At 65.9% G+C, this 115343-nt stretch carries 101 protein-coding genes and 7 tRNA genes (1 of these 108 running past the window's edge); 75 read left to right on the plus strand and 33 right to left on the minus strand.

The window, feature by feature from the left end; all coding sequences use genetic code 11:
- The 4 genes from LI953_RS00005 to LI953_RS00020 form a co-directional block, all read right to left on the minus strand.
- Positions 1 to 526, minus strand: a 526-nt coding sequence (locus tag LI953_RS00005) for a RodZ family helix-turn-helix domain-containing protein (protein ID WP_227073922.1), incomplete at its 3' end; no start/stop codon positions are given.
- A 34-nt stretch (positions 527 to 560) separates the two neighbouring features.
- Entirely contained in the window at positions 561 to 2828 is a 2268-nt protein-coding gene (locus LI953_RS00010; protein WP_227073923.1) for a putative PEP-binding protein, read from the minus strand.
- Complete coding sequence (locus tag LI953_RS00015) at positions 2812 to 3846, minus strand: NAD(P)H-dependent flavin oxidoreductase (protein WP_370635718.1); 1035 nt, start codon at positions 3844 to 3846, stop codon at positions 2812 to 2814. Before LI953_RS00015 ends, LI953_RS00010 begins: the two co-directional genes overlap by 17 nt.
- Entirely contained in the window at positions 3839 to 5053 is a 1215-nt protein-coding gene (locus LI953_RS00020) for an aspartate kinase (RefSeq protein ID WP_227073924.1), read from the minus strand. The genes LI953_RS00015 and LI953_RS00020 overlap by 8 nt, the downstream gene beginning before the upstream one ends.
- 61 nt (positions 5054 to 5114) lie before the next feature.
- Between LI953_RS00020 and ubiG the strand changes: the two genes are divergently transcribed.
- The 7 genes from ubiG to LI953_RS00055 all read left to right on the plus strand — a co-directional run bounded on the left by ubiG (position 5115) and on the right by LI953_RS00055 (position 13600).
- Positions 5115 to 5822 carry a bifunctional 2-polyprenyl-6-hydroxyphenol methylase/3-demethylubiquinol 3-O-methyltransferase UbiG gene (gene ubiG / locus LI953_RS00025; RefSeq protein ID WP_227073925.1) on the plus strand — a complete coding sequence of 236 codons (708 nt, stop codon included), beginning with the start codon at positions 5115 to 5117 and terminating at the stop codon, positions 5820 to 5822.
- A gap of 128 nt (positions 5823 to 5950) precedes the next feature.
- Positions 5951 to 7081, plus strand: coding sequence for an amidohydrolase (locus LI953_RS00030; protein WP_227073926.1), 1131 nt, complete (start codon positions 5951 to 5953; stop codon positions 7079 to 7081).
- Positions 7078 to 8253: a hypothetical protein gene (locus LI953_RS00035; protein ID WP_227073927.1), complete on the plus strand. Its 1176-nt coding sequence runs from the start codon at positions 7078 to 7080 to the stop codon at positions 8251 to 8253. Before LI953_RS00030 ends, LI953_RS00035 begins: the two co-directional genes overlap by 4 nt.
- Positions 8254 to 8256: 3 nt before the next feature.
- Complete coding sequence (recO, locus tag LI953_RS00040; RefSeq protein ID WP_227073928.1) at positions 8257 to 8994, plus strand: DNA repair protein RecO; 738 nt, start codon at positions 8257 to 8259, stop codon at positions 8992 to 8994.
- Complete coding sequence (parC, locus tag LI953_RS00045; protein WP_227073929.1) at positions 8984 to 11203, plus strand: DNA topoisomerase IV subunit A; 2220 nt, start codon at positions 8984 to 8986, stop codon at positions 11201 to 11203. Before recO ends, parC begins: the two co-directional genes overlap by 11 nt.
- Entirely contained in the window at positions 11200 to 13188 is a 1989-nt protein-coding gene (locus LI953_RS00050) for an FUSC family protein (protein ID WP_227073930.1), read from the plus strand. Before parC ends, LI953_RS00050 begins: the two co-directional genes overlap by 4 nt.
- Before the next feature lie 91 nt (positions 13189 to 13279).
- On the plus strand, positions 13280 to 13600 hold the full coding sequence (locus LI953_RS00055; protein WP_227073931.1) for a hypothetical protein: 321 nt from the start codon (positions 13280 to 13282) through the stop codon (positions 13598 to 13600).
- A gap of 7 nt (positions 13601 to 13607) precedes the next feature.
- Here the strand turns inward: LI953_RS00055 and LI953_RS00060 are convergent, their stop codons facing one another.
- From LI953_RS00060 to LI953_RS00070, 3 genes are all read right to left on the minus strand, one after another.
- Entirely contained in the window at positions 13608 to 14042 is a 435-nt protein-coding gene (locus LI953_RS00060) for a SufE family protein (protein ID WP_227073932.1), read from the minus strand.
- Entirely contained in the window at positions 14039 to 15004 is a 966-nt protein-coding gene (locus LI953_RS00065) for a magnesium transporter CorA family protein (RefSeq protein WP_227073933.1), read from the minus strand. Before LI953_RS00065 ends, LI953_RS00060 begins: the two co-directional genes overlap by 4 nt.
- Positions 15005 to 15095: 91 nt before the next feature.
- Positions 15096 to 15169 (minus strand) — tRNA-Gln (locus LI953_RS00070).
- A 168-nt stretch (positions 15170 to 15337) separates the two neighbouring features.
- Between LI953_RS00070 and LI953_RS00075 the strand changes: the two genes are divergently transcribed.
- From LI953_RS00075 to LI953_RS00095, 5 genes are all read left to right on the plus strand, one after another.
- Positions 15338 to 16399, plus strand: coding sequence for a Ppx/GppA phosphatase family protein (locus LI953_RS00075; RefSeq protein WP_227073934.1), 1062 nt, complete (start codon positions 15338 to 15340; stop codon positions 16397 to 16399).
- Positions 16396 to 17067: an RlmE family RNA methyltransferase gene (locus LI953_RS00080; protein ID WP_227073935.1), complete on the plus strand. Its 672-nt coding sequence runs from the start codon at positions 16396 to 16398 to the stop codon at positions 17065 to 17067. The genes LI953_RS00075 and LI953_RS00080 overlap by 4 nt, the downstream gene beginning before the upstream one ends.
- 113 nt (positions 17068 to 17180) lie before the next feature.
- A complete protein-coding gene (gene guaB, locus LI953_RS00085; protein ID WP_227073936.1) occupies positions 17181 to 18677 on the plus strand; it encodes an IMP dehydrogenase in 1497 nt (498 codons plus the stop codon).
- A 62-nt stretch (positions 18678 to 18739) separates the two neighbouring features.
- Positions 18740 to 19483 (plus strand): ABC transporter ATP-binding protein, encoded by a 744-nt coding sequence (locus LI953_RS00090; protein WP_227073937.1) that lies wholly within the window; start codon positions 18740 to 18742, stop codon positions 19481 to 19483.
- The gene (locus LI953_RS00095) at positions 19483 to 20901 is read left to right on the plus strand and encodes a hypothetical protein (RefSeq protein ID WP_227073938.1); all 1419 of its coding nucleotides are present in this window, start codon (positions 19483 to 19485) and stop codon (positions 20899 to 20901) included. The genes LI953_RS00090 and LI953_RS00095 overlap by 1 nt, the downstream gene beginning before the upstream one ends.
- Here the strand turns inward: LI953_RS00095 and panC are convergent.
- The gene (gene panC / locus LI953_RS00100) at positions 20898 to 21722 is read right to left on the minus strand and encodes a pantoate--beta-alanine ligase (RefSeq protein ID WP_227073939.1); all 825 of its coding nucleotides are present in this window, start codon (positions 21720 to 21722) and stop codon (positions 20898 to 20900) included. The genes LI953_RS00095 and panC overlap by 4 nt on opposite strands.
- A gap of 78 nt (positions 21723 to 21800) precedes the next feature.
- Here panC and cydD point away from each other — a divergent pair, with 78 nt between their 5' ends.
- The 3 genes from cydD (at position 21801) to LI953_RS00115 (ending at position 25725) form a co-directional block, all read left to right on the plus strand.
- On the plus strand, positions 21801 to 23489 hold the full coding sequence (gene cydD, locus LI953_RS00105) for a thiol reductant ABC exporter subunit CydD (RefSeq protein WP_227073940.1): 1689 nt from the start codon (positions 21801 to 21803) through the stop codon (positions 23487 to 23489).
- Complete coding sequence (cydC, locus tag LI953_RS00110; RefSeq protein ID WP_227073941.1) at positions 23486 to 25114, plus strand: thiol reductant ABC exporter subunit CydC; 1629 nt, start codon at positions 23486 to 23488, stop codon at positions 25112 to 25114. The genes cydD and cydC overlap by 4 nt, the downstream gene beginning before the upstream one ends.
- Before the next feature lie 164 nt (positions 25115 to 25278).
- Positions 25279 to 25725, plus strand: a complete 447-nt coding sequence (locus LI953_RS00115) for an Hsp20 family protein (RefSeq protein WP_255642936.1) — start codon at positions 25279 to 25281, stop codon at positions 25723 to 25725.
- Positions 25726 to 25757: 32 nt separating this feature from the next.
- On the opposite strand, the gene LI953_RS00120 is transcribed toward LI953_RS00115, so the two are convergent.
- The 6 genes from LI953_RS00120 to LI953_RS00145 all read right to left on the minus strand — a co-directional run bounded on the left by LI953_RS00120 (position 25758) and on the right by LI953_RS00145 (position 33316).
- Positions 25758 to 27215, minus strand: coding sequence for a glycosyltransferase family 39 protein (locus LI953_RS00120; protein WP_227073942.1), 1458 nt, complete (start codon positions 27213 to 27215; stop codon positions 25758 to 25760).
- A 31-nt stretch (positions 27216 to 27246) separates the two neighbouring features.
- Positions 27247 to 27957 carry a molybdopterin-dependent oxidoreductase gene (locus tag LI953_RS00125; RefSeq protein WP_227073943.1) on the minus strand — a complete coding sequence of 237 codons (711 nt, stop codon included), beginning with the start codon at positions 27955 to 27957 and terminating at the stop codon, positions 27247 to 27249.
- Entirely contained in the window at positions 27954 to 28547 is a 594-nt protein-coding gene (locus LI953_RS00130; RefSeq protein ID WP_227073944.1) for a cytochrome b/b6 domain-containing protein, read from the minus strand. The genes LI953_RS00125 and LI953_RS00130 overlap by 4 nt, the downstream gene beginning before the upstream one ends.
- A gap of 147 nt (positions 28548 to 28694) precedes the next feature.
- A protein-coding gene (gene prfB, locus LI953_RS00135; RefSeq protein ID WP_227073945.1) for a peptide chain release factor 2 occupies positions 28695 to 29826 on the minus strand; the annotation gives its coding sequence in 2 pieces (ribosomal slippage) (positions 28695 to 29756 and positions 29758 to 29826; 1131 coding nt in all).
- Positions 29827 to 29892: 66 nt separating this feature from the next.
- Positions 29893 to 32331, minus strand: coding sequence for a penicillin-binding protein 1A (locus LI953_RS00140; RefSeq protein ID WP_227073946.1), 2439 nt, complete (start codon positions 32329 to 32331; stop codon positions 29893 to 29895).
- A 220-nt stretch (positions 32332 to 32551) separates the two neighbouring features.
- Positions 32552 to 33316, minus strand: a complete 765-nt coding sequence (locus LI953_RS00145) for an N-acetylmuramoyl-L-alanine amidase (RefSeq protein ID WP_227073947.1) — start codon at positions 33314 to 33316, stop codon at positions 32552 to 32554.
- 179 nt (positions 33317 to 33495) lie between these two features.
- Between LI953_RS00145 and LI953_RS00150 the strand changes: the two genes are divergently transcribed.
- The 5 genes from LI953_RS00150 to LI953_RS00170 all read left to right on the plus strand — a co-directional run bounded on the left by LI953_RS00150 (position 33496) and on the right by LI953_RS00170 (position 37404).
- Positions 33496 to 33573: transfer RNA gene (locus tag LI953_RS00150), tRNA-Pro, on the plus strand.
- A 109-nt stretch (positions 33574 to 33682) separates the two neighbouring features.
- Positions 33683 to 34906: an MFS transporter gene (locus tag LI953_RS00155; protein WP_227073948.1), complete on the plus strand. Its 1224-nt coding sequence runs from the start codon at positions 33683 to 33685 to the stop codon at positions 34904 to 34906.
- A gap of 2 nt (positions 34907 to 34908) precedes the next feature.
- The gene (locus LI953_RS00160) at positions 34909 to 35799 is read left to right on the plus strand and encodes a CPBP family intramembrane glutamic endopeptidase (RefSeq protein WP_227073949.1); all 891 of its coding nucleotides are present in this window, start codon (positions 34909 to 34911) and stop codon (positions 35797 to 35799) included.
- Positions 35800 to 35861: 62 nt separating this feature from the next.
- Positions 35862 to 36635: a Crp/Fnr family transcriptional regulator gene (locus tag LI953_RS00165; protein ID WP_227073950.1), complete on the plus strand. Its 774-nt coding sequence runs from the start codon at positions 35862 to 35864 to the stop codon at positions 36633 to 36635.
- Positions 36636 to 36699: 64 nt separating this feature from the next.
- Positions 36700 to 37404, plus strand: a complete 705-nt coding sequence (locus tag LI953_RS00170) for a CBS domain-containing protein (protein WP_227073951.1) — start codon at positions 36700 to 36702, stop codon at positions 37402 to 37404.
- A gap of 17 nt (positions 37405 to 37421) precedes the next feature.
- Here the strand turns inward: LI953_RS00170 and ccmB are convergent, their stop codons facing one another.
- Positions 37422 to 38066, minus strand: coding sequence for a heme exporter protein CcmB (gene ccmB, locus LI953_RS00175; RefSeq protein WP_227073952.1), 645 nt, complete (start codon positions 38064 to 38066; stop codon positions 37422 to 37424).
- A complete protein-coding gene (gene ccmA / locus LI953_RS00180) occupies positions 38063 to 38662 on the minus strand; it encodes a heme ABC exporter ATP-binding protein CcmA (RefSeq protein WP_227073953.1) in 600 nt (199 codons plus the stop codon). The genes ccmB and ccmA overlap by 4 nt, the downstream gene beginning before the upstream one ends.
- Before the next feature lie 57 nt (positions 38663 to 38719).
- Between ccmA and acnA the strand changes: the two genes are divergently transcribed.
- Both acnA and LI953_RS00190 read left to right on the plus strand, forming a co-directional pair.
- The gene (gene acnA, locus LI953_RS00185) at positions 38720 to 41410 is read left to right on the plus strand and encodes an aconitate hydratase AcnA (protein WP_227073954.1); all 2691 of its coding nucleotides are present in this window, start codon (positions 38720 to 38722) and stop codon (positions 41408 to 41410) included.
- A 165-nt stretch (positions 41411 to 41575) separates the two neighbouring features.
- Positions 41576 to 42103, plus strand: a complete 528-nt coding sequence (locus LI953_RS00190; protein ID WP_227073955.1) for a hypothetical protein — start codon at positions 41576 to 41578, stop codon at positions 42101 to 42103.
- Positions 42104 to 42108: 5 nt separating this feature from the next.
- Here LI953_RS00190 and LI953_RS00195 read toward each other — a convergent pair.
- Positions 42109 to 42183 (minus strand) — tRNA-Val (locus tag LI953_RS00195).
- A gap of 19 nt (positions 42184 to 42202) precedes the next feature.
- Positions 42203 to 42277 (minus strand) — tRNA-Val (locus tag LI953_RS00200).
- Between the two features lie 92 nt (positions 42278 to 42369).
- Between LI953_RS00200 and LI953_RS00205 the strand changes: the two genes are divergently transcribed.
- The 28 genes from LI953_RS00205 to LI953_RS00340 all read left to right on the plus strand — a co-directional run bounded on the left by LI953_RS00205 (position 42370) and on the right by LI953_RS00340 (position 67641).
- Positions 42370 to 43119, plus strand: a complete 750-nt coding sequence (locus LI953_RS00205) for a YebC/PmpR family DNA-binding transcriptional regulator (protein WP_227073956.1) — start codon at positions 42370 to 42372, stop codon at positions 43117 to 43119.
- Positions 43116 to 43613 (plus strand): crossover junction endodeoxyribonuclease RuvC, encoded by a 498-nt coding sequence (gene ruvC, locus LI953_RS00210; RefSeq protein WP_227073957.1) that lies wholly within the window; start codon positions 43116 to 43118, stop codon positions 43611 to 43613. Before LI953_RS00205 ends, ruvC begins: the two co-directional genes overlap by 4 nt.
- Positions 43610 to 44206: a Holliday junction branch migration protein RuvA gene (ruvA, locus tag LI953_RS00215; RefSeq protein ID WP_227073958.1), complete on the plus strand. Its 597-nt coding sequence runs from the start codon at positions 43610 to 43612 to the stop codon at positions 44204 to 44206. The genes ruvC and ruvA overlap by 4 nt, the downstream gene beginning before the upstream one ends.
- Positions 44203 to 45240, plus strand: coding sequence for a Holliday junction branch migration DNA helicase RuvB (ruvB, locus tag LI953_RS00220; protein ID WP_227073959.1), 1038 nt, complete (start codon positions 44203 to 44205; stop codon positions 45238 to 45240). The genes ruvA and ruvB overlap by 4 nt, the downstream gene beginning before the upstream one ends.
- Positions 45237 to 45632 (plus strand): YbgC/FadM family acyl-CoA thioesterase, encoded by a 396-nt coding sequence (locus tag LI953_RS00225; protein ID WP_227073960.1) that lies wholly within the window; start codon positions 45237 to 45239, stop codon positions 45630 to 45632. Before ruvB ends, LI953_RS00225 begins: the two co-directional genes overlap by 4 nt.
- Positions 45633 to 45672: 40 nt before the next feature.
- Positions 45673 to 46365, plus strand: a complete 693-nt coding sequence (gene tolQ, locus LI953_RS00230) for a protein TolQ (protein WP_227074216.1) — start codon at positions 45673 to 45675, stop codon at positions 46363 to 46365.
- Entirely contained in the window at positions 46366 to 46800 is a 435-nt protein-coding gene (gene tolR, locus LI953_RS00235; protein WP_227073961.1) for a protein TolR, read from the plus strand.
- Positions 46801 to 46821: 21 nt separating this feature from the next.
- A complete protein-coding gene (locus tag LI953_RS00240; protein WP_227074227.1) occupies positions 46822 to 47700 on the plus strand; it encodes a hypothetical protein in 879 nt (292 codons plus the stop codon).
- A gap of 11 nt (positions 47701 to 47711) precedes the next feature.
- Positions 47712 to 49106 (plus strand): Tol-Pal system beta propeller repeat protein TolB, encoded by a 1395-nt coding sequence (tolB, locus tag LI953_RS00245; protein ID WP_227073962.1) that lies wholly within the window; start codon positions 47712 to 47714, stop codon positions 49104 to 49106.
- Between the two features lie 227 nt (positions 49107 to 49333).
- Positions 49334 to 50008, plus strand: a complete 675-nt coding sequence (locus tag LI953_RS00250; RefSeq protein ID WP_227073963.1) for an OmpW family protein — start codon at positions 49334 to 49336, stop codon at positions 50006 to 50008.
- Between the two features lie 221 nt (positions 50009 to 50229).
- On the plus strand, positions 50230 to 50997 hold the full coding sequence (rpsB, locus tag LI953_RS00255; protein WP_227073964.1) for a 30S ribosomal protein S2: 768 nt from the start codon (positions 50230 to 50232) through the stop codon (positions 50995 to 50997).
- Positions 50998 to 51093: 96 nt separating this feature from the next.
- Positions 51094 to 51981, plus strand: coding sequence for a translation elongation factor Ts (gene tsf / locus LI953_RS00260; RefSeq protein WP_227073965.1), 888 nt, complete (start codon positions 51094 to 51096; stop codon positions 51979 to 51981).
- Positions 51982 to 52101: 120 nt separating this feature from the next.
- Positions 52102 to 52830, plus strand: coding sequence for a UMP kinase (pyrH, locus tag LI953_RS00265; RefSeq protein WP_227073966.1), 729 nt, complete (start codon positions 52102 to 52104; stop codon positions 52828 to 52830).
- Between the two features lie 12 nt (positions 52831 to 52842).
- A complete protein-coding gene (gene frr, locus LI953_RS00270; RefSeq protein ID WP_227073967.1) occupies positions 52843 to 53406 on the plus strand; it encodes a ribosome recycling factor in 564 nt (187 codons plus the stop codon).
- On the plus strand, positions 53406 to 54116 hold the full coding sequence (gene uppS, locus LI953_RS00275) for a polyprenyl diphosphate synthase (RefSeq protein ID WP_227073968.1): 711 nt from the start codon (positions 53406 to 53408) through the stop codon (positions 54114 to 54116). The genes frr and uppS overlap by 1 nt, the downstream gene beginning before the upstream one ends.
- 1 nt (position 54117) lies before the next feature.
- Positions 54118 to 54915: a phosphatidate cytidylyltransferase gene (locus tag LI953_RS00280; protein ID WP_370635725.1), complete on the plus strand. Its 798-nt coding sequence runs from the start codon at positions 54118 to 54120 to the stop codon at positions 54913 to 54915.
- On the plus strand, positions 54906 to 56069 hold the full coding sequence (locus LI953_RS00285; protein ID WP_227073970.1) for a 1-deoxy-D-xylulose-5-phosphate reductoisomerase: 1164 nt from the start codon (positions 54906 to 54908) through the stop codon (positions 56067 to 56069). Before LI953_RS00280 ends, LI953_RS00285 begins: the two co-directional genes overlap by 10 nt.
- A gap of 4 nt (positions 56070 to 56073) precedes the next feature.
- Positions 56074 to 57153 carry an RIP metalloprotease RseP gene (gene rseP / locus LI953_RS00290; protein WP_227073971.1) on the plus strand — a complete coding sequence of 360 codons (1080 nt, stop codon included), beginning with the start codon at positions 56074 to 56076 and terminating at the stop codon, positions 57151 to 57153.
- Positions 57154 to 57268: 115 nt separating this feature from the next.
- Positions 57269 to 59629 carry an outer membrane protein assembly factor BamA gene (gene bamA / locus LI953_RS00295; protein ID WP_227073972.1) on the plus strand — a complete coding sequence of 787 codons (2361 nt, stop codon included), beginning with the start codon at positions 57269 to 57271 and terminating at the stop codon, positions 59627 to 59629.
- A gap of 23 nt (positions 59630 to 59652) precedes the next feature.
- Complete coding sequence (locus LI953_RS00300; RefSeq protein ID WP_227073973.1) at positions 59653 to 60393, plus strand: OmpH family outer membrane protein; 741 nt, start codon at positions 59653 to 59655, stop codon at positions 60391 to 60393.
- A 5-nt stretch (positions 60394 to 60398) separates the two neighbouring features.
- Positions 60399 to 61448, plus strand: coding sequence for a UDP-3-O-(3-hydroxymyristoyl)glucosamine N-acyltransferase (lpxD, locus tag LI953_RS00305; protein ID WP_227073974.1), 1050 nt, complete (start codon positions 60399 to 60401; stop codon positions 61446 to 61448).
- A 3-nt stretch (positions 61449 to 61451) separates the two neighbouring features.
- The gene (gene fabZ / locus LI953_RS00310; protein ID WP_227073975.1) at positions 61452 to 61943 is read left to right on the plus strand and encodes a 3-hydroxyacyl-ACP dehydratase FabZ; all 492 of its coding nucleotides are present in this window, start codon (positions 61452 to 61454) and stop codon (positions 61941 to 61943) included.
- Between the two features lie 121 nt (positions 61944 to 62064).
- Positions 62065 to 62880, plus strand: a complete 816-nt coding sequence (gene lpxA, locus LI953_RS00315) for an acyl-ACP--UDP-N-acetylglucosamine O-acyltransferase (protein ID WP_227073976.1) — start codon at positions 62065 to 62067, stop codon at positions 62878 to 62880.
- Positions 62881 to 63699 (plus strand): UDP-2,3-diacylglucosamine diphosphatase LpxI domain-containing protein, encoded by an 819-nt coding sequence (locus tag LI953_RS00320; protein ID WP_227073977.1) that lies wholly within the window; start codon positions 62881 to 62883, stop codon positions 63697 to 63699.
- Positions 63700 to 63725: 26 nt separating this feature from the next.
- Complete coding sequence (gene gloA, locus LI953_RS00325; RefSeq protein WP_227073978.1) at positions 63726 to 64124, plus strand: lactoylglutathione lyase; 399 nt, start codon at positions 63726 to 63728, stop codon at positions 64122 to 64124.
- A gap of 1 nt (position 64125) precedes the next feature.
- Entirely contained in the window at positions 64126 to 65352 is a 1227-nt protein-coding gene (locus LI953_RS00330; RefSeq protein ID WP_227073979.1) for a sulfotransferase, read from the plus strand.
- Between the two features lie 34 nt (positions 65353 to 65386).
- The gene (locus LI953_RS00335; protein ID WP_227073980.1) at positions 65387 to 66577 is read left to right on the plus strand and encodes a glycosyltransferase; all 1191 of its coding nucleotides are present in this window, start codon (positions 65387 to 65389) and stop codon (positions 66575 to 66577) included.
- Positions 66574 to 67641: a glycosyltransferase gene (locus tag LI953_RS00340; RefSeq protein ID WP_227073981.1), complete on the plus strand. Its 1068-nt coding sequence runs from the start codon at positions 66574 to 66576 to the stop codon at positions 67639 to 67641. Before LI953_RS00335 ends, LI953_RS00340 begins: the two co-directional genes overlap by 4 nt.
- Positions 67642 to 67657: 16 nt before the next feature.
- Here the strand turns inward: LI953_RS00340 and LI953_RS00345 are convergent.
- A tRNA-Asn gene (locus LI953_RS00345) sits at positions 67658 to 67733 on the minus strand.
- 276 nt (positions 67734 to 68009) lie between these two features.
- On the opposite strand from LI953_RS00345, the gene LI953_RS00350 reads away from it, so the two are divergent.
- A complete protein-coding gene (locus LI953_RS00350) occupies positions 68010 to 69320 on the plus strand; it encodes a site-specific integrase (RefSeq protein ID WP_227073982.1) in 1311 nt (436 codons plus the stop codon).
- A gap of 53 nt (positions 69321 to 69373) precedes the next feature.
- Positions 69374 to 69460: transfer RNA gene (locus LI953_RS00355), tRNA-Leu, on the plus strand.
- A 222-nt stretch (positions 69461 to 69682) separates the two neighbouring features.
- Here LI953_RS00355 and LI953_RS00360 read toward each other — a convergent pair.
- Positions 69683 to 75439: a DUF3320 domain-containing protein gene (locus LI953_RS00360; protein ID WP_227073983.1), complete on the minus strand. Its 5757-nt coding sequence runs from the start codon at positions 75437 to 75439 to the stop codon at positions 69683 to 69685.
- A gap of 1026 nt (positions 75440 to 76465) precedes the next feature.
- Here LI953_RS00360 and LI953_RS00365 point away from each other — a divergent pair.
- From LI953_RS00365 to hsdR, 3 genes are read left to right on the plus strand one after another with little or no spacing between them, the layout of a single operon-like run.
- The gene (locus LI953_RS00365; protein WP_227073984.1) at positions 76466 to 78175 is read left to right on the plus strand and encodes an N-6 DNA methylase; all 1710 of its coding nucleotides are present in this window, start codon (positions 76466 to 76468) and stop codon (positions 78173 to 78175) included.
- A gap of 17 nt (positions 78176 to 78192) precedes the next feature.
- Entirely contained in the window at positions 78193 to 79401 is a 1209-nt protein-coding gene (locus tag LI953_RS00370; RefSeq protein WP_227073985.1) for a restriction endonuclease subunit S, read from the plus strand.
- The gene (gene hsdR, locus LI953_RS00375; RefSeq protein ID WP_227073986.1) at positions 79398 to 81731 is read left to right on the plus strand and encodes an EcoAI/FtnUII family type I restriction enzme subunit R; all 2334 of its coding nucleotides are present in this window, start codon (positions 79398 to 79400) and stop codon (positions 81729 to 81731) included. The genes LI953_RS00370 and hsdR overlap by 4 nt, the downstream gene beginning before the upstream one ends.
- Here the strand turns inward: hsdR and LI953_RS00380 are convergent.
- Entirely contained in the window at positions 81720 to 82238 is a 519-nt protein-coding gene (locus LI953_RS00380; RefSeq protein ID WP_227073987.1) for an RES family NAD+ phosphorylase, read from the minus strand. The genes hsdR and LI953_RS00380 overlap by 12 nt on opposite strands.
- Entirely contained in the window at positions 82235 to 82600 is a 366-nt protein-coding gene (locus tag LI953_RS00385; protein WP_227073988.1) for an antitoxin Xre/MbcA/ParS toxin-binding domain-containing protein, read from the minus strand. Before LI953_RS00385 ends, LI953_RS00380 begins: the two co-directional genes overlap by 4 nt.
- 406 nt (positions 82601 to 83006) lie before the next feature.
- Here LI953_RS00385 and LI953_RS00390 point away from each other — a divergent pair, with 406 nt between their 5' ends.
- The 10 genes from LI953_RS00390 to LI953_RS00435 all read left to right on the plus strand — a co-directional run bounded on the left by LI953_RS00390 (position 83007) and on the right by LI953_RS00435 (position 92798).
- Positions 83007 to 83204 (plus strand): Flp family type IVb pilin, encoded by a 198-nt coding sequence (locus LI953_RS00390; protein WP_227073989.1) that lies wholly within the window; start codon positions 83007 to 83009, stop codon positions 83202 to 83204.
- Between the two features lie 397 nt (positions 83205 to 83601).
- Positions 83602 to 84096 (plus strand): prepilin peptidase, encoded by a 495-nt coding sequence (locus LI953_RS00395; RefSeq protein ID WP_227073990.1) that lies wholly within the window; start codon positions 83602 to 83604, stop codon positions 84094 to 84096.
- A gap of 7 nt (positions 84097 to 84103) precedes the next feature.
- Positions 84104 to 84952 (plus strand): Flp pilus assembly protein CpaB, encoded by an 849-nt coding sequence (gene cpaB / locus LI953_RS00400; protein ID WP_227073991.1) that lies wholly within the window; start codon positions 84104 to 84106, stop codon positions 84950 to 84952.
- Positions 84953 to 84960: 8 nt separating this feature from the next.
- Positions 84961 to 86400: a type II and III secretion system protein family protein gene (locus LI953_RS00405; protein ID WP_227073992.1), complete on the plus strand. Its 1440-nt coding sequence runs from the start codon at positions 84961 to 84963 to the stop codon at positions 86398 to 86400.
- Positions 86401 to 86414: 14 nt separating this feature from the next.
- Complete coding sequence (locus LI953_RS00410) at positions 86415 to 86708, plus strand: hypothetical protein (RefSeq protein ID WP_227073993.1); 294 nt, start codon at positions 86415 to 86417, stop codon at positions 86706 to 86708.
- A 40-nt stretch (positions 86709 to 86748) separates the two neighbouring features.
- Positions 86749 to 88011 (plus strand): histidine kinase, encoded by a 1263-nt coding sequence (locus LI953_RS00415; protein ID WP_227073994.1) that lies wholly within the window; start codon positions 86749 to 86751, stop codon positions 88009 to 88011.
- 6 nt (positions 88012 to 88017) lie between these two features.
- On the plus strand, positions 88018 to 89421 hold the full coding sequence (locus LI953_RS00420; RefSeq protein ID WP_227073995.1) for a CpaF family protein: 1404 nt from the start codon (positions 88018 to 88020) through the stop codon (positions 89419 to 89421).
- Positions 89421 to 90407: a type II secretion system F family protein gene (locus LI953_RS00425; protein ID WP_227073996.1), complete on the plus strand. Its 987-nt coding sequence runs from the start codon at positions 89421 to 89423 to the stop codon at positions 90405 to 90407. The genes LI953_RS00420 and LI953_RS00425 overlap by 1 nt, the downstream gene beginning before the upstream one ends.
- 22 nt (positions 90408 to 90429) lie before the next feature.
- Positions 90430 to 91356 carry a type II secretion system F family protein gene (locus LI953_RS00430; protein ID WP_227073997.1) on the plus strand — a complete coding sequence of 309 codons (927 nt, stop codon included), beginning with the start codon at positions 90430 to 90432 and terminating at the stop codon, positions 91354 to 91356.
- Between the two features lie 23 nt (positions 91357 to 91379).
- Positions 91380 to 92798 (plus strand): SPOR domain-containing protein, encoded by a 1419-nt coding sequence (locus LI953_RS00435; RefSeq protein ID WP_227073998.1) that lies wholly within the window; start codon positions 91380 to 91382, stop codon positions 92796 to 92798.
- Between the two features lie 60 nt (positions 92799 to 92858).
- On the opposite strand, the gene gltX is transcribed toward LI953_RS00435, so the two are convergent.
- Positions 92859 to 94253: a glutamate--tRNA ligase gene (gene gltX / locus LI953_RS00440; protein ID WP_227073999.1), complete on the minus strand. Its 1395-nt coding sequence runs from the start codon at positions 94251 to 94253 to the stop codon at positions 92859 to 92861.
- A 79-nt stretch (positions 94254 to 94332) separates the two neighbouring features.
- Here gltX and LI953_RS00445 point away from each other — a divergent pair, with 79 nt between their 5' ends.
- Together LI953_RS00445 and LI953_RS00450 are read left to right on the plus strand one after the other, a co-directional pair.
- Positions 94333 to 96339 (plus strand): ComEC/Rec2 family competence protein, encoded by a 2007-nt coding sequence (locus tag LI953_RS00445; protein ID WP_227074000.1) that lies wholly within the window; start codon positions 94333 to 94335, stop codon positions 96337 to 96339.
- A gap of 37 nt (positions 96340 to 96376) precedes the next feature.
- On the plus strand, positions 96377 to 98488 hold the full coding sequence (locus LI953_RS00450) for a GumC family protein (RefSeq protein ID WP_227074001.1): 2112 nt from the start codon (positions 96377 to 96379) through the stop codon (positions 98486 to 98488).
- On the opposite strand, the gene LI953_RS00455 is transcribed toward LI953_RS00450, so the two are convergent.
- Complete coding sequence (locus tag LI953_RS00455; RefSeq protein ID WP_227074002.1) at positions 98485 to 98694, minus strand: hypothetical protein; 210 nt, start codon at positions 98692 to 98694, stop codon at positions 98485 to 98487. The genes LI953_RS00450 and LI953_RS00455 overlap by 4 nt on opposite strands.
- 9 nt (positions 98695 to 98703) lie before the next feature.
- Entirely contained in the window at positions 98704 to 99705 is a 1002-nt protein-coding gene (locus tag LI953_RS00460; protein ID WP_227074003.1) for an acyltransferase, read from the minus strand.
- Between the two features lie 70 nt (positions 99706 to 99775).
- Here LI953_RS00460 and LI953_RS15545 point away from each other — a divergent pair, with 70 nt between their 5' ends.
- The 5 genes from LI953_RS15545 to map all read left to right on the plus strand — a co-directional run bounded on the left by LI953_RS15545 (position 99776) and on the right by map (position 104318).
- Complete coding sequence (locus tag LI953_RS15545; protein WP_227074004.1) at positions 99776 to 100975, plus strand: outer membrane beta-barrel protein; 1200 nt, start codon at positions 99776 to 99778, stop codon at positions 100973 to 100975.
- A gap of 56 nt (positions 100976 to 101031) precedes the next feature.
- The gene (locus tag LI953_RS00470; protein WP_227074005.1) at positions 101032 to 101715 is read left to right on the plus strand and encodes a WecB/TagA/CpsF family glycosyltransferase; all 684 of its coding nucleotides are present in this window, start codon (positions 101032 to 101034) and stop codon (positions 101713 to 101715) included.
- Positions 101716 to 101763: 48 nt separating this feature from the next.
- On the plus strand, positions 101764 to 102048 hold the full coding sequence (locus LI953_RS00475) for a hypothetical protein (protein ID WP_227074006.1): 285 nt from the start codon (positions 101764 to 101766) through the stop codon (positions 102046 to 102048).
- The gene (gene fumC, locus LI953_RS00480) at positions 102048 to 103448 is read left to right on the plus strand and encodes a class II fumarate hydratase (protein WP_227074007.1); all 1401 of its coding nucleotides are present in this window, start codon (positions 102048 to 102050) and stop codon (positions 103446 to 103448) included. The genes LI953_RS00475 and fumC overlap by 1 nt, the downstream gene beginning before the upstream one ends.
- A 69-nt stretch (positions 103449 to 103517) precedes the next feature.
- Positions 103518 to 104318, plus strand: coding sequence for a type I methionyl aminopeptidase (map, locus tag LI953_RS00485; protein WP_227074217.1), 801 nt, complete (start codon positions 103518 to 103520; stop codon positions 104316 to 104318).
- 113 nt (positions 104319 to 104431) lie between these two features.
- On the opposite strand, the gene hpf is transcribed toward map, so the two are convergent.
- From hpf to LI953_RS00525, 8 genes are all read right to left on the minus strand, one after another.
- Positions 104432 to 105037, minus strand: a complete 606-nt coding sequence (gene hpf / locus LI953_RS00490; RefSeq protein WP_227074008.1) for a ribosome hibernation-promoting factor, HPF/YfiA family — start codon at positions 105035 to 105037, stop codon at positions 104432 to 104434.
- Between the two features lie 56 nt (positions 105038 to 105093).
- Positions 105094 to 106569 (minus strand): RNA polymerase factor sigma-54, encoded by a 1476-nt coding sequence (rpoN, locus tag LI953_RS00495; RefSeq protein ID WP_227074009.1) that lies wholly within the window; start codon positions 106567 to 106569, stop codon positions 105094 to 105096.
- A gap of 101 nt (positions 106570 to 106670) precedes the next feature.
- Positions 106671 to 107420, minus strand: a complete 750-nt coding sequence (lptB, locus tag LI953_RS00500; protein ID WP_227074010.1) for an LPS export ABC transporter ATP-binding protein — start codon at positions 107418 to 107420, stop codon at positions 106671 to 106673.
- A complete protein-coding gene (locus LI953_RS00505; protein WP_227074011.1) occupies positions 107417 to 108298 on the minus strand; it encodes an LptA/OstA family protein in 882 nt (293 codons plus the stop codon). Before LI953_RS00505 ends, lptB begins: the two co-directional genes overlap by 4 nt.
- Positions 108295 to 108948, minus strand: a complete 654-nt coding sequence (lptC, locus tag LI953_RS00510) for an LPS export ABC transporter periplasmic protein LptC (RefSeq protein WP_227074012.1) — start codon at positions 108946 to 108948, stop codon at positions 108295 to 108297. Before lptC ends, LI953_RS00505 begins: the two co-directional genes overlap by 4 nt.
- Positions 108945 to 109961 (minus strand): SIS domain-containing protein, encoded by a 1017-nt coding sequence (locus tag LI953_RS00515; RefSeq protein ID WP_227074218.1) that lies wholly within the window; start codon positions 109959 to 109961, stop codon positions 108945 to 108947. Before LI953_RS00515 ends, lptC begins: the two co-directional genes overlap by 4 nt.
- Before the next feature lie 63 nt (positions 109962 to 110024).
- Positions 110025 to 110654, minus strand: coding sequence for a ribonuclease D (locus LI953_RS00520; protein ID WP_227074013.1), 630 nt, complete (start codon positions 110652 to 110654; stop codon positions 110025 to 110027).
- 28 nt (positions 110655 to 110682) lie between these two features.
- Positions 110683 to 110769, minus strand: a tRNA-Leu gene (locus tag LI953_RS00525).
- A 160-nt stretch (positions 110770 to 110929) separates the two neighbouring features.
- On the opposite strand from LI953_RS00525, the gene LI953_RS00530 reads away from it, so the two are divergent.
- From LI953_RS00530 to gltB, 3 genes are all read left to right on the plus strand, one after another.
- The gene (locus tag LI953_RS00530; protein WP_227074014.1) at positions 110930 to 111880 is read left to right on the plus strand and encodes a complex I NDUFA9 subunit family protein; all 951 of its coding nucleotides are present in this window, start codon (positions 110930 to 110932) and stop codon (positions 111878 to 111880) included.
- Between the two features lie 200 nt (positions 111881 to 112080).
- Positions 112081 to 113514, plus strand: a complete 1434-nt coding sequence (locus LI953_RS00535; RefSeq protein ID WP_227074015.1) for an NAD(P)-dependent oxidoreductase — start codon at positions 112081 to 112083, stop codon at positions 113512 to 113514.
- A 7-nt stretch (positions 113515 to 113521) separates the two neighbouring features.
- Positions 113522 to 115343: the start of a glutamate synthase large subunit gene (gene gltB, locus LI953_RS00540; protein ID WP_227074016.1), read on the plus strand. It continues 2711 nt past the right edge of the window; only the first 1822 of its 4533 coding nucleotides appear in the window; the start codon lies at positions 113522 to 113524; the stop codon falls past the right edge of the window.

The following is a 115343-nucleotide window of genomic DNA, read 5'->3' on the forward strand; positions in this document are numbered from 1 at the left end:
CGGGGGCGGGTGCGACGGGCGGCTCGGTCTTCACCACCGGCGGCAGGGCCAGCGGCGCCAGCTCAGCCGGCACGGGCTGCACCTGCGCCGCTAGATGCCGGTTGCTCGTGGTCAGGTGATACCATAGCGCGTAACCGCCCAGCACGATCACCGCGCCCAGCAGCGCCAGCGCCCCGCGCGGCACGCCGCGGTCGGGCACCGGGGCCAGCATCTTCAGGCTCACGTTCTGCACCTCGCCCAGCCCACCGGCCTCGCGGAAGCGGCGCAGGATCTCCTCGCCATCCAACCCCAAAATCTGCGCGTAGGCGCGGACGAAGCCGATGCGGTAGGCCGGACCGGGCAGAGGGGCGAGATCGCCCCGCTCGATCGCGTCGAGATATTCCGGCCGGATGCGCAGCGCCGCCGCCACATCGGGCAGCAGCCAGCCCAGTCGCTCGCGCACCTCGCGCAGGCCAGCACCCACGCGCGCCACGCCAGGGCTGGCGCCTTCGTCCATCACATCCGTCCCGGGCAGATCATCTTGCATGTCGTGCAGCTTCTATACCCGTCCGCGGCAAGTCTCAAATCGCCAGATTATGCTCGCGCGCCCACACGGCCAGCGGCTCGCGGATGCTGCCCCCCGCCGCCCCGGCACGGCGCAATTCGCGCAGCACCGGGCGCAGCACGGTCAGGTCCGCCTCCACCAGCGCCGCCTTCACCGGTAAAATGGCGTTGCCGGACATCGACAGGGTGGTGATGCCCAATGCCGCGAAGGCCAGCGCGTCCAGCGGCCGCCCGGCCGCCTCGCCGCAGACGGAGAGCGGCACCCCCGCCTCCTGGCAATAGCTGACCAGCTTTTCCAGCATCTCCAGCACGGGGGCGGAGAGTGTGTCGTAGCGGTCGGCCAGCTCCGGCGTGCCGCGATCGGCGGCGAACAGGAATTGCATGAGGTCGTTGGTGCCGACCGAGATGAAATCCGCCTCGGCCAGCAGGCCGGGGAGCTGGAACAGCAGCGACGGCACTTCCAGCATGGTCCCGGCTTCCAGCCGCTCGGGCGCGGGGCGGATGCGCGCGGCCTCGGCTTCCAGCAAATCGCGCGCGGTGCGGAATTCCTCCACCGTCGCCACCATCGGGAACATAATGGAGAGCGGCCGCCCTTGCGCGCCGAGCAGCAGGGCGCGCAGCTGGCGGCGCAGAATGGCCGGGCGGTCCAGCGCCACGCGCAGCGAGCGCCAACCCATGGCGGGGTTTTCCTCCCCGGTTCCGGCCTCGCCGGGCAGCAGCTTGTCGGCGCCGAGGTCCAGCGTGCGGAACTGCACGGGCTTGCCGTTGGCGCGGTCCAGCACGCGGCCATATTCCGCCGCCTGGCCCGCCACATCCGGGATGCCGCCCGCCGCCAGCGCCGCGATCTCGGTGCGGTAGAGGCCGATGCCGTCGGCGCCGGTGCGCTCCAGCTGGTCCAGCTCCATCGCCAGGCCGACATTCAGCATGAGCGTGATCTCGGTGCCGTCCTTGGTCACCGCCGGGCGGTCGCGATACGCCGCCAGCGCCGCGGCGCGCACGGTGCGTGCCTCCAGCGCCCGGTCATAGACTTGCACCACCTCTGGCTCGGGGCGCAGGATCAGCGTGCCGCCCTCGGCGTCGAGCAGCGCCGGGTCGCCCTCCTGCGCCGCCTCCACCGCGCCGCGATCCACCTGCAGCGCGGGCAGGCTCAGCGCGCGCGCCAGGATGGCAGCATGGCCGGAGGGGCTAGCTTCCTCGATCGCCACACCGGCGATGCCGCGCGCGTGCCAGTCCAGCAGATCAGCCGGGCCCATGCGCCGCACCAGCAGGATATAGCCATCCGCCCGCTCGGGCTTGGGAGCCATGCCGCCCAGCCCCACCATGATCCGCCCGATCATGTCCTCAATGTCCGCGAGGCGTTCGCGTAAATAAGGGTCGGCGATCTTGCGCATGCGCTCACGCAGGGTGCGGGCCACCTTGTCCACCGCGGTTTCGGCGGTCAGCCCGTCGCTGATCGCGTCGCGCACCTGGCCCAGCCAGCCCGAGGATTGCGCGACCATGCGATAGGCTTCCAGCACGTCGCGCGGGGCATTGCCGCCCGGCAACGAGCCGGCGATCAGCCCGTCAAGATTTTTGTTGGCCTCCTCCACCGCCTTTTCCAGGCGCGCGAGTTCGGCCTCGGGGTCGTCGGTGAGCAGCCGGGCGATGGGCGCGGCGGCGCCATAGGGCAGGATCTTGCCGCGCGCGATGCCGGTGGAGAGCACATGGCCGGGGTAGCGCCGGGGCAGGGTTTCGGAGAAGCCTTCCTCGCCGACATCGGTGGCACCGGCGCGGGCCAGGATCTCGGCCAGCAGCATAGCCACCGTGGCCAGGGCCTCAACCTCCAGCGGCGTGAAGGCCCGCGGTTCGCGTGACATCACGCCGATCACCCCCAGCGTGCGCCCGGCGCGCTTCACCGGCACCGCGAGGGTCGAGGCCATGTTTTCCTCGCCCAATTCGGGGCGATAGGCGTAGCGGGGATGGTTCTGGGCGTCGGCGAGGTTCAGAATGTCGCCCGAGGAAGCGGCCATGCCGATAATGCCCTCGCCCACACGCAGCTTGGTGTGGCCGACGGCATTGATGTTCAGCCCGTGGGTGGCGGCAAGTTCCAGCACCTCGCCCGGGCGCGCGACGTAGATGACACTGGCATCGGCGCTCAGCCCCTCGGCCACCAGTTTGGCGAAATCGGCCAGGCTGGCGGTGCCGGAGGCCAAATGCTCCCGCAGCGCGGCAAACAGATGCCGCGTATCGCCGAGTTTCGGCTTGCGCTTGCGCCGCTTGGGCGTGATGTCAGCTTCTGGCGGCACGCGCGGCCAGGGCGGCGATGGCCTGGGCCTTCAACGCCGCCAGAATTTCCGCCACCGGCAGGATCTCGGTGACCATGCCGACAGACTGCCCGGCCATCACCGAGCCGTTCTCGATATCGCCATCGATCACCGCGCGGCGTAGCGCGCCCGCCCAAAAATGCTCGATCTCCAGCTGGGCGGCGGTCTTGTCCAATTCGCCCGCCTGGAATTTCTGCACAACCTCGGCCTGATGGCGCATGAAGCGCTTGGTGCCCTCGTTCATCAGCCCGCGCACGGGGATCACGGGAAACCGCTCATCGAGCTGCACGCTGGGCAGCGCGTCTCGCGCCGCGGCGCGGATGAACGCCTTCTTGAAGTTCTCGTGCGCGATGCTCTCCTTTGAGGCCGCGAATAGTGTACCGAGCTGCGCGCCCGCCGCGCCCATCTCCAGATAACCAAGGATTGCCTCGCCTCGCCCGAGCCCGCCGGCCACGAACACCGGCACCTCGCGGATATGCGGCAGGATCTCCTGCGCCAGCACGGTCAGCGAGACCGGGCCGATATGCCCGCCCGCCTCGGAACCCTCGATCACCAGCGCATCGGCGCCCGACTTCACCAGCCGCTTAGCCAGCACCAGCGCCGGGGCAAAGCAGATCACCTTGGCACCGCCCTCCTTGGCGGCCTTGATGTTGGCGGCGGAGGGAATGCCGCCCGCGAACACCACATGGCTCACCTTCTGGCGCACGCAGACCGCGATCAGGTCGTCGAGCTGCGGGTGCATGGTGATCAGGTTGACGCCGAACGGCTTGCTGGTCAGCGCCTTGGTTGCGTCGATCTCCTTTTCCAGCAGCTCCGGCGGCATCGCCCCGCAGGCAAGCACGCCGAACCCGCCGGCATTGGAGATGGCGGAGACCAGATGCCGCTCGCTCACCCAGCTCATCGCGCCGCCCATGATGGCGTATTCGGTGCCCAGGAACTCCCGGCCCCGGCGGGTCAGCGCGTCGAACTCGGCGGCGGCGTCGCGGTTCATCTCAAGCATCGAGCTTATAGGCCGTATGCAGGGCGCGCACCGCCAGCTCCGTGTACTCGGCCGCAACCAGCACGCTCACCTTGATCTCGGACGTGGTGATGACCTGGATGTTGATGCCGCGCTCGGCCAGGGTCTTGAACATGGTGCCCGCGACGCCAGCATGGCTGCGCATGCCCACGCCGACCACCGAGATCTTGGCCACGTTCTGGTCGGTCACCAGCTCGGAGAACCCGATCTCCTTCTGCGCCCCCTCCAGCACGGTCTTGGCGCGCAGGAAATCGGTCTTGCCGACGGTGAAGGTCACGTCCGTCGTGCCGTCGGCGGAGACGTTCTGCACGATCATGTCGACATTGATATGCGCGTCGGCCAGCGGCCCGAACACGGCGGCGGCGATGCCCGGGCGGTCTGGCACGCGGCGAACGGTGACTTTGGCTTCATCCCGCGAATAGGCGATGCCGGCGACGATTTCCTGTTCCACGACTTCTTCCTCATCAACAACCATTGTGCCCGGCGTGTCGGCGAAGCTGGAGAGCACCTGCACCCGCACATGCTCCTTCATCGCCAGCTCCACCGAGCGGGTCTGCAGCACTTTCGCCCCCACGGAGGCGAGTTCAAGCATTTCCTCGTAGGTGATCTTCGACAGCTTACGCGCACCCGGCACGATTCGCGGATCGGTTGTGTAAACCCCGTCCACATCGGTGTAGATGTCGCAGCGATCCGCCTTCAGCGCCGCGGCCAGGGCCACGGCCGAGGTGTCGGAGCCGCCGCGCCCGAGCGTGGTCACGCGGTTATCCGGGCCGATGCCCTGGAACCCGGCGACCACGGGCACCTGGCCCTGCTGCATGCGCGAGATCAGTTCCTCGCCCTCGATGCTCTCGATGCGCGCCTTGCCGTGCTGGCCGTCGGTCTCGATAGCGACCTGCCAGCCCTGCCAGGAGCGGGCATCCTGCCCCAGCTCCTGCAGCGCGATGGCGGTCAGCCCCGCTGTCACCTGCTCGCCAGTGGCCACCACGGCGTCGTATTCCCGCGCGTCGAACAGCGGGGAGAGCTGCTGGCAGTAGCCCACCAGCTGGTTCGTCACCCCCGCCATGGCGGAGACGACCACGGCCACCTCGTTGCCCTTGTCCACCTCGGCCTTCACCCGCTTGGCCACATTGCGGATACGGTCGAGATCGGCCACCGAGGTGCCGCCAAATTTCATAACGATACGCGCCATACTATAACCCTTGTGGAAAACCGCCGGCGGCGTCACATAGCGGCGGAGAAAAGTTTCGGCAATGCAGCACCCCTCAGTCATCCCCCAGGAAATCGCTCATTTCAATGCCCTCGCCGCCCGGTGGTGGGACGAATCGGGCCCGATGCGCCCGCTGCACATGATGAACGGCCCCCGCGCGGCCTGGGTGGTGCAGCGCGTGCGCGCCCTGGTGGGGCCGGGTGTGGAGATCCTGGATATTGGCTGCGGCGCCGGGCTGTTGGCCGAAGCCCTTGCGAAACAAGGCTTTGAGGTGCTGGGCGCCGATGCCGGGGCCGAGGTGATCGAGGCCGCGCGCAGCCACGCGCAGGGGCAGGGGCTCAACCTGCAATACCGCAACGCCACCGCCGAGGAACTGGTGGCCGAGGGCGTAAAATTCCCGGTCGTGACGGCGCTGGAGATCCTCGAGCACGTGGCTGATCCGGTGGCGTTCCTGCGCACCCTGGCCGATCTGCTGGAGCCGGGCGGGGTGCTGTTCCTCTCCACCCTTAATCGCACGCCGCAATCCTTTCTCACCGCCAAGCTGGGGGCGGAGTACATTCTGCGCCTGCTGCCCAAGGGCACGCATGACTGGAAGAAATTCATCACCCCGGCCGAACTCGGGCGCTATTGCCGCGAGGCCGGGCTGCGCCTGGCCGACACGGCGGGGCTGTCTTTCTCGCCCCGCCGCCGCGGTTTTGTTCTCAGCCACGATCTGTCGGTGAATTACCTGGCGATGGCGGTGGCGGATTGAACCGTCCCCGGCGGGGGGATCAGTCATGTCGGTTGACATTATTTTCCCTTGCGCCATGCTCCGGGCAGGATTTGCGACTACTGATTTCGGTCTCGACAATAATGTCCGCCGCTACCTAAGATTGCTTTATGCCCGATGATCTCGCTCCGCTGATGCGCTCCTGGCGCCAGCATCTGCATGCTCACCCGGAATTGTCGCTCCGCGAGTCAGCCACAGCCGCCTATGTCTGCGCCGCGCTCACGGCGCTGGGCGTGCCGCACATTGCGGGGGTTGGCGGGCATGGCGTGGTCGGCGTGCTCTCCCGCCCGGGCGCCGGCGCCGTGGGGCTGCGGGCGGATATGGACGCCCTGCCGATCCATGAGACCACCGAACTACCCTATGCCTCGCGCCATGCCGGGGTGATGCATGCCTGCGGGCATGACGGGCACACCGCCTCGCTGCTCGGCGCGGCGGCCCTGCTGCGCGACGATCCGGCCTGGTCCGGCACCATCTATCTGGTGTTCCAGCCTGCCGAGGAGGGCTTCGGCGGCGCCGAGGCGATGCTGGCCGATGGGCTGCTGGCGCGGTTCCCGATGCAGCGCATCTTCGGCTACCACAACTGGCCCGGTCTGGAGGCGGGGAGCGTGATGCTGCACGAGGGGCCGGTCATGGCCGGGGCGGCGAATTTCTCCATCACCCTGCATGGCCGCGCCGGGCACGCCGCGATGCCGCATGAATGCGCCGACCCGGTGCAGGGCCTCGCGCACCTGATCCTCGCGCTCAACAGCATCACCGCCCGCAATAAAGACCCGCAGGAGGCCGGGGTGATTTCCACCTGCACGCTGGCGGCGGGCGAGGCGCGCAACCAGATCCCGAGCGCCGCCACCCTCGGCGGCACCATCCGCGCGCTCACTCCGGCGACCATGGCGCTGCTCAAATCGCGGCTCACCGAAATCGCCCGCCACACCGCGCGCGCGCATGACCTCACCGCGGATGTGGACATCTTCAGCAGCCTCGCCCCCACCATCAACAGCGCGGCGGAGACGGCCCTGGCGGCGCAGGCGGCGCGGGAGGCGGGGCTGCGGGTGGCGCTGGCCCAGCGCGGCTCCATGGCGGCGGAGGATTTCGGGCGCTTCCTGGAGGTTTTGCCCGGCGCCTATGCCTGGATCGGCAACGGCCCGAGCGCCCCGCTGCACAACCCGGCCTATGATTTCAACGACGCCATCCTGCCCGTGGCGGCGCGCTATCTGGCCGCCGTGGCCAAGGTGGCGCTGATATGACGTGCGGCCCCGCCTGGCTGGCCGAATTGCCCGATTCGCCGGGGGAGCGTTTTGCCGCCGCCACCGCGGGGCGCTGCGGCTTGGTGGTGGTGCCCGTGACGCCGCGCCCGTTTCCGCTCTGGCTGCGTGCGGGCACCGCCGACGCGGAAGCGGCCACCGCCTCATTCGACCCCGAGCTGAACGGGCTGAAATTCGTGCATGAACCCCGCCGCATCCTCGAAATCGGGGCTGGCGCGGGCTTTCGCAGCGTGGCGCTGGCCCATGCCTATCCGGGTGCCGAAATCCTGGCCACCGAGCCCGATGCAGCGTTCCAGCGCGTGGCGCTGCTCAATACCTCGCCTTACGGCAACATCACGGTGCTCAACACGGTGATCGGCGCTGAGAACGCCCGCTACGATTTTTTCGGCCGCGAGGGCGAAGCTGGGCAGCCCGCGCTGGTGCGCCACGAAGCTGGGCAGCTCAAGGCGACCACGCTGGCGCAGCTGCTCAGCTATTGGCGCTGGCGTGATGTGGACACGATCATCTTGAGCCCTGACATCGCCGCCTTGAGCGTTTTGGCGGAGCCTTTGCCGCCCCGTCTGCGCTTGCTGGCGGTGGAAACGCGCGGCGCCATGCTGCCCGCCGAACATATGGCGCATTTGCCCATGGCGGAGTTCCTTTGTGCGGTCTCAGGCGATTACACGCTCTTCTATCGCCGCGCCTTGCAGAAGGCGGTGCCCGAATTGCCGCGGCCGAGGCCCGTGTTCCTGCCTGATGGCACGCTTCAGCACCTCACGCTCATAAATGTCAGCGATGATCCGCCGGGGTTCTTCCCCCTGGGGCGCGAGGGGTTCCGCCTGCACCCCAACCCTGGCGGGGCGCCTGCCGCGCGGGTGGTGCTGAGCCTGCATCACCAGCGAAGCCATCTCGATTTCGCGGAATTACAGGTGTCGATGCGGGTGGCGCGCCCCGATTCCGCGGCGGTGCGCTTCAAGGTCGAGGTGCGCGGCGAGGGCGGCACGGTGCTATCCTCGGGGGTCGAGGTGGTACCCGGCGGCAAGGCGCGTGGCATGGTGCTGCAACTGCCCGAGCTGGAGGGCGCGTGCCAGGTCACGTTCTCCACCGAGATGGCCGAGAGAGGCGCTTCCAACTTGGGCGCCTGGGCCGAGTTTGTGTCGGCAACCCTCGTATAGGCGATGGAGTGGGAGCAGCCCGGCATCGTGCTGGACACGCACTTGCATGGCGAGGGTGATCTGGTCGTCACCCTGCTCACCCCGCGCGGGCTCTGGAAAGGGCTGGCCAAGGGCGGCGCCTCGCGCAAACAGGCGGCGCTCTGGCAGCGCGGCAATATCCTGGCGGCGCGCTGGATAGCCCGCACCGCCGACCAGCTCGGCGCCATCACCGGCGAGCTGGTGCGCCCGGCGGCGGCGCTGGCCATGGCCGCGCCGGAGACGCTGGAGATCTTGAACGCCGCCTGCGCCCTGGCCGCCGGGGCGCTGCCCGAGCGTGAGGAAGCGCCGGAGAGTTTCGCCGGGCTGCTGCGCCTGCTCGCGGGCATCGACATTCCGGGTTTCGCCCTGCCCGAGCTCTGCCGCTGGGAGGTGGCGCTGCTGCGCGAACTCGGCTTCGGGCTGGATTTCTCGTCCTCCGCCGGGGGCAATGACCGCCTCGCCTATGTCTCCCCGCGCACCGGCCGCGCCGTTACCCTCTCCGAGGCCGGGGAATGGGTGGACCGGCTGCTGCCTTTGCCCGCGTTCCTCATCGAGGACGTTCCCGCCCGCCCGGAGGATTGCGTGGCCGCCCTGCGCCTGACCGGGCATTTCCTGGCGCGGGATGTGTTCGGGGCGCGGCATAAGCCTCTTCCACCGGCGCGGGCCGGTCTTTATGAGCGTCTTTCCCGAAGCCTGGAGGAGAAGCAGACCCATGCCGGATGATTTGGGCGGCCAGATCGAAGACCTGCCCCTGAGCAACGCGCTCTCCGAGCGTTACCTTGCCTATGCGCTCTCCACCATCATGTCCCGCTCGTTGCCCGATGTGCGTGATGGGCTGAAGCCGGTGCACCGGCGTCTGATCTACGCGATGCACCAGCTCAAGCTGGACCCGCGCTCAGGCTTCAAGAAATGCGCCCGCGTGGTCGGCGACGTGATCGGCAAATACCATCCGCACGGCGATTCGGCGGTGTATGAGGCGCTGGTGCGCCTGGCGCAGGATTTCGCGGCGCGCTACCCGCTGATCGAGGGCCAGGGCAATTTCGGCAATATCGACGGCGATAACGCGGCCGCCATGCGTTACACCGAGTCGCGCCTGACCGCGATCGCCGAGTATCTGCTGCGCGGCATCGATGAAAACGCCGTCGATTTCCGCCCGACCTATGACGGCGAGGAGCAGGAGCCGATCGTCCTGCCAGGCGCTTTCCCCAATCTGCTGGCCAATGGCGCCTCGGGCATCGCGGTGGGCATGGCCACCTCCATCCCGCCGCATAATGCGGGCGAGGTCTGCGCCGCCGCCATGCATCTCATCAGCCACCCCAACGCCACCACGGCCGAGCTGCTCACCCATATGCGCGGCCCCGATTTCCCCACCGGCGGTGAACTGGTCGAGGATGAGGCGACGCTGGTCGCGGCCTATGAGACCGGGCGCGGCAGCCTGCGCACCCGCGCGCGCTGGGTGCGGGAGGAAGGCAAGCACGGCACCTGGGTGATCGTGATCACCGAAATCCCGTATCAGGTGCAGAAATCCCGCCTGGTCGAGCAGATCGCGCTGCTGCTGGGCGACAAGAAATTGCCGCTGCTGGGCGATATCCGCGACGAATCCGCCGAGACCATCCGGCTGGTGCTGGAGCCCAAGAGCCGCACCGTGGACCCCGAGATGCTGATGGCCTCGCTATTCCGCGCCACCCAGCTCGAATCCCGCTTCGCGCTCAACATGAACGTGCTCGATGGCGGGCGCACCCCGCGCGTGATGGGGCTGAAGGCGGTGCTGAAGGCGTGGCTCGGCCACCGGCACGAGGTGCTCATCCGCCGCGCGCAGCACCGGCTCGACAGCATCGCCCGGCGGCTTGAGATTCTCGAAGGCTATATCAAGGTCTTCCTCAATCTCGACGAGGTGATCCGGATCATCCGCACCGAGGACGAGCCGAAGCCGGCGCTGATCCGCGCCTTCGAGCTTACCGAGACCCAGGCCGAGGCGATCCTGAACATGCGGCTGCGCGCCTTGCGCAAGCTGGAGGAGATGGAAATCCGCAAGGAGCACAAGCAGCTCTCGGCGGAGCAGAAGAATTTGCAGGCGCTGCTGAAGGACGAAACCAAGCGCTGGGCGAAGATTGGCGAGGAGATCGCCGAGGTGCGCGAGAAATTCGGTGCCGGGCCGCTGGGGGCGCGGCGCACGCTCATCTCCGCCGCCGCCCCGGTGGTCGAGATCGTGGCCGAGGCGCTGGTCGAGCGCGAGCCGATCACCGTGATCCTCTCCGAGAAAGGCTGGATCCGCGCGCAGAAGGGGCATCTGGCCGAGGGCGTGGAGCTGAAATTCAAGGAGGGCGACAAGCTCGCCTGCCTGCTGCGCTGCGAGTCGACCGACAAGATCGCCCTGCTTGGCACGAATGGCCGCGTCTATACGCTCAAGGCCGCGGAGATTCCGCGCGGGCGCGGCGATGGCCAGGCGATCCGCCTGATGGTGGAACTGGCCAATGAGGACGGCGTGCTGGCCCTGTTCGTGCCCGATGCCGGGCAGAAATACCTCGTCGCCTCCTCCGCCGGGCGCGGCTTCATCCTGCCGGGCGCGGAGCTGGCCTCCGAGCGGCGCGCGGGCAAGACCATCCTGGTGCTCAAGCCGGGCGAGGAATGGGCGGCCTGCGTGCCAGTGCGGGGCGACCATGTGGCGGTGGTCGGGCAGAACCGCAAATTGCTGGTGTTCCCGCTCGACCAGCTCCCCGAGATGCCGAAGGGCACCGGCGTACAACTGCAAAAATACAAGGATGGCGGGCTCGCGGATGTGAAGACCTTCAGCCTCGCCGCCGGGCTGACCTGGCGCATTGGCGAGAAGCTGCGGGTGGAGCAGAAGCTGACCGAGTGGCTGGGCGCGCGCGCCACCGCCGGGCGGATGCCGCCGAGCGGCTTCCCGCGCTCCAACAAGTTCGGCGATTGAAACTCGCCGCCCTGCCGATCACGCTGAACCCGCGCGCCGTCTCGCTCACCGAGGGGCTGCGCGCGGGCATCGCGGTGGCGGTCACGCTGATCGCCGGGCAGGTTCTGCATATCCCGCAATTCGGGCTGGCGGCGCTGGGCGCGCTGCTCACCTGCTTCGCCGACCCTGGCGGGCCGGTGGCGCGGCGCGTGCCCGCCGTGGCGGCGTTCGCGCTGGGTGGGGGCGTGGCTTATGGGCTGTTCGGCTATCTCGGCGGCGTGAATATCTGGGTGGCGGTGCTGCTCGCGGGCGTGGTGGTCTTCTGCGGCGGCTTCGCGCGCATCTATGGCGCGGGCGGGCAGCAGGTGGGCACGCTGCTCAGCGTCGTCACCGTGCTGGCGCTCGGGCAGCCGCAGCCCAGCATGACGCTGGCGGCGCTGCAGGGCCTCAATTTCTGGCTCGGCGCGGCCTGGGCGGCGGTGCTCACCCTGGTGCTGTGGCAGACGCATCCTTACGGCGCCGCGCGGCGGGCGCTGGCCGATACCGCGCAGGCCGAGGCGGCGCTGGCGCGCGAGCTGGCGGCGCTGGCGGCGCGCGGCGAGGGTGGGGCGGCCTTCGCAGGGCACGCCGCGAAACACCGCCGCGCCGTGCGCGAGGCGATCGAGACCGCGCGCGGCGTGACCCTGGAGACGCTGCGCTGGCGGGCCTCGGTGTCGCCGCGCGCGGCGGCGCTGTCGCTGCGGCTGCAAAGCCTGGAGCGCAGTTTCGCGGCGCTGATCGCGCTCAGCGATCTGCTGGAGCAGACCGCCGAGGCGCGCCAAGCCTGCATCGCCCCGCTGCGGCTGATCGCGGGGTGGTTCGCCGCCATTGCGGCCGACCTCGCCACCGGGCGGGAGATTGATACGCCGCGCCGCAGAGCCGCCCAGGCAAGGCTGCGCGCGCGCCTCAACGCCCTGCCCGAAGGTCCGGCCCGGCAGGTGCTGCTCGCCATCGCGGAGCAATTCTCGGTGCTGCGCGCGGTTTCGGTGGCGGCGGTGCCGGGGACTGAACCGGCCCAGCCGCAGCCCTGGCGACGGCGGGTGATCTCGCCCATCCGGCAAAACCTTAACCACCGCTCCCTGGCCCTGCGCCACGCCGCGCGCGCCGCGCTCATCGCCACGCCCGCCACGGCCTGGATGATGGTTTACGGCGACCAGCTTTCGCACTGGATGACCATCACCCTGGTCTATTGCCTGCAACCTTATTTCTCGGCCACCTGGGTACGCACGGCCGAGCGCATGGCGGGCACGATGCTGGGTGGCCTGCTGGCTGCGGGGCTCGGGCTGGTGGTGCATTCGCCCTTCGCTCTGGCCATGGCGATGCTGCCGCTCACCGTGCTCGCCCTGGCCATGCGGGCGGTGAATTTCTCCATTTACATCGCGCTGCTCACCCCCATGATCGTGCTGCTGGTCGAGCAGCTCCGCCCCGGCATGAGCGAGGAGAGCATCGCGTTGTGGCGGATGATCTACACGCTGCTGGGCGGGGCGCTGGCCGTGGCCGGAAACATGCTGCTCTGGCCGCGCTTCGCGGCGCCGCAGCTCGAGGCCAGCATCAGCGCCGCCATCGCCGCCCATGCCGCCTATGCCGGGGCGGTGTTTGCCGCGCTGCTGGATGGCGCGCCCACGCCCGACGGCGCCCGCCGCGCCGCGGGCCTGGCCAGTAATAATCTCGAAGCCGCGCTCGCCCGCGCGGTGCTGGAGCCGCATCAGCGGCACGAGGACACGCTGGTGCGCGGGGCGGCGGTGGATGCCGCCCTGCGCCGCATGGCCGGGCGGCTTTCGCTGCTCACGCTGGACCCGCCCGCCATCCCCGAACGCGACGCGCTGCTCTGGCGCGCCTGGCGCGACTGGCTGGTGCATGGGCTGGACACCGAGACGCTGCCGCCGCGCCCCGCGCTGCCCGCGGGCGGCGGAGCCGGGGCGCTGGTGCGTCTGGCCCGGCAAGTGGAGTTGCTGGCCCGCAAATAACGGGACACGATTTGTAACCAACGCGCCATGAGGCTGACACGCGGCGTGGCTATATCATGTCTGTGACATTAACAGCCTGCGGAGTTTCCCGATGTCCCGCCGCCGCACCCTGCTTGCCTCATTGCTGGGCGCCACGCTCGTTGCCGCTGGCGGCGCCGGAGCCGCTCTGGCGCAGCCCGCTTATCCGCCCGGCTACCAGCCCGTGCCGCCGCTGCGCGCCGAGCCGCCGCCGCCGCCGCCGCCCGGCCAGGCGTTCATCTGGCGGCCCGGCCATTGGGTGTGGAACGGCTATGCTTATCATTGGGTGCCCGGCCATTATGTGCGCCGCCACCCCCATTGGCACCGCTGGCAGAATGGCCATTGGGCCGTGCGCGGCGGCGTGTGGGTCTGGGTGCCCGGTCACTGGATGTAATAACGGCTCAGGCGGCGCGCGCCATCTCCTGGATCCGCTCCACCATCGCGGCGACGCCATTGCCGCGGTTGGTGGAGAGCGCGCCGATCAGCCCGAGATCGCGCAGGAATTGCGCCGAGGTGGCCAGGATTTCGGCGCGCGTGCGCCCGGAATAGACGCGCAGCACCAGCGCCACCAGGCCGGAGACGATGGCGGCGTCTGACGCGCCGGTGAAATAGAGCTTGCCGTCCGCCTCCTGCGCCGCCAGCCATACCTGGCTCTGGCAGCCCTGCACGCGATGCGCCTCATCCTGCCATGCGGCGGGGTAGGGGGGCAGTTTGCGGCCCAGCTCGATGATGAACTCGTAGCGGTCCATCCAATCGTCAAACAGCGCCAGATCCTCGCCGATGGCGGCGATGGCGGCTTGCGGAGTGTCGTCTTCGGGTTGAAAATAATCGGTCATATCCAGCCTTTTTTGCGGAACCAGACGAGCGGCGCAACCGCCGAGAGGATCATCGCCCCCCAGGCATAGCCGTAGCCGTAGTGCCAGCTCAGTTCCGGGATGTCGTGGAAGTTCATGCCATAAATCCCGGCGATGAGCGTGGGCGGGATGCCCATGATGCTGACAATGGTGAGCACCTTGATCAGCGTGTTCTGCGCCACGTTGATCAGCCCCAGAGTCGAATCGAGCAGGAACTGCACCTTGTCGGTGAGATGCACGCTGTATTCGTTGAGCGAGGCGATATCCCCTTGCACCGCTTGCAGCCGCTGGCGCACCAGGGCGGGTAGCCAGGGGGCGGCGGTGATTGCGTAAGGCGCGATGCGCGCCACGCCGAGCTGGCTGTCGCGCAGGAAGGTGATGGTGTCATAATCGCGCCCGAGCACGCCCAGCACCGCCTTCAGCTCCTTCTCGGTGGTTCGCATGCGCTCGCTGGCGCCGACGCGGTGGTGGAAGATGCGGTGGCTGAGATGGTCCAGCTCGTCACGCAGCTTCTCCAGCGCGTCGGCTTGGCGGTCCACGATCGCCTCCAGCAGCCCGGCGAAGATCTCGGCCGGGCCGGTCTCGGCCCCCGCCTGCGCCTGCGCGGAAAACTGGCTGAACACCGCGCTGGGCGAAAAGCGCAGCGTGACCAGATGCCCAGGGCAGAGCACGAAGCCGCAGACGCTGGCCTGCAACGCGCCCTCGGCGTCGCGGGTGGAAACCGGCATCGACATGGTCAGCACCTCGCCTCTGGCCGCGAGGCGCGAGGAGGCCTCGATCTCGGTCAGCGCCGCCTTGTCGGGCAGCGGCAGGCCGGTGACGCGGGTGACGAAGGCGCGCTCCTCCGGCGCCGGGTTTTCCAGGTCGAACCAAACGGCCCGCGTCACATCCTGGCCGCCGAGGCTCGCGAATCTGCCATTGGCGCAGGCATAGGCGTTGAGCATGAAATGTCCTCTTCCCAGGCGCGGCGGAGCAATACCAGGGCGGCGGCGTTTGGCAAATTTTGAAATTTCGCAGAACCCGCGCGGGGCGCATTGGCTGGGGGACCTGGATTCGAACCAAGGCTGCCCGGGTCAGAGCCGGGAGTTCTACCGCTAAACTATCCCCCAGTTGCGGTGCGGGCGCTGGCTACCATTGCTGGCGCCGTTCGGCAAGTCTTGCCGCATCATTTGCATGTCATAAATTTTACGGGGCAGGGGTGCGCGTGGCGGATTTCCGGCTTGCCCCCGCAGGGTAAAGCGCGATTATATAAGGCTTGGACTGTAGTAAAGATCACGATGGCTAGCCAGATTTCCGCTTCGAACCAAGCCAGGGCGGTCGACTCGCGCCGTACCGCGCGGCGGCCGGTGTTTGGCGGTATCGACCTCGGCACCAATAATTGCCGGATGCTGGTCGGCACGCCGGCGGCCAATGGGTTTCATGTGCTAGACAGCTACTCCCGAGTCGTGCGCCTGGGCGAAGGGCTGTACGAGACAGGCCGGCTCTCCCCCGTGGCCATGGACCGCGCCATTGCCTCGCTCAGCATCTGCGCCGAGCGCATGCAACGTTGGAGCGGCGGGGCCGGCGCCGGGCCGTTGCGGCTGCGCGCTATCGCCACCGAGGCCTGCCGCCAGGCCGAGAACGGCGCCGAATTCATCTCCCGCGCGCGTGAGGCCACCGGCCTGCCGCTGGAAATCATCAACCCGCGCGAGGAAGCCGAGTTGGCGATGGAGAGTTGCGCCTCGCTGCTGACCAGCGATGCCCGCCGCGCCCTGCTGTTCGACATTGGCGGCGGCTCCACCGAGATTGCATGGGTGCGCGTCAACGGCGCGGCGCCGCCCGACCTCATCGGCTATATCTCGCTGCCCGTGGGCGTGGTCACGCTGTCGGAGCGCTCAGCGAGCTGCTGCTACAGCCCGGCCGGGTTTTCGCGGCTGGTGGACGACATCGCCGCCATGCTGCACCCGTTTGAGCGCGTGCATCATATCGGCGAGGAAATCCGCCGTGGCGGGGTGCTGATGGTCGGCACCTCGGGCACTGTCACCACCCTGGCCGGGGTATCGCTGAAGCTCGACCGCTATCGCCGCGGGCTGGTCGATGGGCTGTGCCTGACGCGCGAGGCGGTCGATCTGGCCCTGGCCGAGGCCCGCGCGCTTGGCCGCGAAGGTTTGAGCCGCCACCCCTGCATCGGCCGGGAGCGCGTTGATTTCGTCCTGCCCGGCTGCGCCATCTTCGCCGCCATCCATGAGCTTTGGCAGGTGCCGCATCTCGTGGTGGCCGATCGCGGCCTGCGCGAGGGTATGCTCATGCGCCTGATGCGCGCCCCCCACCCGAATAAACGGAATTTTTTTCACGCATGACCTCAGGTTCCTCCCTGCCCCCGCGCCGCGAGGCGGTGCGGCTTAAAAACGCGCGCAAGCTTTCGGCCTCGTCGCAGCGCTGGCTCAACCGGCAACTCAACGACCCCTATGTGGCCGCCGCCAAGGCCCAGGGTTGGCGCTCGCGCGCGGCCTTCAAGCTCATCGAGCTTGATGACAAATACCACCTCATCAGCAAGGGCGCGCGGGTGCTGGACCTCGGCGCCGCGCCGGGCGGCTGGTCGCAGGTGGCGCTGGCGCGCGGGGCGGCGAGCGTGGTGGGGGTGGATCTGCTGCCCATCGAGCCGGTGCCGGGCGCGCAGTTCATCCAGGGCGATTTTCTCGAAGAGGGCATGGAGCGCCGGCTGGAGGAGCTGCTCGGTGGCAAGGCGGACCTCGTGCTTTCCGACATGGCACCCAATACTTCCGGGCATGTCGCCACCGACCATCTGCGCATCATGGCCCTGGCCGAAACCGCGCTCGCCTTCGCCTGCGACATTCTGGCGCCGGGCGGGGCCTTTGTTTGCAAGCTGTTCCAGGGCGGCGCGGAGAAGAGCATGCTCGACACGCTGAAACAGCGCTTCCGCGTCGTGCGCCATGCCAAGCCCCCGGCCAGCCGCAAAGACTCGAAAGAGATGTACGTGGTGGCCACCGGCTTTCGCCCAGGCTGAGGCCGCGCCCTTGCCGCGCGCGCCGCGTGCGGTTATTGGGAACCGCCAAGGTCTTCTTACCAAGGCGCGGCCCACCATCGTTCCGTGCCAGATATATTGATGAAAGCGCGGCCATGGCATCCGATACCCCGTTCAAACTGGATTTCTCCGATCGCATCACCGAGGCGCTGGCCTTCGATGACGTGCTGCTGGTTCCCGCCTATTCCCAGGTGCTGCCCAACGCGGTGAGCACGGCCACCCGGCTCACCCGCGCGATCTCGCTCAACATCCCGCTCGTCTCCGCCGCCATGGACACCGTGACCGAGGCCGCGATGGCGATCGCCATGGCGCAGCAGGGCGGCATCGGCGTGATCCACAAAAACTTCACCATCGAGGAACAGGCCGCCCAGGTCCGCCGGGTGAAGAAGTTTGAGAGCGGCATGGTCGTGAACCCGCTCACCATCCACCCCGACCAAACGCTGGCCGATGCCCGCGCGCTTATGGCCCAGCACAACATCTCCGGCTTCCCCGTGGTCGAGCGCGATGGCAAGCTGGTCGGCATCCTCACGCATCGCGACGTGCGCTTCGCCACCGACCCCAACGCCAAGATCTACGAGCTGATGACGCGCGAGAACCTCGCCGTGGTGAAGCCCGGCATCTTGCCCGAGGAGGCGCGCGCCATCCTGCACAAGCGCCGGCTGGAGCGGCTGCTGGTGGTGGACGATAACTTCCATTGTATCGGCCTGCTCACGGTGAAGGACATGGACAAGGCCGAGGCCTATCCGCTGGCCAACAAGGACGAGCTGGGCCGCCTGCGCGTGGCCGCCGCCACCGGCGTGGGCAATGATGGCGCCGAGCGCGCGGCCGCGCTGGTCGATGCGGGGGTGGATGTGGTGGTGGTGGACACCGCGCACGGCCATTCCCAGGGTGTGCTTGCCGCCGTTGAGCGCATCAAGAAAGCCTCCAACAACGTGCAGATCATCGCCGGCAACGTCGCCACCCCGGATGGCGCGAAGGCGCTGATCGACGCGGGCGCCGACGCGGTGAAGGTCGGCATCGGTCCGGGCTCGATCTGCACCACCCGCGTCGTCGCGGGCGTGGGCGTGCCGCAATTCACCGCCGTGCTGGAAACCGCGGCCGAGTGCCGCAAGCATGGCGTGCCCGCCATCGCCGATGGCGGCGTGCGCGCCTCGGGCGACATGGTCAAGGCGCTGGCCGCCGGGGCTGATGCCGTGATGGTCGGCTCGATGCTGGCCGGCACCGACGAAGCCCCTGGCGAAGTCTTTTTGTATCAAGGTCGTAGCTATAAATCTTATCGTGGCATGGGAAGCCTGGGCGCGATGGCGCGCGGCTCTGCCGACCGCTATTTCCAGCAGGAAATCAAGGACAGCCTGAAGCTGGTACCCGAGGGTATCGAGGGCCGTGTGGCTTATAAGGGGCCGATGTCGGCCGTGGTGCATCAGCTTGTCGGCGGCTTGAAGGCGGGCATGGGCTATACTGGTGCCGCCACCGTCGCCGCGTTGCAGGAGGCCACGAAATTCCGCCGCATCACCGGCGCCGGGCTGCGCGAGAGCCATGTGCACGACGTGGCGATCACCCGCGAGGCGCCGAATTACCGCCAGGAAGGTTAAGCCCATCTAGCCAGCCCCGCGCCCGGCTTGTTAGCCTGCCCTGGCAATGGCGCGGGGGCTTCATGGACGCGAGTGTGACGCAGGCGGCGCTTGAGGTGCGTGGTCTGGCCAAATCCTTCGGCCGCAAGGTGGTCGAGGGGCTGGACCTGCACATCCACCCCGGCGAGTTCTATGCGCTGCTCGGCCCTAATGGCGCGGGCAAGACCACGACTTTGCGCATGATCGCCGGGCTGATGCGCCCGGATGCGGGCAGCATCCGCGTGTTCGGGCGCGATGTGCTGGCCGACCCGCTGGGGGCGAAGGCGGTCATGGCCTGGATCCCCGACGAACCGCTGCTCTACGACCGGCTCAGCCCGCTGGAATATCTCGCCTTCGTCGCCGGACTGTGGCAGGTGCCGCCCGCTCTCGCCAAATCCCGCGCCGATGAGCTGCTGGAGACGCTCGGCCTCTGGCCGCACCGGCATGAGCGCTGCGAGGGCTTTTCGCGCGGCATGAAGCAGAAAACCGTGCTCGCGGGCGCGCTGATCCACGACCCCAAATTCCTGTTGCTCGACGAGCCGCTGACCGGGCTGGACGCCGCGGCCGCCCGGCTGGTGAAGGATCTGCTGCGCCGCCATGTCGAGCGCGGGGCGGCGATCATCCTCACCACCCACATCCTGGAGGTGGCCGAGCGCCTGGCCAGCCGCATCGGTATTCTCTCCGGCGGGCTGCTGCTGGCCGAGGGCGATCTGCCTGCCCTGCGCGCCCAGGCCGGGGTGCATGGCTCGCTGGAGGATGTCTTCCTCCATCTCACCGCCACCGCCTGATGTTCCGCGCGCCCGGCTTCCTCTGGCTGCTGCGCCACGAGTTGGTCGTGCTGTGGCGCGGCTCGATCCTGGTGCGCACGCACCGGCATATATTGCTGCCGGTGCTGGGGGTGGGTGTCGTCTTCCAGGGCATCGCGCTGCTGCTGGCCGGGCAGATCATCCGCCACAAGCTGCCCCCGGCGCAAATGCTGCTGGCGGCCAATATCAACGTCGTGTTCCTGGCCGCGCTGATGTTCTCGCGGGCCATGACCGCGAGCATCGACGTGATCTACGGGCGTGGCGACGCGGATTTCCTGCTGGCCTCGCCGATCCCTCCCGGGCGGGTGCTGGCGGTGCGGATGCTCGGCGTGGCGGTGACCATCGCCGCGCCCTGGCTGTTGCTGGGCGGCGTGCTGGCCAATGGGTTGGCGCTGCGCGGCCAGGGCTGGGCGCTGGCGGTTTACCCGGTGCTGCTGGCCGAAGCGCTGCTAGTGGCGGCGCTGGCCTTCGCGCTGGTCACGGCGCTGCTGCGGCGCATTGGCCCGGCGGCGGCGCGCCGGGCGGGGAATACGCTGGCGCTGGGGGTGGGCCTCGGCATTTTCGTGCTCGGGCAGGCGCCGCGCTTCATCGCGCCGCAGACGCTGATGCGCTTCTGGGCGGCGCTGCTGCCGGGGCCGCAAGGCGGCGGCGTGGCGTTTCTGTTCGCGCGCGGGCTGCTGGGGCAGGGGCCGGATCTCGCGACCAGCCTCTTGCTCAGCTTCGCCGTGTTTGTCCTGGCTTGGCGCGGGCTGGCCGGGCCGTTTGCGCGCGGGGCCATCACCGCCGCCGCGTACCGCCCGGCGGGGCGCGCCGGCGTCCAAAGCGGGGTGTTCCGGCAGAGCGCCTTCGCTGCCCTGTTCGCCAAGGATCTGCGGCTACTGGCGCGCTTTCCCGGCCTGTTCTCGCAGGTCGTGTACCGTTCGCTTACTTTGGTGCCGGTGGCGTTCATCCTGGCGGGTAAGGGCAAGGCCTATGGCGGGCTGGCGGTGGTGGCGCCGCTGCTGGTGTTTCTCGCCGGGCAGTTGGGGCTGTTTTTCATCTCGGTGCTGCGCGGCAGCGAATCCGCGCCCGGCTTGGCCGACAGCGCCCCTGTGGCGGCGCATTTGCCCGCGCGCGCCGGCATCGCCGCCTCGGGCTATGCGGCGCTGCTGATCCTGGCGCTGCCGGTGCTGGCCACCATGGCCCGCGCCCCGGCGCTGCTGGGGGCGCTTCTGGCCGGGCTGGCGGGGGTGCTGGTCAGCAATCTCGCGCTGGGCTGGCGGCTGCCCATTCCGCTGGTGCGCGCGGCCTTCGGCAAGGCGCAGACGGGCACCGTGCTCGGACTGATCCTGGGGCTGGGGGTGAGTTGCGCCTGGGCGCTGGCGGTGTGGCTGCTCGTCTCGCCGCGCCCGTTTGGTTAGCCGACCGGGATATTATCCAGCAGCCGAACCGCGCCGAGCTTGGCCGCCGCGATCAGCCGCGCCGGCTGCGCCAGCCCCGCGATCGGCTCCAGCGTGTGCGCATGCACCAGGGCGACGTAATCGGGCACCATCCCGGCCTGGGCCAGCGACTGGCGGGTGAGGTGCAGTATCGCCGCAACCTCCTTGCCCGCCATGATCTGCTCCGCCGCCTGGGTAAGCGCCTTGTAAAGCGCCGGGGCGCCCTTGCGCTCGGCCTCGGTGAGGTAGCGGTTGCGCGATGACAGCGCGAGCCCATCCGCCTCGCGCACCGTCGGCACCGGCACGATGCGCACCGGCAGGCCGAGATCCGCGACCATGCGGCTGACCACCTGCACCTGCTGCCAATCCTTCTCGCCGAAATAGGCGGCCTCGGGCCGGACCTGCCCGAACAGTTTGGCGACCACGGTGGCCACGCCCGAGAAATGGCCGGGGCGGGACGCGCCTTCCCAATGCGCGGCGGGACCGTTCACATGGATGCTGGTGGCGTGATGCGGCGGGTACATTTCCCCCACGCCTGGTAGCCAGGCCAGGGCGCAGCCGGCGCGCTCCAGCTTGTCGAGATCTCCCGCCTCGTCGCGCGGGTAGCGGGCGAAATCTTCCTTGGGCCCAAATTGCGTGGGGTTGACGAAGATGCTCGCCGCCACCGGCAGCCCCGCCGCCTTGGCGGTGGCGACCAGGTGCAGATGCCCGGCATGCAGCGCCCCCATGGTGGGCACGAAACCAACCGGCCCCAGCGCCTCGCGCGCGGCCCGCAATTCCTCGAGTGTTCTGGCGATCATCATTTGTTGCGGGTTTTGACCATTTTGTGCAGCGCGTCCAGCCCTGGGCAACCGGGAAAAACGCGGTTAGAACCTTTGGCCATGAGCAGGCGCAGCAATCCCTGGGTTAAGTCCGAGCAAAAACTTGGGTTCCGGGCCGCCAGGGTACCGATTTTGCTGGCGCTGCTGCCGGTGCTGTGCGGCATCGCGCAGGCGGCCTGCGCGGCGGCGCTGCTGGCGGCGGTGCTGCGCGCCGGGCCGCGGGGCGGGGCGGTGGCGGCTTATGGGCTTGGCTTCCTCGCCGCAGCGGGGGCCAGGGCTTGGCTGCAAATGCAGGTTGAGCGGCAAAATTTCGAGCTGGGCGCGGCGGCCCGGCGGCGGCTGCGCGGTTCCGCCTTGGCGGCTTTGCTGGCGCTTGGCCCGGCGGCGCTGCGCGGGCGGCACTCGGCCGAGCTGGCCGCCACGGCGGTGGACCGGGTGGAGGCGATGGACGGTTTCCACGCCCGCTGGATCCCCGCCACGGCGCTGGCGGTGCTGGGCCCGGCGCTGGTGGCGCTGGCGGCCTTGCGCGCCGATTGGCGGGCCGGGCTGACGCTGGTGCTGGCCGGGCTGTTCGTGCCCTTCGCCATGGCGGTGGCGGGTATCGGGGCCGGGGTGGCGGCCAAGAAGCAGTTCCTGGCCATGACGCGCCTGCAGGTGCGCTTCCTCGACCGCATCCGCGGCATCTCCACCATCGTGCTCTCCGGCCGCGCGGCCGATGAAGCCCGCGCCCTCGCGGATGCCGCCAGGGAGCTGCGCCTGCGCACCATGAGGGTGCTGCGGATGGCGTTTCTCTCCTCCACGGCGCTGGACCTCGCGGCGGCGGCATCGCTCATCATCATCGTGCTACGGTTTTCACCGGTACTGCATGGACATGGCGCGCTGGCGCCCACGGCGCTGTTTTGCGTGCTGCTGGTGCCGGAATTCTTCGCCCCGCTGCGCGGCTTCTCCGCCGTCTATGCCGACCGCATGGGCGCCGAGGCGGTGGCCGAGGAATTCGCCGCCTTGCCAGCGGCGCCGCCGGCCGTGCCCGCGGTGGATATCCGCTCCGTCGCCGCGCATGGGGTGACGCTGGCTTTTGAGAATGTCACCTTCGGCTGGAGCCCGGATCGCCCGCCCGTGGTGCAAAATCTCTCCTTCAAGGTTGGCCGCGGCGAGATGCTGCTGCTCACCGGCGCCTCGGGTGCCGGCAAATCCACGATCATGGACCTGATCCTCGGCTTCCTTGCTCCGCAATCAGGGCGGATCACCATCAACGCCGCCGAGATGGAGACGCTGATCCCCGCCGCCCGCACCAAGATGCTGGGCTGGATCGGCCAGCGCCCGGTGATTTTCGCGGGCACGATCGAGGAGAATATCCGCTTCGCCCGCCCCGCCGCGAGCGAGACCGAACTGGCCGACGCGGTCAGCCACGCGCATCTCACCGAGCTGATCGCCAGCCTGCCGCAAGGGCTGAAAACGCCGATCGGCGAAGGCGGGTTCGGCGTGTCCGGCGGGCAGGCGCAGCGCATCGCCATCGCCCGCGCCTTCCTGAAAAACGCGCCACTGCTGCTGCTCGACGAGCCGACGGCGCATCTCGACCCCGCGGTGGAGCGTGATGTGCTGGAGAGCCTGAAACATCTGGCCGCCGGGCGCACAGTGGTGCTGGCCACGCATTCCACCATGGCCATGGATTTTGCGAAAACCATCGGCGCGAAGCGGCTGGATCTCGACGCCTTGCGCTATGCCAGCTGGCGGAGTGTGACCGCATGAGCCCGATGCGCCGGATCTTCTCGCTATGGCTGCGCGATGTCGGATGGCTGGCCCTGGCGCTGGCTTTGGCCCTGGCGGCGCTCGCCGCCGCGGTAGCGCTGTCGGGCGTCTCGGGCCGTTATCTCGCGGCCTCGCTGATGGGCATGGCGGCGCTGGCGCCGCTCTCGCTGCAATTCATCGGCACTGCTCGCGTGGTGCTGCGCTATCTTGAGCGCGTGCTGTCGCATGAGGCGATCTTCCGCGCCCTGGCCGATCTTCGCGTTTGGCTGTTCCGGGGGCTGGCGGCGAGTTCCGCGGGCGGGCTCGGCTTCCGCCGCGCGGGCGACACGCTGGCGCGGCTGGTCAACGACGTGGACACGCTGGACGGGCTGTTCCTGCGCATCTTCGTGCCCGGCATGAGCGCGGCGCTGCTGGTACCGATCCTCGCCTGGGCGCTGTGGCGCGAACATGCCGGGGCGGTGCTGGTGTTGTTGCCATTCCTCTACATCGCCTTTTATTTGCCGGTGCTGGCGGCGCGGACGGCGGGTGATAACGCGGGCAAGGCCGGGCTGGCGATGGCCGGGCTGCGCTCGGCGGCGTTGGACGCGCTGCATGGGTTGCGCGAGGTGAAGATCTTCGAGGCTGAGGGCCGGATGCTGGCCGCCGTGCAGGCGCGCGAGGCCGCGCTGCTCGCCGCCCAGCGTGAGCTGGTGGCGCGCGCCAGCGCCTTCAACGCCCGCGCCTTCGTGCTCGCCCAGGCGGGGCTGCTCTTCGCCATCCTGCTCGGGTTTTTCGGCGTGCCGGTGGCGGCGATCGTGGCTGTGCTGGTGCTTACCACGGCGTTCGAGACCGTGCTGGGGCTGCCGCGCGCCGGGCTGCTCTATGGGCAGGCCAAGGCCGCCGCCGCGCGCGTGGTGCAGGCCGCCGAGGCCAAGCCGCCCGTGCCGGAGCCCGACGCCCCGGCGGCGATGCCCTCGCGCAATTCCATCGCCTTCGAGCATGTCAGCTTCCGTTACGGGCCGGACCGGCCTTTCGTGTTCGAGAATCTCTCGCTGCAAGTGCCGCAGGGCGCGCGCGTGGCGATCCTCGGCCCGTCGGGCGCGGGCAAATCCACCATCGCGGCGCTGCTGCTGAAACTCGCCGCCCCGGTGAGCGGGCAGATCCGTCTCGGCGGCACCGACATCTTGCAGCTCTCCACCGAGGCGCTGCGCCACCGCATCGCTTATCTCGGCCAGACCACGCATCTCTTTGCCGACACGATCCGCAACAATCTGCTGCTGGGCGACCCAGCAGCGGATGAGGCGCGACTCTGGGCGGCGGTGGATGCGGCGCAGGTGGCCGATGTGGTGCGCGCCCTGCCCGAGGGGCTGGATGCCTGGGTGGGCGAGGGCGGCGCCACGCTCTCGGGCGGGCAGGGCCGGCGCCTCGCGTTGGCACGCACGCTGCTGATGGACGCGCCGATCCTGGTGCTCGACGAGCCCTGCGCCGGGCTGGACGCCGCTACCGAGCAGGAATTCCTGAAGGTGTTGAACCAAGCCACCGAGGGCCGCACCGTGCTGCTGATCCTGCACCGCCTCACCGGGGTGGAGCAACTCGACCGCATCTGGCGGCTCACCGGCGGGGCGCTGATCTCGGCGGCGGGATAAGCGCCCGCGCATTTTCCGCTTGAAGCGGACGAAAAATTTCCCATAATCTGGGTTGGCCGGGATGCCTCAGAGAGGGTTCCGGCACTCCATCCGCCCGCCAGCACGGGGGCGAAGGGGGTTTTTCGAGACTCTGACAATACCTTGCTTTTGAAGGGGGTTATATTATGACCTATGATTTCGCGCCGCTGTTCCGTACCGCCATTGGTTTCGACCGTCTGGCCCGGCTGGTGGATAATCTGCCGCAGGAGGCGGCGAGCTTCCCGCCCTACAACATCGAGAAGACTGGCGAGGACGCATACCGCGTCACCCTGGCCGTGGCTGGGTTCGCCGCCGAGGATATCGAGCTGACGGTGAAGGACAACGCCTTACTGGTTTCCGGCAAGGTGGCGGATGAGGCGGGGCAGAAGGCCGAGTTCCTGCATCGGGGCATCGCCGCGCGGGCGTTTTCGCGCCGGTTCGTGCTGGCCGACCACATGGTGGTGGAGGGCGCTGAACTGCGCAACGGGTTGCTGCATGTGGCGCTGCGCCGCGTGGTGCCCGAGAGCGCTAAGCCAAGGCGCATCGCCATCGCCACGCCCGAGGCGGCGCAGGCCCTGCCGCACGCGGCGTAATCACGGCAAAGGGGGCGGTGACGCCCCCTTTTTTAGGGCGCTTTCAGCAAATCGGTGCCGATGAAGGTGGGGATCACCAGCAGCGCCTGGCCGTGGAACCCCACAGTCAGTGCCGGGCCGGGCGCGAAGCTCTTGAAATCAGGCGCGAATCTGGCCGCCGTGGCGCTGGTGCTGCCGGGCATGGCGAGCACCAGGATGGTCTTGCCCAAGAGCGCGGCGGGCGGGGTGGAGATACCGAACTGGTGCGGGTCGTTATCGAACACCGTGACGGGCAGCGGCGAGTTGCGCAGCGCGTAGCCGATCTTCCCGGCATCGAACCATTTCTGCGCGGCCACCGCCTGCACGCCGGGCGGGATTTGCGCGGCCACGCTGTCCCAATCCACGGCCTGCAGCAGCGGCGATTTGCCGGGCGCGAACATGCGGTTCAAACCCGGAATGAAGCTGAAGGTGACCTCCGCCGCGATGATCATCGCCGCCGCCGCGAGCAGCGTGGCCGAGACGAGGGCCACATTGTCGCGCAGACGGGGGCGGAAATTCTGCGCCCAGGCGCCGAGCAGCGGGAACAGCATGAGATAGCCCGGCGCCGCCCAGTGGTAGAGGATATGGGTGGAGGACCACAGCCCGACCACCGCGAAGAGCAGCACCGGCGGCAGCGCCGCGCAGGCCAGCAGCCAGCCCTGCCGCCCAGCCGGGCCGCGCGCCAGGGCGCGCAACATCAGCCCCATCATTGGCAGCCAGAGCCAAGGCAGCACGAACAGCGCCTCGCCGCCCCAGATGGTGAGCGGCATCAGCGGCCGCAGGCGCAGCCCCGTGGCGCGCCCGCCCTGATAGTGGAAGCTCGCCCAGCCATGGGTGGCGTTCCAGTACAGCACCGGGGTGAACAGCAGCAGCGCCAGCGCCACGCCCAGCCAAGGTTCGGCCCGGCGCAGCTCACGCCGCCCGGCGCCATCGGCCAGCACCGCCGCCGCCGCGCCCGCCAGCACCAGCGCGGCGTTGTATTTCGAGAGCATCGCTAGCCCGGCGCACAACCCCGCCGCCAGCCACCAGCGCGGCGCGGGGCGGGCATCGGGCAGGCCGAGGGCGCGGATCAGCGCATAGAGAAAGCCGAGCAGCGCGGCGTTGAGCGGTCCGTCGGGCAATACCCAGGCGCCGAAAGCCAGTGAAAATACTGGAGAGATGGAATAGGTCGCCACCGCCCAGAACCCGGCCCGAGCGCCATAAAGCCGCTTGGTGATGAGATAGAGCAGCCAGGACGACACGCCCGACAGCGCGACGAAGGGCAGGCGCACCACGATGGGCGCGGCGCTGCCGCTGAGCGCGCGCGCGCCAAGTTCTAGCCACCAGGAGGCGAGCGGATGGTCGAAATACGAGGCGGCGAAGCTGCGCGACGCCGCGACCATGTAGCTTTCGTCAATGCCAAGCCCGGTGAACCCTGCGAAGACCAGCCGGAACCCCAGCGCGATGACAACAACCCAGAATGCCGCGTTCATACGCCGTGCATGGCCCGCGCGGGCGGAAAGCTCAAGAGCCGGAGAACCAGTTATAGCCCTGATCTTCCCAATATCCGCCGGGATAGATGTTGGTGACGGCGAGCTGCATGATCTGCTTGGGGTTCTTGAAGCCGAGCTTGGTGGGGATGCGCAGCCGCACTGGCGCGCCAAAGGCCGGGGTGAGCGGCTGGCCGAGGAATTGCAGCGCCAAAATCGTCTGCGGGTGCAGGGCCGAGGCCATGTCGATCGAGGAATAATAACCATCGGCGCAGCGGAAGGCGACGTAGCGGCAGGTAAGATCCGCCCCCACGCGGCGCAGGAAATACGCCAGCGGCACACCCGCCCATTGCCCGATCACCCGCCAGCCCTCGACGCAGACGAGCCGCGTGATCTGCCCCTGCTGCGGCAGGGCGTTGAGTTGCGTCAGCGTCCAGGGCGTTTTGTCAGCGATCTGCCCGCCCAGTTCGAGCTTGTAGGTCGCCGGGTCGATCACCAGCACCTGGCTGATGTCATAAAAGGCGTTGAAGCGTGGCGGCTGGGTGATCTGGTCGGGGCGGAAGGTGGGGGCCAGCGTATGCGGGTCGAACAGTGCCGCCTGCACGCGGTCATTCCAGGCGGACATCATGTGCAGGAATTTATCCGCGAGGTCGGGATGATCAGGGTCTTCGAGGTCGCAGCCCGCCAGCGGGGTCGCCAGCCCCAGCGCCATGGCGCGCATCAGCAGATCGCGGCGTTTGGTCATGGCAGGCGCCCTCCGGTCAGCATCGGCGGCAATGTGCGCGGCACCAGGGCGACGAGGATGAGATGCACCGCGATGAACAGCGAGATCACGCTCATGGCGGTGAAATGCACATAGCGCGCGGCGAAATACCCGCCGCAGAGATCGCACAGATACCAGAGCTGCACGGGCTTCCAGATCGCCAGCCCCGAGACCACGGCGACCAGCCCGGCCAGCAGCACCACCACATAGAGCAGGCGCTGTACCGCGTTATAAACGCCGCGCTCATGGCGCAGCTTCAGGGTGAGGGCGGCGGTGAAATCGTGCCAGACCTCGCGCGGGCGGATCGGCAGCAGCTTGCGGTAATGGCCGGAGGCGAGGCTCCAGGCGGCATAGGCCAGCCCGTTGAGCACCAGCAGCCACATGCAGGCGAGGTGCCAGGCGATGGCCCCGGCCAGCCAGCCGCCAACGGTGATGGCGGAGGGGAAGGTGAAGCCGAAGAGCGGCGAGGCATCGTAAATCTGCCAGCCGGAGCCGATCATCATGATGATGGCGAAAGCGTTGACCCAATGCATTAGCCGCAAGGGCCAGGGATGGATGACCTGTTCGCGCATGTCCCGTTCCTCCTGGCGGCAAAGGTGCCGCGAATGCTGATACGCGTCGAGGCATCGAATGGATGCCCAAACGGCATTGGCCCCGGAGCGGGCAAGCCGGCGAGCCTCATCAGGCTCTGCCGGGCGCAATTGGTCTCGTAGGCGCCGTTACTCGGCCATGGCCGAGGCTTCGGAGCGCGTCGCGCCCACCCGCCCCGCCAGCGACGCCGCCATGAACGGGTCCAGCGCGCCATCGAGCACCGCGGCCGGGTTGCCGCTTTCGTAGCCGGTACGCAGATCCTTCACGAGCTGATACGGGGCCAGCACATAGGAGCGGATCTGGTGGCCCCAGCCGATCTCGGTCTTGCTCGCCTCGGTCGCCGCCGCCGCCGCCTCGCGTTTCTGCAATTCCTGCTCATACATGCGCGCCTTCAGCATGTTCATGGCCGTGGCGCGGTTGCGGTGCTGCGAACGGTCGGTCTGGCAAGCCACGATGATGCCCGTGGGGATGTGGGTAATGCGGATCGCGGATTCGGTCTTGTTCACGTGCTGGCCGCCCGCGCCGGAGGCGCGGAACGTGTCCACCTTCAGATCCGCCGGGTTGATCTCGATCTCGATGCTGTCATCGACCACCGGATACACCCAGACGGAGGCGAAGCTGGTCTGGCGCCGCGCGTTGGCGTCAAACGGCGAGATGCGCACGAGGCGGTGCACGCCCGCCTCGGTCTTCAGCCAGCCATAGGCATTGGGGCCCGAGATTTGCAGCGACATCGACTTGATGCCCGCCTGCTCCCCCTCGGATTCGTCCAGCACCTCGACCTTGAAGCCCTTGCGCTCGGCCCAGCGCATATACATGCGCGCCAGCATCTGCGCCCAATCCTGCGCCTCGGTGCCACCCGCGCCGGCGTTGATTTCCATGAACGCGTCGCGCCCATCCGCCTCGCCGGAGAGCAGGGATTCGATCTCCTTCTCCTTGGCGGTCTCGGCCAGGCGCTCCAGCGCGGTGAGGCCGTCCTTCACCATCGCCTCATCGGCCTCGGCCTCGGCCATCTCGATGAGTTCCAGCGTATCCTTGGTCTCGGTCTCGATGGCGCGCACGCCCTCGATCATCGAGGCCAGCCGGTTACGCTCGCGCATCACGGTCTGCGCGGCCTCGGCGTCGTTCCAGAGGTTCGGGTCCTCGGCGCGGTGGTTCAGCTCTTCGAGCTTGATGACAGCGGCATCCCAGTCAAAGATGCCTCCTCAGCAGGGCGACCGAGCGGCCGATCTGCTCATTCAGTTGGTCGGATTCAGCGGACATGACGCGGATATAGGCATAGAAGCCCCGAAAGAATAGGGGGCAGGGCGCGCCTGCCCCCGTTATGTATCAGTAAAGGCCGCCCAGCGCGTTGTTGATGCTGGATGGCGAGGCAGGCTGCCCCGGCCCGGTGGTGCCGGGGGAGGCGGGCGTGGCGCTGGCGCCGCCATTATCCGTGCCGCCGAGCAGCGCGTTCTGCGCCTGCGCGCCAGGCGCCTGGCCGGGCTTGAAGGCCTCGGTGACCATGGTGCCATCCGGCTCCGCCGCCTGTTGCAGCGTCATGCCCGGCGGGGGCGCCCAGTCCAGATTCGGCTGGTTCGCCAGCGCCACCTTCATGTATTCATTCCAGATCGGGCCGCAGACATTGCCGCCGGTCTGGTTGTTGCCCAGGCTGGCGGGAGTGTCGAAGCCGATCCAGCAGCCGGTGACGATGCCGGGCGTGAAGCCTATGAACCAGGCGTCGTTGAAGTTGTTGGTGGTGCCGGTCTTGCCCGCCACGGGTTGCGAAATGCCAACCACCGCCGGAGCGCCGGTGCCGCGCTGCACCACGCCCTTCATCATGGTAATCATCTGATACACCGAATCCGGGTCGGCCAGCTGCGCGCCCGAGAGGCTGAGCTGCGGCATCTGGCCGGGATCGGCATTGTTTTCGCAATTATCGCAGACCTGACCGGGCGCCTGATAAAGCACCGTGCCATCCGGGTTGGTCACGCTGTCGATCAGGCTGGGGGTCACCTGCCGGCCATATTCATCCAGCGCGGCATAGGCGGTGACCATCTTCCACAGCGTGGTGTCGATGGCGCCGATGGCCGAGGGGTAATAGGGCGGCATCTGGTCCACGATGCCGAAATTCTGGAAGGTGGTGCCGACATTGCTCAGCCCGATCTGCCGCGTCAGATGCAGCGTGGCGAGGTTGAGCGACTGCTCCAGCGCATGGAAGATCGGCACCGGGCCCTGGAAGGTCTCCTCGTAATTGCCGGGGCGGTACACGGTGCCGTCGGCCAGCTGCTGCACGAACGGCGCGTCGAGCACCGGGGCGTCGGGCTGCACGCCCTGCTCCATGGCGGTGAGATAAACCAGCGGCTTCACCGACGAGCCCGGCTGGCGCTGCGCCTGGGTGACGCGGTTAAATGGGCTGATGGCGTGGCTCCAACCGCCGACCATGGCCAGCACCCGCCCGGTCACCGGGTCGATGGAGACCAGCGCGCCCTGAATGTTGGGGATCTGTTCCAGGCTGAGCTTGGCCCCGCCGGAAACCATCACGACATCGCCCTGCTTCAGCACGTCGGCCACCGAAGATGGCCGCGGACCGGGCGCGCCGCCCACCAGCGGGCGGGCCCAGCGCATATTGGCCAGCGGCAGCTCGCCGGTTTCGGCATTGCCGGTGGCGGGGTCGATGGACCCGATCTCAGCGCTCGCGCCACCCGCCTGCAACACGATGCCCAGGCGCCAATCAGCGCGCATGCCGGGCGGGTTGGATTGCTTGGCCAGATCCTTCTGCCAGTTTGTGGCGAGGGCCGGGTCGTCGATATGCGCGACGCGACCGTGCCAGCCGCTATAGGTGCGGTCATACTGCTCCAGCCCATCGCGCACGGCGTCGGTGGCGGCTTGCTGCAACCGCGGGTCGAGGCTGGTATGCACCACCAGCCCGCCATTATTCACCATGTCGGGGCCGAATTTCTGGACCAGCTGCGCCTTCACCGCATCGGCGAAATAACCGCTATCGGTCACGCCCTGGCTGGCCGCGCCCGCGCGGGGCAGCAGCGGTTCGGCGGTGGCGGCGTCGGCCTGCGCTTGGCTGATGGCGCCGTCGGCCAGCATGCGCCCGATGATGAAGTTGCGCCGGGCCAGGGCGTCGGCCGGGTGCAGGAATGGATCGTAGTTGGTAGGCGCCTTGGGCAGCGCGGCCAGTGTCGCCGCCTGGGCGATATCGAGCTGGCTCAGCGGCTTGTTGAAATAGGTCTGCGCCGCGGCGGCGATGCCGAAGGAGTTGTGCCCGAGGTCGACCTCGTTGAGATACAGGGTCAGCACCTGCTGTTTGCTCATCGCCTGCGAGACGCGCACGGCGAGCAACGCCTCTTTAATCTTGGTGGCAAAGGTGATGTGATTGTCCAGCAGCATGTTCTTCACCACCTGCTGGGTGATGGTGGAGGCGCCGATCGGGCGGCGGCCCGTGCCGATGAGCGAGATATCGGTGATGGCGGCGCGCACGATGGCGGCGGGGTTCACCCCCGGCTCGACCCAGAACAGCCTGTCCTCGGCCGAGATGAAGGCCTGCGCCACCAGCGGCGGGATCTGGTCATAGGTCACATAAATGCTGTGCTGCGAGCCGACCTCAGAGACCAGCTGGAAATTGCTGGCGAAGATGCGGCTCTCCAAAGGCGGCTTGTAGGTCTTCAGGCTGTCGATGCTCGGCAGCCCGGCGGAGAACACGAGAAAGGCGAGGCCACCGCCGATGATCGCCAGGATGATGCCGAGAAACACCAGCCGGTAAAGGCCGGAGACCATGAAGCCGATGATCCTGCTCAGCAGGCCACGCCGGCGCGGGCCGCGGGGCGGGCGTGGCGCCCGGGGCGGCGGGGAGGCATTCCGGCGCGAAGGGGAAAGGCGTTCACCGGCGGAAAATTCACCGGCGGAAAAAGGGTCTCTCGGGTCAGACATGCAGGGCTCTTAGCATCGCCGCGCCCTGGCTGCGAGAACGCGGCGCATAAAAATGCCGCAATCCGGCTCAGCCGGTCGGGCTGTGCTTGGCGTAATCGGTGAAATAGGTGTCGATCGCGCCGGTCAGGTGGGAGACGAGTTGCGCGCGCTGGCGCGGGTCGCGCAGGCGGGTCTCGTCCAGCTTGTTGGTCAGGCAGCCCATTTCCAGCAGCGCGGCGGGGGTCGAGGGGTCGCGCAGCACCGCGAAATTGGCGCTGCGGTGCGGGTCAGGCAGCAGCGGCACCACCCCCGTAAAGCTCGCCTGGATATCCTGTGCCAGGCTTTGTGAGCCGATCTTGGTGGCGCGCGTCTCCAGGCTGGCGAGGATGCTGGCGACCTGCGGTGACACGCCAGTAATCTGCCCAGGTGGCGAATCGGCGCCGTTTTCATCATTGGCGATGCCGGCGGCCAGCGCGTCGGAGGCGGTGTCGGACAAAGTGAATATAGAGGCGCCGCGCAGAGTCGGGTCCGGCAGATGGTCGCAATGCAGAGCCAAGAACAGGCTGGCATTGGCCTGCATCGCCATCGCCACGCGCCCCTCCAGGGTCACGAACACGTCGCGCGTGCGGGTCATCGCCACGCGGTAGCGGCCGGTGCGCAGCAGGGCGGTTCGCAGGGCGAGCCCCGTCGCCAGTGTAATCGTCTTCTCAAACACGCCATCCGGGGCGATGGCGCCAGGGTCGTGCCCGCCATGACCGGGGTCGAGCATAACCAGCGGCTTCTCAGCCGTGACAGCGCTGGCCCGGCGCGGCATGGCGACGCCCGCGGCGACTCCCCCAAGCGCCAGCCGCATCAGCCCGCGCCGACTCGGTTCACAGTTCACGCACATGCACAATGGTTATCACACAGGATTGGCTTTTTTCCAGGACTTATTGATTTACCTTGGAATCATATTGTTACAGCCGGGCCGGAAACTTAATTCGCCGGGGCACTTGCGGAACCTGCCGGGCTTCGGCTATAGGCTCGCCGCATCGGAGTGTAGCTCAGCCTGGTTAGAGTACTGTGTTCGGAACGCAGGGGCCGGAGGTTCGAATCCTCTCACTCCGACCATCTTCCCCTTAAAAAATCTGTATCCGCTTCAAGGGCTTAAACGCGTTGCGCTGGGTCTGTGGCTGGCTTATGCCTGTAGCCATAGCCTAAACAGCCTGGGGAGAGTTGCATGGCCGTCACCACCGCCGCCGAGCGCGCCCGCGCCCGCAACGCCGTGTTCGCCGCCTACATGGGCTGGATGCTGGACGCCTTCGATTTCTTCATCCTCATCCTGACCTTTGACGAGGTGGCGAAGACATTCGGCGTCTCACTCACCGCCATCACCACGGCCATCACCCTCACCTTGGGCACGCGCGCGCTCGGCGCCTTCGTCTTCGGCCGCCTGGCCGACCGTTATGGCCGCAAGCCGATCATGATCCTCGTCGTGCTACTATATTCGCTCTTCGAGGCCGCGAGTGGCTTCGCTTGGTCGTTCGCCGCCTTCCTCGTCATCCGCACGCTGTTTGGCATCGCCATGGGGGGCGAGTGGGGCATCGGCTCCTCGCTGGCCATGGAGACGATTCCCGAGCGTTGGCGCGGCTGGGTCTCGGGGGTGCTGCAGGCGGGGTATCCCTCCGGCTTCCTGCTCGCCACGCTGCTGTTTGAGTTCGGTGACAAGGCGCTGGGCTGGCGCGGCATGTTCTTCGTCGGCGCGGTGCCGGCGCTGCTGGCGCTCTACATCGCCACGGCGGTGGAGGAGAGCCCGGCCTTCACCCGTATCCATGCCGGGCCGCGCCCCGCCATCGGCCGCATCCTGGCGCGCAACGCCAAGCTCGCGGTTTACGCCGTGGTGATGATGGCGGCGTTCAACTTCTTCTCCCACGGCACCCAGGATATTTATCAAAAAGCCTTCCTGGCCAAGCAGTTGCACTTCACCCATGCCGAGATCGCCAATGCCGGCATCATCTTCAACATCGGCGCGATCCTGGGCGGAATCTTGTTTGGCTGGCTGAGCCAGCGCATCGGGCGGCGCTACGCCATTATCGGCGCCTGCGTGTTGGCGCTGGTGATGCTGTATCCGTGGTCGCACGGCACCAGCTTCGCCACCATCGCGATCGCCGCGTTTTTCATGCAGGTGGCGGTGCAGGGGGCGTGGGGCGTGGTGCCGGCGCATCTCAACGAACTCTCACCCGCCGAAATCCGCGGCACATTCCCCGGCTTCGTCTATCAGCTCGGCAATTTCATCGCCTCGGTCAACGCGCCGCTGCAAGTGGCCATCGCGCAATCGATGGGCGGGGATTTCGGCTTCTCCCTGGCCTTGATGGGCGGCGGCATGGCGGTGCTGCTGATCGTGCTGATGCTGTTCGGGCCGGAAGCGCGCGATGTCTCGATGAGCGCGCGCAGCGCGGCCTAAGCATGGGCTGGCTGGAGCGGTCGGCCCCGGTGCCGGGGCTGTGGCGCGCGGGGCAGGGCGTGCGCGCGGGCTGGCGGGTGGCGATGTTTCTGGCGCTGACGGCGGGGTTCGTGCTGGCGGGCGCGGCGCTGGCGGCGCCGTTTGTGCTGCCACGGCTGCACACGGGCGCGGGGCTGACGCCGGGGTTTCTTGCGATCAACGAGGCGCTGCTGGTGGTCCCGGCCGGGTTGGCCAGTGGCATCATGCTGCGGCTGGAGGGGCGTGGTCTCGCGGCTTGCGGGCTGGCGGGGCGCCGCCGCGCCGCGCGCTGCGCCGCCGGATTCGCTCTTGGCGTTGGCTTGCTGGCGGTGTTGGCGGCGCTGCTGCTGCTCACGGGCCATGCCCGCGTCGCTTGGGGCGGGCTCGGCCTTGCGGCGCTCGGCTGGTATGCCCTGGCCTGGGCCGCGGCCAGCCTGTTCATCGGCTTCACCGAGGAGTTCACCTTCCGCGGCTATTTGCTGCAAACCCTCACTCGCGGCGGTGGCTTCTGGCAGGCGCTCATGTTCACCAGTCTATTATTCGCGGCGCTGCATTTCAGTAATCACGGCGAGGGCTGGCTCGGCGCGCTGAACGCCGCGCTGGGCGGGGCGGTGTTCGCGCTCGGCATCCGGCGCAGCGGCGCGCTGTGGTGGAGCATCGGCCTGCATGGCGGCTGGGATTATGCCGAGAACTTTCTCTTCGGCACGCCCGATAGCGGCCAGAGCTGCGCCTTCACGCTACTGCGGCTCTCCCCCGCCGGAGCGCCCTGGCTTTCGGGCGGGGCCACCGGCCCCGAGGGCAGCCTGTTCGCCACCGTGCTGCTGACCGGGGCGGCGCTGGCGCTCTGGGCATGGCCGGTAAACAAACCTGAATAATACGTATCAGGAACGTGACCTTTGATGTGGATCAACGGCGAGAGACTTGTTAGACACGCTGCATGACCTCGCTGAACAAGATCACGGATTTCCGGCGCCCGCTTGCCATCAACTTGGCGAATCGCGCGGCCCCGTCGAATTGCGACGATTGTGGCGCCCGCCATCATGGGTTGTGCGACGCCCTGTCCGACGACGAGCTGGGCTTTCTCTCGCGCGCGGCGCAGCGGCTGACCCTGCCGGCCAATAGCGTGTTCATCGAGGAGGGCGAGCCCGCCCAATATTTCTACAACATCAATTCCGGCAATGTGCGGCTGTTCAAGAGCCTGCCCGATGGCCGCCGCCAGATCACCGGCTTTGCCGGGCCGGGCTATTTTCTTGGTCTGGCGTCGAAGGACAAAAACACATTCTCGGCGGAGACGATGGAGCCGGTGAAGCTCTGCCGCTTCACCCGCAGTGGAATCGCCGCCGTGTTCGACGAATTTCCGGTGCTGGAGCGCAAGCTGCTCGACGTGGCGATGCACGAGCTGGTGCTGGGCCAGCAGCAGATGCTGCTGCTCGGGCGCAAGACGGCGCTGGAGCGCATCGCCAGCTTCCTGCTCTCCTGGGCCGAGCGGCTGGAGATGTGCGCCTCGGGCCGCCTGCCCAGGCCCAATGTCGCCATGCCGTTGCCGCTCTCGCGCACGGATCTCGCCGATTATCTCGGCCTCACCATCGAGACGGTGTCGCGCTCGCTTTCGCAGCTCAAGCGCGACGGGCTGATCGAGATTCCCAATATCCACGAGATCGTGCTGCTGCGTCCGCAGGCGCTTTCGGATATCGCCGAAGCGGCGGTTTGACCTGCGTCAAGGTCACGCGCCGGTTTTGGCGGCAGGAAAAGCCTACGTCTTCCAGGAGAAAGCCATGAAAGTCTCGGAGCTGATGAGCCGCAACACGATTTCGGTGTTGCCCGGCACCACGGTGGCCGATGCCGCGCGCATCATGTTGTCAAACCGCGTCACGGGCCTGCCGGTGCTCGATGAAAAGGGCGCGCTGGTCGGCATCGTCAGCGAGGGCGATTTGCTGCGCCGGGCCGAAATCGGCACTGACGGCAAGCAGGCGGGCTGGTTGCGCGCACTGCTGATGCCGGCCTCTGTCGCCTCGGATTATGTCACCACCCATGCCCGCCATGTCAGCGGCGTGATGACCCATAATCCCGTCTTCGTGACGCCGGACACGCCGCTCGACGAGGTGGCGCAGCTGATGATCCGCAAGCACATCAAGCGCCTGCCGGTGCTCGATGCCGGCCAGCTCGTGGGCATGATCAGCCGCTCCGACCTGCTGCGCCTGCTGGCCCGCAAGCTGATCGAAACCCCGGTGGAGACCACCGACGAGGCGATCAGCGCCTATATCAAGGCCGAGCTGGACAAGGCCCGCTGGGCCCCGAAATCCGGCCTGCGCGTGAGCGTGCAAGATAAAGTGGTGACGCTGGACGGCACCATCTTCTCCGACGAGGAGCGTCAGGCGGTGATCGTGATCGCCGAGAACGCGCCGGGGGTGAAGGAAGTGAAGGACAACCTGATCTTCGTCGATCCCGGTTCGGGCCTGGCTTTCCCGCCCGGCGATTAGTCCGGCCTAAGGGGCGGCTATTCGGCGGCCGCCCGCAACGCCGCGCCGGCTCCCAGCGGGGCCAGCGGCAGGGCGGCCAGCAGAATGGCGCCCAACATATATAAAGGTGCGGCGGGGTGGTCGGATGTTACCACCGCCGTACCGAAGATCAGCGCCGGGATCACCAGCGGCAGGGTGATGAGCGGCATTAACACGGCTGCGCGCCGCGCCCCCAGGCTCACCGCGGCCGACAGCGTGCCGAGCAACGACAAAATCATCGTCCCCGGCGCCAGGCTGAGCAGCAGCAGCGCCAGCTTCGCCTCGGGCAGGCGCAGCATCACCGCCAGCGGCGCGGTAATGAGCAGTAGGGGGAGCCCGCTGGTGAGCCAATGCACGGCGGCTTTGGCCAGCGCGATCTCATAGGCGGGCAGGCCCGACAGCAGCAGCAAATCCAGCGTGCCATCCTCGAAATCCGCCCCGAATAGCCGGTCCAGCGGCAGCAGCGCGGCGAGCAGCGCGCACACCCACACCACCCCGGCGGCAATTCCGGCCAACACGGTGGGCGACGGGCCGACCGCGAAGGCAAACAGCGTGCCAGCGATGACGAAGAACAGCAGCGCCGCCACGGTGTCGGCCCCGTGGCGCAGCGAGAGTTTCAACTCGCGGGCGATCAGCGCGATCATAGGGCCAGCACCTCCATGTCGGGCAAGTCCAGCGGGGTGTGGGTGCTGGCGATGATCATCCCTCCCGCCGCCCGGTGCGCCATGCACAGCGCGGCGAATCGGTCTACCGAGGCGGCGTCGAGTCCCGTGGTCGGTTCATCCAGCAGCCAGAGCGGGCGGCCTGAGGCGGCCACGCGCGCAATCGCCAGGCGCCGCTTCTGCCCGGCCGAGAGGAAGCGCGCGGGCAGGGCGGCGAAGCGCTCCAGCCCCACCGGTTTCAGCGCCGCCAGCGGCACATGCTCGGCCACGGTCAGTGCAGGCTTCACTGCGTCGAGATGTCCGAGCCAGGCGATCCGCGCCGCATGCGCCGCGCGGTCGGCCAGGGCGGGCGAATTGTCCCATAATAGCGCACCGGCGGCGAGCGGGGTGAGCCCGGCGATGGCGCGCAGCAGGGTGGATTTTCCGGCGCCGTTTTCGCCGCGCAGCAAAAGCATGCCACCACTGCCCAGAGCGAAGGCGACTCCCTTGAGCACGAGGCGTTCGCCGCGGAAAACCGCGAGATTTTGAGCAGTGAGCAGGTGCAAAATTCCTTGGCGGCGGAATGGACGGACTGGCACGCCTATGGTTTAAGCCGTGCGAAATCACAAGCGGCAACAGCAGAAAGGTTTTTGCCCATGACAGCCATCGGCCACGATAGCCTCAAAACCCAGCAAACCCTGAACGTGGACGGCAAGGAGTACAAGTACTTCTCCCTGGCCGAGGCCGCGGCCAAGCTGGGGGACATCTCCAAGCTGCCGAAGACGCTGAAGATCCTGCTGGAGAACGTGCTGCGCTTCGAAAACGGCGCCAGCTACACCGTGGACGACGCCAAGGCGATCGTCGAATGGCTGGAAAAGGCGGCTTCGCAGAAGGAAGTGCCGTTCAAGCCCGCCCGCATCCTGATGCAGGATTTCACCGGCGTGCCGGCGGTGGTCGATCTGGCCGCCATGCGCGATGGCGTGATCAAGCTGGGTGGCAAGCCCGAGAAGGTGAACCCGCTGATTCCGGTGGACCTGGTCATCGATCACTCGGTGATGATGGACTACACCGGCTCCGCCGACGCGCTGAAGAAGAACCTGGAGCTGGAGTTTGAGCGCAATGGTGAGCGTTACCGCTTCCTGCGCTGGGGCCAGGAGGCGTTCAACAATTTCCGCGTGGTGCCGCCCAACACCGGCATCTGCCACCAGGTGAACCTGGAATATCTCGCGCAGGTCGCCTGGACCTCCGAGAATAACGGCGCCACCTTTGTTTATCCCGACACGCTGTACGGCACCGACTCGCACACCACCATGGTCAACGGCCTGGGCGTGCTGGGCTGGGGCGTGGGCGGCATCGAGGCTGAGGCCGCGATGCTCGGCCAGCCGATCGCCATGCTGATCCCCGACGTGATCGGCTTCAAGCTCACCGGCAAGCTCTCCGAGGGCGTGACCGCCACCGATCTGGTGCTCACCGTCACCGAGATGCTGCGCAAGAAGAAGGTCGTCGGCAAGTTCGTCGAGTTCTTCGGCGAGGGCCTGGACGAGCTGACGCTCGCCAACCGCGCCACCATCGCCAACATGGCGCCGGAATACGGCGCGACCTGCGGCTTCTTCCCGGTCGACGACCTGACCATGGATTACCTGAAGCTCTCCGGCCGCACCGAACACCAGATCAAGCTGATCGAGGCCTATGCCAAGGCTCAGGGTCTGTGGCGCGTGACCGGCCAGGACCCGGTGTTCACCGACGCGCTGGAGCTCGACCTCTCCACCGTGCAGCCCTCGCTGGCTGGCCCGAAGCGCCCGCAGGACCGCGTGCTGCTCAAGGACGCGGCCTCCGCCTTCAACACCGAGCTGACCAAGGGCCTCGGCGTTCCGGCCGACGCGGTGAACGCGAAGGGCGCGGTGGCTGGCAGCAATTACGAGATCACCCATGGTGACATCGTGATCGCCGCCATCACCTCCTGCACCAACACCTCTAACCCCTACGTGCTGATGGCCGCCGGTCTCGTCGCCCGCAAGGCGAACGCGCTGGGCCTGAAGCCGAAACCCTGGGTGAAGACCTCGCTGGCCCCTGGCTCGCAGGTGGTGAGCGACTACCTGAACAAGGCCGGTCTCTCCGCCGATCTCGACGCGCTGGGCTTCCAGGTCGCCGGTTACGGCTGCACCACCTGCATCGGCAATTCCGGCCCGCTGCCGGATGCCATTGTGGACGCCATCGAGACCAACAAGCTGGTCGCGGTGTCGGTGCTCTCGGGCAACCGTAACTTCGAGGGCCGCGTGCACGCCAATGTGCGCGCCAACTACCTGGCCTCGCCGCCGCTGGTGGTCGCCTACTCCCTGCTCGGCAATATCCGCGAGGATATCACCACCGCGCAGATCGGCACCTCGAAGGATGGCAAGCCGGTGTTCCTGAAGGATATCTGGCCGAGCAACAAGGAAGTCGAGGACGCGGTGCACGCCGATCTGAACCGCGAGATGTTCGTCTCGCGTTACTCCGACGTGTTCAAGGGGCCGCAGCAGTGGCAGGCGATCGAGGTTACCGGCGGCACCGACACCTATGCGTGGCCGGCCGGTTCCACCTATGTGAAGAACCCGCCCTACTTCCAGGATATCACGCCCACCCCGCGCGGCGCCGCCGACATCAAGGGTGCGCGCGTGCTGGCGCTGCTGGGTGACTCCATCACCACCGACCACATCTCCCCGGCCGGCAACATCAAGAAATCGTCCCCGGCGGGCGTGTACCTCACCGAGCATCAGGTTCTGCAGAAGGACTTCAACTCCTACGGGTCGCGCCGCGGCAATGACGACGTGATGGTGCGCGGCACCTTCGCCAACATCCGCATCAAGAACGAGATGATGGGTGGCGCCGAAGGTGGCAACACCAAGTATTATCCGGGCGGTCAGGAGCTTTCGATCTACGACGCCGCCGTGAAGTACAAGGCCGATGGCGTGCCGCTGGTGGTCATCGCCGGGCAGGAATACGGCACTGGTTCGTCGCGTGACTGGGCGGCCAAGGGCACCATGCTGCTGGGCGTGAAGGCCGTGGTGGCGGAGAGCTTTGAGCGCATCCACCGCTCCAACCTGGTCGGAATGGGCGTGCTGCCGCTGCTGTTCAAGGATGGCGTGACCCGCAAGAGCCTCGGCCTGACCGGCGAGGAGACCCTCGACATCGTGGGCCTGGACAAGCTCAGCCCGCGCATGGACCTGACCCTGGTCATCACCCGCGCCGATGGCTCCAAGCAGGAAGTGTCGGTGCTGTGCCGTGTGGATACCGCCGACGAGGTGGAATACTACAAGCATGGCGGCATTCTGCAGTACGTGCTGCGCGGGATGGCCAAGGCCGCCTAAACCGCATGGGGCAGGGGGGGTTCAGCCGCCCCCGCCATACGGAAAACGGCGCCCGAGGGCGCCGTTTTTTGTTTCCCGCCAATATGTTATCTTTCGGTGAAACCGGCTTGCGGCCCGGCTTGTGGCGCTTGCCAGGGGGCGTGGGTTCGCCACAATGCAGAGCTAATGTCGCAAATCGCCTCCATCGTTAGCCTGCTATCCGCCGATAGCCTGAGCGGCCCATCCACGGTCGGCCAACTCACCTTGTGGGACAAGGTGGTCGGGCTGGACGTGCGGACAGGCGATGTCGAGCAGGCCTTCCTCAGCGATCCGGCGTTGCCCGGCTTCATCGTGCATGACAACCGCCAATTGTTCGGCGTTCTCTCGCGCCGCGCGCTGCTCACGGCGATTGCCCAGCCCTTTGGGCGTGAGGTGTTTATCAAGCGTCCGCTGCGTGAATTGGCGCACAAGATGGATACCAACCCGCTGGCTCTGAAAGGCGCCACCCGCATCGCCGACGCCCTCAAACAGGCGGTTAACCGGGATGACGAGCGGCGCTTCGAGCCGGTGCTGGTGCATACCGGCGCCGCCGTCGGGCTGCTGGAAATTCACATGCTGATGATTGCCCAGGCCAATCTGCTGGAGGAGGCGCTCTCCTCCAAGGATGCGCTGATCGGCAAGATCAAGGCTGTTTTGGGCGGGCGGGTGGCGTGAGCCGATGGTGGGCGCGACAGGGATTGAACCTGTGACCCTTCGCGTGTGAAGCGAATGCTCTACCGCTGAGCTACGCGCCCGATTTGGCACCGGAGAACATGGTGGGCGCGACAGGGATTGAACCTGTGACCCTTCGCGTGTGAAGCGAATGCTCTACCGCTGAGCTACGCGCCCGGTGTGCGGCGCTGCTTAGAGAAGCCGGGGAGCACTGTCAACCGCCGCGCGGCACCTTCCCGGCGCGGGGGCAGAAATGCTACAGCCGGGCCATGGCTGGACATTCGCAATTCAAAAACATCATGCACCGCAAGGGTGCGCAGGACGCCAAGCGCGCCCGCATCTTTGCCAAACTCATCCGTGAAATCACCGTCTCCGCCAAGGAGGGGTTACCCGACCCGGCGGCGAATCCGCGCCTGCGCGCCGCCATTGGCGCGGCGCTGAAGCAGAACATGACGCGCGACGCCATCGACCGTGCGATCAAGAAAGCCTCGGGCGCTGGCGGGCAGGAGAATTACGAGGCCGTGCGCTACGAGGGCTACGGCCCGGCCGGCGTCGCGGTGATCGTGGAGGCGCTCACCGATAACCGCAACCGCACCGCCTCGGTGGTGCGCGCGGCCTTCAACAAGGCGGGCGGCGCGCTGGGCGAGACCAATTCGGTCTCCTTCATGTTCAGCCGCCTCGGCGCGGTGCGCTACCCGGCCGCGGTGGCCGATGCCGACACCATGCTGGAAGCCGCCATCGAGGCGGGCGCCGATGAGGTGGTGAGCGACGAAACCGGGCACGAGGTGCAGACCACGATCGAGAATTTCTTCGCCGTGCGCGACGCGCTGGTGCAGAGATTTGGCGAGCCCGCCGAGGCGGGGATCGAGTGGCGCCCCAACACCACCGTGGCGCTGGACGAGGACAAGGCCGCGGCGCTGCTCAAGCTGATCGACACGCTGGAAGACGATGACGACGTGCAGAACGTCTACGCCAATTTCGAGGTGGCGGAAGACGTGATGGCGAAGCTCAGCGCTTGATCCGGCTTCTTGGCATCGACCCTGGCCTGCGCTTTACCGGCTGGGGCGTGCTGGAGGCCGAGGGCAACCGGCTGCGCCATGTCGCTGATGGGGTGATCGCCACCGAATCGGAGGATGACGTACCGTCGCGGCTGAAGATGCTGGATGATGCCCTGGCCGAGATCCTCGTCCGCTACGCCCCCGCCGAGGCGGCGGTCGAGGAAACCTATGTCAACCGCAACGCCACCGCCACGCTGAAGCTGGGCTATGCCCGCGGCGTGGCGCTGCTGGCCCCGGCGCGGGCCGGGATTCCGGTGTTTGAATATGGGGCCAAGACGGTGAAAATGGCGGTGGTGGGCACGGGCGGCGCGGATAAGGAGCAGGTGGGGCAGATGGTCCGCCGCCTGCTGCCGGGCGCCGCGCAAAAGCGCGCCGACGCCGCCGACGCCCTGGCCGTGGCGATTTGCCACGCGCATCACCGCGCCTCGCTGAATGTATGGAGACGACCAGCATGATCGCGCGGCTGCGGGGCATTGTGGACAGCATCGAGGAGGGGCGCTGCGTGATCGACGTCAACGGCGTCGGCTATCTGGTGTTCTGCTCCAGCCGCACGCTGGGCGGCCTGCCAGAGGGGGTGACGACGCTGCTGATCGAAACCCAGGTGCGCGAGGACGCGATTTCGCTTTATGGCTTCGCCACCGCCGCCGAGCGCGAATGGTTCCGGCTGCTCACCACCGTGCAGGGCGTGGGGGCCAAGGTCGCGCTGGGGATTCTCTCGGCGCTGTCGCCCGACCAGCTGATCGGCGCCATCGCCGCGCAGGATAAGGGGGCACTCACCCGCGCGCCGGGCGTGGGGCCGAAGCTGGCGGTGCGTTTGGTCACCGAATTGCGCGACAAGGCCGGGGCGATGCCCGGCGGTGGCGCGGCGGCTTTGCCCGTGGCCGCCACCCCGGAAGGCGATTTGGCCGACGCGCTCTCGGCGCTCACCAATCTCGGGTATCGCCGGGCCGAGGCCGAGGCGGCTTTGGCCAAGGCGGTGGCCGCGCATGGCGAGGGGGCGGCGCTTGACGTGCTGATCCGCACCGGGCTGAAGGCGCTGGCGAAATGAACACTGACGACCGACTCACCTCAGGCGAGCGCTTGGCCGATGACGCGGCAGAGGCCAGCCTGCGCCCGCAAACGCTGGATGATTTCACCGGCCAGCAGGCCAGCCGCGAAAACCTGAAGATCTTCATCCAGGCCGCCAAAGCCCGCGGCGAGGCACTGGACCATGTGCTGCTGCACGGCCCGCCCGGTCTGGGCAAGACCACGCTGGCGCAGATCGTGGCGCGTGAGCTGGGGGTGGGGTTCCGTGCCACCTCCGGCCCGGTGATCCAGAAAAGCGGTGATCTCGCGGCGATCCTCACCAATTTGCAGCCGCGCGACGTGTTGTTCATCGACGAAATCCACCGCCTGCAACCGGCGATCGAGGAAATTCTCTACCCGGCGATGGAGGATTTCCAGCTCGACCTGATCATCGGCGAAGGGCCGGGCGCGCGCACGGTGCGCATCGATCTGCCGCCCTTCACGCTGGTCGGCGCGACCACCCGCGCCGGGCTGCTGGCCACGCCGCTGCGCGACCGTTTCGGCATTCCGCTGCGGCTGGTGTTCTACACGGCTGACGAGCTCACCGGCATCGTCATCCGCCTGGCGCAGAAGCTGGGCATGGAACTCTCTTATGAAGGCGCGCATGAAATCGCGAAGCGCTCGCGCGGCACGCCACGCGTGGCTGGGCGACTCACCCGCCGGGTACGCGATTTCGCGGCCGTGGCCGGAGGCGGCGAGATTACCCGCGCCATGGCCGATGCCGCGCTGACGCGGCTCGATGTCGACCATAAGGGCCTGGACGCCATGGATATCCGCTATCTGCGCCGTCTGGCCGAGCATCATGGCGGCGGTCCGGTGGGGGTGGAGACACTGGCCGCCGCCCTGGCGGAAGCCCGGGACACGCTGGAGGATGTGGTCGAGCCTTATCTGATTCAGGAAGGGCTGCTGCTGCGCACCTCGCGCGGGCGGATGCTGGGCGATGCCGGCTGGCGGCATTTAGGGCTGGCCCCGCCACAGAATCGCCCCGATCAGCTGGAACTACTGCCGCCTGAATGACCTATAGCTACGAGACCCGCATCTATTATCAGGACACCGACGCCGGCGGCATCGTGTACCACGCCAATTATCTGGCGATCGCCGAGCGCGCGCGCACCGAGGCGTTGCGCGAGATGGGGGCCCCGCATGCGGAAATGGTTGCCCAATACGGCGTGATGTTTGTGGTGCATCGCGTCAATTTGCACTATCAGCGGCCCGCGAGGATCGATGAGGTGGTGCGCGTGGAGACCGAATTTATGGAAATTGGCGGGGCGACGGTAACGCTTCGTCAAAAATTCCTGCGCGACAGCGACTCGCTCGCCGTGCTTGATCTCGCGCTGGGTTGCGCGCGTGTCTCGGATGGCCGGGCCACGCGCATTCCGCGCGACTGGGCGCAGCGGCTGAAAATCTAACTGGGGAAAGACATTGGACCAAACGGTGACTCAGGCGGCGATGGCCGCGCCTTCGGCGGCGAATCTGTCGCTGCTCGGCCTGTTCCTCCAGGCCGATGTGGTGGTGAAGCTGGTGATGCTGGTGCTGCTCTTCGCGAGCGTGTGGGTGTGGACGATCATCATCGAGAAGGTGATGACCCTGCGCCGCATCAACCGCGAGGCGAACACGTTTGAAGACGAGTTCTGGTCCGGCGGCAGCCTGGACACGTTATATGAGCGCGAGGGCACTGACCCGACCAACCCGATGGCCGCCGTGTTTGGCGCGGCGATGAGCGAGTGGAAGCGCACCGCGCGCATCGCCGGCACCGAGATCGGCAAGACCGGCGTGAAGGAGCGCGTGGACCGCGCCATGGGTGTAACCATCATGCGCGAGATGGACCGGCTGGAGCGCTTCATGATCTTCCTCGCCTCGATCGGCGCGACGGCCCCGTTCATCGGTCTGTTCGGCACGGTCTGGGGCATCATGCACTCCTTCTCGGCCATCGCCGCCATGCACAACACCGATCTCGCGGTGGTCGCGCCGGGCATCGCCGAGGCGCTGTTTGCCACCGCCATTGGTCTGGTCGCCGCCATTCCGGCGGTGCTGGCTTACAACAAGCTGTCCAATGATCTGGCCCGCTTCGCCTCCCGGCTGGAGGGATTCGGCACCGAGTTCGCCGCCATCCTCTCGCGCCAGACCGAGGAGCATAAGTAAATGGCTGGCGGGCTGATGGGGCCGGGCAACGGCAAGAAGCGCTACCGCCCGATGGCGGAGATCAACGTCACCCCGCTGGTGGACGTGATGCTGGTGCTGCTGATCATCTTCATGGTCACGGCGCCGATGATCACCTCCTCGGTGAACGTGAATCTGCCGCAGGCCAACGCCAAGCCCGCCCAGGCCGATGCCAAACCCATCACCATCACCGTGAACGCGCAGGACCAGATCTTCCTGCAGAACACGCAGGTGGAGCTGAGCAATCTGGTCGCCACGCTGCAGCAGGCGGCGCAGAACAATCCTGATCAGCGCATCTTCGTGCGCGGCGACAAGGATGTGTCCTACGGCGACATGCTGCAAGTTATGGCGACCATCACCCAGGGCGGCTTCACGAAAGTGGCGCTGCTCGCGCAACCGACCGGCGCCGGCAAGTAAGCCGGGCAGGGGAGCAGGAATTTGGATCGGGATCTGCGCCGCGGCGCAACCATATCCGCACTCGTCCACGCCGCCATCATCATCGCGGCGATCGTGGCGCTGCCGCTGCAGCCGCTGAACACCACGGCCAGCGAGGATGTGGATGTGGACTTGGTCGGCCCCACCATGCCCCAGGAAGCCTTTAACAAAGGCAAGGTGCCGGCGCCGGCCAACACGCCCGTGCCGCATCAGGGGCCTTTGGCGGTGAACCAGCCGAAGCCGCAGCCGCTTGAGGCGCCGCCGCCACCACCGGCCCCAAGCCCGCAGGCGATTCCCACGCCGCCACCGCCGCCGCGCCCGCCGCAGAAGCAGACGAGCACAGTGCAGCAGCCGCCGCAGAAGCAGCCGCCCGCGAAGCAGCCCCCGGCCCCGGCCCAGAGCCCGACGCATCAGCAGCACGTGGTGAAAACCCCCGCGCCGCTAAGCCAAAACGTGCTGAACACGCTGATGAAGCTGCAGGCGCTGCAGAAGCAGACGCAGCCGCCCACGCATGTCTATAACCCCGATGCGGGCGGTGCCCCCAATGGCGGCGGCAGCCCCAACAGCACGGCCAATTCCGGGCTTTCCGGGGCTGACCGCGATGCCATCGGTAACCATGTCCGCCCCTGCTGGAGCGTGGATGCCGGCGCGCCGGGCCTGGCCGGGTTCAGCGTGATGCTGCTGGTCACCACCGACCCCTCGGGCACGGTGCGCCAGGCCGTGGTGGCGCCGCAGGATCAGGGCAAGATGAGCGATCCGTATTTCAATGCTTATGCGAACCGCGCCATCGACGCGGTAATGAACTACCAGTGCGCCACCCTGCCGCTGCCCTCCTACATGCTGGGCCAGAACCAGACCTTCCTGTTCCATTTCACGCCGTGAGAGGTTTAGAGATGACGCGTTTGATATTGCCGCGCTTTTCCCGCCGCCGGATGCTGGGCACCGGAGCCGCGACGCTCGCCGGTCCCTCCGCCTTCGCGCAGAGCATGCTTGGTGGCGGGGCCACTCCGGCGCCCGCTCCGGCCGCGCCCGCAGGCGGCGATGCATCGGGTGGCGGCCCGGCGATCAATGTGAGCGGGGCGCAGAACCAGCCAATCCCCATCGCCATCGCCCCGTTTGACGGCGGCTCCGACACCGGCGCGCAGATCACCAACGTGATCAGCAGCGACCTCAACCATTCCGGCCTGTTCCGGGCGCTCGACCCGTCCAGCTTCGTGCCGAACTCGGTGAATAACGGCACCCCTGTCTGGCAGAACTGGTCGATCCTGGGCGCGCAGGGGCTGGTCACCGGCTCGGTGACCGATGCGGGCGGCGGGCAGCTGCGCGTCGAATTCCGGCTGTGGAACGTGCAGCAGCAACAGCAGCTCCAGGGCACCGCCTACACCACCACCGCCGATAACTGGCGCCGCATCGCGCACATCATCGCCGACTCGGTGTATCAGCAGATGATCGGCGAGAAGGGGTATTTCGACTCCCGTGTTGCCTATATCTCCGAGACCGGCACCACCACGAGCCCGATCCGCCGCCTTGCGATCATGGATTACGACGGCGCGAACAACCAGTTCCTGACCGATGGCTCCTCGATGGCGATTTCGCCGCAATACAACCCGGCCCGCCAGCAGCTCGCCTTCGTCTCCTTCCAGGGCAACAATCCGCGGGTTTATCTGTTCGACCTGCAAACCGGCTCCACCCGGCTGGTCGGCGCTTTTGGCGACATGACCATTGGCCCGCGCTTTTCGCCGGATGGCAATTCGCTGCTGATGTCGGTCTCGCGCAATGGCGGTTCGCAGATCGTGCGCGTCGACCTCTCGGGCGGCGGCATGACGGCGCTGACGGACACCTCCTCGATCAACGTCACCCCCTGCTACTCGCCCGATGGCTCGCAGATCGTGTTCAACTCCGACCGCGACGGCAACCAGCAGCTTTTCGTGATGAATGCCGATGGCTCGGGCGTGAAGCGCATCTCCTTCGGCCCTGGGCGTTATGCCGAACCCTGCTGGTCGCCGCGCGGCGATCTGATCACCTATACCTTCTGGGGCTCGGGCGGCTTCTCCATCGGCGTGATGGCGCCGGACGGCACGGGCGAGCGCATCCTCACCCAGGGCTTCCTGGTCGAGTGCTCGACCTTCTGCCCGAATGGCCGCGTGATCATGTTCGACCGCCAGAACCCGACCGCATCGGGGCACGATTCGCGCCTTGTCACCATCGGCATCGACGGTTTCAACGAGCAGGTGGTCGATACCCCGACCTATGGCTCCGATCCGTCCTGGGGCCCTTTGCTGGCCTGACCCAGCCGCCATAGCCGACAAAGCGACAAGCCGGGCCCCGCAAAGGCCCGGTTTTTGTTTGTGCCTAAAGATGCGCAGAAAATGAATGTTATGTTGCGAAATTGCAACATGTTCATGCCGCCTGCAAAGTTCCTGCGGGTTGCTCTGAAAATTTGTTATAGATCAAAGATTGAGGCAGGGCCTGAGGCCTATCCCGGTCCCGTTCACCAAATACGGGAGCTTGAATAATGAAGTCCTCTTTCCGCACGCTCGCTGCGGCCGCTCTGCTCTCGGCCACCGCCTTCACCCCGGCGCTGGCGCAGAGCTACAACCTGTTCTCCGGCCCGACCGGCTATCAGTCTGGCGACATCCTGGCCCACCTCAGCCTGATCGGCGTGATTCCTGAGAATGTCGACAGCCATGTCACCGGCACCCCGCTGAAGCTGGGCGTCACCACTGGCGTGTCGCCGGAGCTGGATGCCTCCTATTTCTTCACGCCGAATTTGTCGGTGCAGCTGATCGCCGCGACCAGCCGCCACACCATCACCGCAGGCGCTGGCGGCACCAATATCACGCTGGGCTCCGCCTGGGTGCTGCCGCCGACCCTGACGGCGCAGTGGCACTTCCCGCAGATCGGCATCGTCCGTCCCTATGTCGGCGTGGGCGTGACCGTGGCCTTCTTCTATGGCGTCAGCAGCAGCGCCGCGTTGGCTCAAGCCAATGAAAAGCTCGGCCTGCGCACCGCCATCGGCCCGTCTTTCGACGCCGGTTTCGACGTGCCGCTGGCCGGCAACTGGACTGCGAACGTGGATGTGAAGCAGATGATCCTGCCGGTCGCCGCTCGCCTCGGCCATGGCAAGCTGCATGCGATGACCGGGCTCGACCCCACCGTGGTCGGCTTCGGCGTGGGTTACAAGTTCTAAGCCGTTCAGGCTTGGCGCGGAGAGGGGCGGCCATTTTGGCCGCCCTTTTTCGTTGGCGCCTTGTCTTGGCGCGCGTTTTGCGCCATATGCGCCCGTGCCCGCATGGTGCGGGCAAATTCACACGCGGGGGCCTTTCCGGGCATATGCCTAAAGGTCCGGTGCCATATGGCGCTTCCCCCGCGGAGGATAGAACCGGATCTGATTAAGGAAAGAGGTTGCCCATGGCACTCCCCGACGTTTCCCTGCGCCAGCTGCTCGAAGCCGGTGCGCATTTTGGCCACAACACCCGCCGCTGGAACCCGCGCATGGCGCCGTATCTGTTCGGCGTGCGCAACCAGGTCCACATCATCGACCTGCAGCAGACCGTTCCCCTGCTGGAACGCGCCCTGAAGCAGGTGCGCGACGTGACCGCCGCCGGTGGCCGCGTGCTGTTCGTCGGCACCAAGCGCGCCGCCGCTGATTACGTGGCCGAGGCCGCGCAGCGCTGCGGCCAGTATTATGTGAATCACCGCTGGCTCGGCGGCATGCTGACCAACTGGAAGACCATCACCGGCTCCATCAAGCGCCTGCGCCAGATGGATGAGATGCTGACCGGCGAGACCCACGGCTACTCCAAGAAGGAAATCCTGAACTTCACGCGCGACCGCGAGAAGCTGGAGCGCGCCCTGGGCGGCATCAAGGATATGGGCGGCCTGCCGGACATCCTGTTCGTGATCGACACCAACAAGGAGAAGCTGGCGGTCGAGGAAGCCAACAAGCTGGGCATCCCGGTCATCGCCATTCTGGACTCCAACTCCGACCCCTCTGGCGTGACTTTCCCGATTCCGGGCAATGACGACGCGATCCGCGCCATCACCCTGTATTGCGACCTGGTCGCCGCGGCGGTGCTGGACGGCATCTCCGCCGAGCTGGGCGCCGCGGGCGTCGATCTGGGCGCCGCCGCCGAGCCGGTGCTGGATGCCGCGCCGGACGCCGAGGCCCAGGCCTAAGACCCTCCGGGCGCCCGCTTGCGCCCGGCTGACTCAACTGAATGTCGCGCGCGGGGGCGAATGCCTTCGCGCGCTAACGCATAAAGGAGCGAGAACATGGCTGAAATTACCGCTGCCCTGGTGAAAGAACTGCGCGAACTGACCGGCGCCGGCATGATGGACTGCAAGAAGGCCCTGACCGAGGCCAATGGCGACAAGGAAGCCGCGATCGACTGGCTGCGTAAGAAGGGCCTCGCCGCCGCCGCCAAGAAGTCCGGCCGCGTCGCTGCCGAGGGGTTGGTCGGCGTTGCCCTGGGCAACGGCAAGGCCGCCGTGGTCGAGGTGAATTCCGAGACCGACTTCGTGGCCCGCAACGAGGCGTTCCAGAACTATGTCGAGACCGTCGCCAAGCTCGCGCTCGACGTGGGTGAGGATGTGGAGGCCCTGAAGGCCGCCGCCTATCCCGGCACCGGCCGCACCGTGGCCGAAGAGGCTGTGAACCTCGTCGCCACCATTGGCGAGAACATGAATGTGCGCCGCGTGGCCGTGATCACCGCCCCCGTGGTCGGCGCTTACATCCACGGCGCGCTGAAGCCGGGCCTGGGCAAGATCGGCGTGATTGTCGGCCTGACCGGCGCCGATGAGCAACTCGCCCGCCAGATCGGCATGCATGTCGCCGCCACCCGCCCGGACGCGCTGTCCGTCGCCGAAGTGGACCCGGCCGCGCTGGAGCGCGAGAAGAACGTGCTCTCCGAGCAGGCCCGCGCCTCCGGCAAGCCGGAAGCCATCATCGAGAAGATGGTCGAGGGCCGCGTGAAGAAGTACTACGAGGACGTGGTGCTGCTGGAGCAGACCTGGGTGCATGACGGCGAGAGCAAGGTGAAGGACGTGGCGAAGAAGGCCGGCGCCGACATCACCCGCTTCGTGCGCTTCACCCTGGGCGAGGGCATCGAGAAGGAAGTCTCGGACTTCGCGGCGGAAGTGGCGGCCGCCGCCGGGGTTTAACCCGCTTTCCAACTAGGCTAAACCGGGGCGGCTCGGGCATTGCGCCGGGGCCGCCCTTTGTATGCGGTCACCCCCGCGCCGGGCTGTGAATCGCCTGCCAACAACTGTATGAGCGAGGCCATGACTCCAAGTCCTCTTTACAAGCGCGTGCTGCTGAAGGTTTCCGGCGAGGCCCTGATGGGTAACCGCGATTACGGGCTGGACACCGACACTGTGAGCGGCATCGCGCAGGATGTGCGTGACGTCGTGGCCATGGGCGTCGAGGTCTGCCTGGTGATCGGCGGCGGCAACATCTTCCGCGGCGTGGCCGGGGCCGCGGCGGGCATGGACCGTGCGCAGGCCGACTACATGGGCATGCTGGCCACGGTGATGAACGCGCTGGCCATGCAGAGCGCGCTGGAAAAGCTGGAGGTGCCGACCCGCGTGCAATCGGCGATCCCGATGTCGTCGGTGTGCGAGCCTTATATCCGCCGCCGCGCCGAGCGCCACATGGAAAAGGGCAGGGTGGTGATCTTCGCCGCCGGCACCGGCAATCCGTTTTTCACCACCGACACCGCCGCCGCGCTGCGCGCCGCCGAGATGAATTGCGACGCCATGCTCAAGGGCACGCAGGTGGACGGCGTGTATTCCGCCGACCCGCGCAAGGTGGCCAATGCCAAGCGCTATGAAGAGCTGACCTATCTCGACGTGCTGGCGCGCGACCTGAACGTGATGGACGCCTCCGCCATTTCGCTCTCGCGCGAGAATCATCTGCCGATCATCGTTTTCAACATCCATGCGCCGGGGGCGTTCGCCGCCGTTATGCGCGGCCAGGGCAATTTCACCCGGATCACGGAACCGCAGGCTTGAGGACCAAGAACAATGGCTGATTTCGCTGACATCAAATCCGATCTCACCCGCCGCATGGACGGCGCGCTCGACGCGCTGAAGCGCGAATTCGGCGGCCTGCGCACCGGGCGCGCCAGCCCGGCGCTGCTGGAGCCGGTGAAGGTGGAATGCTACGGCCAGATGATGCCGATCAACCAGGTCGGCACCGTCGCGGTGCCCGAGGCGCGCATGATCACCGTGCAGGTCTGGGACCGTTCGATGGTTAATTCCGTGGTCGCCGCGATCCGCGATTGCGGGCTGGGCCTGAACCCGCAGCCCGATGGCCAGCTCATCCGCGTGCCGCTGCCCGTGCTCACCGAGGAGCGCCGCATCGAGCTGGTGAAAGCCGCCAATAAATACGCCGAGGGCGCGCGCATCGCCGTGCGCGGCGTGCGCCGCGACGGCATGGAGCAGCTCAAGGCCGCGCTCAAGAAGTCGGAGATCTCCGAGGACGAGGAGCGCAACCACGCCGACGAGGTGCAGAAGCTGACCGACGGCTACATCAAGCGCATCGACGATATGTTCGCCGAGAAGGAAAAGGACATCCGCCAGGTCTGATGGCTGGGTCCTCATCTCTTCCCGGGCCGAGGCACGTCGCCGTCATCATGGACGGTAACGGCCGCTGGGCCGCCGCGCGTGGCCTGCCGCGCGCCGCCGGGCACCGGGAGGGCGCGAAGGCCGTGCGCCGCACCATCGAGGCGGCGATCGACCAGGGTGTCGAATACCTCACCCTGTTCGCGTTTTCTTCCGAGAACTGGCGCCGCCCGGCCGAGGAAGTCACCGACCTGACCTTCCTGCTCAAACATTACGTGCGCGCCGAGCTGGCCGAGATGCATGCCCAGGGCGTGCGGCTCAAGGTGATCGGCGAGCGCGAGCGCTTCGGCCCCAATCTCGCTGGCGAGTTGGCAGCCGCCGAGGCGCGCACGGCCAATAATTCGCGCCTGACCCTGGTGATGGCGCTCTCCTATGGTGGCCGGGCGGATATCGTGACGGCGGCGCGCCGGGCGATGCAGGCCGGGCTGGCGCCGGAGGCGTTGAGCGAGGATGTGTTTGCCGGCTTCCTCTCCACGGCCGGCATCCCCGACCCCGATCTGCTAATCCGAACCTCGGGCGAGCAGCGGATCTCCAATTTCCTGCTCTGGCAGCTGGCTTATGCCGAGATGGTTTTCACCCCGGTCCTATGGCCCGATTTCACCGCCGATGATCTTGCCGCCGCGCTGGCGGAATACGGCAGCAGGGAGCGGCGCTTTGGCGCGCGCCCTGCCTGAGATGGCGGCCAGGGCGGCGGGTGGCCGCTGGTCCGATCTCGCCCTGCGCACAGCCTCGGCGCTGGCGCTGGGGCCGCTGGCGCTGGCCTGCGTGTGGGAGGGCGGCTGGGCCTGGCGCGCGTTGCTGCTGGTGGCGATGGCCGGACTGGGCTGGGAATGGGGCCGCTTGGCCGGGCGCGCCCGGCCGTTGGCGCTAACCGCGGCGATGGCGCTGCTCTGGGCGGCCGGCGTGGCCTTCAGCCTGGAAGCGGGCGTGCTCAGCACGCTCTGGGTGGCGGTACTCATTGGCTGGTTCTATCGCAGCCGATTCGCCGCGCTGGGCGTGCCCTATGCTGCCATTGGCGGGCTGTGCCTGCTCTGGCTGCGCCTGCGCCCGGGTGCCGGGCTGGCGGACACTGTGTTTCTCGTACTCGTGGTCTGGGGCACCGATATCGGCGCCTATCTGGTCGGGCGGCTGCTTGGTGGGCCAAAGCTGGCGCCGCGCATCTCGCCGGGCAAGACCTGGAGCGGCTCCGTTGGCGGGCTGCTGATCGGCGCCGCCGCGGGGGCGGGGTTGGCCGCGTATCTCGCCATGTCGCCGGGCCGCGCCTTTGCCGCCGGGCTGCTGTTGAGCCTGTGTGCCCAGGGCGGCGATTTGCTGGAAAGCGCGATCAAGCGCAAACTGGGGGTCAAGGATTCCGGCCAGACGATCCCCGGCCATGGCGGGCTGTTTGACCGGCTGGATGGGTTTCTCACGGCGGCGCCGGTGGCGGCGTTGCTGGCGGTTTATGTACAGGGAGGCATGCCATTATGGGCGTAAAGCGGCTGACAATCCTCGGGTCAACGGGCAGCGTCGGTACGCAAACGCTTGATCTTGTGGCAGAAAACCCGGAGGCCTACGCCGTTTGCGCGCTGATCGGCGGGCGCAACGTGCCGCTGCTGGCGGCACAGGCCAAACAGTTCCGCCCGGAGCTGACCGTGATCGCCGATGAAGCTCTGCTGCCCGCGCTGCGCGAGGCGCTGGCCGGCACCGGGCTGGCTTGCGCCGGCGGGCGCGAGGCGGTGATCGAAGCCGCCGGGCGCGAGGTGGACTGGACCATGGCCGCGATCACCGGGGTCGCCGGGCTGGAGCCAACCCTCGCGGCGGTGAAGCATGGCGGCACCATCGCCTTCGCCAACAAGGAGGCGCTGGTCTCGGCCGGCGATATCTTCCTGCGCGCGGTGCATGACGCCAAGGCCACGCTGCTGCCGGTTGATTCCGAGCACAACGCCATCTTCCAGGCCATGGCTGATGGCAATTCCAAGGCCATCGACAAGATCGTGCTCACCGCCTCGGGCGGGCCGTTCCGCAACCACTCGCTGGAGGAGATGCGCGGCATCACCCGCGAAGCCGCGCTGCGCCACCCGGTCTGGTCGATGGGCGCGAAGATCTCCATCGATTCCGCCACCATGTTCAATAAGGGGCTGGAGGTGATCGAGGCCGCGCGGCTGTTCGATCTGCCGTCGGAGCAGATCGACGTGCTGGTGCATCCGCAATCCATCATCCACGGTATGGTCTGCTACGCCGATGGCTCGGTGCTGGCGCAGCTCGGCTCACCCGACATGCGCGTGCCCATTGCCCACGCTTTGGCTTGGCCGGCGCGCATCGGCACGCAGGCGCCGCGGCTCGATCTGGTGGCGGCGGCGAAGCTGGAATTCTTCGCCCCGGACGAAACCCGCTTCCCCGCCCTGCGCCTGGCGCGCGAGGCGCTGCGCGCCGGGCACGGCGCGCCGACGGTGCTGAACGCGGCCAACGAGGTCGCGGTGGCGGCGTTCCTCGACCGCCGGATCGGCTTCCTCGACATCGCCCGCATCGTGGAAACGGTGATGGGCCAGCTTGGCGCCCCGGCGGTGGATGATCTCGCCGCCGTGCTGGCGCTGGATACCGAGACCCGCAGGGCTGCCCGCACCCTCTGCGGCGCCCGGGCGGCCTGAGCCGATGTGGGACATTCTCCGCACCGGCCTCGCCTTTGCCGTCGATCTCGGCGTGCTGATTTTTGTGCATGAGCTGGGCCATTATCTCGCCGCGCGCAGCCAGGGGGTGACGGTCGAGGTGTTCTCGATCGGCTTCGGCCCGGCGCTGCTGAAATGGACGGCGCGCTCGGGCACCGTCTGGCAAGTGAGCGCGCTGCCGCTGGGCGGCTATGTGCGCATGCAGGGCTGGGGCGGGCAGGACGATAAAACGCTGAAAACCCCCGGCTCCTTCGCTGCCGCACCGCTTGCCTCGCGGGCCGTGATCGTGGCGGCCGGGCCGCTGGCCAATCTGGTGCTGGCTTTCGTGCTGTTCGCCGGGCTTTACATGACGGTCGGGCGCGTCGTCACCCAGCCCGTGCTTTCCGAGATTTTGCCCAACTCGCCAGCCGCCGCCGCGCATCTGCAGCCGGGCGACCGGGTGCTGGATATCGGCGGCACGAAGGTGGGCGATTTCGGCACGCTGCAATCCATCATCGTCGAAAACCCGGATACGGTGCTGGATTTCACCATCCAGCGCGGCACCGCCGTGTTCACCACCCCCGTGCAGCTTGGCGAGGTTTCGGCCGATGGCGAGACCGCCGGGCGGCTGGGCGTGGTCGGTAAGGATTCGGCGGTGCAGCGCTTTACCCCGCCCGCCGCCATCGCCGCCGCGGCGGGTGAGACGGCAGCGCAAATCCGCGGCTGGGTCGGCATGCTGGGGCAGCTTGTGGTGCATCACCAGGGGCTTAGCGACCTCGCCGGGCCGTTGGGCATTTTGCAGATCACCGGGCAGGCGGCGGCGCTGGGCATCATCGCCTTCGTCAATCTCGTCGCCATCATCTCGATTAATCTCGGCCTCGCCAATCTGATCCCGATTCCGATCCTCGATGGCGGATATCTCGTCGCCTACGCGCTGGAGGCGGTGCTGCGCCGCCCGCTCTCGGCGGCGGTGCGCGAGGCGGCGCTGCGCTTCGGCGCGCTGCTCATCCTCACCCTGGTGCTGTTCGTCACCTTTAATGACCTCACCCGGCTCGGGGCCATCGCCTGGCTTACGCATTTGCTGTAGGGAAAGCGCGGCGAAGCCCCGGGGCGCACCTTGCCCGGCGGCGCTTCGCGTGCCAAAGCCCGAGGCGGATGAGTCCCGCCGCGCCGGGGCCCTGAATTGGTTTGGGAGATATCGATTGCTTAAGCCGCGCTCCGTCCTTCTGGCTTCCGTCTGTCTGCTGCCGGCGCTGATCGCCCCCGGCCCGCATGGTGTGGCGTATGCGCAGCAGGCTCCTGCCGCCATCCCCGCCGGCGGGGTTGTGCAGGCCATCAATGTCTCCGGCAATCACCGCATCGATAGCTCGACCATCACCGCCTACATGGTGGTGCAGGTGGGTGATCCGTTCGACCCGCAGCGCATCAATGATTCGCTGAAGACCCTGTATGCCACCGGGCTGTTCAAGACCGTGAACATCACCCGCAACGGCAACACGCTCGACGTGAACGTGGTCGAGAACCCGACCGTGGACCAGGTGCTGTTTTCGGGCAATAAAGCCGTGACGGAAAAGGATGCCCAGGCCGCGATCAGCCTGAAGCCGCGCTCGGTGTTCACCCCCCAGGCGGCCGAGGCCGACCGCGGGGCGATTCTCGCGCTCTACGCCAAGAAGGGGCATTATAACGCCACCGTCACACCCAAGATCATCGAGCTGCCCGACAACCGCGTGAACGTGGTGTTCAACTGCACCGATGGCGGGGCCACCTCGATCAGCCGCATCTCCTTCATCGGCAACGACCATTTCAGCCAAGGCACGCTGCGCGATGTCGTCTCCAGCCGCGAATCGGCCTGGTGGCGTTTCCTCTCCAGCGCCGATCAATATAATTCCGACCGCGTGCAGTACGACGAGTATCTCCTGCACAAATTTTACCTGCACAAGGGCTATGCGGATTTCCAGATCCTCAGCGCCAACGCCAATCTCAGCCCGGATGGCAAGTCGTTCTATCTGACCTACGACGTGTCCGAAGGCCCGCGTTACAAGGTCGCTTCCGTCACTGTCACCTCGGGCATCAACAACCTCACCGACAAAGAGCTGCGCGGGCTGGTGCCGATCTCGGCGGGGGACTGGTTCGATGGGGATGCCTTGCAGGAAGGCATCGACGCGCTGAACAAGCGCGCGCTCGACCTCGGCTACGCCTTTGCCCAGGTTAATCCGGACGTGGAGACCGACCCCAAGAGCAAGACGCTGACGATCAAGCTCAACGTGGTCAACGGCCCGCGCGTCTACATCCAGCGCATCGACATCACCGGCAACACGCGCACCGAGGACAAGGTGATCCGCCGCGAGCTGACCGTGGCTGAGGGCGACGCCTATAACCAGAGCAAGATCGACGCCTCCACCCAGCATCTGAAGAATCTCGGCTTCTTCAAGGATGAGAATATCACCACCAGCGCTGGCTCGACCCCGCAGCAAGTGGTGCTCAACACCCATGTCACCGAGCAAGCCACCGGCCAGTTCTCGCTGGGCGGCGGCTATTCCTCCAGCCTCGGCGCGCTGCTCAACACCGGGCTGAGCCAGAACAACTTCCTCGGCACCGGCATCAACGCCTCGATCAACGCCCTGCTGGCCCAGCGCGGCACGCAGATCAATATCGGTGTCACCGACCCGTATTTCCTCGACCGCAACCTGATTGCCGGGTTCGACATCTTCCGCACGGTCACCAACTCCTACACCTCGTCGGGGCAGTCCTACTCCTACTCCGAGAGCAATATCGGCGCCGATCTGCGCGCCGGTTACCGCTTCAACGACCATGTGCGGCAGAGCTTCACCTACACGATCAGCCAGCGCGATATTTACAACATCCCCGCCGCCAGCAGCACCAATATCTACATCCTGAACGAGAAGGGCGTCTCCACGCTGTCGCAGGTCAGCCAGACGCTGAGCTTCGACTATGTCGATGACGACCAGAACCCGACCTCTGGCCTGCTGCTCAACCTGACCACCGATTTTGCCGGTGCCGGGGGTGACGCCAAATATATCCGCCTGAGCCCGGATGTCTCCTACTACATCCCGCTGGAGCATGTGTTCGGCAGCAAGGCCTGGGTGATGAAGCTCTCCGCCACCGGCGGTGACCTCATCGATGTGGCGGGCTATCACGACAAGATCGAAGACCGTTTCTTCCTGGGTGGTGATAATCTGCGCGGCTTCGCCGATGGCGGTGTCGGCCCGTATGTGGTGCCGCAGGCTGGTTCCAACTCTGGTGGCCAGATCGGCGGACGCTATTTGTGGACGACCTCGGCCGAAATGCATTTCCCGCTGCCGGTCTCGCCTGATCTCGGCATCTCCGGCTTTGCCTTCGTCGATGCCGGGTCGCTCTGGGGCGCGCGTCCCCTCAATGGGTCAGCGCTCATTGACAGCACGGCCCCGCGCGTGGGCGCGGGCGTGGGTGTCTCCTGGAACACGCCATTCGGCCTGATCAACCTGTCGCTCGCCCAGCCCGTGGTCAAACACCGGGGCGATCAGGTTCAGCAATTCCGCGTCTCGTTCGGGACGCAGTTCTAACTTTATTTGTCACGAGGTCCTCAGTGTCACGTTTCTCCCGCTATTCCGTCGTCCTGCCGTTCCTGACCTTCGGCTTCGCCCCGGCGGCCTATGCCCAGTCCTCGGGCTATTTCATGCCGCCCACCGCGCAGCAGAGCGCCCCCGCGCCGAAGCCGCAGGCCCCGGCGCCCGCCGCGCAGGCCCCGGCCCAGCCGGCGCAGCCGCAAGTGCCGAACCTGCCCGCGCTGCCGGCCGAGCAGGCCCCGCCCACCGCCGTGATCGGCGTGATCTCGGTGCCGGAAGTATTGCAGAAATCCACCGCCGCCCAGGGCGTGCAGGCCGAGGTCCAGAAGCGCCAAGCCGCGCTGGGGCAGGAAGCCCAAACCGCGCGCACCAAGATCGAGGCCGAGCAGAAGGCCATTCTGGCCCAGCAGGGCAAGATTTCCGACTCTCAGCTTGAGGCTAAGGAGCAGGCCCTGCGCGACGAGATCGCCGCCACCCAGACCAAGTTCCAGGAGAAGAACCAGGCCATCCAGAATGCTGGCCAGGAGGCTCTGGGCCAGATCGAGGCCGAGCTGATCGCCATCATCCGCCAGGAGGCGCAGGCGCATGGCATGAACCTGATCTTGCACCGCGAGCAGGTGGCGCTCAATGTCGCCGCGTTTGACATCACCGACGAAGCGACGGCCGAGCTGAACAAGCTGCTGCCGAGCGTGAAGGTGCCGCCCTCCGTTGTCACCCCCGGCATGGCGGTGAACCCGCCCGACCAGGGCGACGGCCAATAAGCCCCATGCAGGAGAGCGCCAAACCCGGTGACGCAAGGTTTTTCCGGCGCACCGGGCCGCATAGCCTGGGCGAGATCGCGGCTCTGCTGGGCACCCAGACAGCGGCGCCCGCGCGGCTGATCCACGGCGTGGCGCCGCTGCAGAGCGCCGGGCCGGAGGATGTCAGCTTTCTCGACAACCGCCGCTATGCCGATTTGCTGCCCGCCACCAAGGCGGGGGCTGTGATCCTGCATCCCGACTACGCCGCCAAGGTGCCCGAAGGCTGCGAGGCCCTGGTCACGCCCGAGCCTTATGTCGGCTGGGCCAAGGTTTCGGCGCTGTTTTACCCATTCCCCGAGGCCGTGCCGGGCCGCCATCCCAGCGCCATCATCGACCCCACCGCCATTGTCGATCCGACCGCCGAGATCGGCCCCGGCGCGGTCATCGCGGCGGGGGCTGAAATCGGCGCGCGCACCAGCATCGGCGCGCTGGCTTATATCGGGCCGGGGGTTATCGTCGGGCCGGATTGCCGCATCCACCCGCAGGTCACGCTGTCGCACGCCGTGCTGGGGGCGCGGGTGGTCATCTATCCCGGCGCTCGCATCGGGCAGGACGGGTTCGGCTTCGCCATTTCCAAGACCGGCTTTACTCCGGTGCCCCAGCTCGGGCGCGTACTCATCGGCGATGGCGCGGAGATCGGCGCCAACACCACCATCGACCGCGGCTCCGCGCAGGACACCGTGATCGGCCCGATGGTGCATATCGATAACCTCGTGCAGCTCGGCCATAACGTGCATATCGGCGCGGGCGCGGTGATCGTGGCGCAGGCGGGTGTGTCCGGCTCCACCCATATCGGGCCAGGGGCGATGATCGCGGCGCAAGCCGGGCTGACCGGGCATCTCAACATCGGCGCCGGGGCGCGCATCGGCGCGCAATCGGGCGTGATGCAGGATGTGCCCGCGGGCGAGGAAGTGTTGGGCGCCCCGGCGCAGAACGCCAAGGCTTTTTTCCGTGAGGTGCTGACCTTGCGTAAACTCGCGCAGAATGCGCGCAAAGGACCGAAAACAGGGAACTGAACGATGACCGACGTGACTGAGGCGCAACTGCCGCCCGTGGATGTGCCGCTGATCGAGACCAAGCAGATCCTGACCATGATCCCGCACCGCTATCCGTTCCTGCTGGTGGACCGGATCGTGGACGTGCGTAAGGATCATTCCGCGGTCGGCATCAAAAACGTGAGCATGAACGAGCCGTTCTTCCAGGGGCATTTCCCCGGCCATCCGGTGATGCCGGGCGTGCTCATTGTGGAGAGCATGGCGCAGACCGCCGCCGGGCTGGTGATTTCCACCCTCGGCCCTGAGGCCGGGATTCCGGTGGTGTATTTCATGTCCATCGAAAACGCGAAGTTCCGCAAGCCAGTCACGCCGGGCGACACGCTGCGCCTGACCCTGACCAAGGACCGCCGCCGCGGGCAGGTCTGGCGTTTCCAGGGCGTTGCGCGGGTCGATGGCGTGATCGTGGCCGAGGCCTCCATCACGGCCATGATCATGGATCAAGTGAAGCCCGTTTAAGTTTCACAATCAGAGACTTCTGAAGCAATATTCGGAAATAATGATTGACTTGGCCATCTCCCGGCCGCCGCGTAGAGCGGGTGGTGGAGGCCGCAGCGAGCCATCGGAGACAAGGCACATCATGGCGCAGACTGAAATCCACCCCACCGCCATCGTCGCATCTGGCGCCGAGCTGGGGCAGGGCGTGAAGATCGGTCCGTTTTGCACAATCGGGCCCAAGGTGGTGCTGGATGATGGCGTCACCCTGGTCTCGCATGTCGCTGTCGATGGCCGCACCCAGCTGGGGGCGGGCGTAAAGCTGTTCCCCTTCTGTACCGTGGGGCTGGAGCCGCAGGACCTGAAATACAAGGGCGAGGAGACCGAGACCGTGATCGGCCCGCGCACCCAGATCCGCGAACACGCCTCGATCCATCGCGGCACCGTCACCGGCACCGGCATCACCCGGATCGGCGCCGATTGCCTGCTGATGGCCACCGTGCATGTCGCGCATGATTGCGTGCTGGGCGATGGCGTCATCATCTCCAACAATGTCGCGCTCGGCGGACATGTCGAGATCGGTGACCGCGCGGTGATCGGCGGCAATGCCGCGGCGCTGCAATTCGTGCGCATCGGCGCCGGGGCCATGATCGGGGGGCTGACCGGGGTGACGCGCGATGTCATCCCCTATGCCCGCGTGTTCGGCACCCGCGCCGAGCTGCTGGGGCTGAACCTGATCGGCCTGCGCCGCCGCGGGCTGGATAAGGCGCAGGTGCAGGCCATCAACGCCGCCTATAAATTCCTGTTCACAGGCCCCGGCGTGTTCGCCGAGCGCGTCGCCCAGGTGCGCGAGACCTATGCGGGCGACGCCTATGTGCAGGAGATTCTCGCCTTCATCGCCACCCCGTCCAAGCACGGCATTCTCACCAATGTCGCTGGCGCGGGGGATGACGAGGGCTGAGTGAGCACCCGGCTGGGGATCATCGCCGGCGGCGGCAAGCTGCCCGGCCAGGTGGCGGCGGCCGCGCGGGCGGCGGGGCGGGAGGTGTTCATCGCGGGCATCGACGGCTTCGCCGAGGGCGAGGTGCTGCGCCCGTTTCCGCATAAATTCTTCCGCCTTGGCGCGGTCGGCGCCATGATCCGCGCCTTCCGCGACGAAGGCTGCGGCGATCTGGTGATGATCGGCCCGGTGAAACGCCCCTCCTTCCTCTCGCTCCGGCCCGATGCCGAGGGGGCGCGGCTGCTCGCGCGCGTCGGCAAGGCGGCGTTCAAGGGCGATGACGGCCTGCTCGCGGCCATCGTGCAGGTGCTGTCCGATGAGGGGTTCCGTATTCTCGGCGCGCATGAGATCATGAGCGACGCGCTCGCGCCGGAAGGGCTGCTCACCACCACCACGCCGGACGCCGCCGCCATGGCCGACATCGCCCGCGGCGTTGAGGTGCTGAAGCTGATCGGCGCCGCCGATATCGGCCAGGCCTGCGTGGTGCAGCAGGGCATCGTGCTGGCGGTGGAAACCGTGGAGGGCACCGACGCCATGCTGGCCCGCATCCCCGCCGTCACCCGGCCCGGCCCGGCCGGAGTGCTGGTGAAGCTGGCCAAGCCAGGGCAGGAGCGCCGCGCCGATTTACCCACCATAGGCCCAGCGACGATCCGCCATGCGCGGCAGGCAGGGCTGCGGGGCATCGCCTTTGAGGCGGGCGGTACGATTCTGGCAGATAAGCTGTTAACGATTACCTCGGCTGACGAAGAGGGGATTTTTCTTCTCGGCGTTCATCCTTAAATAGGATGGGACAAGGAGTCTGTTCTATGAGCACCTATTCGTATCTGCACACCATGCTGCGCGTTGGCGATCTTGAGCGCAGCGTGGCCTTCTATACCGGCCTGTTGGGTATGCGCGAGTTGCGCCGGCGCGATGTGCCGGATGGCAAATACACACTGTCCTTCCTCGGCTACGGTGCCGAGGATAGCCATACCGTGCTCGAACTGACTTATAATTACGGTGTCGACCACTACGATATCGGAACCGCCTTCGGCCATCTCGCCATCGGCGTTCCGGATGTTTACGCGACCTGTGAGCAACTCCGCGCCGCGGGCGCCAAGATCACGCGCGAGCCGGGGCCGGTGAAGTTCGGCACCACGGTGATCGCCTTCGTTGAAGATCCGGACGGATACAAGATCGAGCTGATCCAGCGCGGGACGCTCTAACGTGGCGTCACTCGCCCGGCTGATGGCGGAGTCGTTCCGTGTTGCCGACAAGATCGTGCCTGACGCGCTGTTGCCCTCGATTGCGCCGCAAGCGCTGATCGCGGCTTCCGGCGCATCCCCAGACGCCTCGGCGCGCGAGGCGCTGGCGCGGCTGATCGCGTCGATCGAGGCGGAGTCGGAATTGTCGCTCTTCGGCAAGCTTTCGCTGCGCTGGGACATGATCCGCCTGTTGCGTAACGCGCAAAAGATCGAGGACGCGCATCGCGCCAACCCGGCTCTGGCGGCGGCGGCGATTGCAGCACCCGTGTTCATTCTCGGGTTGCCGCGCTCGGGCACGACCTTTTTGCATGGCCTGATGGCCGAGGACCCCGCAAGCCTGGTGCCGCGCAACTGGCAGACGATGTTCCCCGGTCCGCGCCCGGTGGATTTCAACCCGGCGCAGGATAGGCGGGTAAGGGTAGTGGACCGGCAATTACAACTATTCGCGGGAATGGCGCCTGGGTTTCAGGAGATACACCCCATCACCGCCGACAGCCCGCAGGAATGCAGTGAGATCACCTCCCATGTGTTCCAGAGCCTGCGCTTCGATTCAACGCATCGCGTGCCGAGCTATTTCCATTGGCTGGAGGCGCACGGGCATCAGGATGCCTTCGCGTTTCACAAGCGTTTCCTGCAATTTTTGCAAAACGGCCAGCCCGGGCGCTGGGTGCTGAAATGCCCTGACCACACCTTCACGCTCGACGCCATTCTGGCGGCCTATCCCGATGCGCGCTTTGTCATCGTGCATCGCGACCCAATCGCGGTGATCGGCTCGGTCGCGCATCTCACCGAGGTGTTGCGTAAACCCTTCCTCAAAAACATCGATCCGGCCGAGATCGGCACGCAGGTCTCCGAGCGCTGGACGCAGGGGGCGAATCTGCTCGTCGCCTTCGACCAGCGCGCTGATGTCGCGCCCGCGCGCAAGCTGCATCTGCATTATGAAGAGTTAGTGGCCGATCCGCTGGCCGCGATCGACCGGATCTACGCGCATTTCGGACTGACGCTGAGCGGCCCGGCACGGGAGGCGATGGCCCGCCAATGCACGGCCCGCCCGCGTGGTGGCTATGGCAAACACGCGCCCTACCGGCTGGAGAGCTTCCAGCTGAGCCGCTCCGCGCTGCAGGAGGCCTTCGCCCCCTATGTGCGCCAATATTGTCAACCCCGGGGAACCGCCATCGGCCCGGCTTGACGGGCAGCCCCGCTTCTGGCGCAACCTTTGGTTAATGACTGGGTTGGGCCACAAATTATGGCGGGTGCTGCCGCGCGGGTTCCGCCGCGCCGCGCTCACCAATCTCGCCGCCATCGCCGCGCCGCGCCCGGCCGCGGCGCCGCCCGCGCGCAGTGATGGCGTGATCGTCGCGGGCGAGGTGGAGACCGAGAACGGGCTGGGCGAGAGCGCGCGCATCATGCATCGCGTGCTCGCCGCGCGCGGGCTGGCCCGCGGGCTGCTGCCGCTTGGTCTGCCTGGGGTGGTGGCGATGCGCCCGGCCACGCTGCCGCCCGGCACCGCGCTGCTGGCGGTGGTCAACGCGCCGCATCTGCCCGTGGCCTTACTGCGCCTGCCGCGCGATGCGCTGGCGGGGCGGCGGGTGATCGGCTTTTGGGCCTGGGAGTTGCCGCGCGTGCCATCCAGCTGGGCGCAGGGGGCTAAATTCGTGCATGAGATTTGGGCGCCGTCCCCCTTCGCGGCGGAGGCGCTGGCGCCGCTGTTGCCAGGGCGGGTGAGGGCGGTGCCGTTCCCGCTGGCCGAGGTGGAACTCCCCGTCTCCGGCACCCGCGCCAGCTTCGGCCTGCCTGAAGACGCTTTTATCGTCACCACCATCTTCAACCTCGCCTCCTCCTTCACCCGCAAAAACCCGCTTGCCGCCATCGCCGCCTTCAAGGCCGCGTTCGGCGCCAGTCCGGCGCATCTGCTGGTGCTCAAGCTGTCGCATACCGAGGCCTTCCCCGAGGATCTGCGCCGTATCCGCGCCGCCATGGGGGACGCCCCCAATATCCGCCTGCTCACCGGCACCATCGCCCTGCCCGAACTGCACGGGCTGATCGCGGCCAGCGATGTCATCCTGTCGCTGCACCGCTCCGAGGGGTTCGGTCTGGTTCCCGCCACCGCCATGCTGCTCGGGCGGCCGGTGGTGGCCACGGGCTGGTCTGGCAATATGGCGTTCATGGCGCCCGAGGTGTCGGCGCTGGTCTCCTACCGGCTCATCCCGGCCCAGGATGAGCGCGGCGTGTTCGCCGTGCCGGGCGCGCTATGGGCCGAGCCGGAGGTTGAGGAGGCCGCCGCCTGGTTGCGCCGTTTGGCCGATGATCCGGCGCTCAGGGGCGCGATGGGCGCGGCGGGGCGTGATTACGCACGGAGCAAACTCGGCGCTGGCCCGTTGCTGGCGGCGCTGGCGGAAGCGGGTGTCGCATGAGGCTGCTGCTCTGGCATTGGGGGCGGCGGGGCGCGGGGCCGCTCTTCACCGCGCGGCTGGCATCGGCCCTGGCGGAGCAGCCGGGGCAGCATGTGGCGCTGTCTCTGGCGGCGGGGGCGGATATCCTACGCGGCCCCGCGCCACCGCCCTGCGCCTGGGCGGAGCCAACTTATGAGAGCGCCCTCGGCTATATGGCGCAGCGCGCGCTCTCGCCGCTGCTGCGCGCGCGCACGATCGGGTATTTGCGCGCGCTCAGCCCTGATCTCGCGATTTGCGGCATGCCCGCGCTCCTCGATTCGCGCATGCGCGCGGGGCTGGTGGCGCTACGCATTCCCTATGCCGTCGTGGTGCATGATGCGGCGGCGCATCCCGGCGATTCGCTCTCCTTTCGCATGGTTGCTCAACAAACGCTGCTGCGCGGCGCGCGGCATGTGATCTGCCTCAGCGGTCATGTCGAATCGGCGCTGCGGGGGCAGGGGGTGGAACGGATCGTCACGCTTTGGCACCCGCCAGTGGAGGTCGGCCCCGTGCCCCCCATCACGAAGCGGGTGCGGCCGCATATGCTCTATTTCGGCCGGCTGCTGCCTTATAAGGGGCTGGATCTGCTGGCCGATTCGCTCGATCTGCTGGGGCCAGCGCGAAATTTCGACCTGCGCATCTGCGGCGAGGGGCCGGAGAGTCCGGCCTTGTCACGGCTGCGGCGCATGCCCGGCGTGACGGTGGAAAACCGCTGGTTCGACGATGCGGAGCTTCCCGGCCTGCTCGCCTGGGCCGACGCGCTGGTGTTGCCCTACCGCGAGGCCAGCCAATCCGGCGTGGCGGCGCTGGCGATCGCGGCGGGGCGGCATGTGCTGGCCACCGCGGTTGGTGGCCTGCCCGAGCAGCTCGCGGGGCTGGATCACGCGCATCTCTGCGCGCCTGAGCCCGGCGCCATCGCGGCAGGCCTGCGCGGCCTCACGGCCCGGCTCGCGGCGGGGGGCGACGTGGCGGCGGCAGGCGATGCGCGCTCATGGCCAGTGATGGCCGCGGCGCTATTGCGCGGCGTCCAGTCTGATAAGATCTAGGATTTAAAAGGAAAGATGGCTCCCGAAGTAGGACTCGAACCTACGACCGAGCGATTAACAGTCGCTTGCTCTACCAACTGAGCTATTCGGGAACGGTTGGTGACGGGGGCTATAGCCAAAGCCGAAACCGGATGCAACCCCGCCCCGGTTGATTTCGTGCGGCGCCTCCCTTACACACGGCTACGGCCAGCGGGCGTGGTGGAACTGGTAGACGCGCCGGACTCAAAATCCGGTTCTGGCCCTAAAAATTACAAATAATTTCGTGGTTTTTCAGCTATATAGAACATATTCTGCGTCAAGACTGATTTTGCACAGGTCTTGCACAAATTTTCACATCCGTGTTGGGACTTGGCGGTTGGAGTGTCGCCATGGCAGCGCATCATGAGTTTTTCGGCGGAAAGCTTCACGTTTATAAGCGGGACGACAGCCGCTTTTGGCAGTGCTCGACCTACCTCAAGGGGCGAAATTTTCGAATCAGCACAAAAGAAGAGGGGTTTGCCCAAGCCAAGGACATCGCCGAGGACTGGTATCTGGGGTTAAAAAGCAAGGCGCGGACCGGAGACCTGCCGCAAGGCAAGACTTTCAAATTTGCCGCCGCGCAGTTTCGCAAGGAATATGAGGCCCTCACTGCGGGGGAGCGCAATCCTGAGTATGTAAAAGACCATTGGAATCGGCTTCGGGTCCATTTGGAGCCGTTCTTCGGCGATAAAGTGCTGTCAGCAATTACACCGGGATTGGTGCAGGACTACAGGATTCATCGGGCAACGTCGCGCATCAATGCCAAAACTGGCGAACCAATGCGCCCCTCGCGGAGCACGATGCACCAGGAAATTGTGACGCTACGCCTGGTGTTGAAATCGGCGGCGCGCCATGGCTGGCTGACGTATGTTCCGGATCTTGCCGCACCCTATAAGAGCTCTGGAAAGATATCCCACCGGGCCTGGTTCTCACCAGACGAATATAAACGGCTTTATACTGCCACCAGGGAGCGGGCAGCAACCCCGCCCAAGCCGCGTTGGCGATGGGCGTGTGAACAGATGCATGATTTTGTCCTCTTCATGGTCAACACCGGCCTGCGCCCTGATGAAGCATGGCGCCTCGAGTTCCGGGATGTCGAGATCGTCAAGGATGCGCGGTCTGGTGAGACAATTCTTGAAATCAGCGTTCGCGGTAAACGAGGGGTTGGGTATTGCAAAAGTATGCCCGGCGCTGTCGTGCCGTTTGAACGATTGCGTGACCGATTGCGGCCTCTCGAGGAAGAGGGGCGGCGACACCATGGGCCTGTAAATAACGGCGCGGACATGGTGCATGGAAGCCGGAAACCCGAATCAACGGAACGATTGTTTCCCTACCGGCACCGGGAGCTTTGGAACAAGATTTTGAGCGAATTGGACATGAAAAGTGATCGGGAGGGTAATGCGCGGACGGCCTATAGCCTTCGGCATACCTATATCTCCATGCGATTGATGGAGGGGGCCGATATTTATCAGGTTGCCAAAAACTGTCGCACCAGCGTGGAGATGATTGAGAAATTTTACGCAGCTCATATCAAACATATGATCGACGCTTCTGCGGTGAATGTTCGCCGCCAGCGGCCTAATAAGCGCCAGCCCCAGCGTGGCACGATTGCCCAACTTTCAAAATTTGGGCAAGAAATCGATTTAGGTGAGAGGTCCTGACGTTAATCTCGGTCTTGGCAGCGCCTTCAGGCATCGCTATAGGAAGTCGTGTCGCGGGCGTGGTGGAACTGGTAGACGCGCCGGATTCAAAATCCGGTTCTGGTGACAGAGTGTCGGTTCGATTCCGACCGCCCGCACCATATAGCATTCAGAGATCGGCAGGTTAAGAAAATTCTGCGGGTGCTTTGGAAAATCACCCCCCTCGTTTTTTGATTAAGCGGCGGGGCTTGCCCCCGCCGCTTTTGGGCCGAACGGCCCGTTCTTTGCTGAACGGCATTTTTGCATCTTCCCCGCTTTGGGAACCTGCGGCGTATGCGAATCTCAAGTGCTCTGGCCGTTTTGCTGGAGGTTGGTTTGTTGGGTCATATTTTTTGCATGAACCCCTCGATTCGCTGCCGTGTGGTGTTTGATAAGCGTTTAATCCCAAACATCCGAGCGACTTCGACGGCCTTGTCCTCGGCCTCGCTGGCCCGGAGCGCGGCAAGTAGTTCAGGGCCGGGAACATCCTCGATCGATCTCACATCGTCATCGGAGGCCGGTGTGCGGTAATGCTGCCAGAGGTTGGGCGCATCTTTGTCCGGCCAGACGAAGTTTGTCGCTTCTTCCTCCAGGACGACGTGATGGTGTTGCCCAACTATTCCCATGACGCGTTCATGAATGAGGCGGCCGGAGCGCTGAAATCCATGGGCACGGGCGATGCGTTGGACCAACTGAGTTTCGGAGATCGGCGCCTCAAGCGAGATCACGTGTTGGATCAATCCTCGTAGGACGACATCGTATGCAGCATCATAGAATGCCGTGGCATCGATGGACTCAGCATGGGTTGTGAAATCGGCGAGGCGATAGTGTCCCGCTGCCGGTGCGCCACGAAAGGGCGATTGTGCTTCGGCAAATTGGCGTACCTGGGAGGGTACAACAATTTCCGGTGTTGGCGCGATGGAAGCCTGTGCAGCCGCCTGGGCCAATTCTTCCGTCTTCTGCCGGCGTTGATTTTCCAATACTTCGCTGATGGCTTGATGCAGCTTTTCAGCGGCCCTGTGCTTGTCGATCCACCAGTCGGTTGACCAGATTCGCAGAAGAGTCCAACCGAGTGAGTCAAGGATCGCCGCACGCACTTTGTCGCGGTCTCGAGCGGTCGCGGCACTGTGGTAGGTGGCTCCGTCACATTCAACACCCAGCAAATAATCACCAGGACGATCAGGGTGCACGATACCAAGATCGATACGGAATCGGGAAACACCAATTTGGGGCACGACGCACCAGCCGCGCCGGGTTAGTTCCTGTGACACCGCGGCTTCGAAGGGCGAATCGTGGCCGCCGACCGATCCGAGTACGGCTTCGCTGAGCGCGCGAGGGCCGCGATCGGCGAATTCAATGAAGTGTTTAAGGTCACGGACAGCGCGCGCGTTGGTGCGGTTAAGATCGATCATATTCGGATCGAATGACGTGAAGATGTGCATTTCCTGACGGGCACGCGTGAGGGCGACGTTGAGTCTGCGCCAGCCCCCCTGGCTGTTCAGCGGGCCGAAATTCATCGCCATGGTTGGGGCGCCTGCTTCAGTGGGACCAAAGCCGATGCCCAGGAAGATAATGTCACGTTCGTCGCCCTGCACTGTTTCCAGGTTTTTGACGACGACAGGTTCGCTGCGATCCGGGCTGAAATGCGGCTCAATGGCTGGGGTATTGCGGCGTGCTTGATCAAGCAGGTCTTCGACCAGCCGCTGTTGGTCGGCATTGAGTGTGATGATACCAAGCGATTTTTGTGCGGCAATAAAGGCAGGATCTGTGAGGAGGCGAATGGCCGCATCAACGATCGCTTGCGCCTCACGGGTATTGGTCCGACCTGAGCCGCGCGCGTAGATGCCATCAACCCTATGCCATTCGACCGCGCTGGGGCGTGTGGTGGCGGCGGGGAAAGTAACAAGGATATTATCGTAGTATTTGTGGTTGGAGAAGGCGATAAGGCTTTCGTGGCGGCTACGATAGTGCCAGGTGAGGCTCGTTTGCGGGATCCCTGCCGCGAGGCATTCGTCGAGAATACTCTCCATGTCCTGCTCACTGTCTTCAGAATCGCCCGGGCTGCGACCAAAAAAATTAGTTGGCGGCATTTGGCGGGGGTCGCCCGCGATAATGACTTGGGCGCCACGGGCCATGGCACCGATAGCATCCCACGGCGCGATTTGTGAGGCTTCATCGAAAATAATCAGATCGAACAGCGCCTGATCCGGAGGCAGATATTGGGCGATGGAAAGCGGACTCATCATCATGCACGGCGCAAGGCGCGTGAAGGCTTCCCCCATCTCGCTGGCGAGCTGGCGAATAGGTTTGTGGCGGCGTTGCAATTGTAATTGGTGTCGCAGGACACCATAACCGCCGGTGCTTGATTTGGATTCTTTATCCGGAATCTGGCTGCATATGCCAGCGCGGATGCGGCGAACGGCGAGTTGGGCCAGTTTGTCATCGAGGGCGCGGAAGGCGCCGATGTCGTCCATGTGTATGCTTGACGTAAAAGCGCGCAGGCGGGGTTCAGCGTCAATCGTCTGACTCGCGAACCAGCGAGCATAAATTGTTTCAAACATATCAAGAACCCGCGCAGCAAGCGCCGGTCCAGTTTCGGGCATGTCTGCTATTGCCAACAACAGCGGGGTGAGCCCGTTTACTTCCGCTTCAGCTCGTACACGGCACCAGTCGGTCCAGGCCTTCAAGCGGGGTTGGTACTGGATGATCAGGTTTGCCAGATCGCGCACGGGGATGATGCCGGGATCGGCGTGGTTGGCAACAAGGGCGACAAAGTCACGGACGGGTGTTTGCAGGGCGATGTCTGCGGCGATGCTCTGTTGAAGCTTTTGGCTGAGGTTGCCGCCTGGGGAGAGCAGCTCGTTGGCATCGATTACCCAGTCTGCCACGGTGCGGCGGAGCGAGATGAGATGTTCGGGATCGATGGCGGCCGTCGTGATGGCGGCGCGTAAGTCCGTGCAGCGCGCGAGCCATTGGTTGAGCTGTGTTGCATTAGAGGTCGGGCCGCTCCATCCCGGAAGCTGCGCAAGATGAGGCGTGAGCTGGTCCAGTTCGGTCAAACAGGTTTGCAACGCAGCAAGGCTCGGTGCGGCTTTGGAGAAATCAACGGGTTGAATGACGCCAAGTTGGTTCGCGAGCTGTTTGGCGAATTTCTTTTGGGCGATGCCGGCGAGGAAGAGGAATTTGCTGCTGGCCGTCTGCCAGGCTTGTTGCAGCGCGACGAGATCGAGGCGACGAAGGGCGTCCGCCGTGCAAGGCTGCGCGAGTTGGGCCATGGCGGCGTGATACCGCCCCAGGATGTCCTGTGCCTGAACAAGCGCCTTTTGTTTTTCCAGAAAATCGGGCGCGAATGCGGCGCGCAGGTCGTGGCCGTGACAGGCCAGGATTTGACCGATTAAAGGGTGAAGTACCTGAGTGGGCAGGATCAGGCGAGATGCTTGGCATAAGGCGGCTTCGGCTTGTTCGGCGGCATCTAGCAGCGGGAGGATTGTGTGCGCTAAGGAGGCGAGTTGTTCTTGCCACCGGTTGGACCAATCCGTTTGCTGGATATGGGCGAATGCTCCGGGGAGGTCGGTAACCTCACGGCGGGCGAGGCCGAGGCGGCGAGCAATGTCACGCAACAACGTGATATCCCCCGCCGTGTGGATGATATTTGGCGCAAACATCAGGCGGGGATCGTCGGGCTTTGCGTCATGCACGACGCGGCCAATCGCCCAATGTAGCGTGAGGCCGTTAGGGTGCTGGCGATGAAGCAGGGCGACGATATCGTTAAGGTTGTCGCGCAGGCGCTTCGCATCGGCCGCTTCCTGGGCCCAGGCTTCGGTGCTGAGATGGTCGCGGGTTGTCCACGCGCGATCGAGCTGTTTGAGAACGTCCGCCTTGTTCGCTTTGTTGGAATGCAGTTCGAGACAGAATTCACCAAGCCCCTTTTCGCTCAAGCGGCGGTGCACGACGTCAAGCGCCGCCATTTTTTCAGCCACAAACAGGACGCGACGTCCCAGCGCCAGATTATGGGCGATCATATTGGCGATAGTTTGCGATTTTCCGGTGCCTGGCGGGCCGTCGAGCACAAAATTTTGCCCCTGCGCGGAGGCGACAACCGCGGCGAGCTGGGAGCTATCGGCGGGCAGGGGGGTAAATAGAGCCGCCGGGTCGATCATGGTGTCGAGCTGTTCGGGCCGCACCATTTCACTTTGATTGGCGAGACCGCACGCATTGCGTTCGAGAAGATGTGCGACAACCGGATTTTGGCGCAGCAGATCGGCGCGATCGACCAAATCCTTCCACATCAGATATTTGGAGAAAGTGAAGCTGCCGAGAACCGTGTCCTCGGTGACTTCGAGGCCAGGGATATCGCGTACCGCGCGCCGCAAAGTGCGCCAGACGGCGGCTATATCAATTCCATTATCATCCTTGGGCAACTCGCCTTCCAACTCGGGTATGGTGAGCTCGAAGTCTTCCCGAAGCATCTCAAGTAACGTCATGTTGAAGCGCGGCTCGTCTTCATGTTGGCTCATCACCACGCCGGAATTTGCGCTTTTACGCTCCAACTGCATGGGGAGCAGAACCAAAGGCGCCCGGTAAGATTTTATATCCTCCGGCTTTCGTTTCCATTTCAGAAAACCAAGGGCCAGGAAAAGTGTATTCGAGCCGCCTTCCTCAATGTCGGTTTTGGTGGCGCGGTAGAGTTCAATCAGTTCGGAATCGAGCTTTTCTCGCGGCAATTGAGCGAGAACCTCTCCTTTCAACAGGGCTTCGTTAGCGTAAACCTCGCGGAGGTTTTCGTGAGTTTGGTCCTGGTAGAGCGCCTCATCGCGTCCGGCCACAGCGAGATCAGGAAGTGCGACGATGCGAATTTTGTCGCCGCGGGCAAGCTGGTCTTCGAGACTGGCGGGATTAGGGCAGATGAGGCGGATCGCCTTGCTGCGGTCGGGCAGATTAAGCAGTCGATTGCTGGCGGTCAGATTGAGGAGTTTGCGCTGCCAATGCTTGAGACGGTCTGCCGGGCTGCTGATAGCGGCGGTGATTTCGATATCAAAATCGGGAAGGTTAGGCGCCGCTTCGAGCGCTTCAGAGACAGATGGGGCGGAAGTATCGCGCACAGCTTCCTGCAGCGTTTGGCTGAGCGGGCGAATTTTCTGCATCCGCGCACGGCGAATATCGATGGCCATGATGAAATTAGCCTCGACATCTTCCGCGATCTGCCGTTCCGCGTTTTTAACGGCGGCGCTGAATGCGGGCGGCGAGGCATCGGTGGCGAGGGTAGTCTCAAAGATCAAGAGATCTTGAACATCAATGCAGCGGCGCAGAGCGGCGGCTTCGTCCATGAGCAGGCTTGGGAATTCGACGGGCTGCAACCACACGCCAGCAAACGCGTGCCCTTTGAGCAGCACGATCAAGGGGTTCAGACCGGCTTGTTCTAACGCCGCTGCGAAGAGCACGGCAGTATCAAGACAGGTGCCGACCTGGCCATCGAGAATTGTACCGGGGGGGCGGATGCGCTGCCCGTGCTGCTCGAAGCTGGCAGGGGGAACGGCATACGAAAGGCGAAACCCGCATATTGCGGTCCAGATGGCGCTCGCCAGTTCCCAGACGCGTTTTTTTGATTTGGCTTGATAACCGTCAATGCCGTCTGGGCTGCCGGCGCGACGTAGCGCGTCCGATGCCGCCTTGAGGACCCGATCAACGGCGGGATCATTGGGCATGACAAATGCGGGGAGGAGTTCGGGCATGGCTGCGCCGCCCCATTCCGAGCGGGCGAGCAACTCAACCGGTTGGCGCAAGTCGGCTAGGGTTTCGTCATTACACGTCAGATGCAGACGGACTTCGCCGCTTAGGGCTTCAGTGAGATCGCCCAGAAATGTTGCGTTGAGGGTGATGTTACGGTCGCTGATATTCAGCCTGCTGTCCGCGGTCATCCGATCTATGCGCCATGTGCGGGCGGACAGGAACGGGGGGTCAGCCGTTAGGGTCAGCGTGAGATCATTGGCGATGTCTTCGGCGCCGCTTGTTAGCCGAAGCTCCCGGAGCAGCGGAACCATGTTTTGATGAGCCGCGAAGCCGGTTTTCGGAACGATGGTTGCTTCAATCGTATAGGCCATGCGTGGAATGATCTCCTGCGGGCAACATGGCCTTTGGAGTTGGCTCACGTCAACCTGAAGCTGCAGAGCTAAGGCTTATCCCCATGGCGCGTGGCCCCCGCGCCGGAGCGTCAACTCAACGGATCACGATCTATTCCTTGCCGCCAGCCGGGCCGAATAGCATGCGGCGATTGCGCTCAATGATCTCCCGCTCAGCGTCGGTTTGCGGGCGCGGCGGTTCAATCGGCCGGAATGAGACGGATTTGAACCTGGGTTCAGCCGGGGCGGCCTGTGGGGGGATAACTCCGGCGGCAGGGGCGGGCGGGGTCCCATCGGCACTGCGCGGCTGGCCCGTCTCAGCAGGCTGGGTGCTTTTACGTGCATACCCTCGTAGTGGCTTTCTGGCGCGGTAGGCTTCACTTTGCAGCCCATCTGCGGTCCATGCCCTGCCGGTCCGGTAGGTAATGCCAGCCCGCGTAAGCGCGCGGGCGATTGCCGCCCATGACCATCCTTCCCGTACAAGTGCCAGCAGCATTTCGGCGTGTTGCCGAAGCCAGGGGCGGATTACATCACCCGGCACCCATATTGCCCGGAAACTCGCGGCCAGGGCTTCAATTTCGTCATCGGAGGGAACACGCCTTAACGACATCATTGCCACTCATAAAATCGATCTCGCGGTTGAATATCCTCCAAAGTCGAGGAAAATATCAACTTCCGATTCGGAAGATTGACTTCTGGCTAGGCTCAATCCTCAGCCCAATCCCGAGCTCAATCCTGGGCTCTTTCCCACGCTTAATCCTATCCTCATCCCTATACCCATCCCTATGCTCAACCCTAGCCTCTAATCTCGTAGGCCTGTTGTGGTAGCGGGTTATGCTTCTACAACAGACCAAGGAATGCTAGCGCATGCGAGAGAGCGGAGCCCCGGCCCATCCCGTCTGCCCCTTTGGGTTGTCATCGCGCCCCCCGTCACGCAAACTCCCCATCGGCGGCGTAAACCGCGAATCGGAGGACGGGATGGCAGGGCAGGCACGGGAAGAGCGGTTTTTGGAGGTTCTGGCAGAACTTGGCGGCAGTGCTGGCAATGGCAGGCTTCAAGCTGAGCTGGGCTGGCAGGACGCCACCTATGCGCGGGTGCAGGCGGCGCTGATCGAGGACGGGCGTATTGTTAAAGGCCGGGGCCGGGGTGGCTCTGTGGCCCTGGCGGAGTTTGCCGCCGAGGAAGAGGAAGCCCCGGCGCCCGTGGCGCAGCCCAAGCCCGCCGCCAAGCCAGCTTCCCGCGCCTCCAACGGCAACGGCGCCACCAGCTTCGAGCAGATTTTCAAGAACATCGACGATGTGCTGTGGAAGGAGGCCGGTTGCACGACCGAGCTGGACTATACCGAGCAGACCTCCTGGATGCTGTTTTTAAAATACCTGGACGACCTGGAGTTCACCCGCGCCACCGAGGCGGAGCTGCACGGCCAAGGCTACACGCGCATTATCGACACGCCGCACAACTGGGCCTCCTGGGCCGCGCCCAAAAAGCCGGATGGCGGCTTCGACCATGACCGCGCCCTCACCGGCTCAGACCTCATCGACTACGTGAACCGCGACCTCTTCCCCTACCTCCAAGGCTTCAAGGCCCGCGCCGCCGGGCCGGACACCATCGAGTACAAAATCGGCGAAATTTTTTCCGAAATCCGCAGCAAATTCCAGAGCGGTTATTCGCTCCGGGACGCGCTGGAGCTGATCGACGGGCTGCATTTCCGCTCCCAGGCGGAAAAACACGAGCTGTCCCACCTGTACGAAGCCAAGATCAAGAACATGGGCAATGCGGGCCGCAACGGGGGCGAGTATTACACCCCGCGCCCGCTCATCCGCGCCATGATCCAGGTTGTGAAGCCCCAAATCGGCGAGCGCATTTATGACGGCGCGGCCGGGTCTGCCGGGTTTTTGTGCGAGGCGTTTGAGTATTTGAACGCGCGGGCAAAAACCACGGCTGAGCGCGACACGCTGCAAAAGCGCACCTTCTACGCCAAGGAGAAGAAGAGCCTCGCCTATGTCATCGCCATCATGAACATGATCCTGCATGGCATCGAGGCGCCCAACGTCATCCACACCAACACCCTGGCCGAGAACATCGCCGACATTCAGGATAAGGACCGTTTTGATGTCATCCTCGCCAACCCGCCTTTTGGCGGCAAGGAGCGGCCGGAGGTGCAGCAGAATTTCCCCATCAAAACCGGGGAAACCGCCTTCCTGTTCCTCCAGCATTTTATAAAATCGCTGAAGGCCGGGGGAAGGGCCGCCATCGTCATCAAGAACACCTTCCTCTCCAACTCTGACAACGCCTCCCGCGCCCTGCGCCAGGAGCTGCTGGAAAACTGCAACCTGCACACGGTGCTGGACTGCCCCGGCGGCACCTTCCAGGGTGCTGGCGTAAAAACGGTGGTGCTGTTCTTCGAGAAAGGCGCGCCCACGCGGCGGGTTTGGTATTACCAGCTCGACCCTGGCCGCAGCATGGGTAAGACCAGCGCGCTGAATGATGCCGATCTGGCCGAATTTGTACTCCTCCAGGCCAGCTTTGCGGAGTCCGAGAAATCTTGGGGTGTGGATGCCGCCAGCATCGACCCGGCCAGCTTTGATCTGTCCGTAAAGAACCCCAACCAGGCCGAGGAGGTGGCGCTGCGCGACCCGCAACACATCATTGCGGAGATTTTGCGCCTGGACGCTAAGAGCGCGGAAATCCTTGAAGGCATCCGGGGGCTAATTTGAATAGTACCTGGAGAAAAATGAAACTGGCCGACGTGTGTGCGGTTGAAAAACAGGCTTATGACGGTAGTCCGCTCCCGTATGTTGGGTTGGAAGATATCGAAAGCTCAACGGGTCGCTATCTTGGTAATTTTGAGCCTAAGACCGTGCAAAGTACCAGTTTTAGATTTACCCCTGAGCATTTGCTCTATGGGCGCCTGCGCCCGTATCTCAACAAGCTAATCGCCCCGGAATTTACTGGCCACTGTTCGACTGAGATTTTTCCAATTCGACCAAGTAAGCAGCTAGACCGACAGTTCCTCTTTTATTGGCTGTCTATGCAGCAAACCGTCGATTTGATCGACGGGACGTGCACGGGGGCTCGAATGCCCCGCGCCAACATGAACGAAGTAATGAATTTCGAGCTTCTTGTTCCCTCTATCGCCGAGCAGAAGCGCATTGTCGCCATTCTCGATGAGGCCTTTGCGGGCATCGCAGCCGCAACCGCCAACGCCGAGAAGAACCTCGCCAACGCCCGGTCCCTGGTTGATGTTGCTATTGAAGAGCAATTAGGCCGCATCTCACAAGGGCAACACCAAGAGACGACTGTTGCCCAGGTCGCCGAGAACAGAAAAAATTCTGTCCGAACGGGACCGTTTGGAAGCCAGCTGCTGCACGGTGAGTTTGTTGATGAGGGCATCGCTGTTCTGGGTATTGATAACGTCGTTCAAAACAAATTCCGTTGGGATAAACGGCGCTATATTACGCCGGACAAGTTCAAGGAACTTACACGGTACAGGGTTTTTCCGGGCGATGTTCTCATCTCCATCATGGGGACTTGTGGAAGGTGTGCCGTCGTCCCTGATGATATTCCACTCGCAATCAACAGCAAGCACTTATGCTGCATTTCGGTGGATCAATCACGGTGTTTGCCCGAGTTCTTGAAGCTGTATTTCTTGCATCATCCGGTGGCGAAGAACTACCTGGAAGAGCGTGCTTCGGGGGCGATTATGGCTGGTCTCAATATGGGGATCATCAAGGATTTGCCTGTCCTTTTGCCATGCGTGAAAGAACAAGCTGCGATCGTTGCGACTTACGAAAGGCTGTCCAGGGGCTTATCCGACCTCATGGAGGTTTACTCTCGTAAGCGTGCATATTTGGCAGAGCTCAAACAAGCCATCCTCCAAAAAGCCTTCTCCGGTGAACTCACCGCACTGCGCGAAGAGGCCCTGCAAGAGGAAGCTGCATGAACGAGGCGGAAACTCGCGCTGAGCTGATCGACCCCGCGTTAAAACAGGCAGGCTGGGGCGTGGTGGAAGCCAGCCGGGTGCGCCGGGAGGAGATAACGCTGGGCCGCCTGCAAGGGGCAGGCAAACGCTCAGCCAAGGACATTGCCGATTACGTCCTCACCTACCGCAACCACAAGCTGGCGGTGATAGAGGCCAAGCGGCGCGACAAGCCGGACACCGAGGGCGTAGGGCAGGCCAAAAAATACGCCGAAAAACTCCAGGCCCGCTTTGCCTACTCCACCAATGGCGCGGGCATATACGAGATAGACATGCACACCGGGGCGGAAGGCTACGTGCCCCGCTACCCTACGCCGGACGAACTCTGGGGCCGCGCCTTCGCCGAACAAAACGCCTGGCGGGATCGCTTCGCCACCATCCCGTTTGAGGACAAGAGCGGCACTTGGCAGGCCCGCTATTACCAGCACAACGCGGTGGAGAACACGCTGGAGGCCATCGCCAATGGCCGGAACAGAATCCTGCTCACCTTGGCCACCGGCACCGGCAAGACGTTTATCGCCTTTCAGCTCGCCTGGAAGCTGTTTCAGAGCCGCTGGAATATCGGCCGCGAGCCCACCCGCCGCCCGCGCATATTGTTTTTGGCGGACCGCAACATTCTGGCAGACCAGGCCTATAACGCCTTCTCGGCCTTCCCCGAGGACGCGCTGGTCCGCATCGCCCCGGATGCCATCCGCAAGCGCGGCCGCGTGCCGAAGAATGGCAGCATCTTCTTCACCATCTTCCAGACGTTTATGAGCGGCCGGGATGCCGAGGGAAATTCTGCGCCGAACTTTGGCGAATATCCGCCGGATTTCTTCGATTTTATCATCATCGACGAATGCCACCGGGGTGGCGCGAATGATGAGGGGACATGGCGCGGGATTCTGGAGCATTTTGCCCCCGCCGTGCAGCTCGGCCTCACAGCCACGCCCAAACGGAAGGACAACGTGGACACCTACGCCTATTTCGGCGAGCCGGTTTACACCTACTCGCTGAAGGAAGGCATCAATGACGGCTTCCTGACACCCTTCAAGGTGCGGCAATTCGCCACCACTCTGGATGATTACGTGTACACGCCCGATGATGAGGTGGTGGACGGCGCCGTGGTGGAGGGCAAACGCTACACTGAGGGAGATTTCAACCGGATCATCGAGATTGCCGAGCGCGAGAAATACCGCGTCCGTACCTTCATGGACGAGATCGACCAGCGCCAGAAGACCCTGGTGTTTTGCGCCACGCAGGACCATGCGGCGGCGGTGCGCGACCTCATCAACCAGATAAAGGCCAGCAAGGACCCGAATTACTGCGTGCGCGTAACGGCCAATGATGGCGCGCTGGGTGAGCAGTTTCTGCGGACGTTCCAGGATAACGAGAAGACCATCCCCACCATCCTCACCACCAGCCAGAAACTCTCAACCGGCGTGGATGCGCGGAATGTGCGCAACATCGTGCTGATGCGGCCGGTGAATTCGATGATCGAGTTCAAACAGATCATCGGGCGCGGGACGCGGCTGTATGAGGGCAAGGACTATTTCACCATCCTGGATTTCGTGAAGGCCTATGAGATGTTCGAAGACCCCGAATGGGACGGCGATCCGATGGAGCCCGTTGCGGTCACGCCACGCAACCTTACGGCGCCCGGGGAGCCAGAGGTGAAAGCCAGGCAATCCGACGAGCCTGAGCAGACTCAGCGCGTGAAGATCAAGCTGGCGGATGGCAAGGAGCGGACCATCCAGCATATCAGCACCACCAGCTTCTGGGGGCCGGATGGCAAGCCGATTTCCGCCAAACAGTTCATGGAGAGCCTGTTTGGGCAGTTGCCGGAACTGTTCAAGGACGAAGAGGAGCTGCGGGCCATCTGGGGCCGCCCGGATACCCGCAAGGCGCTGCTGAACACGCTGGCCGAACGGGGCTTTGGGGGCGAGCAGTTGGCCGAGATGGGCAAGGTCATCGACGCCCAGAAGAGCGACGTGTTCGACATTCTGGCCTACATCGCCTTCGCGCTGCCGCCCATCACCCGCGCCGAGCGCGTGGAGAAACACCGGGGGGAAATCCTCCCCCGGTACGACGCCAAGCTCCAGGCGTTCCTGGATTTCGTGATGGGCCAGTACGTGGCCCAAGGCGTGGAGGAGCTGGACCAGGACAAACTCGCCCGGCTGCTGGAGCTACGCTACCAGACCCTGGCCGACGCCACGGCCGAGCTGGGGGCCGCGCCCGGCATCCGCGGGGCGTTTGTTGGGTTTCAGGAGTTTTTGTTCAACCGGGATGCGCCGGAGGGATCATCACATCCATGATGCCGGGTTTTTCGGTAGGCGCATTTCATCGTCGATAACCCGGACCTGGTGGGGTAGCGTGTCGGACCATTTATAAAAGACGAGGTTACGGTCCCGCTCAATCGCGCCAGGGGCGAAGCTGGGGACGATAATGGCGGCGCTCCCCTGGGCGATAAGCTGCTTTGCCAGCGCCCAGCTTGGTGGAGTTTTGCCGCGCGAAGCGATATCTTCCCAGGCGCAGGAAAGCGCCGCCGGGGTGAGCCCAAAGCCCGCCAGCGTTTCCTGGTCGGTCAGGTCGGCAACGTCGTCGCAATCAATCTCATACGCGCAGATTGTCAGCGGCTGGACCTTAAAGGCAAAGCCCTGCTGGGCTTCGAGCCAGGCGGTTTCCATTCGCAGAGACGTATAGAGTGCGGGTAGGCCGGCGGGGTTAAAACGGCCACCGTAGCGGGCGGCACCATCTCCGGAAAGGGGAGAAAAAGCCCAACGCGGATTATGGGCGCGGAAAACCGTGCCGCGAAACCTCAAGCGTAACCGCCAACGGTAATCCGGTCCAGATAACGCTTCACCGCCTCGGCCCGGCCTTCCTTGACCAGAGACTCGGCGGTTTGATCACCAAAGGAGGGGAGGGGCTGCGAGCGATACCAGGCGAACGCCTGCTGCGGCGAGCCAGCCCAAGGCCGCACGCGGTTCAGGATTTCAACAATATCCCGCAGCCGTGCCTGGGTGGCATGGGTACTGACGCGGGCGGTCTTCGTGACAGCATCGCGCGAAAGGCCCACCGCAACGGCAAGCTCAGCGCGGGTGATATGCAGCATGTCGCTTAACTGATCCGCCGCGACGAAGCCGGATTGGCCAGCGGTTTCACTGAGAAAAGATGTGTCAGACATAATTTTGCCCATCATATTGCCTCATAGTGGGGCAACTTATAGGGCAATATGCGGATTTTAACAATAGAGCAGTTGACGCACGACAGGCGCCGGGAGGCATGAAAAATTCAGAACGGTCGATCAATGATAGAGCAATTTTTCCACGAAATCTTTCACGGACCGCGGTTTTTCAAAGATTTTCTATGTTAAATCAATACTTTATATTTTGACGCGCCGGACTCAAAATCCGGTTCTGGTAACAGAGTGTCGGTTCGATTCCGACCGCCCGCACCACCTTGGCGTGCATCCCCTTCTGTTGTCTTTGCGCAATTTTCCGTGATGCGGCTTTCTGTCCGACAGCGCTTCTCGTAAAAGGGAATTTGCTATGGGCATTCCGGAAGGGATGCATGGCCAGAGGAGACGCAACATGCTGTCGTCATACCTTCGCCGCGCCGCGATCGCCGCGCCGTATGGGTTTTACCGCATCGCGAGCGACCGCCGGGCGGTGACCGCCATCGAATACGCCCTGATCGCGATGATCATCGTCACGGCCATGCTTGGCGGGCTGCCCTTTATTGGCCGCCATCTTGCGGGCACCTTTAACTCCGTGGCCTCCGAACTCTAGGCCGGTGTGAACCCACCAGCGCGGCGCGTGACCAGAGCGCTAAGATTGCCGCAAGTTCATCCCTGACCCCTTAGGGGGCCGCGGCGGCGGTGCGGGGATGCCTTTTTATTCAGGTTTTTTTCATGCGGGGGAGAAGTTTCATACTCCTGCGCGCTCTTCGTTACCCCTTTCGTAGTAGAAATTGCGGGAAACGCAGGGGCGGAAAGATCGGAAAATTTCATTAAAAAGAGGCTCCTAAAGGGGAATCATAAAAAAGATTGCAAGACTTTTAAGCTTTTGTGTTCTATTATGTTGACATTGAAACACTTGAGCCTCGGCAGGAAAAAGGGGCAAAACAGATGGAGGTTTTAACGGTCGTGCCCGAAAGGTTCAGCAGGGGACAGCTTTGCTAGCGGGTTTGGCCATCCTGGCCGCGGTGCTGCTTGTCTACGCGGCGTTGCACGATCTTGCCGTGCGGACGGTGCCGAACTGGCTGCCGCTTGCCTTGGTCGCGGTTGGGTTGTGTTCGCGTTTGCTCGATCATTCGCTCGTGCCTGCTCTCGCAGTCGCGGCCGTGGCCTTTGTCTTGCTCTTCATCATCTGGCTGGCCGGGTTGATGGGGGGCGGGGATGTCAAGCTCTGGGCGGCGGCGGTGCTGCTCGTGCCGCCGGCGCTGCATCCGCAGCTTTTCTTTTTCGCCGATGTCGTGCTTCTCGGCGGCGCTTTGGCGCTGCTTTATCTGGTTCTGTCTCTCGTGGTGCCGCGCAAGGTGCCGCCCCGGGCTGGTGGGCGCTTGCAGCGCTTCTGGCGCGCCGAACTCTGGCGCATCGGCCGGCGGGCGCCTCTGCCATATGCTTTCGCCATCGCCGGCGGCGCCATCGCCGCTCTTTTGCCCCATCAGCTACAGCCGTAGGTAAACCATGGTTTTCCGACTTGGTATTTTTGGCGTTCTCGTTGCCGCGCTGGTCGCGGTGATGGTGTTTGCCTATTCGCTCATGAACCACTCGCGCCAAGCTGAGCAGCAGGCGCAGCAGGCGCAGATGCCGCAGACCGAGCAGATCCTGGTCGCGGCGCAAGCCTTGCCGCCCGGCAGCCTGTTGCAGCCGCCCCAAATCGGCTCGGTTGGCGTGCCCATCAAAGGCGCGGCGGCCGACGTGATCATCGACACCCCGCAAAACCGCGCCAATCTGGTGGGCGCGATGGTTCGCACTGCCCTGGTTCCTGGTGCGCCAATCCTCAACGGGCAGGTGATCCACCCCGGAGATCACGGCTTCCTCGCGGCGGTGCTGGCGCCGGGTATGCGCGCCGTGACCATTGCGGTGGATAATGTTACGGGCGCCGATGGCATGATCTGGCCTGGTGATAATGTGGATGTGCTGCTGACGCAGTCGATTTCCGGCGCGCCGGATTCAAAGAGCATCGCGGCCGAGGTGGTGCTGAGCAATGTCCGTGTCATCGCTTCGGGCGCGCAGGTGATCAAGGATGCCAGCGCCGGCCCCAGCGGTGGCCCTCCAGTGCAGACGGTGACGCTGGAAGTCACGCCAGAGGAGGCCTCGCGCTGCCTGGTTGCCACCAGCCTCGGCAAGTTGTCGCTCATCGTGCATTCCGCCGAGACCGCACCCAATACGGCGCAGGCCGCGCCCCCGCCGGTTGCGCCGGTCTGGGCGGGGGATGTGTCCCCGGCACTCACCGCGAACGAGCCGAGCCAGCCGACCGTATCGACAGTTAACGTTATCTCTTCTGGTGGCGTTGGGGAGTTCAAGTTCTGATGCGCAGCATGAAACATCTCACGGGCGCCGGGTTCGCCGTCGCCGCCGCGCTTGGTGGCTTCGCCTCGCTCGCTCATGCGCAGACCATGCCAGGTGATGGCAGCGGCGCCGCCACGCCCGCGCCCGCCAGCGCGCAGCCGCCGGCGCCGTTGCCGCCGCCGTTTTTTGGCTCGCTCGCTATGGCGCAGGGAAAGGGCAAGCTGATCAAGCTGCCCCGTCCGGTGGCAAATCTGTTCGTTGCGGATGACAGCATCGCCTCGGTGCGCCCCGCCAGCCCCGGGGTGATGTTCGTGTTTGGCAAGCAGCCTGGCACCACCGACATTGTCGCCACGGACCAGGACGGCAACCGCATCGCCCAATATGCGGTCACCATCTCGCCGTCTGATTACCAGAGTTCCATGGTGCAGTCGCAATCGGCCTCGGTCGCGCCTGGCAGCGGGGTGACGGCGCAGAGCGTGCCGGGCGGCATGGTCGTGCGCGGCACGGTGCAAACGCCAGAGGAAGCCGATAACCTCATCAATAGGGCCAAGGCGGTTTCCGGCGGCAACGTGATCAACGAGCTGAACGTGAACGAGCCGATTCAGGTCGAGCTCAAAGTCCGCATCGCCTCGATGTCGCGCAATGTGACGCGCGAGCTTGGTATTGATTGGGGGGCGGTCGGTTCCTCCGGCATCAAGATTGGCAAATTCGTGCTCACCGGGCAGACGGGCTCGGCGGCCGCATCGCTGGCGTCTCAAACCCAAGGGCAACTTGGCGTCACCTTCCCCGGCGGCACCTTTGAGGGGGTGGTGGACGCGCTGGCCACGGACAACCTCGCCCATGTGCTGGCGGAGCCGACGCTCACCACGCTCTCCGGCACCCAGGCGAATTTCCAAGTCGGCGGGCAGTTTCCAATCCCTGCCGCGTCCGGCACAAATGGCACGGTGTCCGTAACCTATAAGGATTACGGCGTGCTGCTGAGCTTCATCCCCACAGTGCTGTCTGATGGTCGCATCGCGCTGCAGGTGGCGCCGCAGTTCAGCACCTTGAATACCGCCAACTCGTCGGTGGTGAGCACGGGCACCTCGAATCAGGCCTTCGCGGTACCCTCGTTGAATGTAACCGCCGCCTCGACCACGGTCATCCTTGGCAGCGGCCAAGGCATGGCCATTGCTGGGCTGCTCGAGGATACCACCAACCAGGTTGATAACGGCGTTCCCGGTCTGAGCGAGATCCCGCTGCTCGGCGCGTTGTTCCGCGGTGACGCCTTCCAGCGTCAACAGCAGGAACTGGTGATCACCGTGACTCCGTATCTCGTGAACCCGGTCAACAACCCCGGTGTGCTCGCCTCGCCTGATGATGGTTGGACCCCGGCGAATGATTTGCAGCGCATCCTGGAACTGCGCGATAACGGGACCGACACGGCGTCGACCCAAATCCCGGGCGATGCCGGGTTCATGGTGCAATGAAGGAGATGGCCCGCATGCGCTCCGCCCTGTTCTTCTCTTTCGGTCTCCTGGTACTGTCCCTTAGCGGCTGTGTCAGTCCGTTCGACCCCTATGGCCGCCCCGGCACATGGGCGGAAACCGGCGCCGCGAATGAAACCATTGCCCAGCAAGCGGCTGATAAATCCGACCTGCTGAGTGGCAAGTCGGAGCCCGGCAGCAATGGCATCATGGCCGTTGGCGGGGTTGAGCAGGCGCTGTCCAACAACGCGAAGACGCTCCAGAAACCGCTGAAGGCGACAACGCCTTACACCAGTATCAGCGTGCAATAAGCATGAGCCAGGTTTCCAGGCTTAGCCGATAGGAGGCTTTATGAACCAGCAAGGCGCTCGCAATGTGCAGAGTGATGGCGGATTGGTCAGCCGGCCGGACCGCATGACCGTTCTCGCCTTCCTGGGCGACCCGGCAACCGAGCAGGTGCTGCGCGATGGTCTGAGCGAGCTCGTGGCCAATGGCATGGAGATCCGCCGCGGCACGGTGCGCACCGCCATTGCCGCCATGGCCAAGATGCAAACCCCCGAGGTGCTGATCGTCGATATCGCTGGCGAGGACCAGCCGCTACACGCGCTCGGCGAGCTTTCCGATGTGGTCGAGCCCGGCGTACGCGTGCTGGTGATCGGCGATAACGACGATGTCGATTTCTACCGCCACATCACGCGCGGCATGGGCGTGATGGAGTATCTGTTCAAGCCGATCACGCGCGAGGCGGTGGCGCGGCATTTCGCGCCGTTGATCACCCGCAAGACTGTGGGGCAAGACGCTACCCGCGGTGGCCGCGTGATCGCCGTGATGGGGGCAAGAGGCGGGGTAGGGGCCACCACCATCGCGGGCAATCTCGCCTGGCTGCTGGGCGTCATGGCCAAGCGTCACACCGTATTCGTCGAATCCGACATCCATATGGGCTCGGGCGCGCTGCTGCTCGGTGCCAAAACCGGTCCCGGCCTGCGCATGGCGCTGGAAACGCCTGACCGTATCGATCCGCTCTTCGTTGAGCGCGCCGCCCAGCCCGTGGCGGAGCGCCTGCAAGTGCTGGCTTCCGAGGAGAAACTCACCGATCCGCTGAATTACGCCTCCGGCGCGGCGCGGCGCCTGATCGAGGCGCTGCGCGTGCGGTACAACTTCATCGTGCTGGACGCGCCGTTCCTGCCGATGCCATGCAATCGCGAGCTGATTGAGTTCGCGCATCACCGCGTCATCATAATGGACCCCTCCCTGGCCTCGGTGCGCGATACGCTGCGCCTGCTCAGCCTGCCCAACGGCCCGTGGCAGCCGCAAAGCCCGACCATCGTGCTGAACCGCCAGGGCCGCCCTGGCGGCCTGACCCGCAAACAGATCGAGGAGGCGTTGAAGGTCAAGATCGACATCGTGATCCCCGATATTCCAAAGCAACTCAATGAGTCGGCCAGCTTCGGCGAGCCCGCGATCGCCACGCGCGGCCCGTTCCGCCAGGCGATCATCGATCTCTCCCGCGAGATCGGCTTCGTCGCCGCGCGCGAGGATGCCGTGATCGAGAGCACGGCGCAGCTCGCCTCGGTTGGCGGCATCTTCAAGATGCTTGGATTCAGCAAGGGATAGTCGCGCATGTCCGATGGCAGCCTGCCCACTTTTGGCCGCCGCCGCGCCGAGGCCGCCGCCGTGAACGGCGCGGCGGCGGTGCCGTCGGTGCAGCCGGTGCCGAATGCGCCCGTGGCCGAAGCGCCGCGACCGCCGGTTGAGGGCACCATCACCGTCCGCCCGGAAATCACCGAGCTGCGCAATCTCTGCCTCGCGCGGATGGATGCGACGGCGGTGGCCTCGTTGTCATCCGATCGCCTGCTGGTTGAGGTCGAGCGGCTGATTGCCGATCTCGCCACCGAGAAGCGCGTGCAGCTCAACGCGCGCGAACAGCGCGGTCTGGCCACCGAGCTGGTGGACGATATGCTGGGCCTCGGCCCGCTGGAGCCGCTGCTGCTCGATGAATCCATCACCGACATCATGGTCAACGGTCCCGACCACACCTTCGTCGAGCGTGGCGGCAAGCTCACCCAGGTGCCAGTGCGTTTCCGCGACTGGACGCATCTGACCAATATCTGCCAGCGCATCGCCGCCTCGGTCGGCCGCCGCGTGGACGAAGCCAGCCCAATGTGCGACGCGCGCCTCAAGGATGGCTCACGCGTCAACATCATCCTGCCGCCGCTGGCGATTGACGGCCCCTCCATCTCGATCCGTAAATTCTCCAAAAAGCCGATCGATTTCGAACGGCTAATCGGTTACGGCACGCTCACCCCGCCCATCGCCCGCGTGCTTGAAATCGCCGCGCGCTGCCGGCTCAACATCATTGTCTCGGGCGGCACCGGCTCGGGTAAGACGACGATGATGAACGCGCTGAGCCGCTTCATCGATCCGTCGGAGCGTATCGTCACGGTTGAGGACGCAGCCGAGCTGCAATTGCAACAGCCGCATATCGTGCGCCTGGAAACCCGCCCGCCCAGCCTTGAAGGCAAGGGCGAAATCACGGCGCGCGACCTCGTGCGCAACGCCCTGCGTATGCGCCCCGACCGTATCATCATCGGTGAGGTGCGCGGCGCCGAGGCCTTCGACATGTTGCAAGCGATGAACACCGGCCATGACGGCTCGATGTCCACGATTCACGCCAACAACACGCGCGACGCCTTGGCCCGTATCGAAAACATGGTGCAAATGTCGTCGATGGGCCTGACACCGCGCGCGATTCGCCAGCAGGTGGTGTCATCGGTGAACATGATCGTGCAGGTGGAGCGCCAACGCGATGGCGGCCGCCGCGTGGTGCAGGTGACCGAGATTGCCGGCATGGAAGGCGAGACGCAGCTGCTCAACGACATCTTCAAGTTTGAGGTCACCGGCGAAACCGCGACCGGGCGCCTGACCGGGCGCTACGAGGTCAGCCGGATCCGCTCCACCTTCCAGGAACGCCTGCAATATTACGGGCTGGACCGCGCCTGGATGAGCGCATTGGACGAAGCCTGATGTCGCCGCAGATCTTAATCCTGTTAAGCGTCGCGTTTTTTCTGCTGATCTTGATCGGCGTAAACGCACTGATGATCGTGCGCGCCCGCGAGCGCGAGGAGAGACTGAGCGCCCGCCTGCAGGACACGGTCGCCCCAGCGTCGCGCCCGGTGAGCCAGGCCAACGAGGATTTCTCGCTGGTGCGCACGGTTACCCGCAGCGAGCGGTTGAAGATGCGGGCCGCGGCGATGATCGGCGTGGACCTCAAACAGGCTGAGACCTACCCGATCAAATGGTGGCTGGTGCCGTTTCTCACCGCCGGGGTGACATGGTTCATGATGTTCCTGGCCTCGCATCCGCTCGGCGGCCATGCGGTGCTGTGGTTCTTCGTCAAAGTGTTCGGCTCGCCCGTCGCGTGGTGGATGCTCACCGGCTTCGCCTTCAACTGGTTCACCAACCGCCGCAACTCGCGGCTGGTGTCGCAATTCCCCGATGCGTTGAACACCATCGTGCGCTGCGTGCGCGTCGGCATTCCGATGGCCGAGGCGCTGCGCACCGTATCCAAGGATGCGCTGGAGCCGACCAAGATGGAATTCACCATCCTGGCCGATAAGGTCGCGATCGGCGTGCCGCTGGACGTGGCGCTGCGCGAATTGGCCGAGCGCATCAAGCTGACAGAGTACCAGTTCTTCGCCACCGCGCTCACGCTGCAGGCGCGCTCGGGCGGTGGCATCACGCAGACATTGGAGACGCTCTCCGAGGTCATCCGCAAGCGCGTGGGGCTGAAGGCGCGTGGCTACGCCCTCACCGCCGAGGCGCGCACCAGCGCGCTGATCCTCTCCGTGCTGCCCTTTGTCGCAGGTGGCGCGATTTTCGTGATGCAGCGCCAGTACATCATGCTTCTCTTCACCACGGCCAGCGGTCAGGCGGTGCTTGGCGCGGCGATCCTGCTCATGTGCATTGGCATGGGCGTCATCCAGTTCATGATCAGCAATGTCCTCAAATAGTTCCCCTCCCGTTTTCGGCCTTTTGCTCCTGCTGTTGCTGTTCCTGGCGCTGGTGAGCGCCGCCGGATTCATGCTGGTTTATGAGCTGGGCCGAAATGCGCGGCTGGCCAAACGGATCGATTTCGTCACCACTGGCGGGCAGGCCGAGTTGCCGGAGCCCACCAAGCACGATGGCGCGTTGCTGCTGCGGATCATCTCGGCCTTTGGCATGATCATCGCGCGCAGCGGCCTGCTCTCGCGCAAGACATTGGCGGAGATGACGGCGACCCTCGAGGGCATTGGCTTCAAGGGGGGGCGCGGCTTGGGGCTGTTCATCGGCTCCAAGATCCTGCTCGTGCTCGTCACCCCGATCTTCGCCTTCCTGTTCGCGCAGCACTCTCTGGGGCTGAAGGGGATGTGGCTGTATATCGCCACCGCCGGCGGCGCCATTGGCGGCATGCTGCTGCCCGAAACCATCGCCACCAACATCCGCACCCGCCATCTCGAAAAAGTCGCCGCCGGCGTGCCGGATGCGCTCGACATGCTGGTGATTTGCGCCGATGCGGGGCTCGCGCTGGAGGCTGGCATCGCCCGCGTGGCGCAGGAGATTTCGATGCTCAACCCCGATCTGGCGGCGGAGTTGCAACAGACCTCGCATGAATTGCAGATTGGCTCCGACATGCGCCAGGCCATGGACTCGTTAGGCCAGCGCACCGGGCTGGAAACCTTGAAGCGCTTAGCCACCACGTTGGCGCAATCGCTGCAATACGGCACGCCGCTCACCCAGGCGCTGCGCTCGCTCTCCGCCGAGCTGCGCGCCGAGGCGCTGGTGAAGTTCGAGGAGCGTGCCGGTCGCCTGCCCACCCTAATGACCATGCCAATGATTTTGTTCATCCTGCCCTGCGTCTTTTTGGTTGTGGCCGGGCCGGCGATCATCAACGTCATGGCGACTCTGCACGGACATAAGTAAAAGATCTCATGAGCAAAAGACACATGGCTGCGACCGCTGTTTCCCGCCCCCGCCAGCGCACTGGCCGGGCCATGCTCTCCTTCGCCGCTGTGCTCGCGCTCAGCGCCTGTGCGCAAAACAACGCCAACACCCTAGGGGCCAGCACCTCGGCGCCCACAGGCACGATCGGCCCCAACACGCTCAACGTCGCGGATGCCGCAATCGCGGGCGGGGACCCGAACATGGCGCTGTCGGTGTCGCAATCCATCCTCGCCAACGACCCCAACAATGTTGATGCGCTGGTGCATGAGGGTGACGCTTATTATGCCCTTAACCGCTGCCCGGCAGCCGAAGCGGCATATCGTCTGGCGCTTAAGAACGACCCCCATTCTTCTGTCGCCGCCACCGGGCTTGGCCGCTGCCTGTTGAAGACCGATCCGAAGGGCGCCGAACAGGCTTTCATGGCCGCGGTGCAGGATGATCCGGGCAATGCCGATGCGTATAACGATCTCGGCATCGCGCGCGATCTGCAAGGCAATTTCGCCGGGGCGGTGGACCCGTATCAACAGGCGCTCAACGCCAATCCGGGCCTCACCGCGGCTGAGGTCAATCTTGGCCTGTCGCTGGCGCTCTCGGGCCACGGGCCGGAGGCGCTGCAATATCTCGGGCCGCTGGCCACAGGGCAGGGCGCCACGCCGAAGATCCGCGAGGATTATGCGGCCGCGCTGGTCGCCGTGGGGCGCAATGACGAGGCGCGCCAGGTGCTCTCAGTGGATCTGCCGCCCGACCAGGTGAACAGGGCAATGGCCGGGTTCTCGGCGCTCATCGCCAGTTCGGTCCAGGCGCCACCGTCACCGCCTGCCCCCGCGCCGACCGTGCCGCAGGCCCCAGCCACCCCGGTCTCCGCCGCGCCGATCGACACGCCCGCCAGCACCGCGCCCACGCCACTGCAACCCGCCAGCGATCCGGCGCCCGTCGCGCCGCAAGCCGTGGCGGTCCCGCCGCCCGCGCCCGTGGTGCCGCCGTCTCCGGCTCCCGTGGCGGCCAGTGCGCCACCAGCCAACCCCGACGCGGCCTATGTCGGCCCCTCGCCGATTCCGGGGGCGGTTTCCTCCTCCACGGGCGGCAATGTATCCGCTCCGGTCGCCGCGCTCGCCCCGGCCCCCGTCGCCATGGCGGCGGTGCCGCCCGCCCCCGCTGCCGAGGCCGCGCCAAGCAGCGGCGCCGCCGTGCAGTTGGGGGCGCTCAATTCCCAGGCCGCGGCGCGGCACCAGTGGCACAAGGTCGCCGCCCGCTACCCGGATTTGTTCCGCGGCAAGGCGCCTGAAATTACGCAGGCCGCGGTTAACGGCAAAACCTATTACCGCTTGCGCGTGGCGGGGTTCTCGGGCGAGCGCGAGGCCGAAAAGTTTTGTGCCCGGTTATCCGCCAAGGGCGGGGCCTGCACCGTCGCCGCCTTCTGAGCCGCGCATTAAAAAACCGCCCGGGAGACCGGGCGGTTTTTTGTTGGCCTGCTCCGCGCTTTAAGCCGTGACGGCGGCGATACGTTTGAGGCTTTCGTCCTTGCCCAGCGCGACCAGCGTGGCGTCGATGCCAGGGCTCATCGTGCTGCCGGTGAGCGCCGCGCGCAGCGGCTGCGCCACCTGGCCAAGCTTGCGCCCCTCCGCCTCGGCGAAACCGCGCAGGGCCGCGTCGATCGCCGTACCCTCAAACGCCACGCCCGTCAGAACACCGTGTAGCCGGCCCAGCATCTCCCGCGCCTCCAGCGTCAGCAGCGCCTCGGCCTTGGGCTCGAAGGGCAGCGGCACCTCACGCGCCAGGAAGGCCGCCGAGGCCGTCAGCTCCTCCAGCGTCTTGGCCCGCTCCTTCAGCCCCGGCATCAGGGCCAGGATGCGCGCCATCGCCTCGGTGCCCACGGTGTGGCCCGATTTCACCAGCCGCTCCACCACCTCGCCGCGCAGGCGCTCATCATCGGCCTGGCGCAGCCACATGCCGTTCAGATGCGTGAGCTTGGCGTAATCCATGCGGCTCGCGGCGCGGCCGACACCGTCCAGCGTGAACAGCGCGATCTGCTCGTCGCGGGCAAGGAATTCGGCATCGCCATGGCCCCAGCCCAGGCGCAGCAGATAGTTGCACAGCGCCTCGGGCAGGAAGCCCTGTTCGCGGAATTCCAGAATGCTCACCGCGCCATGGCGCTTGGAGAGCTTCGCGCCATCGGCGCCGTGGATCAGCGGGATATGCGCGAATTGCGGTTTCTCCCAGCCCATCGCGTCATAAATCTGGATCTGCCGGAAGGTGTTGGTCAGGTGGTCATCGCCACGGATGACATGGGTGATGCCCATGTCATGGTCGTCGCAGACCACGGCGTGCAGATAGGTCGGCGTGCCGTCCGAGCGGAGGATGATCATGTCATCCATCTCGGCGTTCTTCACCCGCACCTCGCCCTGCACCAGATCATTCAGCACCACCTCGCCCTCGCGCGGGGCTTTCAGGCGGATCGCCGGCTTCACGCCAGCCGGGGCTTCGGCGGGGTCGCGGTCGCGCCAACGGCCGTCATAGCGGGGAGGGCGCTTCTCCGCCATCGCCTGCTCGCGCATCGCGGTCAGCTCCTCGGGCGTGCAATAGCAGCGATAGGCCTTGCCTTCGGCCAGGAGCTGGATCGCCACCTCCACATGCCGGGCTTCGTTTTTGGTTTGATACACGGGCGGCGCGTCGGCATGCAGGCCGAGCCAGTCCAGCCCGTCCAGGATCACCTGCACCGCTTCCTGCGTCGAGCGCGCGCGGTCGGTATCCTCGATGCGGAGCAGGAACTCGCCGCCGTGGTGGCGGGCGAAGAGATAATTGAACAGCGCGGTGCGCGCGCCACCGATATGCAGCAGACCGGTGGGAGAGGGGGCGAAGCGGGTACGGATGGTCATGCCCGCCTGTTACCCTTTTGCGGCGGATTGTGCCAGCGTGGACAAATGGTTAACCTCCAGTTGCAACCGGAGGTAGTTTGTGGGCGAGGCTTTTGCGCGCTGGGTAGAGGCCGAGCATGGCCGCTTCATGCTGCTGCTGCCCGTCGCCATGGGGGCGGCGATCCTGCTCTATTTCACCCTGCCTGCCGAGCCGCCGCTCTGGCTGGGTGGGGCGGCGCTGGGGGTGAGCGCGGCAGCACTGGCCCTGGGCTGGCGGCATCTCTATCTGCGCTTCCTGGCCGCGCTGGCGCTGGCGGCCGCGCTCGGCTTCGCCCGCGCCGAGTGGCGCACGGCCGCCGAGCCGCCCATGGCCTTCATTCCCACCGGCGTCATCAAGCTCAGCGGCACGGTCGCGCGCATCGAGTTCATGCCCCAGGGCGGCGCGCGCCTCACCCTCGCCGCGCCCCGCCTCGATGGCGGCCCGCCTCTGCCGCGCCGGGTGCGCATCCGGCTGCGCGCGGGCGACCCGGCGCCGCTGCGGGCGGGCGAGGGCGTGCAATGCTACGCCATGCTGTTCGCGCCCGACCGCCCGGCCTATCCCGGCGGCTGGGACCAGGGGCGCGACGATTTCTTCGCCGGGCTCAACGCCGCCGGTTTCGCGCTGAACGACCTCACCATCCTCAACCCAGCCCCGCCAGACCATTTGGGCGACGCGCTGCAAACCCTGCGCGCCGATATCGCCGCCACCATCCTGGCGGTGCTGCCGCCCGAGACGGGATCCATCGCCGTCACCCTGCTCACGGGCGACGAACAGGTGATCCCGCCGCCCGAGCGGCAGAATTTCGTCGAAGCCGGGCTGGCGCATATCCTGGCCGTGGCGGGGCTGCATGTCGGCATCGTGATGGGGCTGGCCTTTGCGGTATCACGCTATCTGCTCACGCGGCATGAGCACACGGCGCTGCGCTGGCCGACAAAATCCATCGCCGCCGCCTGCGCCTTGCTGGCCGGGTTGGGTTACGCGGTGCTCACCGGGGCACATCTGCCCATCATCCGCAGCTTGGCCATGGCCAGCCTCGCCACGCTGGGGGTGTTCGTGGGGCGCAAGGCGGTGTCGCTGCGCGGGCTGGCGGTGGCGGCGATGGCGCTGATGCTCGCCACGCCCGAAACCGTGCTCGGCACCAGCTTCCAGATGAGTTTCTCCGCCGTGCTGGCGCTCATCTCGGGCTATGCCGCCGTGCAGCGGGGCTTCACCCGGTTTCATGCCGCGCGCTCGCGCCTGGGCAATGGGGTGATGCATGTGCTCGGCCTCGCCTATACCAGCCTACTCGCGGGCGGGGCCTCGATGCCCTTCGCCGCTTACCAGTTCCAGCAGCTTCAGCCCTATTGGATTCCGGCCAACCTGCTCGCCGTGCCGCTCACCGCGTTCTGGATCATGCCGCTTGGGCTGGTGTCGCTGGTGCTGATGCCGGTGCATGCGGCGGCGCTGGCGCTCATCCCGATGGGCTGGGGCATCCGCGCCATTGTCTGGGTCACCGGTATGATCGCACGCTGGCCGGACGCGCTGTTGCCCATCGCGCCCATCCCCAGCGGCGCCATCCTGCTGATCGCCGCCGGGCTGATCTGGCTGTGCATCTGGCGCTCGCCGCCGCGCCTGGCCGGGCTGGGGGCGATGGCGCTCGGCGTGGCGCTGGCGGCGACTTCGCGCCCGCCGGATGTGCTGGTCTCCGCCGATGCCGGGCTGATCGCCATACATTCCGGCGGCACTGTGTATCTGGTGGCGCCGCGCAAGCGCGACCGCTTCACCCTGGAGCAATGGGGCGCGGTCTGGGGCGCCACGCCGCTTACCCCGGCGCAATGCCCCGGCGCAACCTGCCAGCTCGGCAAAGTGCTCTACGCCGCCGCACCACTCGTCGATTGCACGGGCGCCGCGCTCGCCGTGTCTCCGGCCGTGCTCGGCGGTTGCGCTGCGCCGGTGGTCATCGACCGCATGGCCGTATACCGCGACGGCGCCATCGCCGCCTGGCTGCGTGGCGGCAAGGTGGTGCTGCGCACCGACCGCGCGGCACAAGGGACACGCCCCTGGGTTGCGCCATACCCACAACTATAAATTGTCACCATGTTAAGGTTTTGTTAGGAGTCGGGGCATGAGTCTCACCTTGCCCAGCCTCGCCGTGCCCGTCGCGCCTGGCCTTGCCGACCAGCTGCTCAGCCTGCGCCGCCGCTGGCGTATCATCTTGGCCTGCACGTTGCTGGTGCCGGGCTGCGCCGGGGTGGCATTGCTGTTCATGCCGCTCAGCTACACCGCCACCGGCACCGTGCTCTACGACCCGATGAGCGCCACCGTGCCCGGCAACAGCAACGAGCAGACGCTGGTGCTCGACCTCGCCAACCAGGACGCCGTGGTGGCCAGCCAGGGCGAGGTGATCGCCAGCCTGCCGGCGGCGGCCGAGATCGCCCGGCAGCTTGGGTTCGACAAGACCGATGAATACAACCCGGCCCTGGCCGCGCGCTATTTTCCGCTCTCGCTGCTGCCCCGCCCGAAACCGCACAGCGATGCGCGCATTGCCGACGCCGCCCGCCGCGCCCTGAACGTGCAAGTCGTGCCCGGATCGCGCGTGCTCAGCGTGTCCTTCACCAGCACCTCGGCCCAGCGCGCCGCCGATGCCGCCAATCTGGCGATGACGCTCTATCTCGACCATGAGCGCGATGTCTCCTTCGCCGCGCTCAGCGACGCGCAGAGCTGGCTGGAGAGCCACGCCGCCGACGTGCAGGCCCAACTTGACGCCTCGGAGGCCGAGCTGGCCCAGGCGCGCACCGCGGCGGGAGTGGTGCAGGGGGCGCAGGCCACCCTCACCAGCGAGGCCGCGAGCCATCTCGCCGCTTCACTCACCGACGCGCAGGCCGCCCTGGCCATGGATCAGGCCCGCCTGGACGCCGCCGCCAACGGCGGCGACGCCGCGGCGGCCAATGCCGCCATCGCCCCCAATCTGCAGCCGCTGCGCAAGGAACAGGCCGATCTCGCGGCCCAGGTGCAGTCGCTGGCGGCGCAATACGGGCCGGACTACCCCGATCTGATCACCGCCCGCGCGCAGCTCGCCACCATCGCCGCCGAGATCAACGCCGAAACCGGGCGGGAGCTGGACGCCGCCCGCGCCCAAGTGGCGGCGGATCAGGCGCAGGTCGCCGCGCTACAAAAGGCGCTGGACGCGGCGCGCGCGCAAAGCCAGAGCGTGGACGCCGAATCCGCCCCCGTGCGCGCGCTAGAGCAGCGCGTGGATGCCGGGCAGGATATGCTGCGCGCCATAACCCGGCAGGCCGACCAGCTGGCGCAGGATGCCTCGCTCACCAAGCCGGATGCGCGCATCCTCTCCGCCGCCGCCCTGCCCACCGCGCCGAGCGGCCCGCATCGCTGGCTGATCCTTGGCGCCTCGCTGGGGCTGGGCTTCTGCCTGGGCGTGCTGCTGGCCGGGCTGCGCGATGTGCTGGACACATCACTGCGCTCGGGCGTCGATATCCGCGCGCAATTCGGTCTCTCCTGCTATGGCTTGCTGCCCGAAACCCCGGAGCCGCAGGTAATGGCGTTGCAGGCACCGTTTTCGCTTTATGCCGAGCAGCTGCGCTCGCTGCGCGCGGGGCTGGGGCTGCATGAGGGGGCGGGCCGGATCATCGCCATCACCGCCGCCCGCCCGGGCGAGGGCAAGACGACGCTGACCATCGCGCTCGCCCGCTCGCTCGCCGCCGCTGGCCTGCGCGTGCTGGCGGTGGATGGCGATATCCGCCAGCCGAGCTTCGACCCCGTGTTCCGCAGCGCCGGGCGGCCGGGACTCACCGATTATCTCGCCGGGCTGGCGGGGGTGGATGAGGTGATCCTGAGCGATGAGCTGACCAGCCTGAAGATCCTGCCCGCCGGCACCCAGGCCAAGGCCGCGCTGTCGCTGTTTCTCTCCCCGGCGCTGCCGCGGTTTCTCTCGCTCCTGCGCGGCGATTACGACGTCATCCTGATCGACGCCCCGCCCGCCTTTGCCCTGGCCGAGGGGCGGGTGCTGGCGCGGCTGGCCGACGCCGCGCTGCTTTGCATCCGCTGGGGGCAGACGCCGCGTCGCGTGGTGCGCGCCGCCATCACTTTGTTGCAGGAAGCCGGGGTGGTGCTCGCGGGCACGGCGCTGACGCGCGTGGATGCCGCCCAGCACGAGAAATCAGGCTTTGCCGACGCCGAGATCTACCAGCCGCGCTATGGCGGCTATTTCAGGCATTAAACCTTCCGCTCCCGCCCGGCGAGCAGCACGATATAGGCGCGCAAGCCGGGCAGCATGATGCGCCGGCGCCAGTCGATGGCATGGGCCACGCGGCTGCGCATGGCGAAATGCAGTTCGATCGCCTCCAGCTGCGCGCGCGAGAAGCTGGCTGCCAGCTCGGGCGGCAGCCGGGCGAGAAACCGCGCCATGTCCGGGTTGCCCGCCATGGCGCGGGGTCAGTCGGTCAGCTTGTCCAGAACCGGCACATGCACCAACACGCCGCGTTTCAGCGCCATCGGCCCGAGCACGCCGGCCAGCATGAGCAGCGTGGCGAACCAGGGGAAATTCGCGCCATCCCACGAGACCCAGCGCAGCAGCGCGCCTTTGGCAAACCCGATGCACAGCGTGTTGAACAGGTAGATCATGAAACTGTACCGCCCCAGGACCAGAAAACTTTGCCTGAGCCGAGAGTCGCGCATCTGCCTTAAGAAACCATGAAGCGCGGGGAAAGACAGGGTGCCGACGGCGAGCATCACCGGCGCCTGCGGCCAATGCCGCCCGCAGAGCGCGATGCCGCCGAGCGCCACGAGAAACAGCGCCATCGCCGGTTTCCAGGCGCGGCCGAGGACGCCCAGCCAGCGCTCGCCCAGTAGCCCGGCCCCCGCCCCCAGCAGGAAGAACAGCGCATAGCGTCCGATGCGGTCGGCATAGGCATAGGCGGGCAGGGGCAACGCATAGAGCGCCAGCGCCGCGCCGATGAGCCAGGGCAGGCGGCGCGGCCGCCCATCCAGCGCCGCCATGCTGGCCAGGCTGACCACGAACAGCACGAACAGATACCAGATGCTCAGCGCCGGGCTGGCCGCCGTGTGCCAGAGCAGGCCGTTTAGCCCTGCCCCGAGGCTGGCGGGGGCGTTGTCGACATGCATGAGCGGGGCCAGCGTCAGCTTGCCCGCCAGCACCAGCGCGCCGAGCCCGAAGAACGGCAGCAGCAGCCGCCTGGCCCGCGCCGCCGCCACGCCAGGCCAAGCCGCGCGCGGGCGCAGCAACATGCCCGTCTCCGCCGCCACCAGCCCGCTCAGATAGAGGAAGAACGGCATGTGGAACGCGTAAATCGCCTGGCGCAGCGGCTCATACCAGCCCACGCCCCTGGGGTCGGCCCGCGCCACCAGATGGCCGAACACCACGAACAGGATGGCGAGCCCCTTCGCCGCGTCGATATCCGCCCGTCTTGGCCGCACGAAAATTAACCTGTAGTTGTTTTTTCAACTATATGTTGCATATCGTTAATGTGAAAGACATCATCCGACCGTGGCCAAGCCTTTCCTTCCCGCGCTGGCGGCCTGCCTGATTTTGGCTCCCCCTGCCGTCCGAGCGCAGCAGATCGACCTGCTGCTGCCCGAAGGCGGCGTGCCCGGCTACGGCGAAAAATTCAGCGTCCTCAACGAACATCGCGAGACAGCCACCGGCGCCACAGGCTGGGAATGGAACGGCGTGACCCTGGCGCCCCGGATTACGGTTGGCGGCGGCTATGATTCCGCCCCCAACGGCGCGGTTGCCTCGGCCCGGCTCAATGCCGCGCCGAGCCTGCTGCTGACCGATCCGGTGGCCGGGTTCGGCGCCTACGCGGTGGTCGATACCGCCGCCTACCCGCAAGACGCGGCACAGAACACGGTCAGTGCCGCGCTGGCGGCGGGGGAGCGCGTGACCCTGCCGCGCGAGGTCATCACCCTTGCCGGGGGCTATCTGCGCGGCGCGGTCACGGAGTTCGACATCAATGCCGGCCCGCTCTACCGCCCGCTGGCATTCACCCTGCGCGACTTGCGGGCCAGCGACGAAATCACCGCCGGGCTGTTCACCGTCACCCCGGAGGTCGAGGCCGATGTGTTCCGCTTCCCCAAGCGCACGGCGCTGGACCGGACGGACATGCACGAAACCGCCACCATCGCGTACAGCCAGGGCGGGCCGCTCGATTATGTCATCCGGTTGCACGCCACTCAGTCCGATTACGGCCATGTCTTCCCCGCCGCCGACACCGACGAGTTTCTGGCCGGGGTGGAGGATCGGGAGGACGGGCTGTGGACCGTGTCGTTCCTGGCAGGCGCAGCGCGGCGGCAGTCGCGCGATGCCAGCCTCACCGCCCCGGTGCTGGAGGCGCGGCTGGATTGGCGGCCGACCTCGCTCGACCAGGTGCAACTCAACCTTGCGCATGAGATCGACGATCCCGATGAGATCAGCGCCACGCCGTACCGGCTGACCGAGGCGAAACTCAGCATCATCCACGATTATCTCGAAAACGTGATATTCAAAGGCGTCGCAAAAGTCTCAAATGCGGCATATATGAAAGAAAATTGGAACGAGACTCTGTTCACCGCTAGTTTGGAGATGGAATGGTCGCTGTCGCCGCGCCTCACCCTCAATGGATGTTACGTTTTCAACAACCGGCAGGCGAATTTTCTCTCGGCGGCGAGCGAGCACGTGCTCACCATGCAGTTGGCATGGAGTCCCTGAATCCTCCTATTATTTCCTTACTTGATATTGAATTCAGCAATTTATCGCAGGAGGCGGTGCTGTCGCGCCTGCTGGCCCGTCCGCCGCAAGCCCGTTTCGCTTATGTGGTGACACCCAATGCCGACCATATCGAGCGGCTGCTGCGTATCCCCCGGCTGCGTGGGGTCTACCGGCGCGCGATGATGTGCTTGCTGGATTCATATGTCGTCGCCCTGACGGCGAAATGCCTCGGATTACCACAACCAGAAGTCGTTTCCGGCGCGGATCTGACCGCGGCGCTGCTGCCGCGGCTCGCGGGGCAGCGCGTGGCCGTGATCGGCATGCGGGAGGCTGAGTTCGAGCTATTGGCGGCGCGCTACCCGGATGTGGAATTTCTGCACCACCAGCCGCCCATGGGGCTGCTGTACAACAGCGCGGCCTTTCACGCGGCGGCGGATTTTGTATGCGAGGCCGGGGCGCCGTTCACCTTTTTCGCGGTCGGCTCGCCGGTGCAGGAGTTGCTGGCCTATGCCGTCGCCGCGCGCAGCGACTCAGTCGGCCTTGGCCTGTGCGTCGGCTCGGCGCTGCTGTTTGCCGGCGGGTCCGTCAGCCGCGCCCCGGTGTGGATGCGCCATGCCGGGCTTGAATGGCTTTATCGTCTGGCGCAGGACCCGGTGCGGCTGGCGGGGCGCTACCTGATCTCCGACCCGCGCGCCCTGGCCGCGCTGGCTTGCGCGGCGCTCAAGCAAAAATTGCACTGATTTTTTCCGCGCGGGGCGCTAGCATGGCACCACCGGCTTGGAGGTGGCATGGTGGAGTTCGCCCCGGAAAAACGCAAAGCCAGCGATGATTCGCTATGGGCGGTGGTGGCCACCATTGGCCGCGTCATCCGCATTGCCGAAGTCTTCCCCAACAGGAACGCCGCATTACGCGACCAGGCTTGGCGCGAGGCGGAGGTGCGGGCTTATGCCGGGTTTCTGGAGCGGTCGGGCCAGCTGATCCCGTGCTACAGTGTGCGCCCGATCCGGCGCACAGACCTGCCCCGGCGCTGGAAGCCGCTCCCCGCGCTCGGCTTTCTCAACGGGAATCTGTGATGGCCGAACCCCGCATCGAGCATGACGCGCTGGGCGAAGTGGCGGTGCCCGCCGCCCGGCTCTGGGGCGCGCAGACCCAGCGCAGCCTGGAGAATTTCGTCATCGGGCGGCGTAATTACGTGTGGGGCAGGGCGGTGATCCGCGCCTTCGGGCTCCTCAAACAAGCCGCCGCCGAGGCGAATCTCGCGCTGGGCCAACTGCCCGAGGCCAAGGCACGGCTGATCATCGCCGCGGCGCGGGAGGTGGCTGGGGGCCAATGGGATGACGAGTTTCCGCTCGTGGTGTTCCAGACCGGCTCGGGCACCCAGACCAACATGAACGCCAATGAGGTGATCGCCAACCGCGCCATCCAGATGGCGGGCGGGGCGCTGGGCAGCAAAACGCCGGTCCACCCTAATGACGACGTGAATCACAGCCAATCCTCTAATGATGCCTTCCCCACGGTGATGCACATTGCCGCCGTCGAGGCGCTGCACGATAAGCTGTTTCCGGCGGTGCGGCGGCTGGCCGGGGTGTTCGCCGCCCTGGCCGTGGATTATGCCGGAGTGGTGATGACCGGGCGCACGCATCTGCAAGACGCCACGCCGGTTACGCTCGGGCAAGTGATCTCGGGCTGGCAGGCGCAGCTCATGGCGGCGCTGGAGGGGCTGGAGGCGACGCTGCCGGGGCTTTACGAGCTGGCCATCGGCGGCACGGCGGTCGGCACGGGGCTGAACGCGCATCCGGATTTCGGCGCCACCGTGGCGGCGGGGCTGGCGCGGGAGACAGGCCACCCCTTCCGCCCCGCGCCCAATAAATTCGCCGCGCTTTCGGCGCATGACGCGCTGGTCGCCGCCTCCGGGGCGGTGCGTGTTTTGGCCGGAGCGGCGATGAAGATCGCCAATGATGTGCGCTGGTACGCCTCCGGCCCGCGCACTGGCATCGGCGAATTGCTGATCCCCGAAAACGAGCCGGGCTCCTCAATCATGCCTGGCAAGATCAACCCCACCCAAGCCGAGGCGCTGACCCAGGTGGCGGTGCAGGTGTTCGGGCTGGACCACGCCATCGCCTTCGCCGGCAGCCAGGGCAATTTCCAGCTTAATGTTTACAAGCCGCTGATACTGCATGATTTTCTGGATGAAGTTACGCTGCTGGCCGAGGCGCTGGAGAGTTTCACCAGCCATTGCGCCGAGGGCATCTCCCCCGCCCGCCCGCGCATCGCGGAGAATCTGGCGCGCAACCTGATGCTGGTGACGGCACTGAACCCGCATATCGGCTATTCCCGCGCCGCCGAGATCGCGCTCAAGGCGCACCACGAGGGGCTGACCCTGCGCGAGGCGGCGCTGAGCCTCGGTGTCGCGCCCCAGGATTTCGACGCCTGGGTCAACCCCGAGGCGATGACCCGCCCGCTGCCGCGCTGACCTTGTTTTGTCACGCGCGGAGCGCATGTGATAAGGCTGCGCGGCAAGACTAGGTTAGGGGTGTTGATGATGGATGGTGGCGCCGAATCGCGGCGGATAGCAATTCACGGGCCGGAGGATTTCGCGCCGATGCGGGCGGCTGGGCGGCTGGCGGCCGAGACGCTGGACATGATCGGCGCGCATGTCGTGCCGGGCGTAACGACCGAGGCACTGAACCAGCTCTGCCACGATTTCATCACCTCGCATGGCGCCACCTGCGCGCCGCTGAATTATCGCGGCTTCCCGAAATCCATCTGCACCTCGATCAACCATGTCGTCTGCCACGGCATACCGGGCGACAAGAAGCTGCAAGACGGCGATATCGTGAATATCGATGTCACCGTGATTTTGGATGGCTGGTATGGGGATTCGAGCCGCATGTACGTGGCTGGCACCGCCAGCACCCGTGCCAAGCGGCTGATCGAGGTGACGTATGAGGCGATGATGCGCGGCATCGCCCAGGTGAAGCCGGGCAACACCTTTGGCGATATCGGCTACGCCATTCAGAGCTATGTCGAGGCGCAGCGTTTCTCGGTGGTCCGAGATTTCTGCGGGCATGGCATCGGACGCAATTTCCACGAGCCGCCCAACGTGCTGCATTTCGGCCGCAAGGGCGAGGGCGCGGCGCTGAAGCCGGGCATGTTCTTCACCATCGAGCCGATGGTGAATATCGGCCGCCCGGAGGTGAAGGTGCTGGACGATGGCTGGACAGCGGTGACGCGCGACCGCTCTCTCTCGGCGCAGTTTGAGCACATGATCGGGGTGACGGAGACCGGGTGCGAGATCTTCACCCTCTCGCCCAAGGGCTACACCGCCCCGCCCTACGCGTAAGGGATAGTCCCAAACTTTTGGCGCGGTGCGAATTAACCATAATCTGGTTAATTTTTATAACTTATTGTTGGAAAACAAAAAACCGGCGGGATTGCTCCCGCCGGGGACGTGTTTCAGGCGCTCACGCCCGGATCGATCCAGCCGACATTCCCATCCGGCCGCCGATAGACCACGTTGAGCTGGCCGTTTTTGGCGTTGCGGAACATCAACACCGGTTGAAAGGCCAGATCCATTTTCATCACCGCGTCGCGCACGGAGAGTGTCTCGATCGAGGTTGTGGATTCGGCGACCACGGCGGCGTGCAGGGCTTCCCCATTCACGGCGGCAGGGGCCGGGTGATCAGCCGAGTCGTGCTCAACTTCGGGCTCAGGCTTCAGCACATATTGCGTGCCGCTCTGCGGCTTGGCGCGGTTGCCGGCTTCGCGCGCATGTTCCGACACACGGCGGCGATACCGGCGCAGGCGCTTGGCGATATGTTCGGCAGCGTCGTCGAAGGCGCCATGCGCGTCCGCGGCTTCACCCTCGCCGCGCACGGTAATCCCGCGCCCGGCGTGCATATTGATGTCACAGGTGAAAAAACTGCGGGCTCGGCTGAAGGTGACCTGAGCTTCCAGCGCGTCATCGAAGTACTTGCTGGTGATGGTCTCCAGCGCTTTGTTCACATGAACGCGCAGGGCATCCGACAATTCGACTTGTTTGCCTGAGACCGTTAATTGCATGGTCTTCTCCCGACTAGAATGGCTCGATTATATGAGGGGCCTTCCTTAAGCCCCCGTTACGCGGGTTGCTTCTCCCGCCTGCGCTGCGCCGAGCCTGGTATACGCAACGCTTCCCTGTATTTGGCCACGGTCCGCCGTGCTATGTCTATGCCTTCTTTTTGCAATATTGCCGCGACGGCATCGTCTGACAGAATATTTTTTGGATCCTCCCCCATGATGATCTGGCCGACGCGGTAGCGCACCGTCTCGGCCGAGTGGGTTTCGCCATTGGCGCCGGCCAGGGCGGTGGTGAAAAAGAATTTCAGCTCGAAGATGCCGCGCGGCGTGGCGATGGATTTGTTGGAGGTGACGCGGCTAACCGTGCTCTCATGCAGCTCCACCTCGGCGGCGATATCGCGCAGCGTGAGCGGGCGCAGATGCGAGATGCCGTGGCGGAAGAAACCCTCCTGCCGGCGCACGATCTCGGCGGAAACGCGCAGGATGGTCTGGGCGCGCGATTCGAGCGCCTTCACCAGCCAGGTGGCGCTCTGCATCTGCTCGGAGAGGAAGCCGCGCGTCTCGCGCGACGAGGAAGCCAGCATCCGGGCATGGAAGCCGCGGCGGATGAGCAGGCGCGGCATGGTCTCGGGGTTGATCTCCAGCAACCAGTCGCTTTGGCCTTCGGCGGTGAGCGGGGCCGGGCGCATCAGCACGTCCGGGATCAGCGGGCGCAGGGGCTCGATGTCGTAGCCCGCGCCGGGTTTTGGGTCGAGGCGCCTGATCTCGGCCACCATGTCGGCGAGGTCTTCGGCATCCACACCGCAAATCTCTTGCAAGGCGCGCAACTCGCGCCGTGCCAGCATCTCCAGATGGCCGAGCAGCGCCTGCATCGCCGGGTCGAGCCGGTTCTGCTCGGCCAGTTGTGCGGCCAGACACTCGGCCAGATCCACCGCGAACAGCCCGGCGGGGTCGAAGCGCAGCATCTTCGCGCGCACGGCCTCAAGCTGGTCCCGGCTTACCCCCAGCGTCATGGCCAGGGCCTCGGGGGGTTCGGCCAGCCGCCCGGCGGGGTCGAGTGCCGCGATCAGCGCCGCGGCGATGGCGAGTTCGGCGCGGCTGGAAAAGGCGAGCCGGGCCTGCTGCTCCAGATGCTCGCGCAAATTCGGTTTTTCGGCCCCGAGTGTGTCAAGCGGGTCCCAATCCTCGCCGCCCTCGGCCATGCCACCGTTGCCATAGCCATCGGCGGCGGTGCCGGGGTCGTAGAGACTGCTCGGGTCGATATCCAGCGGCGCCTGGTCTGGCGCGGGCATCACGCCGCTGGCGCCGAAGCTCGTCGCATCGGGCGGCTCAGGCGTGGCGTCGGGCACTGCGACGCTGCTGCCCTCATCGCGCTCAAGCAGCGGATTTTTCAGCAATTCTTCCTCGACGAAGGCGCTAGCCTCGAGGTTGGAGAATTGCAGCAGCTGGATCGCCTGACGCAATTGCGGGGTCATCACCAGCGATTGCGATTGTCGCAGATCCAGTCGCGGCCCGAAGGAGGGAGCAAGAGCCATGCCAAAAGGCTAATGCCTTTTCAGCCGCATTCCAAGCATTTTGGCCCGGAAACTGCATGGGAAATCGCCCGCCTTGCCGGAGGGCGGCCCAGGCGCTTGATTTACAAGCTGAATTTCTCGCCGAGATAGACGCGCCGCACATCCTCATGCGCCACCACCTGCTCGGGGTTGCCCTCCATCAGCACCTGGCCATCATAGAGGATATAGGCGCGGTCGATGATCTCCAGCGTCTCGCGGACGTTATGGTCGGTGATCAGCACGCCGAGGCCGCGATGCTTGAGATGCGAGACGAGATCGCGGATCTCAGCCACGGCGATTGGGTCGATGCCGGCCAGCGGCTCGTCGAGCAGGATGTAATTGGGGCCGGTGGCCAGGGCGCGGGCGATCTCGACCCGGCGGCGCTCGCCGCCCGAGAGGGCCAGGGCCGGGGTGCGGCGCAGATGCGAGATGCTGAATTCGGCCAGCAGCGCGGCCAGAATATCCTCGCGCTTGTCGCGGTCTGGCTCCACCACGTCGAGCACGGCCATGATGTTTTGCTCGACGGTGAGGCCGCGGAACACGCTGGCCTCCTGCGGCAGATAGCCGATGCCCAGGCGCGCGCGGCGATACATGGGCAGGCTGGAGATCTCGGCGCCGTCGAGCGAGATGGTGCCGCTATCGGGCGCGATCAGGCCGACGATCATATAAAACGTCGTGGTCTTGCCAGCGCCATTGGGGCCGAGCAGGCCGACGGCCTCGCCGCGCTTGACCGCGAGCGAGACATTCCGCACCACCGGGCGCTTTTTATACTGCTTGCCAAGCCCGGTGGCGACCAGCCCGGCCTGCGCCGGGAGAGAGGCGGCGGCGCTCATGGCGTGGCTCCGCCCGAGCCGGGCACGATCACGCCCGAGACCTGCCCGCCCGGCGAGGCGAGCAGCGTGGCGACGCCAGTCTTCATATTCACCAGCGCATCGCCTCCGGCGAGTTCGTTCGGGCCGTGGATGATATGCACATTGCCGCCGAGCCGCGCCTCGCCCGTGGGAGGCAGATAGACACCGGAATCGCCGGTCGCCGTGTCGGTGCCGGTATGGATGACGACATGGCCCACGGCTTCGACCTTTTCCAGCTGCCCGGTATCGGCCAGACCCGGCGCGCCGCCCGCGGCGGGCTGGGGGCTGGCGGCGAGATAGCCGGTGATGACATCGGCTGCGATCGAGCGGCCGTTATCGGTGGTGATGGTGGCGTTGCCGCGTGCCACCGCCATGTGTTTGGCGGAGTAATACTCCACCGATTCTCGCGCGGTGATGGTGTCTTGCGGGGTGGTGAGCTTGAGCGCGCCGCCGGTGAGCACCAGCACCTGATCATCCATGCTGTAAACCGCGCGGTCGCCCCAGGCATTGTCGGTGGCGGTGTAGATGTGCACATGGCCGACGGCTTCCAGCTCGTAGAGCTGCCCGCCGCCTTGCGCCAGCGATTCGGCGGGCGCCGGCTGGGTGGCGGATGGCGCCGCGTCCGGCTTCTTGCGGTAATGCGCCACCAATTCGTCGGCGACGACGGTGACATCGCCGCGCACCGCCCTGGCGCCGCCCGTGGCGGTAACGGTCTGGGCATCCTGCGACCATGTGATGGCGCCGCTGGCGCTGATTTGCACCGGCTGGGGCGGGGCGCCCGGCTTGCCGCCGAGGTCGAGGTTTTGCGCGGCGGCGGGGGTGGCGAGCAGCGCCGCCAGCGGAAACAGCAGATATTTCATTGCGCCTGCATCAGGGTCAGCGTGGCCGGGCCGTTAAAGGTGATCTGCGCGCCATGCCCGGTGACGGTGAAGCCGTTGGCGGCGGCGAGGGTGCCAAACGGCCCCTGAACCTGCACGGGGCTGGTGGAGGCGGCCGTGCCGGCGTGCAGATCGACATCGGCGGCCGTGGTGTTCAGGGTGGTGCCGTCATTGCGGTAGAGCGTGACGTTATTGGTCAGTGTCAGCGTGTCGGTCTTCGGGTGATAGAGCCCGGAATCGGCTTTCACCATCAGCCACGCGCCAGATTTAAGGGTGATGTCACCCTCCGGGGCGGTCAGGGTCACGTTGTTGCCGTCGGTCTCCACCGCGCTGTCGGCGGTAACGGTGAAGGGCTGGCCGTTCTGGTCGGTGCCCCGGTATTTAACGCCGAGCAGGCGGGAGGACGGGGTGTCGGCGGTGCCGGGCTGCACATGGTAGGAGACGCGGTCGGCATCCGGCCCGGAGCGCCAATACGGCGCCAGGGCCAGGGCCACCAGCAGCAGCGCCGCGGCCACGGGCAGCAGCTTCTTCAGCAGCGCCACGCGCGCACCCCGGCGCGCCAGCGCGGCCGGATTTTCCGCGTCGTGACGGCGGATACTGTCGATCAGGTTCTGGCGGGTGAGGGGGCTCATACGAAGCCCGCCCGCAGCAGATCATGAATATGCAGAATTCCGCGCACCATATTCGCCTCATCGACCACAAATAAGGCGGTAACAGGGCGGGTGGGGGCGTTCATCTCGCGTAGCGCATCCTCGGCCAGCGCTTCGGGGGCGATGGTCTTGGGGGAGCGGTTCATGATCTCTTCGACCGGGCGGCAGAGCAAATCCGGGCTCATCGCCCGGCGCAGGTCGCCATCGGTGACCACGCCCAACAGCCGGTGCTGCGCGTCCACCACGCCCAGCAGGCCGAAGCGTTTGGCGGTCATGGTGATGAGCGCCTTGTCCATGGTGATGCCGGGGGCGACCAGGGGCAGCTCATCCTCTTTATGCATCAGCTCGCGCACGCGCTTGAGCCGCGCGCCCAGCTTGCCGCCGGGGTGGAAGCTGCGGAAATCGGTGGCGGTGAAGCCGCGCCGGGCGAGCAGCGCCACGGCCAGGGCGTCGCCTAGCGCCATCTGCAAGGTGGTGGAGGTGGTGGGGGCGAGGCCGATCGGCCCGGCCTCGGGCGCCGGGGGGAGTTGCAGCAGGATGTCGCCCGCCTGGCCCAGCGTGCTCTCGGCCTTGGAGGTTATGGCGATCAGCGGCAGGCCGAAGCGATGGGCGTGGCCAACGATCGCAGCCAGTTCCTGCGCCTCGCCGGAATTGGAGAGCGCGATCACGGCGTCGCCGCGCACGATCATGCCGAGATCGCCATGCGCGGCCTCGGCTGGGTGCACAAACAGCGCGGGGGTGCCGGTGGAGGCCATGGTCGCCGCGATCTTGCGCGCCACATGGCCGGACTTGCCCATGCCGGTGACGACGACGCGGCCCGTGATGTTGAGCAGGGCCTCAACGGCGGCAATGAACGGCGCGCCCAGCGACGAAGCCAGCGCGTTGAGCGCCGCCGCTTCCGTGGCCAGCACGTCTCGGGCGATGGCGAGATCATCGGCGCCCTGGGGCGCGCGCGGCGCGTGAGTGTTGGGCAGGGTGGTGTCGCCAGAATTCATGGCGGAGATATGAAGAGCCGCGCGGTTGCGGTCAACCATGACCTTGACAACCCAGCTTGCCGGTTAATGCGCGAACAGGTCGGGCTCTTCATAGCCAAGCAGGTCCAGCTTGGCGCGGGTGGGCAGGAAATCATACGCCGCCTGGGCGATGGCGAGGCGGTTTTCGCGCTCCAGCAGCGCCCGCAGCCGCTCCCAGATCTTGTGCAGATGTAACACGTCCGACGCCGCGTAGGTGAGCTGCTCTGCGGTGAGGTTGAGCGCGCCCCAATCGGAGGTCTGCTGCTGCTTGGAGATTTCCACCCCGGCGAGGTCGCGGCAGAGATCCTTCAGCCCGTGGCGGTCGGTATAGGTACGCACCAGCTTGGAGGCGATCTTGGTGCAGATCACCGGCGCGGTGACGACGCCGAGGCCGTTCTCGATCGCCGCGATGTCGAACCGCGCGAAATGGAACAGCTTGGTCACGTTGGGGTTGGTGAGCAGGGCTTTCAGGTTCGGGCAATCCGCGCCGCGCCCGCCGAGCGCGGGGGGGATGATCTGCACCAGATGCGCCGTGCCATCGCCCGAGGAGAGCTGCACGAGGCAGAGCCGGTCGCGCCGCGGGTCGAGGCCCATCGTCTCGGTGTCGATGGCCACGACCGGGCCAAGATCGAGCCCCGCCGGAAGATCGTGCTGGTGCAGCGTGATCCCGTTCATGTTTTCACCTTGAATTTTTGAGGAAAAATGGTGCCCAGGAGAGGACTCGAACCTCCACGCCCTTGCGAGCGCTAGCACCTGAAGCTAGTGCGTCTACCAATTCCGCCACCTGGGCTTGCCATTTTTCGCGCCGCCCGGCTGCTATCCGGAGGGAGCGGCGATGCCGAAGCATCGTGGGACGGGCGTTTAATCTGCCGGGAGAGCCGCGTCAACTCCGCTTGAGCGAGAAAACGCACGAGCCTAGGATCGGCGCATTGCAAACACGGAGGGTCGGGATGGGCGCGGAACGGAAAATTGCTGTTGTTTTCGGCGGCTCCGGGTTTTTGGGGCGGTATGTGGTGCAGCGACTGGCGGACCGGGGCTACCTCGTGCGCGTCGCCGTGCGGGACACCGAATCGGCCAAACAATTGCAGCCGCTCGGCGGGGTGGCGCAGATCGTGCCGCTCTACGCGCCGGTGGGCAACGAAGCCGCGGCGGCGCGGGCGCTGGCCGGGGCTGAACTGGCGGTAAATCTGGTCGGGATTCTCGCCGAATCGCGCAAGGGCGATTTCGACCGCGCGCATACCGAGGGGGCGGGGCGAATCGCCCGGCTGGCGGCGGCGTCCGGCGTGGCGCGGCTGGTGCATGTTTCCGCCATCGGCGCCGACGCGGCCAGCGCCAGCCTGTATGCGCGCAGCAAGGGGCTGGGCGAGGTGGCGGTGCGGGCGGCGTTTCCGGGGGCGGTGATCCTGCGCCCCTCCATCGTGTTTGGCTCCGAGGACGGATTTTTCAACCGCTTCGCTGCCATGGCGCAGGTGCTACCGGTGCTGCCGATCGTGCACGGGGCGACGAAATTCCAGCCGGTTTACGTGGGCGATGTGGCGGATGCGGTGCTCGCCGGGCTGGACGGGCAGGCCGGACGGACATTTGAGCTGGGCGGGCCGGAGGTGGCGCGTTTCATCGATCTGCTGCGGCTGATGCTGCGCCTGACCGGCCGCCATTGCGCGATCTGGGATATGCCGGTGGGGCTGGCGCGGGCGCAGGCCGCGTTGCTGGAGCGTCTGCCCGGCAAGCTGCTGACCAATGACCAGATCACGCTGCTGGAGCGGGATAATGTCGTTGCCCCCGGCGCGCTGGGGTTGGAGAGCCTGGGCATCGCACCGACGCCGATGGCGATGGTGGTGCCGCAATATCTGGCCCGCTACCGCGAGGGGGGCAAAGGCCCAGAGGCGGTTTTTTGGGAATAGGTCCGGAACGCGCCCCAGTATTGCCAGTAGGACGCGATCAAACTCAACCAAATCCGCCGGATTTTGAATAATACGACATTATAGCTGTCATAATGTGAAGAAATCGCTGGTAATCCGCCAAAAACGCAGTTAATACGCTCCGGCATTCAACCCGAGGGCGGCGCATAATGGTGCCGCCCCGTTTTTCACGAGGCGGAGTCATGGCCGAGCGCATGCTGAAATTCATCTCCCTGCCGCAGCAGACGCCGGAGAAACGCGCTGCCGCTGACCGGCGCGAGGATTTCCACGAAATCTACGAGGAATTCGCGCCGGACGCCGCCGCTGCCCAGGCCAGCCGCTGCTCGCAATGCGGCATTCCGTTCTGCTCGGTGAATTGCCCGCTCGGCAACAACATCCCCGACTGGCTGAAGCTGACCGCCGAGGGCCGGCTGGAGGAGGCGTATGAGCTGTCCTCGGCCACCAACACCTTCCCCGAGATCTGCGGCCGCATCTGCCCGCAGGACCGCCTCTGCGAAGGCAATTGCGTGATCGAGAAAGGCTTCGAATCGGTCACCATCGGCGCGGTGGAGCGCTATGTCACCGACACCGCCTTCGATCAGGGCTGGGTCAAGCCGATCCGCCCGGCGCAGGAGCGGGCCGAGCATGTCGCCATCATCGGCGCCGGCCCGGCGGGCCTCGCCGCCGCCGAGGCGCTGCGCCGCAACGGCTATAAGGTGACGGTGTATGACCGCCATGACCGTGTCGGCGGGCTGCTGATCTACGGCATCCCCGGCTTCAAGCTGGAGAAGGAGATCGTGCTCCGTCGCTGGAAGTGGCTGGAGGAAGGCGGCGTGAAATTCGTGCTCAACGCCGATATCGGCGGCGCCATTACTTTTGCCGAACTGCGCAAGAAGCACCAGGCGGTGCTGATCGCCACCGGCGTATACAAGGCGCGCGAGATTGGCGGGCCGGGTGCGGGGCTGCCGGGCATTGTGCGCGCGCTCGATTACCTTATCACGTCTAATCGCCAGGGCCTGGGCGACGCCGTGCCGGAATTTGATTCCGGGCTGTATGACGCCAAGGGCAAGGATGTGGTGGTGATCGGCGGCGGCGACACGGCGATGGATTGTGTGCGCACCGCCATCCGCCAGGATGCGAAATCGGTCACCTGCCTGTATCGCCGCGACAGGCAGAATATGCCGGGCTCGCTGCGCGAGGTGAAGAATGCCGAGGAGGAGGGCGTGACCTTCACCTGGCTCGCCGCGCCAGAGGCCTTCCTGGGCGATACGCAGGTCACCGGCGTGCGCGCGGTGAAGATGCATCTTGGCCTGACCGACGCCTCCGGCCGCCAATCGGTGGAGCCGATCGAGGGATCGTCCTTCACCATCAAGGCCGATCTGGTGATCAAGGCGCTCGGCTTCGACCCCGAGGATCTCCCCGGCGCGTTCAACGAGCCGCAGCTCGCCCTCACAAATTGGGGCACGCTGAAGGTGAACCCCCGCACGTTTGAAACCTCGCTGCCCGGCGTGTTCGCCGCGGGCGATATTGTGCGTGGCGCCTCGCTGGTCGTTTGGGCGATCCGCGACGGGCGCGATGCCGCCGCCGCCATCCACAAGCATTTCACTGCCGCCACCCAGGCGGAAGCCGCGGAGTAAGACCATCATGAACCACGAAACCGCCCCTGAATTCCTCGCCGCCTGGGACAAGAACAAGCAGATCCTGCGCGAGACCTATACCCCCGCGATGGAGCATGACGCGTGCGGCGTCGGCTTGGTCGCCGCGCTGGACGGCAAGAAGCGCCGCGACATCGTGCAGGCCGGCATCGACGCGCTGAAGGCCGTGTGGCACCGCGGCGCCGTGGATGCCGATGGCAAGACCGGCGACGGCGCGGGCATCCATATCGAGATCCCGCAGGATTTCTTCGCCGCAGAGGTCAAGCGCGGCGGCGACCGTCTGCGCGAGGGGCCGATCGCGGTGGGCATGGTGTTTCTGCCCAAGACTGATCTGGCAGCGCAGGAGCGCTGCCGCCAGATCGTGGAGACCGAGATTCTCAATTTCGGCTACCGCATCTATGGCTGGCGCCAGGTGCCAATCAATGTCGAGTGCATCGGTGAGAAGGCGAACGCGACGCGCCCCGAGATCGAGCAGATCATGCTGTGGAACGCGCGCGGCCTCTCCGAGGAGGAGTTTGAGCGCGAGCTGTATCTGATCCGCCGCAAGATCGAGAAGGCGGCGATCGAGGCGCAGATCGCGGATCTGTATATCTGCTCGCTGTCTTGCCGCAGCATCGTGTATAAGGGCATGTTCCTGGCCGAGAGCCTCACGGAATTCTACCCGGACCTGCTGGATGAGCGTTTCGTCTCGCGCTTCGCCATTTATCACCAGCGCTATTCGACCAACACTTTCCCCACCTGGAAGCTAGCGCAGCCCTTCCGCATGCTCGCGCATAATGGCGAGATCAACACCGTGGCGGGCAACATCAACTGGATGAAGAGCCACGAGACGCGCCTGGCCGCCGAGGGGCTGAACGAGTTTCTCGATTACGTGAAGCCGGTGGTGCAGGATGGCGGGTCGGACACCGCTGCGCTCGACAACGTGTTCGAGCTGCTGGTGCGCGCCGGGCGCGACGCGCCGATGGCGAAGGCGCTGATGATCCCGCCCTCCATCGCCAATGACGCGACGATGAAGCAGGCGCATAAGGATTTGTTCCTTTATTGCAACGCCGTGATGGAGCCGTGGGACGGCCCCGCCGCCGTGGCCGCCACCGATGGCCGTTTCGTGATCGCCGGGCTGGACCGCAACGGGCTGCGCCCGCTGCGCTATTCGGTCACGCGCAACAAGATGCTGATCGTCGGCTCCGAGACCGGCATGGTGAAGCTCGATGAGGAGGATATCGTCGAGAAGGGCGCGGTCGGCCCTGGCCAGACCATCGCCGTCGATCTCAACGAGGCGCAATTCTACACCGATGAGCAGGTGAAGGACATGCTGGCCGAACGCCAGGATTTCGGCGCCTGGGTGAAGCGCATTACCGTGATCGACCATATCGTGAAGACCGACGCGCCGGAGCCCGTGCGGCTGGACGCCGAGGCGCTGCGCCGCCGGCAGCTCGCCGTGGGCTTCACGCTGGAGGATCTGGAACTGATCCTGCACCCGATGGTGGATGACGCGCAGGAGGCCATCGGCTCGATGGGCGACGACGCGCCGCTCGCCGTACTCTCCAGCAAATATCGCGGGCTGCATCATTATTTCCGCCAGAGCTTCAGCCAGGTCACCAATCCGGCCATCGACTCATTGCGCGAGACGCGGGTGATGTCGCTGAAGACGCGCCTCGGCAATCTCGGCAACGTGCTCGATGAGGACGCCGAGCAATGCGATTTGTTGCAGCTGGAAAGCCCGGTGCTCTCCACCGCTGAGTTCGACGCCATGCGCAAGACCATGGGCGCCTCCGCCTGCGTGGTGGATTGCACCTTCAAGGTCGCCAATG

Origin of the sequence: Acidocella sp. KAb 2-4 (assembly GCF_020567705.1) — a bacterium.
Lineage (GTDB): Bacteria > Pseudomonadota > Alphaproteobacteria > Acetobacterales > Acetobacteraceae > Acidocella.

Excerpts from the sequence above, each read along its gene's own strand:
- LI953_RS00370 (WP_227073985.1), top strand. The coding sequence starts at position 78,193 with ATGAAACTGGCCGACGTGTGTGCGGTTGAAAAACAGGCTTATGACGGT.
- LI953_RS00170 (WP_227073951.1), top strand. The coding sequence starts at position 36,700 with ATGAAAGTCTCGGAGCTGATGAGCCGCAACACGATTTCGGTGTTGCCC.
- LI953_RS00065 (WP_227073933.1), bottom strand. The coding sequence starts at position 15,004 with ATGCTCAACGCCTATGCCTGCGCCAATGGCAGATTCGCGAGCCTCGGC.
- LI953_RS00080 (WP_227073935.1), top strand. The coding sequence starts at position 16,396 with ATGACCTCAGGTTCCTCCCTGCCCCCGCGCCGCGAGGCGGTGCGGCTT.
- rpsB (WP_227073964.1), top strand. The coding sequence starts at position 50,230 with ATGGCACTCCCCGACGTTTCCCTGCGCCAGCTGCTCGAAGCCGGTGCG.
- lpxD (WP_227073974.1), top strand. The coding sequence starts at position 60,399 with ATGCAGGAGAGCGCCAAACCCGGTGACGCAAGGTTTTTCCGGCGCACC.
- LI953_RS00095 (WP_227073938.1), top strand. The coding sequence starts at position 19,483 with ATGTTCCGCGCGCCCGGCTTCCTCTGGCTGCTGCGCCACGAGTTGGTC.
- LI953_RS00145 (WP_227073947.1), bottom strand. The coding sequence starts at position 33,316 with ATGCGGCTGGCGCTTGGGGGAGTCGCCGCGGGCGTCGCCATGCCGCGC.
- LI953_RS00140 (WP_227073946.1), bottom strand. The coding sequence starts at position 32,331 with ATGGTCTCCGGCCTTTACCGGCTGGTGTTTCTCGGCATCATCCTGGCG.
- LI953_RS00360 (WP_227073983.1), bottom strand. The coding sequence starts at position 75,439 with ATGGCCTATACGATTGAAGCAACCATCGTTCCGAAAACCGGCTTCGCG.
- LI953_RS00385 (WP_227073988.1), bottom strand. The coding sequence starts at position 82,600 with ATGTCTGACACATCTTTTCTCAGTGAAACCGCTGGCCAATCCGGCTTC.
- lpxA (WP_227073976.1), top strand. The coding sequence starts at position 62,065 with ATGGCGCAGACTGAAATCCACCCCACCGCCATCGTCGCATCTGGCGCC.
- LI953_RS00350 (WP_227073982.1), top strand. The coding sequence starts at position 68,010 with ATGGCAGCGCATCATGAGTTTTTCGGCGGAAAGCTTCACGTTTATAAG.
- tolR (WP_227073961.1), top strand. The coding sequence starts at position 46,366 with ATGGCTGGCGGGCTGATGGGGCCGGGCAACGGCAAGAAGCGCTACCGC.
- gloA (WP_227073978.1), top strand. The coding sequence starts at position 63,726 with ATGAGCACCTATTCGTATCTGCACACCATGCTGCGCGTTGGCGATCTT.
- cpaB (WP_227073991.1), top strand. The coding sequence starts at position 84,104 with ATGGTTTTCCGACTTGGTATTTTTGGCGTTCTCGTTGCCGCGCTGGTC.
- LI953_RS00090 (WP_227073937.1), top strand. The coding sequence starts at position 18,740 with ATGGACGCGAGTGTGACGCAGGCGGCGCTTGAGGTGCGTGGTCTGGCC.
- LI953_RS00425 (WP_227073996.1), top strand. The coding sequence starts at position 89,421 with ATGTCGCCGCAGATCTTAATCCTGTTAAGCGTCGCGTTTTTTCTGCTG.
- recO (WP_227073928.1), top strand. The coding sequence starts at position 8,257 with ATGGAGTGGGAGCAGCCCGGCATCGTGCTGGACACGCACTTGCATGGC.
- guaB (WP_227073936.1), top strand. The coding sequence starts at position 17,181 with ATGGCATCCGATACCCCGTTCAAACTGGATTTCTCCGATCGCATCACC.
- LI953_RS00515 (WP_227074218.1), bottom strand. The coding sequence starts at position 109,961 with ATGAATTCTGGCGACACCACCCTGCCCAACACTCACGCGCCGCGCGCG.
- ruvA (WP_227073958.1), top strand. The coding sequence starts at position 43,610 with ATGATCGCGCGGCTGCGGGGCATTGTGGACAGCATCGAGGAGGGGCGC.
- LI953_RS00420 (WP_227073995.1), top strand. The coding sequence starts at position 88,018 with ATGTCCGATGGCAGCCTGCCCACTTTTGGCCGCCGCCGCGCCGAGGCC.
- panC (WP_227073939.1), bottom strand. The coding sequence starts at position 21,722 with ATGATGATCGCCAGAACACTCGAGGAATTGCGGGCCGCGCGCGAGGCG.
- LI953_RS00130 (WP_227073944.1), bottom strand. The coding sequence starts at position 28,547 with ATGCGCGAACAGGTCATCCATCCCTGGCCCTTGCGGCTAATGCATTGG.
- rseP (WP_227073971.1), top strand. The coding sequence starts at position 56,074 with ATGTGGGACATTCTCCGCACCGGCCTCGCCTTTGCCGTCGATCTCGGC.
- LI953_RS00075 (WP_227073934.1), top strand. The coding sequence starts at position 15,338 with ATGGCTAGCCAGATTTCCGCTTCGAACCAAGCCAGGGCGGTCGACTCG.
- ruvB (WP_227073959.1), top strand. The coding sequence starts at position 44,203 with ATGAACACTGACGACCGACTCACCTCAGGCGAGCGCTTGGCCGATGAC.
- ccmB (WP_227073952.1), bottom strand. The coding sequence starts at position 38,066 with ATGATCGCGCTGATCGCCCGCGAGTTGAAACTCTCGCTGCGCCACGGG.
- LI953_RS00280 (WP_370635725.1), top strand. The coding sequence starts at position 54,118 with ATGGCGGCCAGGGCGGCGGGTGGCCGCTGGTCCGATCTCGCCCTGCGC.
- parC (WP_227073929.1), top strand. The coding sequence starts at position 8,984 with ATGCCGGATGATTTGGGCGGCCAGATCGAAGACCTGCCCCTGAGCAAC.
- LI953_RS00435 (WP_227073998.1), top strand. The coding sequence starts at position 91,380 with ATGGCTGCGACCGCTGTTTCCCGCCCCCGCCAGCGCACTGGCCGGGCC.
- LI953_RS00035 (WP_227073927.1), top strand. The coding sequence starts at position 7,078 with ATGACGTGCGGCCCCGCCTGGCTGGCCGAATTGCCCGATTCGCCGGGG.
- cydD (WP_227073940.1), top strand. The coding sequence starts at position 21,801 with ATGAGCAGGCGCAGCAATCCCTGGGTTAAGTCCGAGCAAAAACTTGGG.
- fabZ (WP_227073975.1), top strand. The coding sequence starts at position 61,452 with ATGACCGACGTGACTGAGGCGCAACTGCCGCCCGTGGATGTGCCGCTG.
- LI953_RS00115 (WP_255642936.1), top strand. The coding sequence starts at position 25,279 with ATGACCTATGATTTCGCGCCGCTGTTCCGTACCGCCATTGGTTTCGAC.
- LI953_RS00020 (WP_227073924.1), bottom strand. The coding sequence starts at position 5,053 with ATGGCGCGTATCGTTATGAAATTTGGCGGCACCTCGGTGGCCGATCTC.
- LI953_RS00450 (WP_227074001.1), top strand. The coding sequence starts at position 96,377 with ATGAGTCTCACCTTGCCCAGCCTCGCCGTGCCCGTCGCGCCTGGCCTT.
- map (WP_227074217.1), top strand. The coding sequence starts at position 103,518 with ATGGATGGTGGCGCCGAATCGCGGCGGATAGCAATTCACGGGCCGGAG.
- LI953_RS00250 (WP_227073963.1), top strand. The coding sequence starts at position 49,334 with ATGAAGTCCTCTTTCCGCACGCTCGCTGCGGCCGCTCTGCTCTCGGCC.
- hsdR (WP_227073986.1), top strand. The coding sequence starts at position 79,398 with ATGAACGAGGCGGAAACTCGCGCTGAGCTGATCGACCCCGCGTTAAAA.
- LI953_RS00505 (WP_227074011.1), bottom strand. The coding sequence starts at position 108,298 with ATGAAATATCTGCTGTTTCCGCTGGCGGCGCTGCTCGCCACCCCCGCC.
- LI953_RS00060 (WP_227073932.1), bottom strand. The coding sequence starts at position 14,042 with ATGACCGATTATTTTCAACCCGAAGACGACACTCCGCAAGCCGCCATC.
- LI953_RS00340 (WP_227073981.1), top strand. The coding sequence starts at position 66,574 with ATGAGGCTGCTGCTCTGGCATTGGGGGCGGCGGGGCGCGGGGCCGCTC.
- LI953_RS00535 (WP_227074015.1), top strand. The coding sequence starts at position 112,081 with ATGGCCGAGCGCATGCTGAAATTCATCTCCCTGCCGCAGCAGACGCCG.
- LI953_RS00390 (WP_227073989.1), top strand. The coding sequence starts at position 83,007 with ATGCTGTCGTCATACCTTCGCCGCGCCGCGATCGCCGCGCCGTATGGG.
- lptB (WP_227074010.1), bottom strand. The coding sequence starts at position 107,420 with ATGAGCGCCGCCGCCTCTCTCCCGGCGCAGGCCGGGCTGGTCGCCACC.
- frr (WP_227073967.1), top strand. The coding sequence starts at position 52,843 with ATGGCTGATTTCGCTGACATCAAATCCGATCTCACCCGCCGCATGGAC.
- acnA (WP_227073954.1), top strand. The coding sequence starts at position 38,720 with ATGACAGCCATCGGCCACGATAGCCTCAAAACCCAGCAAACCCTGAAC.
- LI953_RS00155 (WP_227073948.1), top strand. The coding sequence starts at position 33,683 with ATGGCCGTCACCACCGCCGCCGAGCGCGCCCGCGCCCGCAACGCCGTG.
- LI953_RS00190 (WP_227073955.1), top strand. The coding sequence starts at position 41,576 with ATGTCGCAAATCGCCTCCATCGTTAGCCTGCTATCCGCCGATAGCCTG.
- LI953_RS00125 (WP_227073943.1), bottom strand. The coding sequence starts at position 27,957 with ATGACCAAACGCCGCGATCTGCTGATGCGCGCCATGGCGCTGGGGCTG.
- tolQ (WP_227074216.1), top strand. The coding sequence starts at position 45,673 with ATGGCCGCGCCTTCGGCGGCGAATCTGTCGCTGCTCGGCCTGTTCCTC.
- LI953_RS00520 (WP_227074013.1), bottom strand. The coding sequence starts at position 110,654 with ATGAACGGGATCACGCTGCACCAGCACGATCTTCCGGCGGGGCTCGAT.
- LI953_RS00165 (WP_227073950.1), top strand. The coding sequence starts at position 35,862 with ATGACCTCGCTGAACAAGATCACGGATTTCCGGCGCCCGCTTGCCATC.
- LI953_RS00205 (WP_227073956.1), top strand. The coding sequence starts at position 42,370 with ATGGCTGGACATTCGCAATTCAAAAACATCATGCACCGCAAGGGTGCG.
- pyrH (WP_227073966.1), top strand. The coding sequence starts at position 52,102 with ATGACTCCAAGTCCTCTTTACAAGCGCGTGCTGCTGAAGGTTTCCGGC.
- gltX (WP_227073999.1), bottom strand. The coding sequence starts at position 94,253 with ATGACCATCCGTACCCGCTTCGCCCCCTCTCCCACCGGTCTGCTGCAT.
- LI953_RS00530 (WP_227074014.1), top strand. The coding sequence starts at position 110,930 with ATGGGCGCGGAACGGAAAATTGCTGTTGTTTTCGGCGGCTCCGGGTTT.
- LI953_RS00160 (WP_227073949.1), top strand. The coding sequence starts at position 34,909 with ATGGGCTGGCTGGAGCGGTCGGCCCCGGTGCCGGGGCTGTGGCGCGCG.
- LI953_RS00225 (WP_227073960.1), top strand. The coding sequence starts at position 45,237 with ATGACCTATAGCTACGAGACCCGCATCTATTATCAGGACACCGACGCC.
- LI953_RS00030 (WP_227073926.1), top strand. The coding sequence starts at position 5,951 with ATGCCCGATGATCTCGCTCCGCTGATGCGCTCCTGGCGCCAGCATCTG.
- tolB (WP_227073962.1), top strand. The coding sequence starts at position 47,712 with ATGACGCGTTTGATATTGCCGCGCTTTTCCCGCCGCCGGATGCTGGGC.
- cydC (WP_227073941.1), top strand. The coding sequence starts at position 23,486 with ATGAGCCCGATGCGCCGGATCTTCTCGCTATGGCTGCGCGATGTCGGA.
- LI953_RS00410 (WP_227073993.1), top strand. The coding sequence starts at position 86,415 with ATGCGCTCCGCCCTGTTCTTCTCTTTCGGTCTCCTGGTACTGTCCCTT.
- LI953_RS00055 (WP_227073931.1), top strand. The coding sequence starts at position 13,280 with ATGTCCCGCCGCCGCACCCTGCTTGCCTCATTGCTGGGCGCCACGCTC.
- LI953_RS00285 (WP_227073970.1), top strand. The coding sequence starts at position 54,906 with ATGGGCGTAAAGCGGCTGACAATCCTCGGGTCAACGGGCAGCGTCGGT.
- uppS (WP_227073968.1), top strand. The coding sequence starts at position 53,406 with ATGGCTGGGTCCTCATCTCTTCCCGGGCCGAGGCACGTCGCCGTCATC.
- LI953_RS00015 (WP_370635718.1), bottom strand. The coding sequence starts at position 3,846 with ATGCTTGAGATGAACCGCGACGCCGCCGCCGAGTTCGACGCGCTGACC.
- rpoN (WP_227074009.1), bottom strand. The coding sequence starts at position 106,569 with ATGGCTCTTGCTCCCTCCTTCGGGCCGCGACTGGATCTGCGACAATCG.
- LI953_RS00120 (WP_227073942.1), bottom strand. The coding sequence starts at position 27,215 with ATGAACGCGGCATTCTGGGTTGTTGTCATCGCGCTGGGGTTCCGGCTG.
- LI953_RS00335 (WP_227073980.1), top strand. The coding sequence starts at position 65,387 with ATGACTGGGTTGGGCCACAAATTATGGCGGGTGCTGCCGCGCGGGTTC.
- ubiG (WP_227073925.1), top strand. The coding sequence starts at position 5,115 with ATGCAGCACCCCTCAGTCATCCCCCAGGAAATCGCTCATTTCAATGCC.
- tsf (WP_227073965.1), top strand. The coding sequence starts at position 51,094 with ATGGCTGAAATTACCGCTGCCCTGGTGAAAGAACTGCGCGAACTGACC.
- LI953_RS00475 (WP_227074006.1), top strand. The coding sequence starts at position 101,764 with ATGGTGGAGTTCGCCCCGGAAAAACGCAAAGCCAGCGATGATTCGCTA.
- LI953_RS00415 (WP_227073994.1), top strand. The coding sequence starts at position 86,749 with ATGAACCAGCAAGGCGCTCGCAATGTGCAGAGTGATGGCGGATTGGTC.
- fumC (WP_227074007.1), top strand. The coding sequence starts at position 102,048 with ATGGCCGAACCCCGCATCGAGCATGACGCGCTGGGCGAAGTGGCGGTG.
- LI953_RS00405 (WP_227073992.1), top strand. The coding sequence starts at position 84,961 with ATGAAACATCTCACGGGCGCCGGGTTCGCCGTCGCCGCCGCGCTTGGT.
- lptC (WP_227074012.1), bottom strand. The coding sequence starts at position 108,948 with ATGAGCCCCCTCACCCGCCAGAACCTGATCGACAGTATCCGCCGTCAC.
- LI953_RS00455 (WP_227074002.1), bottom strand. The coding sequence starts at position 98,694 with ATGGCGGGCAACCCGGACATGGCGCGGTTTCTCGCCCGGCTGCCGCCC.
- hpf (WP_227074008.1), bottom strand. The coding sequence starts at position 105,037 with ATGCAATTAACGGTCTCAGGCAAACAAGTCGAATTGTCGGATGCCCTG.